Below are 115,343 nucleotides of genomic sequence, written 5' to 3' on the forward strand. Positions count from 1 at the left end.
TGGCCGCTTTCACAGGCTAGCGAATCCTGTTTCGGGCACGGAAGTTGGCCTGCGGATCTTCCGGAACCGCAAAGCTGGCTGGAGTTCGAAGTGGCTGACATGGTGGAAGCGACCAGCACGCTGAAAGCGCAAGGCTATGTGTTACTGGTGGAAAACCGTCTTGAGCCTTGGGGACAGCAGGTCACGCGTTTCCTGAGTCCCGAAGGCATTCTGATTGGCGTGACTTATACGCCGTGGTTGCGGGATTGAGAGCCCAGCAGCTGTAGTGCACGATCGATGGCCTGGCGCAGTAACTCACGGTCGTGATGGTGAGGAACATCTTCTGCGGCCAGCGCCTGCTGCACGACCAGACGGTCACCAATCTGGCTGATATCGACTTTTGGACCGACAATCGCGGCATCAACCACGGGTTTCCCTACCTTGTGTTCAATCCAGGATAACTTCTCCACCAGCGTCAGGCGGGCAGCGGGGTTGCTCTGCTCATTGCCCAGATTGCCGATGTATACCATGGGGGCGGGCGTACGACGGAGCGCCTGTGTCAGATCTTCCAGCAGCAGCAGCGGCATCAGGCTGGTCAGAAAGCTGCCGGGACCAATCAAAATCAGGTCGGCTTTTGCGATAGCATCAATCGCCTCGCGCGTGGCTTTTACTGCCGGATACAGCATCAAATCCTGCGGCAAGGCTGCCAGCTGATCGATCTCGACTTCACCATAAACGGGGTTGCCCTGTTCATCAATCGCCATCAAATCGACAGGATGCTCGGACATCGGAATTAAAAAAGCATCTACCTTGAGCAGGTTGCGAATCAGATTGATGGCTTCCAGTGGGCGGACGCTCAGGTGGTCGAGCGCTTTTAGCATCAGGTTACCCAGATTGTGTCCGGCAAGCTCACCGTTACCGTTAAACCGGTACTCAAACATTGCGGATGCCACGCTGGGCGTCGTAATCAGTTGATTCAGACAGTTGCGGGTATCGCCCCAGGCAATGCCGCCTTCAGAACGACGGATGCGGCCAGTTGAACCGCCGTTATCTGTCGTCGTGACAATGCCGGTTAGCCGTGAACCCAGGGAAGAGAGCGAAGACATCACACGACCTAAACCGTGCCCGCCTCCGAGTGCGACAACCCTGTCGAGGTCGGCCAACGTGCGATTGCGCATAGAAAACCTTATGGATGAGCCAGAGTAATATGAATAACATGTGACAATCGTCGCTAAGGTAGCTGATTTCACCTTAAAACGCGAAAAATCCTCACGCAGGCATGACCTGAGACAATTTCTGCCGCGTATTTTTCCGTATGCTGTACACCATAAGATATTGAAAATTCGCTATATATTTAATTATATATCGATTTTGAGAGTGGTTGACTGTGCTTTTTCGCAGTAGACTGCTTAATGAAATCACGATTCTTGAGCGGTTATCTCGCGGCTGTTTAACGGATAACTGATAGGAATCAAACTCCTAGCCTTGGTGCCTAAGTGATGCGCTTGTTGCGCGTGATACGGTGCCCTGGCCGTGGCCTTCGCGGTCACCAGGGTGCGAGGCAGAAATGCCTGCATCTCCCGTATTTGGAAAGGTGTTTATGGTGAGTCAACTGACTGATGCGTTTGCGCGCAAGTTCTACTATTTGCGTCTGTCTATTACAGACGTCTGCAATTTTCGCTGTACCTACTGTCTGCCGGATGGCTATCAGGCCAATGGTACGAATCCACATCGCTTTTTATCACTCGATGAAATTCGTCGCGTCAGCCGCGCCTTTGCCGAATTAGGGACGGAAAAAGTTCGCCTCACCGGTGGTGAACCGTCTTTGCGCCGTGACTTTGTCGATATCATTGCGGCAATCCGTGAAAACCCTGCTATCCGCACGCTGGCGGTAACCACCAATGGCTACCGTTTGGCACGCGACGTTGCTCAGTGGCGAGATGCAGGCCTGACGGCGCTGAATGTCAGCGTCGACAGCCTTGATGCACGTCAGTTTCATGCGATTACCGGGCAGGACAAATTCCGGCAGGTGATGGACGGTATTGATGCGGCCTTTGACTGTGGCTTTGCCAAGGTCAAAGTCAACACGGTGCTGATGCGCGATGTGAACGCGGGTAGCCTACAAACTTTCCTCGACTGGATTAAACATCGCCCGATTCAACTACGCTTTATTGAACTGATGGAAACAGGGGAAGGGGGCGACGTGTTCCGCCGTCACCACGTTTCCGGTGAGGTGATCCGTCAGCAACTGCTGCAACAAGGCTGGCAGCAGCAGCAACGTGCACGCAGCGACGGCCCGGCTCAGGTGTTCAGCCATCCCGACTATCAGGGAGAAATCGGGCTGATTATGCCGTATGAGAAAGATTTCTGCCTGAGCTGCAACCGTCTGCGCGTATCCGCTGTGGGTAATCTTCATCTGTGTCTCTTTGGCGAACAGGGCATTCCGCTGCGTGATTTGCTGGCCGACGATCGTCACCTCGATGATTTGAAAATGCGTATCTCGGGCGGGCTATCGGCGAAAAAGCAGACCCATTTCCTGCATGAAGGGAATAGCGGCATCACGCAAAACCTGTCATTTATCGGCGGTTAATCCGCGACATCACTGATTCTTAAAGGAGCCTGACATGAGCAAAGTCAGCAGCGAATTCGTTTCTCTCAATCTTGCGGTTCTAACCGTGTCCGAACGCCGTACGGCGGAAGATGACACCTCCGGTGACTATCTGCGCGAAGCGGCGCAGTCCTCAGGGCATCGCATTGTCGACAGCGCCATCGTGAAAGAGAATCTGTACCAGATTCGGGCACAGATCTCGGCGTGGATTGCCAGCGACGAGGTGCAGGGCATTTTGATTAATGGCGGGACGGGCTTTACGGCTGGAGATGTGGTGCCGGAAGCCATTGACGTCTTGTTCGATCGGGAAATTGAAGGCTTCGGCGAGCTGTTTCGCATGGTGTCGTATGAAGATATTGGCACGGCGACGCTGCAATCCCGCGCGCTTGCCGGTCTGGCTAACCAGACGGTGATTTTCGCCATACCGGGTTCGACTCGCGCCTGTCGAACCGCATGGGAACGTATCATTCAGGAACAGCTGGATGCGCGCCAGAAGCCGTGCAATTTTTACCCGCACTTGAAAAAATCCTCTTAACGGTAAGCCTTATTCACTATGTCATCACTTAAGCCACAATTGACCCACATTAACGCCGCTGGCGAAGCCGCGATGGTAGATGTTTCCGCCAAAGTTGAAACCGTGCGTGAAGCCCGCGCGGAAGCTTTCGTTGAAATGGCACCGCAAACGCTGGCGATGATTATTGCTGGCAGCCACCACAAGGGCGACGTGTTCGCCACCGCGCGCATCGCCGGAATTCAGGCGGCGAAACGTACCTGGGAACTGATTCCGCTTTGCCATCTGCTGCTGCTGAGTAAAGTCGCTGTCGAGCTGGAAGCGCAGCCGGAGCACAATCGCGTTCGTATCGAATCCGTGTGTCGCCTGACGGGGAAAACCGGCGTGGAGATGGAAGCGCTGACGGCGGCTTCTGTTGCTGCGCTGACCATCTATGACATGTGCAAGGCCGTGCAGAAAGACATGGTGATTGGTCCGGTGCGCCTGCTGGCGAAAAGCGGCGGCAAATCCGGTGACTTTACGGCGGAGGGAGCATGATTACGATTCTGTTTTTTGCACAAGTCCGTGAACTGATCGAGACAGACAGCCTGTCGCTGCCTGCTGAGTATGCCACCGTAGAGGACGTCCGACAGGCGCTATGCCAACGCGGCGCGCGCTGGGCGCTGGCACTGGAGGCGGGCAAGCTGTTGGCCGCAGTGAACCAGTCGCTGGTTGAGCTCACACATCCGTTACAGGACGGCGATGAAGTGGCGTTTTTCCCACCGGTAACAGGAGGTTGATCGTGGCAGAAACACGTATTCTGGTCGGCGAAGATAACTTCAACGTAGGGGATGAATATCAGTGGCTGGCGCAGTGTGATGAAGACGGCGCGGTGGTGACGTTCACCGGTAAAGTGCGTAATCACAACCTGGCGAAAAACGTTAGCGCGTTGACGCTGGAACATTACCCCGGCATGACGGAAAAGGCGCTGGCGGAGATTGTTGAGCTGGCACGCGAGCGCTGGGAACTGCCGCGTGTAAGTGTGATTCATCGGGTAGGAGCACTCTATCCGGGGGATGAAATTGTGTTCGTTGGCGTCAGTGCCGCTCACCGCAGCGCGGCGTTTGATGCCGCCCAATTCATTATGGATTACCTGAAAACCCGCGCGCCATTCTGGAAGCGAGAAGCGACGCCGGAAGGTGAGCGTTGGGTGGAATCACGCGACAGCGATAAACAGGCCGCACAGCGCTGGTAGTCCATTTCTGTGTTAGGATAAAAGGATGGCGGGGAGAGAATATTCCGTCTCGATCCCCCAATCAGGCGGTTCGCGCCGCGTTAATCAGATAACTTTATGCAAAGGTAACATCATGGACAGATATCCACGCTCGGGTTCAATCGTTGAGCGCTCGCAGTCTGGTCTCCAAGCCTATATGGCACAAGTTTATGGCTGGATGACCTGCGGCCTGCTGCTGACGGCGTTCGTCTCCTGGTATGCGGCGAATACGCCTGCCGTACTGAATTTTGTTTTCTCCAGCCAGATCACGTTCTTCGGGCTGATCATTGCCCAACTGGGGCTGGTCTTTGTGATTTCCGGCATGGTGCAGCGCCTGAGCGGCACGGTCGCCACGTCGCTGTTTATGCTTTATTCCGCGCTGACGGGGCTGACGCTCTCCAGCATTTTCATCATGTACTCCGGTGAATCCATCGCCAGCACCTTTGTGATTACGGCAGGGATGTTCGGAGCGATGAGCCTGTACGGCTACACCACGAAGCGTGATTTGAGCGGCTTTGGCAGCATGCTGTTCATGGCGCTGATCGGGATTGTTCTGGCTTCGCTGGTGAACCTGTGGCTGAAAAGCGAAGCGCTGATGTGGGCAGTAACCTATATCGGTGTGGTGGTGTTTGTCGGCCTGACCGCGTATGACACCCAGAAGCTGAAAAATATCGGCGAGCAGCTGTCCGTTGATGACAAAGACAGCTTCCGTAAATACTCCATCGTGGGCGCGTTGACGTTGTATCTTGACTTCATCAACCTGTTCCTGATGCTGCTGCGTATTTTCGGTAACCGTCGTTAATTTATCTCTCCTGTCTGGTGCGGTTCCCCGCGCCAGACAGCTTCCTACCTATCTTTTCCTCTTACCTGCTATTACGCGATATTCCGTCTAAAAATGGCGTAGGCTGCCGAGCCAGTGGTTAGCGTGATGATGAACAGCGGCCATAGACTGCCCCAGATAATGCTGAAGTCAGCATCCTTGAGGTAAATCTGCTTGGTGATGTCGGTGAAGTGACGAATCGGGTTAACCCAGGTGATGTGCTGCAACCATATCGGCATGTTCTCAACCGGTGACACATAGCCGGAAAGCAGGATCGCGGGCATCAGGAAGACGAACACGCCGATAAACGCCTGCTGCTGCGTTGAACAGAGTGAGGAAATCAGCAGACCGAAGCCCACCAGCGACAGGCCATAGATGAGCATCGTGGTGTAAAACAGCAGCAGCGATCCGGCGAAGGGTATGTGGAAAATCAATATGCCCGCCAGCAGCACGATCGTAGCCTGAAACGTGGCGACAATCAGCGCGGGGATGGCTTTGCCAATAAATATCTGGCTGGTGGAGAGCGGCGAAACCAGCAGTTGTTCCAGCGTGCCCTGTTCCCGCTCACGTGCCACTGAGAGCGCCGTGACAATCAGCACGCCAATAGTGGTGATCATGGCAATCAGCGACGGCACCACAAACCATTTGTAGTCCAGATTCGGGTTATACCAGTGGCGTACCACCAGCTCGCTGTTGTTTGGATTTGAATCGTTCTGGGTGGCGGCGTTTTGAGCCGGTCTTACCGCCAGCAATTCCAACTGATAATCACGCACGATGTGCTGCACGGCGTTGGCGGCGATCTGCGCGCTGTTGGAACGTCTGCCGTCCAGAATAAGCTGGAGCGATGCGCTGTTCCCGCTGGCGATATCGCGCGAAAACTGCGCGGGGAAACGCAGAATAAGAAGCGCGTGCTGATTATCCAGCGTCGGTGCAATATCCTGCGAGTTATGCAGCATCAGTACGTGAGAAAAGGATTTCGCCTTGGCAAAGCGCTGTGTCAGCTCTATGGCGTGTGAGCCGCTGTCTTCGCTGTAAATCGCAATGGTCGCATTGGTGACGTCGAGCGTCGCGGCGAAAGGAAACAACGAAACCTGAAGGATCACGGGCATCACGAGAATGGCTCGCGTTTGCGGATCGCGCAGCAGCGATTGCAATTCCTTAATAATCAACGTCCACAGACGATGTAGCATAGTGGCTCCCTAATCCAGCCTGCGCCGGGTTTTCCAGGCCGTCAGGCCAATAAAGACTATCGCGGAGAGAATCAGAAACAGCAGGTTAGTCATCAGTACCGTACCGATATTCCCCGCGAGAAACAGCGTTTGCAGCGTGCTGACAAAATAGCGCGCCGGGATGAGGTACGACACACCGCGGACAAATTCCGGCATGCTGTCGATTTCAAAAATAAAGCCAGACAGCATGATGGCAGGCAGAAATGCGGCATTCAGCGCCACCATTGCGGCGTTGAACTGGTTGCGGGTGAGGGTGGAGATGAGCAGCCCCATGCCTAACGTACTGGCAAGAAACAGGCTGCTGATAACAAACAGCAAAATCAGCGAACCGCGATAGGGCACCTGCATGATGAAGGTTGAGACCAGAATACACAGCGCCATGGCGGTCATCCCAAGAAAGTAATAGGGGATGAGTTTGGACAGCAGCAGCTCGGCACGGGTGACCTGCGTAGAGAGCAGTGCCTCCATCGTGCCACGCTCCCATTCGCGGGCGATGACCAGCGAGGTGAGAATCGCGCCAATCACCGTCATGATGATGGTAATCGCGCCGGGAATAATGAAATGTTGGCTGATGGCGGCTGGATTAAACCAGTAGCGCGATTGCACCTCGATAAGCTGCTCAAAGGAATAACCGCGATCTTCCGCTCGCTGCTGTTGCCAAAGTAGCCAGATGCCTTCCGCGTACCCCTGCACAAAATTCGCCGTGTTAGGTTCGCTGCCGTCGGTGATGACCTGGATCGGCGCGCGATCGCCTGGCCTCGCCAGCCGTTCAGCAAAGTCAGTGGGGATGACGATCAAGCCGCGAATGCTGCCAGCCTGCATCTGTTGGATCAGATACTGACGATTATTGCTGATGGTCGGCTCGATAAACGGCGACGCCGCGAAAGTATTCGCCAGATCGCGTGCGTCTTCGCTCTGCTGCTCCATCAGGATACCGACGTGCAGGCGGCTGGAATCCAGATTGATGCCGTAGCCAAAGATAAACAGCAACAGCAGCGGAATGACGAACGCAATCAGCCCGCTGCTGGGGTCGCGCAAGATTTGGCGCGTCTCTTTCAGGCACAGCGCCCGCAGGCGACGCGTGGAGAAATGCGTGCTGCCGCGCTGGCTTGTTTTATCCTGCTCAGGCCTATTCTGTTCAACCATGTTTCGCCTCCTCGTCGTACGCCTGAATCAGCGCAATAAACGCTTCCTCCATCGTCGGCGATGGTGTCTGTACGCTGGCCGCCTGCTGTTTCAGTTCGTCCGGCGTGCCGCTGGCGATCAGCTTGCCGCGATACACCAGTCCGATGCGATCGCAGTATTCAGCTTCGTCCATAAAGTGCGTGGTGACCATCACCGTGACGCCACGGTTGACCATGCCGTTGATATGTATCCAGAACTCACGCCGGGTTAGCGGATCGACGCCGGAGGTCGGTTCGTCGAGAAACAAAATGTCGGGTTCGTGCATCAGCGCACAGGCTAGTGCCAGTCGTTGCTTGAACCCCAAGGGTAGGGCGTCCGGTGTTTGGCGGTAAATGGGCTGGAAGTTGAAAGCGTCGGTCATTCCGGCCATTTTATCGCGCTGCGCTTTGCCCTTGAGCCCATAGACGCCGGAGAAAAATCGCAGGTTCTGTTCGACGGTCAGGTTGCCGTAGAGCGAGAATTTTTGCGCCATATAACCCAAATGCTGACGGGCTTTACCGGAGCTGGTTTTCAGATCCATGTCGAGCACCAGCGCTTTGCCGTCAGTCGGCACCAGCAGGCCGCACATCATCTTGAAGGTGGTCGATTTTCCCGCGCCGTTCGGGCCGAGCAGGCCGAAGATTTCTCCTCGCTTCACCTGAAAACTGACGTGATCGGTTGCAGCGAAATCACCAAATTTTTTCGTTAGCGCCTGAGCTTCAATCACCGTTTCGCCACGACTGACGTCAATCTGCGGCATGATGCTCGCCAGCGATGAATCACTGGCCGGGCCGCCGCCCAACAGGTCGATAAACGCATCTTCAAAGCGCGGATCGGTGTCGTGCAGGCTGCCAGCTTCCAGATGCAAGGCGGAGAGCAGCGATGCCCGATCCGCGTCGGGTTTCAGCATCAGCCTGACGTACTGCCCCTGAATCACACCGTCGCTGACCTGTGGCAGGCGCAGCGCTTCCTGCAATACATCCCGATGTCGGCGATCGCCGGTATCAATCAAAATACAGCGTCCCGCCATGCGCGCGGTCAGATCGCGTGGCGCACCGCGATACAGCAGTTCGCCCTCGTTCAGCAGCAGTACATCCCGACACTGCTCAGCTTCATCGAGGTAAGACGTGCTCCACAGGATCAACATGCCGTCGTCGGCCAGTTCGTGCACCATGTGCCACAGTTCGCGGCGAGAGATCGGGTCGACGCCCACGCCCGGTTCATCCAGCAGAAGCACCTTAGGCTGCCCCAGCAGCGTACAGGCTAGCCCCAACTTTTGTTTCATACCGCCAGACAGTTTGCCTGCCAGCCTGTCGGTAAAGCGTGTCAGATCGGTAAATGACAGCAAGCGGTCAAAGGTTTCTTTGCGCACATCGCCGGTGATACCGCGCAAATCGGCATACAGCGTCAGGTTTTCCATCACCGTCAGATCTTCATACAGGCCGAATTTTTGCGGCATATAGCCCAAAATGGCATGGAGCTGACGATCCTCTTTGATGGGATCCAGATTCGCCACGCGCAGAGTTCCGTGGCTGGGCGTTAATAATCCTGCCAGCATGCGCAGCAGGGTGGTTTTACCCGCGCCATCGGGGCCAACTAATCCAGTAACCGCACCGCTGCGTATCTCGGCGGTGAGGCTGGCGAGTGCGGGCTTTTCCTGTCCGGCGAAGCGTTTTTCCAGCCCGTCCAACGTAATCTGCGTAGAAGCATTAGTCATGACGAGCGGGCTCGTTGGCGCGATTGGCATCTCCAGTGTACGCATCCTCAAAACGCAGCGTGACCGGCATCCCTTGCCGTAATCCATTATCGGGATCGGTAACGACAATACGCAGTCGGTAAACGAGATCGGTGCGGAGATCTTCCGTTTCGACACTTTTCGGCGTGAATTCGGCGCTGGGTGAGACAAAACCGACTTTACCGCGATAAGGCTGATTGGGGCGGCCATCGGTGTAAATCAGCATTTGACTACCGGGCACGACACGGCCGAGATCTTTCTCGCTCACGTAGGCACGAACCCAAACCGGGCGAGTGAGGGAGAGGGTGAAAACGGTACTGCCCGATGCCAGCATACTGCCTTTTTCGGCGGCGCGAGTGAGGATCACGCCGGGAGACGGCGCAAGCAGTTCGGCATCCTGTTTATTCAGTGTCGCCTGCGCCAGTCCGGCTTCGGCCTGTGCCACCGCCGCCTGCGCGGCGGCAATTTCCTGCGGTCGGTTGCCGCTTTCGAACTGGCTCAGCTTGTCTTTCGCCGCCTGTAGTGTTGCAAGCGCTTGATTGCGCGTAGTTCTGGCATCGTCCAGCATGTTGGCGGAAATCGCGCGTTTGTCCCACAGCCCTTGCTGACGCTGGTAGAAGCTGTTGGCGTAATCATAGGCCGCCTGACTCTGGACAACCTGGGATCGCACCTGCGCGATCTCTTCCTGCCGGTAGCCTTCCTGCGCAAGCTGAAGCTGTGCTTGCGCGCTGGCGAGATTCGCCTGTGCCTGGTTTTGTGCATTCAGGTAAGGCGCGGCATCGAGCGTTGCCAGCGGCTGGCCTGCCTGTACGGCATCGCCTTCATCTACGTTCAACTTTGCCACTCTGCCGCCGACGCGAAAGGCCAGATTGACGGTGCGGATATCGATATTGCCGTAGAGCGTGAGCGGTTTTTCCTGCTGCTTCTGATGGTGATAAAAGCCGTAACCCACGCCGAGCAGGATAAGGACGAGGGCGGCGAACGCCAGTTTTCTCTTGTTCATCACGCATAGTTCCTTGTTTATCAAGCATAGTTCCTTGTTTATCAGCGGTGTGCTTGTCGGCGGTAGCAATCCCGCAGGCCGTTAAGAGGGCAGGTCGTCTCTTATTTCTGAAGGTTATTAATCATATGACGGGTTACAGGGGTTTATGACGATTTAGAGTGATCGAGATCACAAAAATGCGTTACATCCGGTCGAGGTTTTTGCGCAATACCGACGTTATCTGGCGTAACGCCTTTATTTTGTTAAAAAAATGGAAGGAATTCGAAAAAATTGTAATTTATCCCGTTGAATGATAATAATTGTTATTAGCAATTACATCTTTATTGCACCGATATAGTGATCTGGCAGCACTGGCGCGGCGTACAGAGTGAAAATCCCTGCGTTCAATGCCTGAACCGATCATAACCCGCCAAGATGTTTCGCGTGAAACGAAGCATTTTGGCATTTTTTTGTCTGTGTCGCGGTGCCTGTTTTTTAGATAAGCCACCCGTCACCGGTAATGACTTTTATTCACGGTTGGATACATAACCAAAGGGGAAGGACAGTGAACCAGATGCGTACTTTACTCGCACTGATGCCATGCGTGCTGATTGCTCCGGCGTATGCACAGGATGACACGACCAAAAAGGATGAGGCGAGCGGCGATGAGATGGTAATTACCGCCTCACGCTCGAATATCCAGCAGCAGAAAGCGCCGCAGGTGGTCACCGTGATTACCAAAGAGCAAATCGAGCAACAGATGCAGGTCACCTCCGACTCGTCGCAAATTCTGAGCAATCTGCTGCCTTCGTTCTCCCCCAGCCGGCAGAAAATGAGCGGCAGCGGTGAAACCTTCCGCGGTCGTGCGGCGCTGGTGATGATCGACGGCATTCCGCAATCCAACCCGTTGCGTCCGACCGGGCGTGAAATGCACACGATAGACTACTCGATGGTCGAGCGTATTGAAGTCATCCACGGTGCCAACGCGACCAACGGCATGGGCGCGACGGGGGGCGTGATTAACATCATCACCCGTCGACCGGAAAACGGCTCATTTAACCAGCACGTCAATGTGCAAACCACGATCCCGACGGAGAAAATTCGCGGTGAAACTGCCAGCTATAAAACCACCTATCGGGTCGACGGACGTGAAGATTATCTCGACTACCTGTTCGCGATTGGCTATGAGAATCAGGGGCTGTATCTGGACGGTAACAATCGCCCTGTCGGCGTGGATAACACGCAGGGTGACACCATGGACTCCCGCTCTTACGACCTGTTAGCGAAAGTCGGCTACTGGCTGGATGACTATCAGCGCGTTCAACTGAGCGTGAACCGCTATCATATCAAAGGTGACAATGACTACCTTAGCGTTGACGGCGTGCGCAGGCTCGGTATTCCTACCACGTCGGTACGCGGTACGCCACCGGGTGAAGCGCCGAATAACAGTATCTGGACAACGGGATTAACCTACGAACACCACGATCTGGCAGGGATGAAACTGTCCGCGCTGGTGTTTAATCAGCGCTATGAGGCACTGTTTGGTGCAACCTTGTCGGATACCTTTCAGGATACCTCCATTGCTCCTCTAAATACGCTGTACGATCAGTCCCGCTCCGTTGCCAATAAGTACGGCACCAAGCTGGCGCTGACTAAAGACGATTTGCTGGATGACACGCTGAAAGTCACGGTGGGTTTCGATACGCTGTACGATAAGGGCAAGCAGGATCTCTATCTGACCAAGCGTACCTATGTGCCGGAGATGGAATACACCAACTATTCACCGTTTGTTCAGGCTGAATATCAACTGCTGGATAACGTTACATTGCACGCGGGCGTACGCCATGAAATTGCCAAGCTTCAGGTTAATGATTATCGAACGCTGGCCTCCAGTACGGCCTCTCAGGCAGATAATAGTGTATCCGTAGCAGGGGGGAGTCCGAAATTTAATGAGACACTGTATAACGCCGGTATCGTCTATGCCGCGACGGATTCACTCAGCCTGTTTGCCAACTACTCCGAAGGATTCGGCATGCCGGATGTGGGTCGTGCGTTGCGTGCCATTGATCAACCCGGTATTAGCCTGAAAAATTTTGACGGCTTTAAGCCGATTGTGACGGATAACGTAGAGACAGGTTTCCGCTTTAAGCGTGATAAGTTTGACTTTGAAGCCAGCTACTATGAGTCCAAATCAAAACTGGGCGAACGCGTTCTGGCACAAGGTGATGTCTTTGTGTCCCAACGTCAGCGTACCCAGATCCGTGGGGTAGAAGTCAGTGCCGGCTACCAAATTAACGAGCAGCATAAAATTAATGCTTCTTATGCCCATAGCGAGGGGAAGTATGACAGCAATGGCGATGGTAAGGTGGATAAGAAATTCAACGGCTTGAATATCGCACCGGATCGCCTTATCACAAGCTGGTCAGCGAATTGGAATGACCAATGGAGCTCATTCGTGCAGGCAAATTACGCCTTTGGCCGCAGCTTTGACGATGCGGGCATGGCGTTTGACGGCTACCTGCTGATGGATGCTGCCGTGGGGTACAAACTGCCTTATGGTCGCCTCAATGTCGCGGTGGCTAACCTGCTGGATAAGCAATACATTACGTATTACTCACAGGCTGCGCTCAATAACAACACTCGCTATTTCTCTGGGCGTGGACGCACGGTGACGCTGGGTTATTCGATTGATTTCTAAGCTTAACCGATTTAATTCCGTCCTCAATTCAGCAACACGACCGCGTTTTGCGCTGGCCGTGTTGTTGTCTTTTCTGCTGGTGACGTTGGCGCAGGCATCTGAGTCGCCGCGTCAGATTCGGCACGCGCTGGGCGTGACCACGGTAACAGGGACACCGCTGCGTATCGTGACGCTGTTTCAGGGCGCGACGGACTCTGCCGTCGCGCTGGGAATCAAGCCGATTGGCGTGGTGGAATCGTGGACGGAGAAGCCGATTTATCGCTACCTTCGCCCCGCCTTGCAGGGCGTCACGCAGGTTGGACTGGAAACGCAGCCCAGTCTGGAAACCATCGCGCTACTCAAACCTGACCTCATCGTGGCGTCTACGTTTCGGCATGAGAAAATCTACGGTCTGCTGTCGCAGATCGCGCCGACAATTGCGCTGGACAGGGTGTCTGAATTTAAAGAAACGGTGCAGATGATGGGTGTGGCGCTGAATCGGGAAGATAAGGCAAACGAGATTTTATCCCATTGGGATCGGCGCGTGGATTCCCTGCGCGACAGGCTGAAAGCCCGGTTTGGCGAACGCTGGCCGCTCAGCGTGTCTATTCTCGAATTCCGTGAAGATCACCTGCGTACCTATCTGCCCGCCAGCTTTGCTGGATCGGTGCTGTCGGAAATTGGTTTTGTCTGGTCGCGGCCGGAAAGCTATACGTCAGGCGTGATGCAAAAGCTTACGAGCAAAGAGAGCATTCCGGTGGTGGATGCCGATCTGTTCTTTGTTTTGCTGCGGTCAGACAAGCCCGCGGTAGCGCAGAACTATCGTGACTGGCAGGCTCATCCGCTCTGGCAGCGGCTGCATGCGCCTCAGCAGCAACAGGTTTATCCGGTGGATAACGTGGCCTGGAGCCTGTCTGGCGGTATTTTGGGCGCGAATAATATGCTGGATGATATCGAAAGTCAGTTTGCTGGCAAAGCTGAGACTGCGGGCAAAAAAACCGATATCACCAAGGAGAGTCAGACGCGATGAGACAGTGCATCGTGACGGCAGTGGGTGTCGTATTGCTGCTGCTGATTATCGTCGCCAGCCTGATGCTGGGGCAGTCGACGATTTCATTTAGCGCCGTGTTCAACGCGCTATTCCATTACGATCCTCAGCAGATCGATCACATTCTGGTGCTGACGACCCGCCTGTCGCGGACGGTGATTGCCATCGTTGTCGGTGCCAGCCTTGCCGTTGCCGGCGCGCTAATGCAGGCGCTGACGCGCAACCCGCTGGCCTCGCCGGGGATATTTGGCATTAATGCGGGAGCCATGTTTACCATCGTTCTGCTGTCTTCGCTATTTACCTTTTCCTCGCAGAGCGCGCTGGCGTGGACGGCCTATCTGGGCGCGGCCGTTGCTGGCGTCATGGTGTACGTGCTGGGAACGCTGGGCAACGCTCGTTCTAGCCACTTACGCATTGTGCTGGCCGGAGCCGCCATTAGCGCACTGTTTATTTCGTTTACGCAGGCGTTGCTGGTGATCAATCAGGACGGGCTGGACAGCATGCTGTTCTGGCTAGCCGGGTCGGTGTCCGGCCGCAGCCTGTCGATGCTGTTACCGCTCCTGCCGTACTTTGTTATCGCGCTATTGCTCGCGCTGCTGCTGGCGCGTCACCTGAATATTCTGGTGGCAGGCGACGAGATCGCCAAAGGGCTGGGACAGCGAACGGCGCTGGTGCGTGCGCTGTCCGGGCTGTGCGTGATCGGGCTGGCGGGCGGCGCGGTGGCGATAGCCGGAAATATCGGTTTTGTCGGGTTGATCGTGCCGCATATTGTGCGCCGCGTGCTGTCTGCCGATCATCGCTGGCTGCTGCCCGGCTGCGCTATTTTCGGTGCCACGCTGTTGCTGCTGGCTGACGTCGCCTCGCGTCTGCTGATCGTGCCGCAGGAAGTGCCGGTCGGGGCAATGACTGCGCTGTTGGGGGCGCCATTCTTCATTTATTTGGCGAGAAGAGGAATGCGGCATGGGTAAGGTGTATACCGTGCGCGTGGGAAGGGTATCGCGCCAGATTGATCGCCGCACGTCTGCGGTGGCGTTGTCGCTGCTGCTGGTGTTGTTAGCCGTCGTGTTCCTCTCGCTGTCGCTGGGCGAGGTAGTGCTGTCGCCCGCGCAGGTGATGCCTGGGCTGTTGGGAAAGGCAGACAGCGGCGTGCACTTTATCGTCAACGACCTGCGGTTGCCGCGTGCGCTGCTGGCGCTGTTGGTGGGGGGCGCGCTGGCGATATCCGGCTTGATTCTGCAAAGCATTGTGCGCAATCCGCTTGCCTCGCCGGATATTCTGGGGATTACCAGCGGCGCATCGGCAGCGGCAGTGTTCTTTCTCTCGTTTCTGGCGACGGCGATAAGCCAGCGCTGGCTCCCTGTAGCCGCGATGGGTGGGGCGTGGATCACCGCCGTCGCCATTTATCTGCTGGCCTGGAAACAAGGCGCATCGCCGCTGCGGCTGGTGCTGGTCGGCGTTGGGCTGTCTGCCATTATGGGCGCGGCGGTGACCATGATGCTGGTGTTTAGCCCGATAGGCACCACGCTGACGGCCTATGTCTGGCTGACGGGCAGCATTTATGGCGCACAGTGGCAGCATGTCTCGGCGCTGGCGGGCTGGCTGCTGCTCGGTGCGCCGTTTCTGGTGGGACTGGCGCGACACGTTAATGTGCATGAGCTGGATGACGCGCTGGCCTGCGGCGTCGGGCAATCTGTCGGGCGCATCCGGCTCGCGCTGCTGACGCTGAGCGTCGCGCTGGCAGGGGCGGCGATTGCCTATGCCGGCGCGATGGCGTTTGTCGGCCTGCTGGCTCCGCATATTGCGAAAAAGTTGGCGAGCCGTTCATTCCCCGGACTGGCGCTGGTGTCGGCGCTGACGGGCGGATTGCTGGTGATGGTGGCCGATTTGATTGGCCGCACGGCGTTCTTACCTCTGGATCTGCCTGCCGGTATTTTTATCTCCGTGCTTGGGACGCCTTTCTTTATCTATTTACTGCTTCGGCAACGTTACTGAGATCGCAAGATGATGCTAGAGAATGTGTTGCCAACACACGTCCCCCCAACTGACCGAGAGGCGATTGCCAGCCAGTCGCTGACGCTGAGTTACGAAAAACAGGTCGTGATTGATGCGCTGGATATCACACTGCCCGCCCGGAAAATTTCGGTGCTGGTGGGCAGCAACGGCTGCGGCAAGAGCACGTTATTGAAGTCGTTTGCCCGCCTGCTGAAACCCACGAGTGGGACGATTATTGTCAACGGGGCGGATATTCATCGGCAGTCCACCGTTGAGGTGGCGAAGGCACTGGCGATTCTTCCGCAAACGCCGACCGCGCCGGAAGGTCTGACGGTGTATCAGCTGGTGAAAATGGGGCGCTACCCGCATCAGTCATGGTTGAAGCAGTGGTCGGCAACAGATGAAGAAAAAGTGCTTCAGGCGTTGCGCAGCACCGGCGTGCTGGCATTAAAGGATCGTGCGGTGGATTCGCTGTCCGGCGGGCAGCGCCAGCGTGTCTGGATTGCGATGACGCTGGCGCAGGATACCGATATCGTTCTGCTTGATGAACCGACGACCTATCTCGATCTGGCGCATCAGATGGAAGTGCTGGATTTGTTGCGGGAACTGAACGCGCAGCAGCACAAAACTATTGTTATGGTGCTGCATGATTTGAATCTGGCGTGTCGCTACGCGCATCACATGGTGGCGGTACATAACCGGACGGTGTTTGCGCAGGGCAATCCGCGCGACATTCTCACGGAAGCCACGGTAAAGACGGTGTTTAACCTGAACTGCCGCATCATTGACGATCCGTTCTTCGGCACGCCGCTGTGCATTCCATTTGGACGTGACGCGGCGGAGCACGTGGCCGATGTCGGCTAACCGCCTGACGGCACAGCAGTGGGCGATGCTCTCCGGCACGCTGCAATTAACGGATGCCTCACAGCGGGCAGGGCAGGAGAGTTGCACGAGCCGTAGGGTGCTGGATCCTGAGTATTGCCGCTGGCTGCTGGAAACGCTGACGCCGCCGTTGCTGTCGCCATCGATCAAGATTACTGCCTCGCTGCTGGCTAAGCGGATAGGGTTCTTAACCACGGCCGCCAGCCTGTACGCCATGTCGGTGTATAACAAAGGGCTGAACATGACGCTGGATAACAGCGTGCTGGAATTCGGACACAACCGCCTGTGGACGTCGACCATGCCGCTTTACGATCTGACGGTGTCCCAGCCGGAGCTGGGGCAACGAGACGTGTGGCGCGATAACCTGTTCGACACGCTGTTTGCTCAACACCTGTCGCCGATCTTGCATACGCTGGCGACGGTGTCGGGCGCGCCGCTGCGCATTCTGTGGGAAAACGTCGCCGTGCGGGTGTTTTCGTTATACGAGCAGCGCATTGAGTGGGACGATCCGGCGGCGGCATGTTCGCCGAGAATGACGCTGGCACAACAGGTGCAGCAGGATTTCGACGCCTTGCTGGCTGCGCCCGGCGAACGTTTTGGCTGTGATGACAACCCGCTGAAACCGTTCTTTCGTGCGAAAACACGGGTTCCCGTCGCGGGGCGTTCGGTGAGCTTTCGCGACGTGCGTTTTCGCCGCACCTGCTGTTTTTATTACAAGGCGTCGCAGCCGCAGGAATACTGCCAAAACTGCCCACTACTGCGCCCCGCTAGAAAAACGTAGGGAACGTTTTTCAACGTCGCTTGCGACGGCCCATAGGGTGGCGGGCAGGAAGCTCGCCATAAAAAAACGTAGGGAACGTTTTTCAACGTCGCTTGCGACGGCCCATAGGGTGGCGGGCAGGAAGCTCGCCATAAAAAAACGGACTTTCACAGATAAAAATCTTTCCGTCGTTATCCCCTAAATAATTCGAGTTGCAGGCAGGCGGCAAGCGCACATGCAGCTTGAAGTATGACGGGGATAGAATCTCTGCTACAATCGTCGGCAGTCATGCACCGTAGTTGTGCTCGTTCACCGTGGTTGTTGCGTATGTCGTTGTTTACGTAGATTGTTACGTGAGTTGTTACGTATATAGCGGCTCAGCAAACCCGTCTTACTGACCCTCTGAAAACTACACCGGCTACTGTCCGGTCAGAGCGGATCTGGAGTTGTTCTCTTTATGTCATTTGATTCTCTCGGCCTGAGTGCCGATATTCTGCGCGCGATTGACGAGCAGGGTTATCGCGATCCTACTCCTGTTCAGCGTCAGGCGATTCCTGTCGTGCTGGAAGGGCGCGATTTAATGGCCAGCGCGCAAACCGGTACGGGCAAAACAGCGGGCTTTACGCTGCCGTTATTGCAATTGCTGACCAGCCGTGAAGCGCAGCACAAAGGGAAAGGTCGCCGTCCGGTACGCGCGCTGATCCTGACGCCAACCCGTGAGTTGGCTGCGCAGATTGATGAAAATGTGAAGTCGTATAGCAAGTATCTGAGCCTGCGTTCACTGGTCGTATTCGGTGGTGTGAGCATTAACCCACAGATGATGAAATTGCGCGGCGGCGTAGATATTCTGGTGGCGACACCGGGACGTCTGCTCGATCTGGAGCATCAGCGCGCTGTTGATCTGTCACAGATTGAAATTCTGGTGCTGGATGAAGCAGACCGTATGCTGGATATGGGCTTCATTCACGACATTCGCCGCGTACTGGCGAAGCTGCCTGCTAAGCGTCAAAACCTGCTGTTCTCCGCGACCTTCTCTGATGAGATCAAAGCGCTGGCGAACAAGCTGCTGACTAATCCAGCGTCGGTTGAAGTTGTGCGTCGTAATACACCGTCTGAACTGGTTACGCAGCACGTGCATTTTGTTGATAAGCGCCGTAAGCGTGAACTGCTGTCGCAGTTGATTGGTGAAAATAACTGGCAGCAGGTGCTGGTCTTTACCCGCACCAAACACGGCGCTAACCACCTGGCTGAGCTGCTGGAAAAAGACGGCATTACTGCCGCGGCTATCCACGGTAATAAAAGTCAGGGTGCGCGTACTCGTGCGCTGGCGAACTTTAAAGACGGCAGCATTCGTGTGCTGGTTGCGACGGATATCGCCGCGCGTGGTCTGGATATCGACCAACTGCCGCACGTGGTGAACTATGAGCTGCCAAACGTGCCGGAAGATTATGTTCACCGTATCGGCCGTACCGGTCGTGCGGAAGCGACGGGTGAAGCGCTGTCACTGGTCTGTGTGGATGAACACAAACTGCTGCGTGACATCGAGCGTTTGCTGAAGCGTGAGATTCCACGTATCGCTATCGAAGGCTACGAGCCGGATCCGTCCATCAAGGCAGAGCCGATTGTGAATGGCCGTCAGGGCAACCGTGGCGGTGGCGGTGGCGGTGCTCGTAACGCATCTCCTCGCGCACAGTCTGGCGCGCCACGCGGTCAGTCCGAGCGCAGCCAGAGTCAGGGCGAACGCCGTCCGGCCGATGGCAATCGCCAGCCGCGTAAAGCGGGCGGTAGTAGTGATAGCCCGTGGGGTGGTAATAGTGGTAAGGGCAGTGGCGAAGGCCAACGCCGCGCGCCGCGTCCGCAAAACCGCAGTAAGCCAGCGGACAAGTAAAATCGATAGGGAGCCCAGCGGCTCCCTTTTTTTATCACGTTATTTTGCTGTTGCGGGTTGTGCAACGGGACGGCGTGGGCGGTAGAACATCGCTGCGTTACCTGCCAGAATCAGCAACAGGCCGATAAGCGCGTTGGGCCGCCACTGGTAATCTTCAAACAGCGTCGAAATCGACAGGGCCACCAGCGGAAAGAGCAGCGTGGTGTAAGCCGCCTGACTGGCACCGATGCGACCGATCAGGCTGAAGTAGGCACCGAAGCCGATGACTGAACCAAAGATGGCCAGATAGAACAGTGAACCCAGATAGCTGGTGTTGTATTCTGGGGCGAAGCTATATCCCTGAATCAGGCTGAACAGCCCCATCCATAGCGCACCATATCCCATACCCCAGCCGTTGGTCGTCAGTACGTCGCGGCCCTGTCGCTGGTGCTGAGCGCTAATCATATTGCCGAGCGAGAAGCAGTAGGTGCCCAGAATGCTCAATCCCACGCCCCACAGCAAATAGGGCTGCGCGTCGATTTGCGTCAGGTCATGCCAAAACAGCGCGACGATACCAATGAGTCCTAGCGGTGTGGCGATCGCCACGTTGCGCGTTAACGGCTGCCCGAAGAAAAGACGGCTGTTAAAGGCGTTAAATAGCACCGCCATTGAGAAAATGATGGATTCTAATCCACTCGAAATCCAGGCGATGGCGTGGTAAAAACAGAGAAAGTTGACGCCGAATACACACAGCCCTTGTACCATACACAGTAGGTGAGCGCGTGGCGAAAGCGGGCGCAGGCGGCGTGTCAGCGCCAGAAACGTCAGTAAGATGGCCGATGCCAGCGCAAAGCGCCAGAAAACGGACACTTCGGCGGCGACTTCGCCCTGTTGCAGGCTAATTGCGATCCAGGTCGTACCCCAAATCAGGACGACAGAAAAATAGAGTAACGTATTCATTGAGTGATTCCGCATGAGTGCATGACGGCAGTATGGCGCGTGCGTTTGTCGCGGGCTTTCAGCCCCTTGCGGTGAATAACAGAATCTTGCGGTTAAGTGAGAAACGGAGGCAGCAATGCATCGTTATAAAGCGTTCGATACCATGCTGCATCATAAAACCGAGCTGCGCGACACCGTCGAGCTGACCTCCGGCGTGCGGCTGGCTTCATGGTTTAACCGCCACGATCGTGTCACGATGGAAAACACCGAACACCATACGCTCAGTCTTTATACCGCTGGTGGCTATGAGAGCTATCATAAAACAGCGGACGGCTGGCATAACGGCGGCGGGCCGGATCGTTTCTGCCTGATGCCGAAGCAGAGTTCGTCGACCTGGGATATCCGCGGCGATCTCAATTTTGTTCACCTGTATTTTGACGATGCGCACCTGCGGCAACTGGCCGAGCAAACCTGGGATCGTAGCCCCGCGTCGATCTGTACAGAAGAGCGGATATTTGGCAGCGATCCGCTGATTACGTCGCTGTATCGGCAATTTTTGCTCAGCAATCGCTGGGACGACTCGGCGAATCAGCTTGTGCTTAGCAGCGCCGCGACGCTGTTGATGATTCAGGTGCTGCGTGGCTACACCCAATTGCAATGGGAATTGCCGACGGTGCGTGGCGGGCTGTCGCCAGCGGTATTACGGCGCAGCAAGATGCAAATTGAGGCACATCTCGATCAACCGCTGACGCTACAGGCGCTGGCGGCGGAAGCGGGGCTTAGCGAGTTTCACTTCGCGCGCATGTTTCGCCAAAGTGTGGGGATGGCACCGCATCAGTATGTCCTGAAACAGCGGCTGGCCCGTGTCGAAGCGCTCGTGCGGCAAGGTACGCTGTCGATCACGGACATCGCGCTGGCCTGCGGGTTCAGTTCCGCCAGCCACCTGAGCCACCAATTCAAAAAGGAATACGGCTTGACGCCGTCGGCGCTGCGGCTGGCGCAGAAGTAGATGATGCTTTGCTGAGGCGGACGAATGCCCGCCTTTCTCTTTTCTGGACGCGATTACTTCGCCGCCAGCAGGCATAAATTCAGCGCCACTTCATACGATTTTACAAACGATGGTACGGGTAAAAATTCAAAGCGCGAGTGGAAATTGTGCGCGCCGGTGAAGAAGTTCGGCGTTAGCAACCCTTTGGCAGACAGGGCCGCACCGTCCGTGCCGCCACGCATTGGTGTCACTTTAGGTTCAATGTCCAGCGTGTCCAATGCGGCAAACAGCAGGTCGATGGCCCGGCGATCGTCGGTAATCGCGTTGCTGATATTGCTGTAGATATCGGTGAGGGTGTAGGTCACGCTGCCAGTCGGATACTGCTCGGCAATCTTCTCTGCGATTGCGGCGATCTGCTGCTTCCGCTGTTCAAACGTGGCTAAATCAAAATCGCGGATAGACGCTTTGAGCTTCGCTTCATTGGCATTCGCTGTCAGATCGTTAAACCAGACATAGCCCTCGCGTCCCTCCGTGTGCTCCGGCGTCTGCTGGCGATCGAACTGGCTGATAAAGTCATGTGCCATAAGCAACGGGTTAACCAGCACGCCTTTTGCCGACATCGGGTGCGCGGGCACACCGGTAAAGCGAATTTCTGCGGAAGCCGCATTGAAGTTCTCATACACCACTTCACCCAGTTCACAGCAGTCGATGGTGTAGGCGAAATCGACATCAAAGCGTTTGAGATCGAGCGCTTTGGCACCGCGCAGCCCAATCTCTTCATCCGGCACGAAGGCCACCACGATATCGCCGTGCGGCGTCGCGTCGGTCAGGTTCTCCATGAGCGTCATCACTACGGTAACAGCAGCCTTGTTGTCCGCGCCGAGTACGCTGGTGCCGTCGCTAAAAATGATGTCCTGCCCAACATACGGCAGAATTTCCGGGTGTTCCGCCGTGCGCAGCCAGATGTCCTGCTCGGCATTCAGACACAGGTCTTCACCGGTAAAGCGCAACGTTTGCGGATGAATATGCGGCGACAGGCCGACGTCAACCGTATCGATATGGGTAATAAAACCGATGCGCGGCGCGGACGGACAGTTGCCCGGCTTCACGGCCGTCACGGTGGCGTGCTCATCAATGACCACATCCTGTAGGCCCAGTACACGCAGCTCGTCCGCCAGCAATCGCGCCATTTCATGCTGTTCCGGCGTGCTAGGCAATGTTGTCGAACTGGCATCGCTTTGGCTGGTGACGGCGAGGTAACGGTAAAAACGCGTGCTGAGCTGATGAGCCAAACGGTCTGTCATAACGAATCCTTTTTATTCAGTGATAGCTATGACAGTTATCCTAACGTAGAAATTATTTCATTCGATGGTTTTATTTGTCATTTTATGGTCATGATTTTTATATTTCAGACAGCGGAAGTCAGAAAGCCAACGCAGTAAATGGGACACGAATAACACTAAATGGGACACGAATAACACTAAATGGGACACGAATAACACAATAAGCGAGGACTGGAATGAAAAAAGCAGGAATACGATTGACTCTGGCAGCGTTGACGCTGGCGGTCGCTTCAGCGGCCTCGGCAAATACGCTGGTGTACTGCTCTGAAGGATCGCCGGAAAACTTTAACCCGCAGCTTTACACCTCGGGCACCAGCGTGGATGCCAGCGCCGTACCGATTTATAACCGTCTGGTGGATTTCAAAGTGGGCACCACGGAGCTGGTGCCGAGTCTGGCGGAACGCTGGGACATCAGCGCTGATGGGCGCATCTATACCTTCCATTTGCGCAAAAGCGTGAAATTCCAGAGCAATAAATACTTCAAACCGTCGCGTGATTTTACCGCTGACGACGTTATTTTCTCCTTCATGCGGCAAAAAGATCCGCAGCATCCTTACCACAGCGTCTCGAAAGGGACCTATGCTAATTTTGAAAGCTTGTCCTTTGGCTCGCTGATCCAGAGCATCGAGAAAGTGGATGACCACACGGTGCGCTTTACGCTCTCCCATGCGGAAGCCCCGTTTCTGGCTGATTTAGCCTGGTACTTCGCGTCTATCCTCTCTGCGGAATATGCCGATGCGATGCTCAAAACCGGGACGCCGGAGCGCGTGGATATGGATCCGATTGGCACTGGACCGTTTGAGTTAGCGCAGTATCAGAAAGATTCTCGCATTCTGTTTAAGGCGTTCCCCGCTTATTGGGAAGGCAAGGCCAAGCTGGATCGGCTGATTTTCACTATCACGCCGGATGCCTCCGTGCGGTACGCCAAGCTGGAAAAGAATGAGTGTCAGGTGATGCCGTTTCCTAATCCTGCCGACCTGCCGCGCATGAAAGAAAACAAGGACATCGTGCTGATGCAAAAGGCCGGACTGAACACCGGCTTCCTGTCGTTCAATACCCAGAAGGCACCGACGGATAATGTGAAAGTGCGGCAGGCGTTAACGATGGCGATTAACAAGCCGGCGATTATCGAAGCCGTTTTTCAGGGAACCGGAACGGCGGCGAAAAACCTGCTGCCGCCAGGTGTCTGGAGTGCTGATAGCGACCTGAAAGATTATGACTACGATCCCGAGAAGGCGAAGGCGTTACTGAAAGAAGCGGGTTTGGCGGAAGGCACTGCCATTGAGCTGTGGGCGATGCCGGTGCAGCGTCCGTATAACCCGAACGCCCGCCGCATGTCGGAGATGATTCAGGCGGACTGGGCGAAAGTCGGTGTGCAGGCCAAAATTGTCACCTTCGAGTGGGGCGAATACCTGAAAAGGGTGAAAGGAGGTGAACATCAGGCGGCATTGATGGGCTGGACAACGGCGACGGGCGATCCTGATAATTTCTTCGGGCCGCTCTTTACCTGTACGGCAGCCAACGGTGGTTCTAACTCGGCAAAATGGTGTTATGCGCCGTTTGATAAAATCATTATCGAAGCGCGCACTTCACAGGATCACGAGCAGCGTATTGCTCTGTACAAACAGGCGCAGCAGATGATGCACGATCAGGCTCCAGCCGTCATGATTGCGCATTCCACCATCTTTGAACCGGTGCGCAAGGAAGTGACCGGGTATGAGGTTGACCCGTTCGGTAAGCATATTTTCTATCAGGTCGATGTGAAGAAGTAAGATGCAGAAAGTTCGGTACTGTGTGCTGGGCTCAGACCGTTGACAAACTTATTTGTCGAACAAAAACGGGAGTAACGGAATAGAAGAGTAAAGCGTTTGCGCCATGGACAAAAATGTCAGGAACGTTTTTGAACGTCGCTAGCGACGGCCCTGAAAGGGTGAATCTCAGGGATGAGATTCATATCTGCGCAATCTGAGCGTACAGGGATGTATTTACAGCGTCTTTACGATCTATCCGTTACTACCGCTCTACGGACTCTGGTGTGATGCGGTTACTCGGTTTCATCGCCGTAATACAGCTTACCAATGCGGATAATATCGCGCCCCTGTGATTTGCGATGCTTATTGGAATCGCGCAGGGAATAAATGCAGCCGCAATACTCCTGTTGATAGAAACGTTCGCGTTTGCTGATTTCGATCATGCGCGACGAGCCACCGCCTTTGCGCCAGTTGTAATCCCAGTAGGTGACGTCGGGATATTTCTGTGCGGCGTTATGCCCACACTCGGTAATCTGCTGCATGTTTTTCCAGCGTGAAATCCCCAGTGAACTCGAAATGACGCTAAAGCCATTTTCTGCGGCGTACAGCGCCGTGCGCTCGAAACGCATATCAAAACACATGGTGCAGCGAACGCCGCGTTCAGGTTCCCATTCCATTCCTTTGGCGCGTTCAAACCAGTTATCCGAGTCATAATCTGCGTCGATGAAAGGCACGTTATGCTGTTCGGCGAAACGGATATTTTCTTCTTTACGGATCAGGTATTCACGCTGCGGGTGGATATTGGGGTTATAAAAGAAAATGGTGTAGTCGATGCCTGAAGCGGTGATGGCTTCCATGACTTCACCCGAGCAGGGCGCACAGCAGGAGTGCAGCAGCAACTTGTCGGCATTATTCGGCAGAGAAAGCTGTGGGCGTTGCAGCGCGCCGGTTTTGATATTCGACATAATAGACTCGTCATACTTCGTTGTGGTCCGCAAGGACGGTGTCGGCACAAATTCGTCACGAATTATTGATGATATGTTCACAAGAGGCAACCTCATGGCCCGTCGAGCGTTATCTTTCCCATTGCGTTCCCCGTACAATACCCCCTAAGATTGCCTGCTTTTTTTGGCCTGACTGGCTGTGATTAACGATCGAATGGTTACCGAGTAGCGTTATGCGTGTTCTGCTTGCCCCGATGGAAGGGGTTCTCGACTCATTAGTGCGAGAACTGCTGACTGAAGTAAATGATTATGACCTGTGCATCACCGAATTTTTACGCGTGGTGGATCAGTGCCTGCCGGTTAAATCCTTTTATCGCCTTTGCCCGGAATTACACCATGCCAGTCGCACGCCGTCGGGTACGCTGGTGCGCGTGCAGCTACTGGGACAATATCCACAGTGGCTGGCGGAAAATGCGGCGCGGGCGGTAGAACTGGGCTCGTATGGCGTCGATCTCAACTGTGGCTGCCCGTCGAAGCTGGTGAACGGCAGCGGAGGTGGGGCGACGCTGTTAAAAGATCCCGAGCTGATTTATCAAGGCGCAAAAGCGATGCGTGAGGCGGTGCCCGCACATTTGCCGGTCACGGTGAAAATCCGGCTGGGCTGGGATTCGGGCGCTCGCCAGTTTGAGATTGCCGATGCGGTACAGCAGGCGGGCGCAAGCGAACTGGCCGTGCATGGACGTACGAAGGAAGACGGCTACAAGGCCGAATGCATCAACTGGCAGGCGATAGGAGAAATCCGCCAGCGTCTGCGGATTCCGGTGATCGCCAACGGTGAAATCTGGGACTGGCAAAGCGCGCAGGACTGTATGGCGACAACGGGCTGCGACGCGGTGATGATCGGGCGGGGGGCGCTGAATGTGCCGAACCTGAGCCGCGTGATTAAGTATAACGAACCGCGTATGCCATGGCCTGAGGTCATGCTGCTGCTACAAAAATATGTACAGTTGGAAAAGCAGGGCGACACGGGATTGTATCATGTCGCACGCATCAAACAGTGGCTCGGCTACTTGCGTAAAGAGTACGACGACGCCACCGAATTATTCAGCGAGATCCGCACCTTGAAGACCTCGGCGGATATCGCCCGTGTGATTGATCATAAGAAATGGTGAGGTATAAAATGGCTATGTCCAGTGCTGATGGAGGGGGCGTTAATTATCCCCCCCCGATAAGGGTAGTTATTAATTAACGCCACCAAGAAAGTCTAGTTCGTCTTTATATGGCATTATTTGTTCATATATTTTATGATAGCTTCTTCCTATTGCCCCTCTAAACTGAACCAAGTTAGGCTTCGTGCTTCCTATATTTAATATATGGCTAATTGCGATCCCTGGATAAGGATCAATGAATACTATATCTTTTATTCCGAGTTGATATGCTTTTTTTGCGCATAGCTCACATGGACTGGCTGTAGTATACAATTTACCGCCTTCAATACCCATGCCCCCATACTTTGAAATCTGTAGGAAAGCATTTTCTTCAGCATGTAATGCTCGTGTGTGAACCTGATTTTTATCTAAGTCCACACTGTTTTTTAAGGTTTTAAAACAATAACTAAAATTGTATCCTGATATTTTATCTCCTTTGCTTTTGAATATTAAAAGCTTGTTTTTTGCTTTTTCTCTGAATTTTTTATCATTTCGTTCAAATTCACTGTAAGTGATTTTATCGAAATTATTGATAACACCGTCTAATGATCTAAGTGAACATGGGACTTGTCCTTTAGCGACATCATTCCATCCAATTGCTTTTACGGAATTATTGTTATCTGTAACAACTGCACCAACCTGACGTGATAGGCAACCTGAATTTAATTTAGCGGTAAAGGCTATTTGCATTACCCTTTCCATTGCTGTAGGTGTTATTAATCCTGGGTGTAACATTAAAGATATATACCAAGCTAATTGAGCTTTTAAAATATTATGATTTTCAAGTTCATTGCGTGAGTTAAATAAATGAATGTCTGATATTTCAATGCATCGCTTTACATTCTGCGATATGAATTCGAAGTAAGCATCTTTTTTTTTCTCCTTATAAGGCGCATTTTCCTCTGATGTGTTTATATTTGACTTTCTCCCTGATTCTCGAATGTCTAGGTCTTCTAATTGGTCACTTGTGAATTTATGAACATTTTGAAGATATTTTTTTCTATCTTTATCTTGAGCATTTATAGAAACCAAATGAAATGCTGAATATCTATCACGGAAAAATTTTACCTCATAAGGGTTTCTTATTGCATCAATCACAATAAATGTTTTATCATTTATTGATCTGAGTATTTTTATGATTCGATTAATTGTTTCTGGTAAGTGAAATACGTTTTCTGGATAGAAAGCTCCGTCCTCGTATTCGTGATTTATATCGCCACACTTTCTTATTGAATTCCCTGCATTTTGATATAATGATACATATAGTCCTTGGTGTAATTTATTAAGTTCTTTTTTGAATTTATTGGTAAAGACACGGATTAATTTCATGAATTTAATGAATGAACTTTTGTTATTGATTATTTCGTTAATGTTTTCATTGTGATTTACTATTTTTTCCAATATTTCTCTATAATAAATAATCTCACCTTCTTTAATTTTATTTCCTTTTGATATGGTGTCATAGTTTATTCTTGATGTGGAAAATACTCCAGTGGATAGCATGTTTCTAATTTCTCTATTTGTAATTCTTGAATTTAACTTTCCGACTGATAGAAAAATAAACTTCTCAATTTCGCCTATTTCTTTACTTAAAATATAAGCTGATATAAGATCGCTTACTTTTATTGAGTAAAACTTATTCCAGTTTTTAGATATGTAATTTTTTGTTATTTCATAGCGTTTTTTATCTAAGTTTTTGTAAAAGTCATTGAGTTGGTTTGAATCTGGAAAATCAGGCATTGTTGACTCCAGTATTGTAGCAGCAGTAGTACATCCTGAGCCTGTTCGTCCTGTTAGCCCAATTAAGATAAATTTACTATTTTCCATAAATAGCTTACTAATCATTTTTTCCATAATATTACCTTTTTGAAATAATTGCCGTAATTATGTCTTGTTAAATATTTTTATAACATTAAATATTTTTATGTGAAATGTTATTTTAAATTTTTATTTAAGCATAAACTAATAATCTCTTATGCATGGCACTATGATATGGACTGCTTAATAAAAATCACAAGAATGATAATGTAGTAAAATAATGTTATGTTGTTGCGAATAATTTAAGATATCTAAGGTGTTTTTATTAAGTGACAAGTATTTTATACATAATTGGATAATATTAGATAATTTTTAGTACGACGACGCCACCGAATTATTCAGCGAGATCCGCACCTTGAAGACCTCGGCGGATATCGCCCGTGTGATTGGTGAGCCATAGGCGCTCACCGCTTTTCCGTTCTCTGTTTCCCCGCACTGGATTTCCCCTTCTTGGTTTCCTGACAGTGTCTGTTCAGATTTAACGCACCTCATCGCTCTCCCGTTGGCCTGTACTTTACTTTACGAATCGGTTGACGGTATAACACTCCATCTATCTGGAAGTTTAGACGTCTATACCCGTCATACTTCAAGTTGCCTGTGCGTTGGCTGTGCTCACTCACCCGAATCACTTACCTGTGTAAGCTCATCGGGATTCCCTCACTTGCCGCCTTCATGCAACTCGAATTATTTAGGGTCTATACCGTTCAGCTGCATAAAGCAGGGCGGATACATTGATAAAGAAAGGTCATCATGGAACAACACGCATCAGGCACAGAAGGGCAGTTTAAGCGCACGATGAAAGCTCGCCATTTGGTGATGCTTTCGCTCGGCGGCGTCATCGGTACTGGCCTGTTTTTCAATACGGGCTACATTATTTCGACGACGGGCGCGGCCGGAACGCTATTGGCGTATCTGATCGGCGCGCTGGTGGTGTATCTGGTGATGCTGAGTCTGGGTGAGCTGTCCGTTGCCATGCCGGAAACTGGCGCGTTCCATGTGTATGCTTCCCGCTATCTCAGTCCCGCAACGGGCTATACCGTGGCGTGGCTGTATTGGCTGACGTGGACGGTTGCGTTGGGCTCCAGCCTGACCGCTGCCGGTTTTTGCATGCAGTATTGGTTCCCGCAGGTGCCGGTTTGGACCTGGTGCTTGCTGTTTTGTGTTCTGATCTATCTGCTGAATATTGTGTCGTCCCGCTTCTTTGCCGAAGGGGAATTCTGGTTCTCTATCATTAAAGTCGTCACGATTCTTGCCTTTATTGTGCTCGGCGCTGGCGCGATGTTTGGCTTTATTCCGATGCAGGATGGTTCACCCGCGCCGTTCTTCCAGAACATTACCGCGTCTGGCTGGTTTCCACACGGCGGCCTGCCGATTCTGATGACGATGGTGGCGGTGAACTTTGCCTTCTCCGGTACGGAGCTGATCGGTATCGCGGCTGGCGAAACCGAGAATCCGCAGAAGGTGGTGCCGATGGCGATTCGTACTACCGTCGCGCGGCTGGTGATTTTCTTTCTGGGGACGGTGCTGGTGTTGGCGGCGATCATTCCGATGGAAGAGGCCGGTATTGCTAAAAGCCCGTTTGTGCTGGTGTTTGAGAAGATTGGTATTCCCTACGCCGCCGACATTTTTAATTTCGTCATTTTGACGGCGATTCTGTCCGCTGCTAACTCAGGGCTGTATGCCTCGGGGCGTATGCTGTGGTCGCTGTCCAACGAAGGCACGTTGCCGCGCCGTTTTTCTCGTCTGACGCGCCGCGGTATTCCGCTCTTTGCTATTTCCGTCAGTATGCTGGGCGGGCTGTTGGCGCTGTTTTCCAGCGTGGTTGCACCGGATACCGTTTACGTGGCGCTGTCCGCGATTTCCGGCTTTGCCGTCGTGGCGGTGTGGCTGAGCATCTGCGCCTCGCACTACATGTTCCGTCGTCACCATGTCCGTACGGGAAAACCGCTTTCCGACCTGCAATATCGCGCACCCTGGTTCCCGATCACGCCGATTCTTGGCTTCCTGCTCTGCCTGCTGGCCTGTGTCGGGCTGGCGTTTGACCCAAGCCAGCGGATTGCACTGTGGTGTGGAATTCCGTTTGTCGCGCTGTGTTACGGTGCTTATTATTTCACGCAGTCAATGAAGAAACGTAGATTAACGGGAGTGGAAGACATTGCGTAAAAATACGGTTACCGAAATGCTGGCGACGGCATCAACGATTGTGCTGGACGGTGCGTTGGCAACCGAACTGGAAGCGCGCGGCTGTGATTTAACGGATCCGCTGTGGTCGGCGAAAGTGCTGGTTGAAAATCCGGCGCTGATTTATCAGGTGCACCTCGATTATTTCAAAGCCGGGGCGCAGTGTGCGATTACGGCCAGCTATCAGGCGACGCCGCAAGGGTTTGAGGCGCGCGGGTATAGTGAAGCAGAATCACTGGCGCTGATTGCCAAGAGCGTACAGCTGGCGGCGCAGGCGCGGGATGATTACCGTCGCGATAATCCGCAGGCTGGGACGCTGCTGGTGGCGGGATCGGTGGGGCCGTACGGTGCCTATCTGGCGGATGGTTCGGAGTATCGTGGCGATTACCAACTACCACAGGCCGAGATGATGGCGTTTCATCGGCCGCGTATGGCGGCACTGCATGAGGCGGGTGCCGATCTGCTGGCCTGCGAGACGCTGCCGTCTTTCGCTGAAATAGAGGCGCTGATTGCGCTACTGGCCGAGTTCCCTCAGGCGCAGGCCTGGTTCTCCTTCACGCTGCGTGACAGCGAACACCTCAGCGACGGCACGCCATTGCGCACGGTGCTGGCGCGGGTCAACGCCTGCTCTCAGGTGGTCGCTGCGGGTATCAACTGCATCGCGCTGGAAAACGTGACGCCCGCGCTGACGCACCTGTCCTCGCTGACGGATTTGCCGTTGGTGGTTTATCCCAATTCCGGCGAGCAGTATGATGCGGTAACGAAAACCTGGAGCAGCACTCACGATGATGCCTGCTCGTTGACCGCGTATTTGCCCGAGTGGCAGGTAGCAGGCGCACGCTTGATTGGCGGCTGTTGCCGAACCACGCCCGCGGATATCGCTGGTATTGCACGCTGCTGCCAACACGAGAGTCAGCACTAAATAAGAGGGAGGCCGTGATGGAAAATGATGTGAACCTGCAACAGGCGTACTCGCTTGCCAGACAGCGCGTCGCGCCGGATGTGCCGGTAACAGTACTGTATATTGGCGAAGAGTTGACGACCGTCGTCTGTGGGACGGCATCACAACCGTCGGCAACCCTGCAATTAACCATCGGTTTTGACAAAACGGCAGCGGCATTTTTTAAGCATCTTCCCCCAACGCCGGACGAAATGGAGCTGGCGATCATGGCGGTTGAGGATGAAGTGACACGTATTCGCCACGACATCCCTGCGGATTCCGCTCTGTTTTCTTTCGACCCCGCATTGGTGACCCTTGCACAGGTTTCGGGAGCAGAAGAAGAGGACGCAGGCTGGCGTTTGCCACAGGATGATATGGAGCGGACATTTAAACGTCTGGAACGCGTCATGCTGGGGAGCCCGGCGACCTGGGAAGGGATTCCGCTAGAGAACGCCTTCTCCGCCCGATTGCTGATTTTGCGTGAGTTTATGCACCATCACGGCTTCGATTCTGCACTGATTCTGCTATTACCTACCGTTGCGGCGTGAAGAACTAGCGGTTTTTCCCTTCTCAGCTATTATTAACGGCGGTCAGCGTCCAGCAAGGATTCTGACCGCATTTTTTTGCTGGGAAATCGCCAATAGCATTCGTCAACAGATATTCGTTGCCTGGAAATTGCGCTCGCATATCTGACGTTGTAAGGTAATAACGCCGCATGATTATCGCGGTGACAGGACGTAAGGTGTTAATCAAGGAGGGTGAGAGGACGGCCATTCGGCCATATTATGTTACCTGTATGATCTATTTTGCGGATGACTGAACCATTATTATCTTGAATTTCCGTATGACAGCATAATAAAACGCTGTTCTATATTGCGGAGAGTCAATTTTATTTCAGGGAATCCAGTGAGGGAAAGAACATGGTTGAACATTTCACAGGGAAATATGAAGTTGAGCTTAAATTTCGCATCGACGATATAGCTGTTTTCAGGAATACGCTTTTTAGCCTTCATCCTGAGGCTTTTGTCTTTGAAAATAAAGAACATGATATTTATTACGATGATGCAGAGAATCGTCTGCAACAGCAGAATATCAAAATGCAGGTGCGCCGCATGGAGCCGTCGGGGATTAAGCTCTGGATTGTGAAAGGGCCGGGCGTCGATCGCTGTGAAGCGGTTAATGTCGAGGACTTTGAAAAAACCGACAGCATGCTACAGACCCTAGGGTATCGGCCCCTTTTTGAAATTCATAAAATCCGCAGTATCTACTTTTTAAACGCCTTCCATATTACGCTCGATTATATTGAATCACTGGGTTATTTCGTCGAAATATCGGTGATGACCGATGATGAAACCCAGTTGAAAGCACTCAGGGATCGGTGTATAGAGTGTGCGCTACGGCTTAAATTGTCGTTGGATAATATTGAAACGAAATCTTATTATCAATTATTAGGTTTTAATTAATTGTTCTATTCTGGTTATTGAATTGTTGTTTTTATTGTTCGATTTGCACACGGGGAAATGATGAAAAAATCTATTTCGGCAGTGCTTGCCACGTTAGTGATGGCTTTTTCTCTGTCCGTTCATGGTAGCGATGTGGCGCACTATAAAGACGGTGCCTACATCGGTAAAGCGCAGGGGAAGGCGGCAGAAGTTGAGGTCACGGTCAGCATTAAAGACGGGAAGATTGCCAATGCTGAAGTGCTGAAGCATGGCGATACCGAAGCGATGATGTTGAGCGCGACGGATCAAATTGTGCCGGAGCTCATTGAGAAGCAGGATATTAACAAGGTGGATGCGGTAACGGGGGCAACGTTATCGAGTCAGGGCGTGATTAATGCGGTGAAACAAGCGCTGGAACAGGCCAAAATCACGCCGTAGTCGCACTGGTTTGTTGGCTGATGAAGGCTTAATTAATGAAGGCCTTAGTGATGAAGGAATAGTACTGCCGTGGAAAACCTGCTGATTATTTTGCGTCACACGCCTTATTGGGTGTGGATCGTTTTGGGTTATCTGATTTATGCCGGCGTAAAAGCCAGTCAGCCACGGCAGCAATCGTTGATGCGGATGTTGGTTGTGCCGATGATTTTCATGGTGTGGGGCATCAGTGCGATTTTTCATACGCTGCGGCTCCCGCTTGCAGCGGCGGGCGGATTTCTGCTGGCGTTGATCATTGGGCTGGGCATCGGATGGGCGTGGGGGAAGACGTCAGGCATTTACTTGCTGGAATCGCGACGTTTTCAACGCACCGGTTCGTGGTGGTCGCTGGTCTTGATGCTGCTGACGTTTTGTTCTCATTTCTACTTTTCCGTCCAGTTGGCTCTGTTTCCCGCGTTGGCGCATGACCCTGTATTCTGCCTACTGTCCGGTGCGGCAAGTGGGATTACCGCAGGGATATTCAGCGGCGTCAGCCTGCGTCTGCTCAACCACATGCGCAAAATAAGACCGTCTCTGACGTAACATGATAAAAAACAGTAAGTTGCTCAAACCGTCTGTCAACATTTGTCACAAAGCTTTTCTGCTGTATGAGTGCGCAGGGAAGGGCGGTAAATTATAATGCCGATGCCCATCCCTTTCATTTAACAGAATACTGTTTAAGTTATTGAAGAATGACTAAAAATTTTAAGCTTTCTCTTTTTGGCCTGTTGGTGCTATCAACCCATGCAGTGATGTTGCCTCAGGCTGTGGCGAAAGCGCCGACGTACTCCGCTGGCACTGCGCATCAGGAAATTGCTTCCGGTAGCGCCATGGTGGTGGATCTACGTGATAACCACATCCTTTATTCCAGCAATCCTGATGTGGTGGTGCCGATTGCTTCGGTGACGAAACTGATGACGGCGCTGGTGGTGCTGGATGCCAATCAACCGCTGGATGAAATCATCTCTGTCGATATTAGCCAGACGAAAGAAATGAAAGGGGTCTACTCGCGCGTTCGTCTGAACAGTGAGATCAGCCGCCGTGACATGCTGCTACTGGCGCTGATGTCATCAGAAAACCGCGCGGCGGCCAGTCTGGCGCACCACTACCCGGGCGGCTATCAGGCGTTTATCCGCGCGATGAATGCTAAAGCCCGTGCGTTGGGGATGACCCACACGCGTTATGTAGAACCGACTGGGCTGTCTATCAATAATGTCTCGACTGCCCGCGATCTCACCAAGCTCTTGATTGCCAGCAAGCAATATCCGCTGCTGGGCCAGCTTAGTACCACGCAGGAGAAAACGGCGACGTTCTCCCACCCAGCGTACAGCCAGCCGTTCAGAAACACGAATCATCTGGTCTATAAAGAGGACTGGAGCATTCAGTTGACTAAAACGGGCTTCACGAATCAGGCGGGGCACTGTCTGGTGATGCGTACGGTCATTAATCAGCGGCCTGTTGCGCTGGTGGTGTTGGATGCCTTCGGTAAATACACGCACTTTGCGGATGCTAACCGCCTGCGTAAGTGGATTGAAACCGGTAAGGTCAGCGAGGTGCCTGCCGCCGCGTTGAGCTATAAGAAACAAAAATCGCTGGCTTCCCGCCAACCGCAGAGCATGGCGAACATCGAAACCGAATGACAGGTTCCCCCTTCCCAATGCTGTGGGAGGGGGACGTTTTGACGGTGGTCAAACAGGTCACCACCTGCGGTGGCGCTAGGCGCGAGCGCGAAAATCCTCTATCACTTCACCCGCTTTTTTCACTTCATCATCATGCTCAGCTTCACGCCAGGTTTCTGCTAATGCATCCTGTAGCCAACGCTGCATGGCAGGCTGTGCTAACAGATGCTCGCAATAGGCAGCGGCTTCCGGCGAAACGGTCAGTTGATAGGTTTTGATGCGGAAGACAACTGGCGCAAAGAAGGCGTCCACGGCCGAAAACTGTTCTCCTGCCAGAAACGGTCCGCCAAAGCGCGTCAGCCCTTCCTGCCACAGTTCGCAGATGCGGTTAATGTCGTTACTGAGGGCAGGCGATATTTCGTTCATTTTAACGCGCACGCCGCAGCTCATGGAGCAGATGTTACGCAGTGCGGTAAAGCCAGAATGCATTTCGGCAGCGGCACAGCGTGCCCAGGCGCGGGTTTTGGCATCAGCAGGCCAGACGCCGAGGTGCTGTTCAGCCAGATATTCGGTAATCGCCAACGAATCCCAGACAGTGGTCTCGCCATCGATCAGGCAGGGGACTTTTGCCGTCGGCGAAAAGGCCTTAAATGCCGGCTGTGCCATGCCCGGCGCAAAAGCAACCAGTTTCTCTTCGAAAGGAATCGACAGTGCTTTCAACAGCACCCACGGACGCAGTGACCAAGAGGAATAGTTTTTATTGGCGATATACAGCTGATACATGTCTGAGGCTCCTTGTGTTAACGAAGCCTTAGCATTAGCACGAAAGGTGGGAGAAATCATCTTCCTCTCCGTGGTCCATCTACCGGTTTTGCGCGTCGCTATCAGGATGATGATGCAAACGGAAGGCGCTGAATGTGAGTTTTGCGTATCGTTTAGCATTATTCTTGCAGTTTTTATTAAATGAAACCTCAATAAATGCACTATATTACGCGCTGTGCATTTGAGTGCGTCGGTGCGGCAACCACTATCGGGAAGCCTTATTCGCTTAAGGCAGGAGAAGGTGTTTTTCGCCTTGTCAGAGAAGGGATGTGACCGTCGGAATCTTCAACCTGTCTTGTGCTTCAGCGCTCTCTTTCTGACTCTGACGCCTGGATTGACTGGGTCTTTATAACGAATGAAATGGCTTACTTCACTGACTATAGCAATTGGACTTGCCTGTAATCCGGCGTTTGCGCAGGAGCTGACGTCTGCGCCAGCCTCAATATCGCCTTCACATCAGCAACGTGATGCGTTTGTCACGGATTTGCTGAAGAAAATGACGCTGGAAGAGAAAATCGGCCAGCTCCGATTAATCAGCGTCGGGACGGATAACCCGAAAGAAGCCATTCGGGAAATGATTAGAAACGGCCAGGTTGGCGCGATTTTTAATACAGTGACCCGTCCAGATATCCGTGAGATGCAAGATCAGGTTATGCAGCTCAGTCGCCTGAAAATTCCGCTGTTTTTCGCCTACGATGTGGTGCATGGCCAGCGCACGATTTTCCCTATCGCGCTGGGGCTAGCCTCCAGTTGGGATATGGACGCGATTGCGAAAAGTGCGCGCGTAGCGGCGTATGAAGCGACGGAAGACGGTCTGAACATGACCTGGGCGCCGATGGTGGATATCACCCGCGATCCGCGCTGGGGCCGCGTTTCAGAAGGCTTCGGTGAAGATACTTGGTTGACCAGTAAAATTGCCGGTGTGGTAGTCAAATCCTTTCAGGGCGATGACGTAACCGGACGCCACTCGCTGATGACCAGCGTAAAACACTACGCGCTCTACGGTGCGGTGGAAGGCGGACGTGACTATAACACCGTGGATATGAGCCCTCAGCGCATGTTCCAAGACTATATGCCGCCTTACAAAGCGGCGATTGACGCGGGCAGCAGCGGCGTGATGGTTGCGTTGAACTCAATCAACGGTACGCCAGCCACCTCAAATAGCTGGTTGCTGAAAGAGGTTCTGCGCGATCAGTGGAATTTCAAAGGCATCACCATTACCGATCACGGCGCGATTAAAGAGCTGATTAAGCACGGTGTGGCCAGCGATCCGCGTGATGCATCGCGTCTGGCGATTAAATCCGGTATCGGCATGAGCATGAGCGACGAGTATTTCGTGCGCTATCTGCCTGAGCTGGTGAAAAGTGGGGCGGTGAGCGTGCAGGAGATTGACGATGCCAGCCGTCAGGTGCTGAACGTGAAATACGATATGGGGCTGTTTGAAGATCCGTATCGTCATTTGGGGCCAGTCGGTTCCGATCCGGTAGATACTAACGCGGAAAGTCGCTTACACCGTCTGGACGCGCGTGACGTGGCGCGTAAGAGTCTGGTGCTGTTGAAAAACCGCCTACAAACGCTGCCGTTGAAGAAAGAAGGCACGATTGCCGTTGTGGGGCCATTGGCTGACAGCCAGCGCGATACGATGGGAAGCTGGTCTGCCGCAGGCGTCACGAAACAGACGATTACCGTTTATCAGGGCCTGAAGAATGCCGTCGGCGATAAAGCCACCATTCTTTATGCTAAAGGTGCCAACGTCAGTAATCACAAAGGCATTATCGATTTCCTGAATCAGTATGAAGATGCCGTTCAGGTGGATAAACGTCCTCCGCAGGTCATGATCGATGAAGCCGTAGCCGCAGCGAAGAAGGCGGATGTGGTGGTTGCCGTCGTTGGTGAAGCGGCCGGGATGGCGCATGAAGCATCTAGCCGTTCGAACATCGACCTGCCGCAAGGCCAGCGTGACCTGATTGCGGCGCTGAAAGCCACAGGTAAACCGCTGGTTCTGGTGCTGATGAACGGACGCCCTCTGGCGCTAGTGCGTGAAGATCAGCAAGCCGATGCGTTACTGGAAACCTGGTTTAGCGGTACGGAAGGCGGCAATGCGATCGCCGATGTGCTGTTTGGCGACTATAACCCATCTGGCAAACTGCCGATGTCCTTCCCACGCTCCGTCGGCCAGATCCCGATTTATTACAATCACCTGCCGTCAGGTCGTCCTTACACGCCGGAAAACCCAGGCAAATATACGTCTCACTACTACGATGAAGCTAATGGGCCGCTCTATCCGTTTGGTTACGGCCTGAGCTACACCACGTTTAGTGTGTCAGACGTGCGTTTATCCAGCCAGACGATGAAGCGTAACGGGACGATCAACGCCAGCGTCACGGTGAAAAACACCGGCAACCGCGCAGGGGAAACGGTCGTACAGCTGTATCTCCATGATGTGGTGGCTTCCATCAGCCGTCCGCTGAAAGAGCTGCGTGGTTTTGAGAAAGTGATGCTACAGCCGGGAGAATCCCGCACGGTCACCTTCACGCTCGATCAGGACGCACTGAAGTTCTACAATGCTCGCATGCAGCAGGTGGTGGAACCTGGCAAATTCGACGTGATGATTGGTCTGGATTCACAGCGTGTGAAGAGCGACAGCTTCACCCTGCTATAATGACGTTTGTCTCGCCGCCGAAAATTCCGGCGGCGAGACGCATTGTGATGATCGTAATACAGTGTGATTGCCGGAGAATCAGGTATTGCAGGAGAAAGGTATGCCGTTGACTGAAGTGGTGCTGGTTGATGAAAATGACAGGCCAACGGGCGTAATGGAAAAACAGGAAGCGCATGTAAAAGGAGTATTACATCGTGCGATTACCGTCTATGTTTTCAACTCTCGCCAGCAGTTGTTATTGCAGCAGCGGGCAGTGGAGAAATACCACAGCGGCGGTTTATGGAGTAATACCTGCTGTAGCCACCCTGCGCCCGGTGAAGAGACGTTGCAGGCAGCACATCGCCGCTTGTATGAAGAAATGGGGCTACGCTGTGCGCTAACGCCGATGTTTACGCTGACCTATCGTTTGCCGCTGGATAACGGGCTGATTGAGCATGAACTGGGGCATGTGTATTTTGGCGTGACGGACGACGTTCCGCAGATGAATCCCGATGAAGTGTCGAACTATGCGTACGAGTCGATAGACGAGATTGCACAGCGGATGGCGACGACGCCCGACCAGTTTACGGCCTGGTTCCAACTGACCTTCGCGCGTATTCCTGATTACTGGCAGACGTTTCAGTCAGAACAGTCGCATGAGTTAAAACAGTCACATTAGTTAAAAAATCACGCTAGCCCGAACAACCACGTTAGCCTGAACAGTCACGTTAGCCTAAATAACCGCGTTAATTGCCGCGTTTCCGTGCGGCACTGTTCGTGCATTCTTACTGTAAATTTGTGCTGTAAGATAGGGGGAGCGCTGCGGGCCGAAAGCCTCAGCCCGCGTGCTCGATAATAATGTAGCCCACCAGCATCATGCCAGACATTCCACCTAAGGCGAGCAGGGCAAAAAGACCGATAATGCCGATTTTTTGAAGAGTCATCAGGTTATCCTTTTGTTAACTGCTCCGAATTATAAAGCCTTCCGCCCATGAAACAAGGCCGAAACGCTCCGCGCTTTTTAACTGCCCTTCATTATCGGAATATCTATTAGCGAAATAACAATTACCGAAATAACAACAGCAGACCGAAAAACATCAGAATGACGCCGGCTCCGCGCTCAATCGGGTTAAGCCAGCGGGTTAAACGCTGCTGAATCAGCGGGCGAGCGATCAGCGCGGCGATCAGCAGATCCCACACCAGAACGACAGAAAACATCCAGCTACCGCTGACGAATTGCTGCGTAGGTGTCACATGTTGCCCAAGAATACTGGTCATCAGGCTGATGTAGAACAGCATGTTCTTGGGGTTCAACAGTGCTGAACCGAGCCCCAGCAGGATTTGTTTACGCAGCGTCGGGCAACGGTCGGACTGCTGTTCTGCCTGTAGCGATAGCACAGAACGACTTTTCACTAACTGATAGCCAACCCAGAGCAGATAAGCGGCACCGCCTAACTCGATGAGGGTAAACAGTGTGGGTGAATGTTGAATGCCTGCCCAGCCTATCACCGCCAGCAGAATGTAAATGCCGTTGCCCAGTGCGATACCCAGACAAATTCCCGCACTGCCGCGCAGTCGGTAGCGAATGGCATAGGCCGTCAGCAGAAAGAAGTCTGGGCCAGGACTTAGTAGCGCCACAAAATGCGCCAAGGCCAGAGCCGGAAAGTGGTTGGGAAAGAGCGAATCGACGGAAAAAAGGGTATGGATAAACATGATATTTCTGACCTCGATAAGTAATCGAGGTCAGTCTAGACAAGGCGTTCCGCTATTTATTGTCAAATATTGATCGCGCGTACTGACCCGGTGTCGCGGCGGTGTATTGCACAAACGTTTTGTGGAAATGGCTTTGATCGCAGAAGCCGCTTTGATAGCTGGCATCAACCAATGGCGTGCCCTGTTTCAGTAGCGATTTAGCATACTCAATACGAGCATTATTCAGGAAGGCCATCGGTGTAATGCCGGTATCGTGACGAAACTGTCGCACGATGGTTTCACGCCGCAGATTCAGCTCCTCCGCCAGCGTTTCCAGCGAGGGCGATTCTTGTAAATTATTCAACAGACGTTCGCGTACGTGTCGCGTCGTGGCTTGCGAAGCATGATGGGGTAAGACGGGCAAACAGGACGGTGCAGGCTGGCAATATTGTCGCCAAATGGGTTCGAGCATCGCTTTGAGCTGGTTATCTGCCGATGTTATGTCTCCCCGATACAGCAGGGCAACCACGTGCTGATAACGTATAAACAGTGCGGGATCACGCAGAACAACGCGGTTGCAATGCAAGGTCTCCGCCCGATAACCACAGTGAGCTGCGATCTGATCGAGGCACCATTCGGTATCCAGATAAAGCATGTGATAACTGCGTGTTTTTCCGGGAAGTGGATTACAGCTGTGCGGCTGTTGAGGATCGATGAAGATCAGATCGCCAACCTGCAAGTGATGCATTTCATTGCGGTAATGGCAAAGCGTTTCGCCGTGTTCTATCGCGCCAATCGAGAATTGCGCATGGCTGTGTGTTTTATAGGCGTGGCTGCTGTTGCGCGTGCTGCGGCTTTCGACATGTGGTAATTGTGGCGAAAACCAGTACGATTGGTTAATTGTGTGGGCTGAAGACATAATTTACCGCTCGTGACAAATATGGGACTTAACCCTAATCGCTGGGCAGACGATTGTCGAGGTCGGAATTGTCGCGAACGTGATATCGGCTGACGTCGCCGGGCGTCTGTGGGACAATGGCCGTCAGATTACACAGATATAGAGTATGCATGACGCTGTCCCCCGCAATAAAATTGCAGATTGGTCAATGGTATAAGGCCCTGCAAGAGCAAATCCCGGATTTTATTTCCCGCGTTCCCCAGCGACAGATGATTGCCGAAGTGGCGAAAACGCTAGCGGGTGATTACCCGCGCCATTTGGCTATTGAAGCGCCAACCGGCGTCGGGAAAACGCTTTCTTACCTGATTCCGGGTATTGCGGTAGGGCGTGCGGAGGACAAAACGCTGGTGGTCAGCACCGCGAATGTGGCGTTGCAGGATCAGATTTACAGCAAAGATTTGCCACTGTTGCAGAAGTTTATTCCCGAACTGAAATTCACCGCTGCATTTGGTCGCCGTCGTTATATTTGCCCACGTAATTTGGCGATGCTGGCAACCGATCCCGATGCGCAGGGGGATTTACCGCTCTTTCTGGATGATGAAGTAATGTCTGCCAGCAAGGAGGAAAAACGTACCTGTGTGCGGCTTGAAAAAGCGCTGCAAGGTCACGCCTGGGATGGGCTGCGCGATCATTATCAAGATTCAATTGACGATAGCCTGTGGCAGAAATTGTGTACAGACAAAGCAAACTGCCTTGCGCACAACTGTCATTATTACCGCGAGTGCCCGTTCTTTATCGCCCGGCGTGAGATCGAGCAGGCCGATGTTGTCGTCACCAACCATGCGCTGGTGATGGCGGCGATGGAAAGCGAATCGGTACTTCCTCCTCCTAAGAATCTCCTGTTGGTGCTCGACGAAGGCCACCATATCCCCGACGTTGCCCGCGATACGCTGGAGATGTCTGGTGATATTCATCCGGCTTATATGATGGCGCAACTGGAACAGCTGGTGCAGCTTGTTGGCCAGTGCATGGCGCAATTTGCCCCTAAGTCACCGCCGCGACTCGCTAACAGCGAGCGGTTAACCAGCCATTGTGAGGAGATCCGCGAGTGCGTGCTGTCTTTCTCGCAAATGTGCGGGCTGTTTCTTCCGCATGACGGACAGGAAACCGAATACCGTTTTGCGATGGGCAAAATGCCGGATGAAATGCGTGAACTCTGCGTGCGGTTGTTCAAACTGACGGATACGCTGCGGGCGCTGGCAGAGTATATGCTTAACGATCTCAGCGAGAAAACCGGCAAGCATGACGTGGTGCGGGTCTATCAGGCACTGCTGAAAATGAGCCGCCAACAGGGTTATCTTGAGTCCATGAGCAAGCTGTGGCGGCTGGCGGCGATGGAGAAATCGTCGAACGCGCCCGTTTCCAAATGGATCACGCGGGAAATGCGCGATAACCAGCCGCATCTTCACCTGCACTGTGCGGGGATTCGCGTCTGCGATCAGCTTGAAAGGCTACTGTGGGGGAAGGTGTCGCACGTCGTGATGACCTCGGCAACGCTGCGCTCGTTGAACAGTTTTGCGCGTATACAGGAGCTTTCTGGCCTGAGCGAGCAGGAAGGGGACACCTTTATCGCGCTGGATTCGCCGTTCAACCACCGCGAGCAGGGGCGTCTGGTGATTCCCAAAATGCGTTATGAACCGCTGATGGAATCCGAAGCGCAGCATATTGCTGAAATGGCGCAATTTTTCCGAGCGGAGTTAAAACAGGATAAGCATAAAGGGATGTTGATGCTGTTTGCCAGCCAGCGTGCGATGCAGCTGTTTCTGACGCAGGTGACCGATTTACGCCTGATGCTGCTGGTTCAGGGAGATAAGCCGCGCTACAGGCTGGTCGAGCTACATCGTCAGCGGGTACAGGAAGGCCAGACCAGCGTGCTGATTGGTTTGCAGTCCTTTGCGGAAGGGTTGGATCTGAAAGGGGAGCTCCTTACTCAGGTGCATATCCATAAAATTGCGTTTCCGCCTATCGACAGCCCAGTCATTCTGACGGAAGGCGAATGGTTAAAAAGCCTCAAACGGCATCCGTTTATCGTACAAAGTTTGCCCAGCGCCTCGTTTAACCTCATCCAGCAGGTTGGACGCCTTATTCGTAGCCATGACTGCTTTGGTGAAATCGTCATTTACGATCGTCGCCTGTTGACCAAAGGCTATGGTGCACAGCTGCTGGCGGCGCTGCCCGTCTTCCCGATTGAACAACGGGATATGCCATAACAAATTCTTCTATATCCGTCCCCCGAATAAGGGGGTAATTAGTCCCTATTTAGCGCTATATTTTTTTATTCTTATTTGTTAGATTTGTCTCGGAACAGCAAGGATGCCGTTAATACGTGTGACAAAGTATGTCATTACGTGGCGCGGTTTTATCAACTAAGGACAGGAACCGTGATGAAAATTAACGCAGTGAATAAAAATTCCTTCCTTTTCAAAAATGAATGCCGCTTGGCATCCGTTTCTCTTGCTGTCCATCTCAATACCAATAATAAAAATTAGTCACCGTGACCTTATTATTTATCATTTGATAATAACGAAAATAATTGGCGTTCTTTCTTAATTATTTCCTTATAGAGATAATTTTTATTTATATGCGTTTTTTGGATATAAATATTTTTAGTGAGCTTTGTCGACCCAGGAGAGGATTAGACCGCGGCTATGTGCGGTACATGCAATACCTCGATTGCATGAAGGGATTTAGGATTCTGATCATCCCGATCAGACTTATGGAGAAGAAAAGATGGCTTTACGAGATGAAGATAAGGATACCGCTGAATCTGCATTGCATGCAGCGGGTACGGGATATAGTGATGTGTACGACTTGTATAATTACCACTCCCGTGGCGATGGACAGCTTAATGGCAAACCCTCGTTCACAAGCGATCTGGCAGCCAAGGAAATCGTCCGCGACGGCCTGACCTGGAATGGCACGAATGTATTCGGTAAATCCGCTAATTTGACCTATTCGTTCTTACAGAACGTGAAGTCTATCCCTTCTGGCGATCAGGGCTTTGTGAAATTCAGCGCAGCCCAGGAACAACAAGCTAAGCTGTCTCTGCAATCGTGGTCAGATGTTGCCAATATCACGTTTACTCAGGTTAGCCCTACCCAAAAAGCTACCATCACGTTTGGTAACTACACCCGTGATTCAAGCGGTCGGATGGACTACGATACTCAGGCTTACGCTTATATGCCGGGTAACCACTCGGCAGCGGGCAGCGCCTGGTTTAACTACAACGCTGAAACGGTGCGTAACCCAGCAACGGAATACGGCAAGCAGACGCTGACGCATGAAATCGGTCATGCGTTGGGCCTGAATCACCCGGGTTCTTACAATGCGGGCGAAGGCAACCCGACCTACCGCGATGTAACCTACGCGGAAGATACACGCCAGTTCAGCCTGATGAGCTACTGGAGTGAGCAAAACACTGGGGGCGATTTCCAGGGGCACTATGCTGCAGGTCCGCTGATCGATGACATCACGGCAATCCAATATCTGTACGGTGCAAACATGAACACGCGTACCGGTGACACGGTATACGGTTTCAACTCCAATACTGGCCGTGATTTCTATACCACCACCAGCAATAGCCAAAAACTGATTTTCTCCGTTTGGGATGCAGGTGGTAACGATACGTTTGATTTCTCTGGTTACAGAAACGATCAGCGTATCAACCTGAATGAAGGCGGGTTCTCTGATGTTGGCGGCCTGAAAGGTAACGTCTCTATCGCTCACGGCGTCACGATCGAAAACGCCATTGGCGGCTCCGGCAATGATATTATTATCGGCAATGACGCGAATAATATTCTGAACGGTGGTGCAGGCGATGACGTCATTTACGGCGGCGGCGGTGCAGATACGCTGACGGGCGGTGCAGGCAAAGATATTTTTGTCTATGCCAGCGCGAGCGATTCTTCCTATAAGAACGGCTATGACACCATCACTGATTTCCAACGCGGCATCGACAAAATCGATCTGTCAGCGTTGAATCAAAAAGGTGATTTGCAGTTCGTCAATTCATTCACCGGACTGGGTAATGAAGCATTGCTTAACTGGAATGCCGATAGCAATACCACCGATCTGTGGCTGAACTTTGCGGGTCAGACCACGCCAGACTTTGTTGTACATATTGTTGGTCAGCCTTCTGCGGCAACCGATTTTATCGTGTGATGTAGCAAGGACGGGGTAACCCCCGTCCTTTTCTGTTATCGACTTGGGGCCACTATGAAAAAGTTAATCATCGCGGCGCTGTTAAGTGCAATAAGCGGAGGATGTATGGCGAGTAGTTTGAAGTTGCCTTCAGCAAGTGAGCTAAGCGGCGTATGGCAATTGCGTGGCGGGGAACAGCAGTGTGAGGTTGTGCTGCACAATACGCCGTTAGTGGATAACACCTGGCGTCTTGAGGGTGATGCGCCGTGTTTAAACGCGCTGCTATCTGATGTACCAGCAGGCTGGAGGTCTACGCCGGACGGTATCACGCTGACGAAAGAACAAGGTCAGTCCGTGGCGTTCTTTAGCAAGGAAAAAGAGGGCTATACGCTGATATTGCCTGATGGCAGTGTGCGTACGTTGCATAAACAGCCCTGACAGGAGAGGCAAACGCAGTGAGTCAACTAGCAAATAAGGAACGTTCGTTGTTGAGTATACTGCGTCCTTTCCGGCGCAGCTTTTGGAGCATTGGGATTTTCAGCGCCATCGTTAATCTACTGATGCTGTCGCCTTCGATTTATATGCTGCAGGTTTACGATCGCGTACTGGCTTCGGGGAATGGCACCACGTTGCTGATGCTCACTCTGCTGATTGCTGGCTTGGGGATATTCATGGCGGCACTCGAATGGGTGCGAAGTCTGGTGGTCGTGAGACTCGGCACCCGTATCGACCTACAGCTGAATCAACAGGTTTTCAACGCCGCATTTGAGCGCAATCTGGAGGCCGGTGAGGCCAAGGCGGGTCAGGCGCTGAACGATCTCACGCTACTGCGGCAGTTTATTACGGGCAACTCACTGTTTGCCTTCTTCGATATTCCCTGGTTTCCCTTCTTTTTACTGGTGCTGTTCCTGATCCATCCGGTTCTCGGCCTGCTGGCGCTAGGGGGAACGGTGGTGCTGGTGCTGCTGGCATGGCTGAACCAGTATCTCACCACGTCGCCTTTGGAAGAGGCAAATCACGAAGCGCTACAGGCAACTCATCTTGCGGATACGCAACTGCGTAATGCTGAAGTCATTGAATCGATGGGGATGCTGCCTAATCTGCGCCGCCGTTGGCTGGGGCAACACTACCGTTTTATTACGCTGCAAAATCTGGCAAGTGAGCGGGCCGCGGTTGTCGGGGCTGCATCAAAACATGCGCGTATTTTTCTGCAATCGCTGATGCTCGGCGTGGGGGCCATGTTAGCGATTAAGGGGGAAATCACGCCGGGGATGATGATAGCGGGATCAATTCTTGTCGGGCGCGTGCTGAGCCCTATCGATCAACTGATCGGTATTTGGAAACCGCTGAGCAGCGCGCGGCAAGCCTGGTCTCGACTCAGCCGTATCATGACGGCTTATCCGCCCAAAGCGGAGGCGATGGCGCTGCCCGCACCGATTGGCCAGCTTAGCGTCGAGAATGTGTTATTGCAGACGCCGCAAGGGGCATCACGATTGCAGGATATCCATTTCTCGCTTCAGGCGGGAGAAACGCTGGCGATTCTGGGCGCATCAGGTTCTGGGAAATCTACGCTGGCACGTCTGCTGGTTGCGACGCAAGCACCGACGCGTGGCAAGGTTCGACTGGATGGGGCCGATCTTAGTCAGGTAGATAAAACGGCGTTTGGCCCGGCAATGGGCTATCTGCCACAGGATGTGCAGCTCTTTAAAGGCACTCTGGCGGAGAATATTTCCCGCTTTGGCGAGCATGACGCGGAAAAAATTGTTGCAGCGGCGAAGCTGGCTGGCGTCCACGAAATGATTCTTAGCCAGCCGCAGGGATATGACACGCCGCTTGGCGCTGACGGCAACGGGCTGTCGGGCGGACAGCGGCAGCGTATTGCTCTGGCGCGTGCGGTGTATGGCGATCCCTGCCTGCTGGTACTCGATGAGCCAAACTCCAGCCTCGATAACGAAGGTGAAATGGCACTGGCGCAGGCAATCTCGCATCTTCAGAAGCGGGGAGCGACGGTGGTACTGATTACGCATCGTCCCGCATTAACCACGCTGGCGCATAAAATTCTGGTGCTCAATCAGGGTAAGCAACAGCGCTTTGGGCCAGCGCGCGACATCCTGAACGAATTGCAGCCACGTCGTGCCGCCAATCAAGCACAAATGACACCTGCTGCCGCTGTCCAGCCGTAACAGGGAATGACGAATACAGGGAAAGACATGTCCGCATCAGAAATAAGTGAAGAGAGTATGAACCAGACGGCGCGACGCGATGAAAAACGTGCTGTGCGTCTGGGATGGTTGCTGGTGCTCGCTGGGTTCGGCGGTTTTCTTCTGTGGGCACTGTTTGCACCGTTGGATAAGGGCGTCATGGTGAATGGTAGCGTCGTGATTTCCGGCAACCGCAAGGTTGTGCAGCACAATCAGGGCGGCATCGTCGATAAAATCCAAGTGAAAGACGGCGACAGGGTCGAGGCTGGTCAGGTTCTGCTCACGCTGAATGAGGTTGATGCGCGTTCGGCGAGTGAAGGACTGGATGGTCAGTATTTGCAGTTGGTCGCGCGTGAAGGCCGGCTGCTTGCTGAGCAGCAGCGCCTGAGCGACATGGTGATGACGCCTCGCCTGCAACCGCTAGCGGACAAATCGGAGATGCGCGTGATTACGGCATTACAGCGCGATTTACTGCACAGCCGTCAGCAGTCGCTCAAGCTTGAAGCCGAAGGAATGCGCTCGAGCATCGCGGGGATGGAGGCGTCACTCAGCGCCCAACGTCAGGTGATGACCAGTAAGCAGAAGCAGCGAGAGACGCTGGAACAACAGCTGCAAGGGCTGCGTTCACTGGCGGCGGAAAACTATGTACCGCGCAACAAAATGCTGGAGAACGAACGTCTGCTGGCGCAGCTTAACGGCGATATCGCCCAGCTGGCGGGGGATATTAACCGTACCCGTCGTGATATTGAACAACAAACGCTGCTGATCGCCCAGCGCCAGCAGGAATACGACAAAGAAGTGAACAGCGAGCTGGCGGACGTGCGGGCGCTGCTGAGCGATGTGGGCAGCAAGAAGGAAAAAGCTGATTTCAATCTGGCGAATATCCAGATGCGCGCACCGGTTTCCGGCACGGTGGTTGGGCTGAAAGTGTTTACGGAAGGCGGTGTGATTGCGCCGGGTCAGACGCTTCTGGAGATCGTACCGGACGATCAGCCTTTATTCGTGGATGCGCGTCTTCCCGTTGAGCTGGTGGATAAAGTCTGGCCGGGATTACCCGTTGAACTTCAGTTCGTCGCGTTTAATCAAAGTACGACGCCACGCGTGGCGGGAACGGTCGAACTACTGTCCGCCGACCGTCTGCTGGATGAGCGGGACGGTTCACCTTATTACAGCCTGCGCGTTCAGGTGGATGAGGCAGGGAAACGTGCACTGGAGGGGCTGGAAGTCAAGCCCGGTATGCCGGTGCAAGGGTTTGTTCGTACCGGAGAGCGGTCGTTCGTCAATTATCTCTTTAAGCCTTTAATGGATCGCCTGCATCTGGCATTAACGGAAGAATAATCATGCAAAGGATCGCGATAATCGTGCTGTTTGGGCTGCTTTCTTCAGGGGCCAACGCATTAGGGCTGCTTGATGCATGGGAATTGGCGCTGCGTAATGACGCGCAGTTTCGCGCGGCGGGGTTTGAGCATGCCGCGGGTCAGGAAGAGGAGACGATCGGGCGTGCCAATCTGCTTCCCAATCTCCAGTATGGCTATAACGCTAACCATAGCCATTCCAAAGTCACCCAAACGGATAGCTTCACGGGTAACACATTAAAACGCGATTATGACAGCTACACGTCAACGCTGTCGCTGCGCCAGCCGCTGCTGGACTATGCGGCCTGGGCGCGTTATCAGCAGGGCGTTGCTCGCACGCTGATGGCCGATCAGCGTTTTCGCGATCGCAGTCAGGATTTGATGGTGCGATTATATCAAGCTTGGAGTAATGCGCTGCTGGCGCAGGAAAAGCTGCAATTGCTGGATGCGCAGCAGCGGGCCTATCGGGAACAGCTGGCGCTGAATAAACGCCTGTTGCTAGCGGGTGAAGGCACGCTAACGGATGTGCGGGAAACGGAGGCGCGTTTTACGCTGATCGAAGCGCAACGGATTGAGCAACAGGACAATCTGGATGCAGCGATCACCGATCTGGAAAATATGACGGGGACGGTGCTGGATATCACGACGCTGTATCCTATGGCGCTTACCCAACTGCCATCAGCGGAATCAGGTAAGCAGACGCTGGCGCAGTGGCGCGATCTTGCCGTACAGCACAATGCCAAACTGGCGACGCAGCGCGAGGGGCTGGCGGTTAGCCGCTATGAAATCGAACGCAGCCGCGCAGGGCATTTACCTACGTTATCGCTGGTCGCATCGTCGCGCAATAGCCGTTCAGAAAGTGAATACAACTACAACCAGAAATACGACACGCAGAGCGTCGGTTTGCAGCTGAATGTCCCGCTTTATTCCGGTGGTTCCGTCTCGGCATCGATGCGGCAGGCCGCGGCGGAATATCAGCAAAGTCAGGCGGAGCTGGACGACCAAACCAAGAAAACGCTGGCGGAATTGAAAAAATACTACAACTTGTATAACAACGGGTCGGCGAAAATTAAGGCCTGGCAAATGACGGCCTCGTCGGCGCAAGAAGCGGTCAACGCCACGCGGTTGAGTGTCGCAGGCGGAGAACGTATCAATCTGGATATTTTGCTGGCCGAACAGGATTGGTATAACGCCCGACGAGAGCTGGCAGAGGCGAAATACAGCTGGCTTCAGGCATGGTTGTTACTGCGCTATACCGCGGGTACGCTGAACGAGAAAGATATTCTGGAACTGGCGGCCTGGTTTCAGCCAGCAACAACGTCATTAGCCAACAACAAGATCAGCAGAAACTAAAACAGATGATAAAAATCATATACGGATAATCGGTTATGATTTTTATCAGCAGGAAGCCTATGTATGGGCAATGTGAAGGATGAAGACTAGAAATGGATGACGAATAGAAATGGTTCGATTCTGTGGGATCTTGCGCCTTAGTAATACTTAAACTCCTTTAAAATCATCAAACCTCTGCATTTTGCATAATGGCCTCCATTCTTATCAGGAGGCTTTATCGTGAAAAAAATCAAAAAACCGCGTCTTACCGGCTGGATTGTGACATCCGCTTTTCTCTTTGCTGTTATCGGGCTGATTTCACCGCAACAGCTTCCCGTCACCGTTTATAAGCTCTCGCTTATTTCACTTGCTGCGGTATTAGGCTATTGGCTGGATCGCTCGCTGTTTCCTAAAGCGCGTCCCGGTCTGTTCCTCGAACAAGGCGATGAACCTGTACCGCGGGGACGTTTCCCGGTTCGTGACGGCCACCACACCGTATTTGCCGCCGCGATGTTACGGCGTGCGCTGATTGTGTCAGCCGTTTGCATCGGCGTAGCGATGGGGCTGTGATATGCGACACCTTCTCATCACGCTGTTTCTTAGCCCGATGCTTTTTAGCGCGATGGTCTGCGCCGACACGATCCCTCGTGCTGCGCAGGCGTATCGCAGTGATGTGATCCGCAGCGCACGATTGGATTGGGGCATGAATGCCCCGATTGCTGACTTTGCGGCGCAGTTGCATCAGGAAAGCGGTTGGAATCCTCGGGCCGTTTCACCCGTCGGTGCACAGGGGCTGGCGCAGTTTATGCCGACCACCGCCGACTGGTTTAGCGGTATCGTTCCTGAACTTCGCGCTAATCAACCGTTTAATCCTGCCTGGGCTATTCGTGCTCTGACGGGCTACGATCGCTGGCTGTGGACGCGAATCAGTGCCAGCAACGACTGCGAACGTATGGCAATGACCTTATCGTCCTACAACGGCGGGCTTGGCTGGTTACAGCGTGATAAGCAACGCGCGAAGATCGCTGAGAAGGACATACTCCGCTGGTTCGATCATGTGGAAACCGTCAATGCCGGACGCAGTGCCGCCAACTGGCGTGAAAACCGCCATTACCCCGATCGTATTTTGCATCAGTTGGCGCCACGGTATTTGAGCTGGGGGAGGGCGAGCTGTGTGGAATAGTCTGTTTATCAATAGTCTGAAATCCTTTCTTTCGCCACGTATGGTCGCCGTCCTGCTTGCCGTTGTGTTGCTACTCGCGGTCTATCTGACCGGTCGTAATCAGGGTTATCAACTGGCGCAGGCACTGGGGGATGCCGCGCTGGCGAAACAGCAGGCGGCATTCAATTTGCTACAGCAGCAGCAGGCCGAAACCCAGAACCAGCTATTACGCGCGGCGGCGGAGCAATACCAGCAACAGGTAGAGCGTGGAAATCAACTCGAACAGCGCTATGTCGCAGCGCGTCAAAAACTGGCGGCGGATAACGCCGCTCTACAACGGAAAATTGACCATGTTACTCAGCAATACATTGACGAAAAAGGCAAAGTTCAGCCTGTGCAGTGCGTGTTTACTCGTGGCTTCGTGCAGCACTACAACGCCGCTTTCGGTCTGTCCGCCAACAGTGCTTCAGACATTACCGCCGCTGCCCGCCGCACTGGCGCAGCGTCCGGTGCCAGCGCAATCGCTGACGCCGAATTACAACGTTCAGGTGTCTCCCAGCGCGATATTCTCGCCAACATCAGCGACAACGGAGAGCGCTATCAAGCGCTGAGTGCGCAGGTTAACGCGCTGCTGGATTACATCGAAACGTTACAACAGGCAGGGGAGGTAACACGTGAAGATTGAAGTGGAATTCTGGTCGTTGGTCGGCCTGTTGTTGTCGTTTATGAGCTTCCTGTTTGCCGCCGGGCGGATTTTGCTCACGCAAATTGAAAAGCGGCTGAACGAGCGTTTCGCAGCCCTGGAGAATGCTCGCCAGAAGAGCGAGCAGGGATGGACGCGGCTGGAGCGTGAATTTCTGGAATTCCGCGCCGATTTACCGCTGGTTTATGTACGACGTGAGGATTACATCCGTGGTCAGACGGTTATCGAAGCCAAACTGGATGCGCTTTATAACAAGCTGGAATTGGTGCAGCAGCGCTATTCGGGAGGCAATCATGGCTGATACGCAGCGTATCCGACAGGAATCGATGCGTTGGCACTTGCTCATCGCATTAAATAAAACGCGGCCTTACACCGCGAATGAAATGTTCCTGCTAGCACTGATGCAGCGGCTGTATGCCGATGCTTCAGAGTCGGAGCTGCGTCATGCACTGGATTATCTGGCCGATCGCAAGATGGCCGTATTGACCAAAGAGGTAGGCGGCGTCTGGTTGGCGAATCTTACCCGCCTTGGTATAGATGTCGTGGAATATGCGGTTGATTGTATGGTTGGCATCGCCCGGCCGGAAAAATATTGGGATCGGTAATCCCATTGTATTGGTTTCTTTTCTGTCTTTGCACGTTATCGATATTGTCATATTCCTTTACGCCAGCACGGTTGTGCTGGCGTTTTTTTTATCGAAATAATTTTTATTATTCAGTGTATTAGTCGTGTTTTATCAAATAAATCACTTCGCTGTTTTTTCTAAAACAGATTAAAAGCCGCAGCCAACCCTTATCCGGATACTAGCGCCATCAACACGATGCGCCACCAAAACAGTGTGCCATCAACACAGTGGATGAACGGATATGAATACCAGACCAATTATCGATGCGGTGATAGCCCGCCTCCAACAGCACTTACCGGCACGGCGGATTGCGTCCTGTCCAGAAAACATTCTGATCGGGTCAGACCTTCTGACTGTTGGCGATGTGCTGGTGGGGTATAGCGGTTCCGAATTTTCCGCACCGGAAGATGTGGATTCTCCGGTTCAGACGCAGCGACCACAGCTGATGGTTGCCGTGCTGTTACCGGAGCTGGATGGCGAAGACGGCGTACTGGCCACACTCGATACCGTCCGTCAGGCGCTGGGAGGATACCGACTGCCTGACTGTCATCGCGGTATTCGGCTAGTACGTGACCGTTACGTTGGTCACACCGAAGGACGCTGGCATTACGCCATCGATTGCACCACAGAAACCCTTTTTATCGAAGACCGCGAGCAGACGGATGGTCCGCTGCTTACCACGGTTAATTATGAGGAGAAAGACGCATGAAATACCGCTACACCGGCCCCGCCAGCGGCGTCACGCTGGCAGATGGTCAGGAAATTCTGCTTTGGCCCGCTCAGGTGACTGAACTGCCGGCAGATCATGAGTACGTGAAAACGCTGGTCGCGCTGGGCTATTTGCTGCCTGTCGCGGATCAGATTCTGGCTGATAGCGCAACGGAGGTGACCCTTGGCCGCTAATTATTTACATGGTGTAGAAACAATTGAAGTTGAAACCGGTGCTCGTCCGGTGAAAACCGTCAAATCTGCGGTGATTGGGCTGATTGGTACGGCGCCGCAGGGTGCGGTAAATGACATTACGCTGTGCCTGTCCGAAAAAGACGCAGCACAGTTTGGTAGCCAGTTCGGCGGCTATACCATCCCGCAGGCGCTGGATGCGATTTACGATCATGGTGCGGGTACGGTTCTGGTCATTAACGTGCTGGATCCGGCGAAACACAAATCGTCTGTGAGCGCAGAAAAAGTCACGTTTGACAAAGCGACTGGCACGGCACAACTGGTAAACCGTGTGGTTGCCAAGCTGGTGCTGACGGCGGCAGAAGGCGGTCAGCCGTTTATCGAAGGTCAGGACTATACGCTGGATGCGCAAACCGGCGTCCTGAAAAATCTGGGTAAAAATATTGATGTTGCTGCCGTAGTTAGCGCGTCTTATGACTTTGCTGATGTCACGAAAGTGACTGCCGCCGACATCATCGGCAGCATCAACGCCGCGGGCAAACGCACCGGTATGAAGCTGCTGAACGATACCTACAACCTGTACGGCTTCTTTGCCAAGATTCTGATTTCGCCGGTGTTCTGTACGCAAAATAGCGTAACGACCGAGTTGATCTCGCTGGCTGACAAACTGGGCGCGATTGCTTATATCGATGCGCCAGTCGGTACCACGTTTGCGCAGGCACTGAGCGGCCGTGGCCCGGAAGGCACGATCAACTTCAACACCAGCTCTGAACGCGCTCGCCTGTGCTATCCGCACGTAAAAGTGTACGACGCGGAAACCAACAGCGAACGTCTGGAGCCGCTGTCGGCGCGTGCCGCGGGTCTGCGTGCCAAAGTCGATCTGGAGAAAGGCTTCTGGTGGTCGTCATCCAATCAGGAAATCAAAGGGATCACCGGCGTAGAGCGCCAGCTGTCCGCGATGATCGACGATCCGCAGAGTGAAGTGAACCTGCTGAACGAGCAGGGCATCAGCACCATTTTCAACAGCTATGGTTCCGGCCTGCGCCTGTGGGGCAATCGCACCGCTGCCTGGCCAACCGTGACGCACATGAAGAACTTCGAAAACGTGCGTCGTACTGGCGATGTGATTAACGAATCCATTCGCTATTTCAGCCAGCAGTACATCGACATGCCGATCAATCAGGCGCTGATCGACGCGTTGGTGGAATCTGTCAACGCCTACGGCCGCAAGCTGATCGGTGACGGCGCACTGCTGGGCTTCAAGTGCTGGTTCGATGCTGCGCGTAACGAGCAAACCGAACTGGCGGCAGGACACCTGTTGCTTAACTACAAATTCACTCCGCCGCCGCCGCTTGAGCGTCTGACCTTTGAGACGGAGATCACCTCGGAATACCTGGTAACGCTGGAGGGCACTAATTGATGGCCGGGAAAATTGAAGTAAACCGTATTACTAACGCCAACATCTATATCAACGGCACCAACCTGCTGGGGCGTGCGCAGGAAATCAAACTGCCGGATGTCTCCATGATCATGCAGGAGCACAAGGCGCTGGGCATGGTCGGCAAGATCGAACTGCCTGCGGGCTTCGATAAGCTGGAAGGCGAGATCAAATGGAACTCCTTCTACCGTGAAGCGATGCTGGCAGCGGCGAATCCGTACCAATCGTTGGCACTGCAGTGTCGCTCCAGCGTGGAACGCTACGGCTCTCAAGGTCGTATCGAAGAAGTGCCGTTGGTGACGTACATGACCATCATGTTCAAAAAGAACCCGCTGGGCACGTTCAAGCAGCACGAAAACCCGGATTTTAGCAGCGCGTTCAACTGCACCTACATCAAGCAGGTGATGAACGGTGAAGATCTGCTGGAGCTGGATTATATGTCCAACATCTTCATGGTGGGCGGCGTGGATCAACTGAACAGCTACCGCGCCAATATCGGCGGTTAATTTATCTTCCAAGCCCGCCAGTGGGGCGGGCGTTTCTATCAATCAATGAGGTGACTATGTCAGCAAAAGTATTTGATATTATTGACTTGGAAAATAATATTCATTTTCAATGCCGCGAAGATGTCTACATTTTGGATGCTGCGGAAGAAGCAGGTTTTGATTTACCGTATTCCAGCCGTGCTGGCGCGGATCCTTCATCGGTAGCACGTTTGATTTCTGGTCAAGTCGATCAAAGCGATGGTTCCTATTTAGATGACAACCAGAAAGCGGCCGGCTTCTTTCTGACGGATACCTCTTACCCGCTAAGCAATTGTGTTGTTCGCTTCTATGCAGAAGATGAGCTGCATCATTAATTATTAATGTTTGCGTTATCGTAATGAAAGGGGCTTCGGCCCCTTTCTTATGCCCGCCATTTTCGTTTCCTAATTCGCTTTAAAATCGTTATTCCTCGCCGCACGCGATACTGCTCCCGACATTTACTAAGGAGCCGTTATGCACACTGAAACCTATTCTCTGCAATTCCCTTACACCACCTCCGCCGGTCAACGCGTGGAATCCATTTCGCTCAAGCGTCTGAAAGTCAAAGACATCAAAGCGGTGAAAAAAATCAGCGATGACCCAAGCAACTGGGATGACGCGCTGCTGTCGCGCATGACCGGTCTGGTGCCGGAAGACATCGATGAGATGGACGCGCAGGACTACATGGCGCTGCAAAAACGATTTCAGCAGCTACTTGGGTTGGATAACGCAGCCGGCGCTGCTGTGGAAAGCACAGGCCCTGCTGGCGAGGTGGTTTCGCTTTCAGCCGAGTGAGATTGATGCGCTGGAGCTGGACGACTTTGAACGCTGGCTGGATGAAGCCAGCGAACAGATAAAACGTGAGAACGGTGAGGAAGACTGATTACTGACAGGATTAATGAGTCCACCATCCACCCTAACCCGGCCAGCGATAAGGACGCTGGTCGTTTTCTCCCTCACCACCTGTCTTCTTCTCCCGCTTATCACCCGTCCTTTTCCTCGTTTTATCCCCTGTTTGTGATGGGGAAACCAAACTGGAGCGGCGCAAGCCGCCGTCTCCGATCCGCCCCACAAGGGGCTTTTCTGAATGAGAGTGAACCGTGGATATGCTTTTAAACGGTGTCATGCTGGGCAGGGCGTTTGGTGCCACGCTGGATGACACAAAAAAATCGCTGCAGTCACTTAGCGATAGCCTCAAACAAGCGCAGGAGCGGCAGCGGCAGTTTAATCAGTCGCTGGAGCGCTTTGGCGCTATTAGCACGCAAACTGTGTCTCAGTTAAACCGGTCGTTGGAGCGTTTTGGTGCTGTTTGCACACAAACCGTATCCCAATTAAATCAGTCGCGGCTTGAACTGGAAATCAATCAGGAGCGGCTGGCGAGCAGTCAGTCACGTCAGGAAACGCTACGTGAGAGTCATGCCGAACGCACCGAAAGCTTCCAGGAAATAAAGGAGACATTTGGTTCAGTGATGGCACCTATTGTGGCGTCGGTCACACGCTATGCGTCATTTGAGGCGCAATTGCGTGATATCAGCGTTGCACATGGGATGTCGAGCGAGCAAGAAAAAGAGATGGGGCAGCGCCTGCGTCAATATTCTCAACAGGTGAACCAAACGCCGGATGCGTTGCTCAGCAGTGCCGGACAACTGCTTGATAACAGAATGTCGCAGCAGCAGGCAACGGATGTTGCGGCAGTGTTGGGGAAAACCTCAACGGCATCCGGCGCGGCGTTGTCCGATCTTACCGCGCTCGCGACCACGCTTGATGACGTGTTTAACCTGAAAGGCGCGAAGGCACTGGAAGAATCCTTCTCCCGAATGTTGGCGGGCACCAAGCAGGGTTTCTCTATGGCATCGATGACGCAATACGCGACCGAGCTGGCCCCAGGGTTTACGGCGATGGGGGCGACGGGTAATCAGGCGCTGAGCCAATTGGTTTCCAGTTTGAGCGCGACAAAAGGTGAGGATACGGAAGCGAACACAGCTGCACGGCTGGGGAGCTTTATGAATGCCATGGGGCGAACGGACATTGCCGACAGTTACTACAACGCAGGCATGGATTATAACGCATCACTGAAAAGCTACATGAAAGGTGGATATTCACAGTACGACGCTTCGGTTCTGGTTGGTACTGAGCTTATCGACAGTAAGGGTAGCCAATTTAGGAAACAGTGGGAGATGGCCAGCAATACGGGAAATGTGGGGGCGCAGCAAAATTTAATGCAGCGTTATGGATTGCAGGAGGTGTTCCGTACGCCAGAAGCCGTCAATCATGCGCTGTCGATGAAACAAAACTGGGCGAGCTATCAATCTAACCAGCAGGTGATGAACAGCCCCGCTGCAACCCAAACGTTGAATATCGATTTTGCCCAAAAAAATGACACATTGACCGGACGCTGGCAGAAAATGACAACGTCATTGCTGAATATTGCGCTCAATGTGGGTGAAGCGCTGGTGCCAGTATTGGTTTCCCTGAGTGATGCGTTGATCCCCATTTTGGAGCAGTTGGTGACCTGGACAGCCGAGAACCCTGAACTGGTTCGTGGAATTGTGGTGACCATTGCGGGTCTCTTTATGTTCGGGAAAGCGGTGAGTGGCGTGAAGCAGGGGGTTAGCACGCTGTTATCTTCGTTTCAGGCATTCAAGGACGGCATTTTACAGATCAAGACGGGCTGGCAACTATTTTCCGCAGGGCTAAGAACAACGGGATTTTTGCAGGGGCTTGGCGCGGCATTGAACTGGCTGGTTGGCGGTGCTGGAACATTAGGGCGCATGCTCGGCGGCGTGTTACGTAGCGGCTTGATGATGGCAGCCCGAGCTGTTTTGTCTCTGGGGAGTATGCTGCTGACGACGCCAGTGGGTTGGGCGATTATTGCATTAAGTGTTATTGGGATCCTGGTCTACCGCTATCGGGAAAAAATTGGCGCTTTCTTGAAAAATCTGTGGGCGGATATCAAAGCGTTTTGGGCCGATCTCAAAGATGGAACGTCTGGAGGCGTGGCGGGTGTTCTCGCTGTACTGGTTGATTGGTCGCCATTTGGTACGTGGTATTCAACCTGGGCTAAAGATGTTAATGAGTTAGGAAATAAGTTACCTGAACGTTTAAGTGAGATGGGGCGACTATGCATTGATGCGTTTGTGAACGCATTGTCGAGTGAATTTCCGAAAGTCTCTGGCACTTTTAACAAAATGGTGGAGTTTATTCCCGATGGCGTTAAAGACTTTTTGGGTATGGGTTCGAAAACCGTGTCTATCGAAGCTAGCGGTCAATCTGTGACTGCCAGTGCTGTAGCCCCGCCAGTTCTAAAACTTACGCCGATATCTGCATTGTCGCTACATGAACCTATTGCTGAAAAGGGCACTGCGCCAACGCCGCAACAACGTGTCGCCATGACCTCCCCAGCCGGAGGAGCGAAAGGCAAGCTCGTTAGTGCGGCTTCTTCCGAGCGTGTTCAGGTTGCCTTCTCACCCACCATTTATCTCAACGGTCAGAAGGCAGCGCCAACGCCTGAAATGACGAAGACGCTGACGCTTAGCATGAATGAACTGGAAAATATGTTGAACAAGCTGCTCATCCAGCGTGAGCGCAGGGGGTACGCCTGATGTTTGCAGTATTAGGAAATATTGAATTTAAAGTGACCGCCTACTGGGACGGCTTTAATTCGTCATTCGGTGCAGATTATGCCGAGCATGGCCGCATTGAAGGTAAACCCGGCCTGCAGTTCATCGGCGCGAAGCTAGACGAGATTAATATTAGCCTCGTGTTTCACAAGCAGTACTGCACGCCGGATGCGGAGCTGAAGCGGTTGACTGAGGCGATGCGGGCGCATCAGGCAATGGCGTTAGTCTTCGGTAATGGGGATTATCGCGGCTGGTTTGTGATTACGGCACTGACCTCGACCAGCCAGCATACCGACGCGAAGGGTAACGTATTGGCCATGAATGCCGCGCTAACGCTGCGAGAATACATTGGCGATCCGAAAAATCCGCTCAAGCCTCCTGCGATAGAGACGCCTGTTCCTAATGTTAGCGCCATCACCAAGGCAGTCCAGAAAGTGAGCAATTTTTCAGCTTCACTACGCACGGCTGTCACGTATGCCAAGAAGGCACATTCAGCCGTTAAGGCGGTGAGAACCACCATTCAGATTGTAAAACGGATGAAGAACAATCCCGAAACCGCGCTGTTGCAAATTCCCGGGCTGCTAACGCAAGTTGGGAATGTATTGACGCCGTTAAGTCAGGTGGAGCCGGCGTTTAAAAAAGCGGCAGAGGTCATATCTGATACGGCGGTTCAGGCAGAGAAGATGATGCCTGAAATTACAGCGGTTAATAAAGCGGCGAATGAAATGCTGAAGCAGGTCAAGCAAGTTGCCACCTTGTTGCAGGACGTCGACAGCAAAAATGTTATCGAGAAGCTAGAAGCCATCAGTAAACATGTTGAGGCCGCGAGCGACACATTTAAAGGCGCTGAACCTGCGCTGAGCAAACTGACGGCGGAAATCGTGAAGAGGGTTGAAGCATATGCACCTTGAACATATCACTACACAGGGCGAACGCTGGGATACTTTGTCCTACCTGTATTACGGCGATCCGCTTGGCTATCCGCGGATCATTGCAGCTAACCCGCATATCCCCATCGTGCCGCTATTGCCATCGGGTGTGGTGGTGCTGATTCCGATTATTGAACAGGCAGAGGCCAGTAAAGCGGAGGACACCCCACCATGGCTGCGTTAACGGAAGAATTCAATCTGATCTCTCCCGCCGTGTCGGAAGTACTGCAACCGGCGTTCACCCTGTGGTATCAGCAAAAAGACATCACCAATGATATCGCACCGTATGTCACCAGCGTGACGTATAGCGATAGCATCAAGAATGAATCGGATTCGATCGAGGTCAGGCTCGATGATACCGATGGCCGCTGGATGGATAAGTGGTATCCCGGTACGGGCGATACATTATCGCTCAAGCTAGGCTATCTCGGTGAAATGCTGTTTGACTGCGGTACTTTCTCGATTGATGAAATTGAGGTTAGCGCACCGCCTAGCGAAGTGATGATTCGCGGCGTCGCGACATCGGTCAATCGTGCGTTGCGAACCAAATCAAACTGCGGTTTTGAAGATACGACGTTAGCTGCCATTGCGACGCGCATCGCGAAAAAGCATCAGTTGATGCTCGTGGGGATGATTCAGATCATCAAGATCGATCGCGTGACGCAATATGCGGAAACCGATGTCGCTTTTCTAAAGCGGCTCGCCAGTGAATATGGCTATGTCGTGAAAGTGGTCAGCGACCAACTGATTTTTTCCCATCTGGCAACGCTGCGTAATCAGGCGTCTGTTCGACAAATTAAGCCAACGGACGTCGCGCGTTTTTCATTGAGCGACACGATCAGCCACGTCTATAAAAATGCCAAGACGAAATATCAGAAAGGGAGTGAAAAGAAACTGGTGGTTTGTGAAGCGAATGGTGGCGTGAACAACGAAATGAAGTCTGCTGGTGCTGAGACCAGTGCGGATACATTGAAAGTTAACGTGCGCGCGGCGGATGCTTCTGGAGCGAGGATGAAAACGGATGCTGCATTGGATGCGCACAACGAAAAGCAACAAAAGGGGTCGATGACATTGATGGGCAGCCCGCAGTTGGCGGCAGGGAATAAAGTGGAACTGGTGTCGTTCGGCCAACTTTCTGGCCATTGGTTGATCGAATCGGCTCGCCATGTTCTGGAACGTGGCAGTGGTTACACCACGGAGATTGGGCTGATTCGCGGGCCGATTACGGCGGGTAAGAGAAAGTCGGATAGCGGAAAAACGCTGGTGACTTACCACCCGGATGGCAGCCAGACAACACGGACAGTCAAGAGTAAAAAGGAGGTGTTGCCATGAGTTTATCTCGTCGAATTGGCACGATAAGCGCGGTGGATGAGGCTCGCGTCATGGTGCGTGTTCGTTTACCTGAGTGTGACAATCTACGTACGGCTTGGCTGCCGGTATTACAGCGTAATACGCAGAATAATAAGGATTATTGGTTGCCGGATATTGGCGAACAGGTCGAAGTTCTGCTGGACGGCAACGGCGAGGATGGCCTGGTGTTGGGGGCAATTTACTCCGCTGCTGATGTACCAACGCTGGCAGATAAGGACAAAAGGGCGGTAACGTTCGCTGACGGCGCGCATATTGAATACGATCGCCGGACGCATACGTTAACGATCAACGGCGGCGTGCAGCATATTGCGATTAGCAGCGGTGCTGACGTGGTGGTTAACGCTCAGCGTGTCACTATTAATGCGCCAGAAACGACGGTGACGGGCAATCTACTGGTGCAAGGGCAACTCACCTACGAGAGCGGGATGTCCGGTTCCGGCGGTGCCAGCCTCAGCGGTGATGTCAGTATCTCCGGCAACATCAGCGCCAGCGGCAGCGTCATGGATGCTGGCGGCAACTCCAATCACCACTCGCACTAACGTTTCCCTAAACCGCTTTAATATTCCTTTCTCTCACCGGGGGCGACAATAGCCCCCTATGAAAACTCAATCTGTTTTTTGGCAACCGGCGCTGCAACGTCCCGGCGACATCGTCGAAGGAACGGCAGATATCATGCAGGCGATTCACATCATCCTGCGGACACCCTGCGGCAGCGACCCACATCGGCCTGACTTTGGTAGCAATCTACATCTGTATCTCGATTATCCGATCGATCGTGCGATCCCGCATATCGTCAGGGAATCGGTAGAAGCGATCAAACGATGGGAACCTCGCTGCCAGCTACTGGCGGTTAAACCTTCTGTGAATGGGGCTCACCTGACGCTGCACGTTAGCTGGAAGACCGCTAATGGCGCGACACAGACCACGGAGTTGTTATGGCGCTGACAGAACCCAATTTTATTGAACGCGATGCAGCGAAGATTACCGCCGAAATGATCGCGAAATATGAAGCTGATTCGGGGAAAACGCTCTATCCGGCGCAGGCCGAACGCCTGCTGATTAACCTCTTTGCTTACCGGGAAACTTTATTGCGTAGTGCGGTCCAGGAAGCCGCCAAGCAGAACCTGGTTGCGTTTGCTCGTGCACCGATGCTGGATTATCTGGCAGAACTGGTTGGCGTCTACCGCTTGGCGGCGCAGCCAGCGCGTGCAGAACTTCGCTTTACCCCTGAAACGCCGTTAGTCAGCGATCTGCTGATTCCTGCGGGCACTCGCGTTAGTGCATCAGACAGCGTGATTTTCACCACCGACAGCGATGCGCTGCTGAGAGTGAGCGGCAGCGGTGTCACCGTGCTGGCGACCTGTACCGAAAGTGGCGATGTGGGCAATGACTGGCTGCCTGCTCAGATCAGTACGCTGCTGGATGAGATTGGCGACAGCGATTTAAGCGTTATCAATATCACCAAAAGCAGCGGCGGTTCCGCAGAAGAAGATGACGATCGCCTGCGTGAACGGGTTCAACTGGCACCGGAATCGTTCAGTACGGCGGGATCGAAACTGGCGTATCGCTTCCATGCAATGCGAGCACACCAAAACATTGTTGATGTCGCGGTGATGTCGCCCGAACCAGGCGAAGTGGTGCTGTATCCGTTGCTCAGCACTGGCCTGCCGGACAGCAGCATGCTCTCGCTGGTGGAAAGTTTTTGCTCCGACGAACAGGTGCGTCCACTGACGGATTTTGTTTCCGCCAAATCCCCCACGCGGGTGGATTACGCCATCAGCGCTAAATTGACGCTATTTAACGGCGAACAGGCTGGCGTCGTTCAGGCCACTGCAGAAAAAGCGGTACAGGCCTGGGTTGAAACCCGCACCGCCACGCTGGGGCGTGACATTGTCCCAAGCCAGATTATCGCCACGTTATCCATCCCCGGCGTGTATCAGGTGGAGCTCGTTTCGCCGTCATTGATGGTACTTGATGACAGTGAATGGGCGAACTGTACGGGCATCAATGTCAGCGTCGTCGGGGTGTCGAATGGCTGATTCACTACAACTGCTGCCACCGCCGTTGGCGGCTGACGCCAGTTTTCGTTCGCTGGCGGAATTGGCCGACCGCTTTGATGACATCGATCTGAATGCTTTGCTGGTTTATTTGATTGATATTGCCGATAGCAGCGCGTTGCCCTGGCTGGCAGAACAGTTCTCGTTGTTTGGCGACGGCTGGGAACTGGCGGAATCGGATGACTCTAAACGTGCGTTGATCAAGGCCGCTATCGATCTGCATCGCAGCAAAGGTACGCCCTGGAGCATTAAAGAGATCATCCGTCGTTTCGGCTTCGGCGAGAGCACGTTGATCGAGAACATCGGTCGGCTGAGTTACGACGGTGAAACCACTTACAACAACCTTTATGTGCACGGCGATAAAGCAGCGTGGGCGGTCTATCGCGTGTTGCTAAAACAACCGATTACCAACGATCAGGCCAGGATGCTGCGCAATGCCATTGGGATGTTTGCCCCGGCACGGTGCCACTTGGCCAGTATCGAATATTGGGAAGTGCCTATCCGCTACAACCGGACGGCGATATACGACAGTAACTACAATCATGGGAGCGCTTAAACATGGCGAATTTGTCAGAGAACCCACAATGGGTTGACGGCATTTACCAAATCGAAACGTCGGATCCGGTCGTGGGTGGACCGGACGGCGTTTCAAACCGACAGGCTAAAGAATTGGCCAGTCGTACCCGCTATTTGAAAAAAGAGCAGGAAAAAACGGGCAGCGATCTGGCGACACACGCCGCCGCCGCCGATCCGCATACGCAATATGCGCCGAAGGAGAACCCGACCTTCACCGGCGCGCCGAAAGCGCCAACGCCTGCAACCGACAGCAATAGTCAGCAGGTGGCGACAACGGCATTTGTGCGCTCGGTCGGTGCGACGAAACTGGCGAAAGACCAAAACGGTGCAGATATTCAGGATAGAGAACTGTTTAACCGCAATCTTGGTTCATCACGTGCATACAGTTCCTCGATCCCTATCGGAGGAAGTGCCGGTTTATGGACAACGGCTGAGTTTATTGGTTGGTTAGAAAGCCAAGGCGCTTTTGTTCATGCCTATTGGGTTTGTCGTGGTTCGTGGTCGTACTCTCACAATAAAATTATTTCTGATACCGAGTGTGGTCAGATCCCACTGGCTGGTTCTGTTGTTGAAGTTATGGGGCAAAACGATGCCACGACAATCAGGATAACAACGTCTTCAACAACGCCAAGTGGGCTTAGTGATTCAGCGAATGCACAATTTACTTATGTCTATAACGGTGTTGATTATTCTCCTGGTTGGCGACGCGATTACAATACGAAAAACAAACCTACCGCAGCTGATGTAGGTGCGTTACCTGAGCGCGCGACGGCTCAGGCTGCCGCAAAACTGGCGACGCCTCGCACTATCAACGGCGTGCCGTTTGATGGCACGGCCAATATTGCGCTGACTCCCGCAAACCTCGGTTTAACCGAAACGGTTAATCTTGCCGCTGGGGCATTACCAAAAACCGGCGGCGTTATGTCAGGCGGCGTTCGTTTAGGCGGTAATCTCGACCTGCCTCTGGAAAAACGTATTACAGGCGTTTTCTCTGATAATACCTATCGTGAAATGCTCTGGCTTGCATCTGATAACACTATTCAGGTTGGTGATATAAATAGTGAGATTGCTATTAGAACGAAAGGCTCACTCAATATTTTAGTTAAGGATAAATGGCACCAAGGGTACCATACAGGGTTTAAACCGACTGCAGCTGAGCTTGGGGCTATAACAAAGTCAGATGCTGACAATAATTATGTTCGTCAGGGTTCATTGGGCGTTATTTATAAAAACGATGACCTTGCATGGAATAGTCCTACGGGCGCTTACTTAAAAGATAACGGAGGGTATACCTCTCTTATCTGGCATATGGGATTAAATACTGGTTCTGCATCAGCAGCCCAATTCCATTTCGGCTATTCAAATAGTGGTTTGATGTATCGAAGTTCCCGTGATAATAGCGGGTTTGAAAAACCATGGGCGCGTATTTATAGCGATCAGGATAAGCCTACGGCTGCTGAAATTGGGGCATTATCTCTCAATGAAGTTGTTGGTATCCCTATGCCCTGGCCACAGATAACCGCTCCTTCTGGTTGGCTCAAGTGTAACGGGCAAGCATTTGATAAAAATATCTATCCACTTTTAGCACAGGCTTATCCATCAGGAAGATTGCCCGATCTTCGTGGTGAGTTTATTCGCGGCTGGGATGATGGGCGCGGAGTGGATACGGACCGCGGATTATTTTCAGAACAGAGTGATGCAATCAGAAATATAACTGGAAGCCTACTTTATGGGCATGATGCTGATGTTACTGCACCAACTAAGAACTCTTCTTCAGGGGCCATGTATTACGATACAAGTGCGAAGCTATACGACAGGGATAGTTACCTAACCCTTAGCAATAGCACAACGGCAAATTCATGGTATCCAGCGACATTAGATGTTTCCCGTGTTGTACCAACGGCAAACGAAAATCGCCCCCGAAATATCGCATTTAACTACATCGTGAGAGCAGCATAATGAAAAGTTATTCTATTGAAGTTAACTCAGCAAAAATGAATGAATCAGGTTTTAGCCTTCAGGCAGGTTGGATTACTGTTTATCAGGTTCATCCAACAAGCCGAGAGTATATTAGTGCTAATTATGAATATTTGCCTATTGGTGTAGGTGTACCTGCTGGTAGTTACATTGACGTTCCAGAACTTCCTCAGGCAGGTTTGGCTCTAAGGCGTAGCGCGGATGGAAAGCAGTGGGAGCATGTATCTGACTATCGCGGTCAGACGGTTTATAATACGGAAACCCGTCAACCCAATAAGGTTACGGATATGGGCGAATTGCAAGTCAATCAGACTTTATTGGTACCGACCTCTGAATTTGATAAATGGGAGGATGGTCAATGGGTAACCGATCTGGAAGCTCAACGTCAAGTATTAGTCGCAAATAAAAAAGTGGAACTTAATACCAGGTTATCTCAAGCAAGTGAGCGTATTCAGGTACTCAGCGATGCCGTTGAGCTGAACCTGGCAACGGAAGAAGAAAAAAATGAGCTGAAAGCGTGGAAAACTTACCGCTTACAGCTCAGTCGAGTTGATATTAATTCAGAGGGATTTATTTTTCCTGATGCACCATTTTTAGCATAATTTAACTAATAGGTTCTTCAGGCTATTCAACATCGGGGGCTTTTGATGTATCAAGACGTATCAACAGTGTCCGATGTTTTTTAATGGAAGATGATTTTTATTTAAATTCCATTGTGGAGCTTATTAAATACAATAATTTAAGAGTATTAGGTTTTTATTTTTTCAGAGGCTAAACGAATAGTGGTATTACCGTTATCTGGTTCGATTGATTTTTTTTTCTTAAAAAATTTAAAAACTCATAAAATTGTTTCTCCCCGATCAATAAAGCATTGCATAATTTGCAGGCGAAAGGCATCCATTTTCGCAGCCTGACAGATAGTATTGATACCTCGACGCCCGCGGGTCGTTTCTTCTTTCATGTGATGAGCGCACTGGCGGAGATGGAACGGGAACTGATTGTCGAACGGACACGGGCTGGACTCGATGCTGCTCGGTTACAGGGGCGCATCGGCGGGCGTAAACGGCTTATGACGCAAAATGTGCTTTGTCGAGCCGAGGCGATGTTAGCGACAGGGGCTACGCGCCTTCAGGTAGCGAATATTGTCGGCGTATCAGAAAAAACCATCTATAAATACTTCCCCGCACGGAGTAGAGACCGTGTTCCCGCCACCGACCAAGCCGCGCAATCGCAATTTCCTCTGCGCCAGAGTGACCAGAAACTCGGTAAACATGTTATTTTCATTGATAAGTTCTTTACTGTGTCGCCGCAAATGAGAGGCCAACATGGATTACACCAAAATTATCAAAGAAGTTGGGCGCGGGAAAAATCATGCGCGTGATGTCGATCAGGCAACGGCTTATGAACTGTATAGCGCAATGCTGCGTGGTGATGTGCCGGATCTGGAGCTCGGTGGGCTGTTGATTGCGTTTCGCATCAAAGGAGAATCGGAAGCCGAGATGTTGGGGTTTTATCAGGCGATGAACGAGCATGTGTTGCGCCTGACGCCGCCTGCGGGCTTTCCTATGCCCGTCGTGGTCCCTAGCTATAACGGGGCACGCAAGCAAGCAAACCTGACGCCGCTGTTGGCGCTGCTGTTGGCAAAACTGAGTTTTCCGGTCGTGGTTCACGGCGTCAGCGACGATCCGACCCGTGTCACCAGCGCCGAAATTTTGCGTAATCTTGGCGTGACGATTGCGGAGAATGCCGAGCAGGCTCAGCAGGAGCTTGATAACGGCAGTCCGGTATTTATCCCTGTCTCGACGTTATGTCCGGCTATCGATCGCCAGTTACAGCTGCGCTGGCGGATGGGGGTGCGTAACAGTAGCCACACGCTGGCTAAGGTGGCGACGCCGTTTGGTGAAAGCGACGCGCTGCGTGTCGCTAGCGTTTCCCATCCTGAGTATGTTTCCCGTGTGGGGACGTTTTTTAATGACATCAACGGGCGCGCACTGCTGATGCACGGCACGGAAGGGGAGGTGTACGCCAACCCACAGCGCTGCCCGGAAATTCATTTTATCCATCAGCAAAATACCAAAATTCTGCAACTTCGGCAGGATATCAGCGTCGCACCCGATGCGTTGCCGATTGCGAAGGATGCCGCAACGACAGCGCGCTGGACGGTACAGTGTCTGACGGGTGAAATTGCCATACCGCAGGCGATTCGTCTGCAGCTGGCGTGCTGTTTGGTTGCCGCCGGTGAAGCGGCGACAATGGAACAGGCTGTCGCCACGATTAAGAAACGCCTCGGCTGATTGGTTTGCCAGAGCGGATTCGGACGCGTTTATCGCGCCACTTCACGCAGCCAGACGGCTGTCATTTGAAGAGAGAAGGAATAGCATGCAACAGGTAGCGGACTATTTTAACGCCTTGAATCGCGACTATCTTGCGGTTCATCAGGCGAAAGAAGAGTTGTTTTGGCAACTGTATATGGGAACGGGCAACGATGACGTGTCCGAGCGTTTCTCCGCCGCAGAAAGTGCGTATAAGCGTTTTATTTCGCAGCCGCAGCGTCTGGCTGAGCTAAGAACCCATCTTGCGACACTGGAAAACAGTCCGCCTGACGAGCAACAGCAGGCGCTGTCGCACGGTTTGCAAGGCTGGTATCGGTTTTTCGATTGCAATGTGATTGAAGATCCGCAGGCTCAGGCGTTGATGGATGAGATTATCACCGCCGAAAGTGCGTTATATGCCAAGCGTAAATCCTATGAAATGACGCATCTGGATGCCAAGGGGGAACGGGTTTCCGCCTCGCTTGGAGAACTGCTGACCAACCAGACGACCAATGATACCGAAGCCTATCGTCAAAGTTCCCAGCAGGCGCTACGCGATCTCGAACAGTGGCTGTTGCAGAATGGTTTCCCAGAGCTGATTTCACTGCGTAACCGCTTCGCCCGTCAGATGGGCTACCGTAACTATTTTGACTATAAGGTCAACAAGACGGAGCGGATGACGCCGGAACAGCTCTTTGCCATCCTCGATCCTTTTGAAGAACAGACGCGTGAAGCGAATACTCGCAGCCTGAAAAATCTGGCGGATGAAAAGGGTGAAGACGCTCTACAGCCATGGAATATTCGCTATGCCAGCGCGGGCGATGTAACGCGCCAACTCGATCCCTATTTCCCTTTCTCTGCGTCGCTGGAGCGTTGGATCAACAGCTTTAAGCGTCTGCGCATTGGGTTTAACGGTGCAGAAATGCAGCTCGATTTGCTGGTGCGCAAAGGTAAATACGAGAACGGCTTTATGCATGGCCCGGTGCCGCCGTTTGTGCAGGAAGGAAAATGGGTTCCGGCACGGATTAATTTCACCAGTCTGGCAAAACCGGATCAAATTGGCAGCGGTGCCAGCGGCATTAATACGCTGTTCCATGAAGGTGGACACGCCGCGCATTTTGCCAATATTCGGCAGAACGCACCCTGTTTTTCACAGGAGTTCCCGCCAACCTCAATGGCTTATGCGGAAACGCAGTCCATGTTCTGCGACAGCCTGTTGGGTGATGCTGACTGGCTAAAACGCTATGCAAAGAATGCGCAGGGAGAGACGATTCCTGATGAATTGATCCGTGCGGATATCAGCACGCAGCAGCCAATGCGGGCCTTTAGTGAGCGACACATCCTGCTGGTGCCGTATTTTGAGTGGCAGCTCTATTCGTGGGATGACGACGCACGTACGCCAGAGGCGATGACGAAACTGGCGCGTGACACCGAACAGCGTATTTTGGGTATTAGCGGTAGCCCGCGACCGACGTTGGCGATCCCTCATCTTCTGTCTATGGAGTCGGCGTGTTCTTATCAGGGATACCTGCTGGCGTTGATGGCGGTGGAGCAGACGCGCAGCTATTTCCTGCAACGTGACGGCTACCTGACGGATAACCCGGCTATCGGCCCTGATTTGGCACAACACTATTGGCATCCAGGCAATAGCGTAAGTCATGACGATACGCTGCGTAGCTTGACCGGTGAGGGCTTCAATCCTGCTTATCTGGCGCATGCCTGCAATCTCACGGTTGATGAAGCCTGGCAACAGGCGGAAAGCACGATGGCGCAGGCGGCGGGTCGTCCTCAGCCTGCTGCGGATTTCGATCTGTCTGCGCGTATTCGCGTGGTCGATGGTAGTCGCGTGCTGGCGGATAATGAACAAGGCGATGAGAAGATGTGTCAGGATTTTGCAGCGTTTATTGAACGAGAATATCCGCGTTCTCTGGCATAACGTTCGCTGACATTGCGAGCAAGAGCAAGGGGGCGAAAGCCCCCTTGTTGATCAAGATACGTGTTGCAGGAACTCACGCAGACGGTCGCTGGGTGGATTCGTAATCAGCGTTTCCGGGTCGCCATCTTCTGCGATGCGGCCTTTATCAATAAAGATCAGACGTGAAGCCACTTTATGGGCAAAGCCCACTTCATGGGTGACGATCACCATCGTCATGCCTTCTTCGGCCAGATCTTTCATGACGGTCAGCACTTCATGGCGCAGTTCCGGGTCGAGTGCCGATGTCGGCTCATCAAACAGCATCAGTTTCGGTTTAACTGCTAAAGCACGGGCGATGGCCACACGCTGCTGTTGACCACCGGAAAGCTCGGAAGGGTAGTGGTGGGCGCGTTCTGACAGGCCCACTTTCGCCAGCAATTCTAGCGCCAGTTTCTCAGCATCGGCTTTACTCGCGCCGCGTACCCGAATAGGGCCGAACGCGACGTTTTCCAGCGCGGTAAGATGCGGGAACAGATAAAACTGCTGGAATACCATTCCGGCTTCCTGACGGATTAAACGCTCGTCAACGCGCGGATCGTTCACTTTAAGGCCGTCAACAATCAATTCGCCGCTGGTGATTTCTTCCAGCTTATTGATGCAGCGCAGCAGCGTGGATTTACCCGAACCTGAAGGCCCGATGATGACCACAACTTCACCCTGACCGATGGTGAGATCGATATTGTGTAAGACCTGTGTCTTGCCAAAGTGTTTGGATACGTTTTTAAATTCAATCATATAATCTTAAGTCTTCTTTCCAGACGACGAAGAATAAAGCTGAGGACCAGCGTGATGCACAGGTAAATAATGGCAACCGCAGTCCAGATTTCCAGCGCACGGAAGTTGCCCGCGATGATTTCCTGGCCCGAACGCGTGAGTTCAGCCACGCCGATAACAATAAACAGTGACGTATCTTTGATGCTGATAATCCACTGATTACCCAGCGGCGGCAGCATGCGGCGCAGGGCGAGTGGGGCAATCACGTGACGTAACGTCGCGCTGCGAGACAGCCCAAGTGCCAGGCCCGCTTCACGGAAGCCGTTATGAATGGATAATACCGAACCACGGGTAATTTCCGCGATATAGGCACCGGAGTTAATCATGATGGTCACCACGGCGGCGGCAAAAGGGTCAATCCGCACGGACGTGAACATCATCGGCAAGGCGAAGTAGATAAACATCACCTGCACAACAATCGGGGTGCCGCGAATAATTTCAATAAAAACGAGCGAAATGCGGCTGGAAAACCAGCCGCCGTAGGCGCGGGCAAAACCCGCGACTACGCCAATCACCAGGCCGCCAAGCAGACCCAGAACAGAAATCAACAACGTCATTTTTGCCCCTTCCATCAGGAGGGGCAGAGAAGGCCAAATGGCGCTCCAGTCAAACTGCATGGAATATCTCCAGATTAAATCGGCAATTACTTAGGTTCTACGCCAAACCACTTCTTGTAGATCTCAGCATAAGTGCCGTTTTCACGCAGTGTTTTCAGGGCGCCATTCACTTTTTCACGCAGCTCGTTGCTGCCTTTCGGGAACGCGATGCCGTATTGCTGGGCTTTAATGGAATCACCTACCGCTTTAAACTGGCCGTTGCCTGCGGTTTTGATGAAGTAGAGGATATTTGGCGTGTCGTGCAGCACGGCGTCAGCACGGCTGGTGCCCAGTTCCATGTAGGCGTTGTCGATGTTCGGGAACTGGCGCAGATCTTTGGTTTTGATATTGGCTTTTGCGTAATCAACGGAACCTGTGCCGCTCTTCACCGCAAGCACTTTACCCGCCAAATCCTGCTCGCCTTTGATGTCGTTGTTGTCTGCTTTGACCATCACCAGCAGGCCGCTGTTGTAGTAGCCATCAGAGAAATCGATTGCTTTTTTACGCTCTTCGGTAATCGTAATACCTGCAAGCGCCAGATCGATATTACGCGTTTGCAGTGCAGGAATAATGCCGCCGAAGTCCATTGGCTTCAGGGTGTACTTCAGGTTGAGCTGTTTAGCGATGGCATCCCAGAGGTCGATGTCAAAACCGACGTACTTGTCGCCTTGTTTGAATTCAAAAGGGACGAAAGCGGTGTCTGTCGCGACAATCAGTTCTTTCTCAGCAGCATAGCTAGATACGCTCATCATCAGCGTCAGTGCAGCCAAAGAGGCCTTAAGTAGTGATTTCATCAAACCCTTCCTATTAGCAGTTGTGGGAGCTTTTTGTTTTACAGGCGTTTTAAGCATAGTACATCGTACAAAAGTGAAACGTAGGTCAGTGACTCTGCGTTGTGCTTAACCTGTTGCTTTTATTCATTGCCCTGCCAGCGGTGAAATTTTCACCTCCGATTCGCTCAGGCAAGGCGCTGCTATGATTAACTGATTTACAGAAGGGAAACAACCGTTGATTAGCGTTATGGCCAATTAATACGGGCAAAAGCTAATTTTTTGAGCGTCTTAACGGATAAAATGCGTGGTTTGTGCGGGTTATGCCAGAAAAGAGGGCGGCTTGAGTCGGGAGACTGGCAGAAAAAAGGCTGCCTAAGCAGCCTTGGACGCGTTTGCGGGACGATAACGCCGATTATTCGATGTTTGATTCAATGAACCACAGGAACTGATCCAGATCGCGTGATGCGGCAGTCAGAATATCCGCAGAGGCTTCATCTTCTGTTTTACCAATAGCCTTGCGTACATTGTTGGCGACAATCGCATAACGTTCGGCCAGCGCTTTCAGATGATCCTGAACGCTATGGATATTGGTTGGGTAGCTTTTCAGCGAGGTTTGTTTCCCCACAATTTGCACGGTACCCAGCGCAACGCCGCCTATCTGCACCACGCGCTCGGCGATGGTGTCCTGATGGTCAATAATCGAGGTGCGGAAGCCATCCAGCATTTCATGAACGGCGATAAAATTTGCACCACGCATGTTCCAGTGTGCCTGTTTGGTAATCAATGACAGGTCGATGAAATCAACAACCAGTTGGTTTAACAGCGCGATCGTCGAGGTCTTCACGCTATCATCCAAATCATTGCGAGTGTAAAGCAGTGCGGACGGTGCTGATTTCACGAGTTTGGCGGTAGACATAATAGTTATCCTCTCTTTAATTATTGATAGTCTTGCTGTTCAATGTGATTAATTATAGCAGTGATAAAAATTAATATTGAAAAGAATCACCTATCAAATGGATAGCTATAGCATAACGATGGTGTGGGTATTTGTAGTCAGGATTTATCTGATATCAATAATGTGGTGGCGGTGATGTAAGCGTAATATTTCAATTGCCACTGAAACATCATGTCATATATTGATAAATATCATCATCGCTTAGATGAAAATAATTATTATTCTCTGCTGTTGCTTAAATAAAATGACAGCATCGTTTTCCTCTTAAAATATATCGTTTTCTTCTTAAATATAGTGTGTGCGAGTAAAAGGAGTTGTGGCGAATGAGAGTGAATATTATTGGCACCAGTGGAAGCGGCAAATCTACGCTCGCTCGCCGCTTGTCTGAAAAGCTGGCTATTCCGTACATTGAGATGGATGCATTGTTTTGGCTGGAGGACTGGCAAGAACGGGCTGATGCCGATTTTTTTCAACGGCTTGAAAGTGCGCTGGAGCCTGAAAGCTGGGTATTGGATGGCAACTATAATCGAACGCGAGATATCAAATGGCGCAATGTTGATGTCGTGATTTGGGTTGACTACTGTTTTACCCGCACGCTTTTTCAGGCGGTACGGCGTGCCTATCTTCGTGCATGGCGCAAAGAGGAACTCTGGAGCGGCACGGGTAATAGAGAGTCTTTTCTCCGCAGTTTCTTTAGTCGGGATTCAATTATCCTCTGGACAATGAAAACCTATTCAAGAAACCGGAAACGGTATTTGGCGGATTTAGCCGACCCTCTCTATCACCATATCCGTTTTATGACTTTGCGTTCTCCTCGGGAATGTGAAAATTTTCTGCAACACGTCCCCAAGGAAATACGCACTCATTCTGCTTGAGTCGTCACTTTGGCTGCGCCCGCGGGTTTTATTGTCAGCGTTGCACCGATTGACGCGATGATAATAAAGATAAGCGCCATCCACTGTATGAACGATAAATGTTCACCGAGAAAAAGGATCCCGGAGAGGGCGGCAATAGCGGGTTCCATACTCATCAGCGTGCTGAACGTTCTGGCAGGCAGACGAGTTAATGCCACCATTTCCAGAGAATAGGGGAGCGCGGTGGACAGGATGGCGACGGCAATGCCGAGCGGGAGTATCGAGAGCGAAAACAACGTGCTCTCTGCGTAATACGCGCCAATAGGGCAGAAAATCAGCGCGGCAATGCAGGAGCCGATAGCGACCGTTCCCGGCCCATGATTTGCCCCCGCTTTTTGCCCAAACAGGATATAGAACGCCCAGCAGGCACCTGCACCCACGGCACAAGCCGCACCCATCAAGTCAACATTGCCGATATTGTGGCCCAGCGGCAATAAGAACCACAGCCCGGCAACGGCCAGAAAAACCCATAGAAAATCAATCGGTCTGCGTGAGGCTAACATAGCAACAGCAAGCGGGCCGGTGAATTCCAGTGCGACAGCAATGCCGAGCGGCACCGTTTGTAATGAGAGGTAAAACAGAAAGTTCATCCCGCCCAGCGTAATGCCATACACCAGCAGCGGCAGGCGGTTACTGCTAAAGCGCATACGCCAGGGCTTGAAGATGATGCAGAGAATGATCGTACCAATTCCCAGGCGCAGTGCTGTGACGCCAGTGGCTCCAATGAGCGGAAACAGGCTTTTGGCCAGAGCGGCACCACTTTGGATAGAAAGCATCGAGATAATGATAAGCAATACAGGTAAAAATGATGGCGAGCGATGGGAAAATAAGGTCATTCTTTTGGCCTTAAAACAGGTATAACATTCCGTTGCTATTATATCCAATTGTAAACAATTTGTCTGGTATGAATTGACTTTTATTGACCTTTATTTACGCATCATTTAACTGGCGTGTTTTTGCGCAATACCATTAGCATACAAACTGAGCGGGGAATTCGGAATTATCTGTTTTACTGCTGTGTGGTGAATTTATTTTTAATCTAACTGTCACAATAAAAAAATCAATGTAATTAGCATGATAGGTTGATTTTGACAATATTTGTTACATCTAAAGTCTAATTGATAAATATTTATAGGGCGGCAAGTTCCGAATTTCTTTGTTATATTTACTCCGTTAGTTAGTCTTTCATAAAATGAATTTGAGGCTGTAAATATGAAAAAAATCGCGTGTCTTTCCGCTCTGGCTTGTGTATTAGCCGTTGGCGCAGGTTCTGCATTTGCTGGTCAAAGTACTGTAACTGCAGGCTATGCTCAAGGTGATGCTCAGGGCGTACAAAATAAAGTTAAAGGCTTTAACCTGAAATATCGTTACGAGCAAGATAATAACCCACTGGGCGTTATTAGCTCATTCACCTACCTGGAAAAAAATGGTAGCGATGGCAGCGACTACAATAAAGGCCAATACATGGGCTTTACTGCTGGTCCAGCTTACCGTCTGAATGACTGGGCAAGCCTGTACGGTGTTGTTGGTTTCAGCCACGGTAAAGTAACAAATAACGCTACCAACGGTCTGAACAACAGCAGCAACGACGATTACGGCTTCACCTACGGTGCGGGTGTTCAGTTCAACCCAGTTCAGGACGTTGCTCTGGATGTGGGTTACGAACAAAGCCGTATCCGCAGTGTTGATGTTGGTGCCTGGGCTGTTGGCGTAGGTTACCGCTTCTAATCTAACCCTGTAGGGTTTATTTACCCTCAGCGTTGGTTGTTAGATGTGTCGGAAGAATCCGCTCTTTTCAGGGCGGATTTTTTTATGGCGCTAAATCAGCGACGAGTTTCGCCAGTCATTTATCCAGTAATTTTCCAGTCGGTCGATATCCCGTCGTTCTTGCCAGCGTTGATCAAATACATGCGGTATCGGTCTGTCATAAGATTTTATCTTGACGTTAAGATTCTTTATGTGAAGATAATGTTCATCAAGTCGTAGTGATTTGCTCAAGCTATTGAGGTTATGCATGGTAGTGACATCAACGGCCCGCACGCGGGCTTTTCTGTTCTTCACGATTATCCTGTTGGGGCTGAATTTGCGTCCTGTTCTGGCGGGGATTGGTCCACTGCTGAATCAGATTCAGGCTGCAACGGGTCTGGATGACAGCATGGCGGGGATGCTAACCACGCTCCCAGTGTTCGCTATGGGATGGTGTGCGTTATATGGCGGTCAGTTACAGGCGCGTCTCGGTGAATATCGGGGGATCACGCTGGGCATTGTGGTGATTGCCTTGGCGTGTAGCGTACGCTGGTGGCTGAATAGCGGTATTGCGCTGCTGGTTAGTGCCGCACTGGCTGGAATCGGGATTGCCTTGATTCAGGCGCTGGTGCCGTCGTTTATCAAGCTCCATTTTGGTCGCCACAGCAGCCTCCTCATGGGCTTTTATACCACCGCGATTATGACCGGTGCGGCGTTTGCGGCTTCATCGGTTTCTCCGCTAGCAAATGCGTGGGGCTGGCAAAGTGCGCTGGCCTGTTGGGGAATGGTGGCGCTGGTGGCTGCGGTGGCCTGGCGGTGTATTCCTAAAGCGTATACCGCGAAGCAGGATGCAGTGGCTGTCGTAGCAACGCGCCGAAGCGGAATGGACTGGTTGCTGATGGTGTTCTTCGGCATTGGTACGGGCGCGTATACGCTGGTGCTGGCATGGTTGCCGCCGTATTACATTCAACTGGGGTTAGATGCGACGCAAAGCGGCCTGATGTTGGGCGGATTAACGCTGACAGAAGTGATTTCTGGCCTGTTGGTGTCAACGTTCATAAACCGTTTTCCCGATCGACGTAAACTGCTGCTTCCTATCCTGATCGTGATGCTGGTGGGGATGATTGGGTTGATTGTGGCTCCACTGACGTTCACGTATCCCATCATTATCATGCTGGGTGTTGGTATTGGTGCGCTGTTCCCGCTATCGCTCATCGTGGCGTTGGATCAGGTGACTGAATCGCATAAGACTGGTTCACTGATGGGCTTTGTGCAGGGCGGTGGTTACATCCTTGCCAGCCTGATGCCTTTGCTGGCTGGTTTTATACGTCAGCATACGGCTGGTCTGGAGCAGGCATGGATGATTATGACCGTCGGTGTGGTCGTGTTGATTATCATGGCGACCCGTTTTGCTCCGGTGACGAGCCCGAATCGCTAGCCGTTTGTTGTGTTATAAGCGAGCGGAAACCCGCTCGCTATCATTAATTTGTTGGTGGACGATAGCGCCATAGCCAGCGCCCGCTCATCAGGCGACGGTAATAGAAGAACCCGCGAACAATCCAGTCAAAGAACATCCCCATCCACACGCCGATCACGCCAAAACCGAGCATCACGCCGAGGATATATCCCGCGACGACCCTACATCCCCACATCCCCGCCATTGCCACCCACATGGTGTAGCTGGCGTCTTTCGCGCCTTTCAAACCAGCAGGAAGCACCCAGGATGCCGCCCAGATGGGCATAAATAGCGCGTTGAGCCACAGGAGATGTTTTGCCACTTCAATAACTTCCGGTTCATTGGTGTAAAACGATGCCAAAAAGCTGGCGCTCGGCACCGACAGTACGGCAAGTACGCATAGACCGATATTGGACAGCCAGAAGATGTGCTTCAACTGGCGGGTGGACTGCATGATCTGGCCTTTCCCCAGGCGTGTGCCAACGATAATCGTGGCGGCGGCGCCGAGCGAATTACCGGGAAGGTTGATCAGCGTTGAGATGGAGAAAGCAATAAAGTTTCCGGCAATGACCTCGGTTCCCATATCTGCCACAAAACGCTGGGTGATGAGCTTGCCGATGTTAAACATCACGGATTCAATACTGGCGGGAATACCAATACTGAGCACTTCATAGAGGATCGACAGGGTAAAAGGCGCAAAGTAAGACTTGAAGGGAATACGCAGCGCACCGTTAAATCCGTGCATCAGCGTCAGAATCACGAATACCGCGCCGATATAGCGTGAAATGGTAATACCAATACCCGCGCCAACAAAGCCAAGGCCATCCCAGGAAAATGCACCGTAAATCAGCAGGCTACTGATGCCAATATTGAGAATGTTCATCCCAATGTTGATGACCATGGGCAACTTGGTATTGCCCGCGCCCCGTAACGCACCACAGCCTACCAGCGCGATGGCGACAGCCGGATAGCCCCACACCGTCCAGCGAAGGAACGTGAGGGCAAGCTCTTTAACCTGAACATCTGCCTGTCCTGCGATCAGATCGATAATCGCTGAACCGGCGAATTCAACCAGCGCGACCAACAGAAACGATGACAGAACCAGTAATGACATCGATTGACGAGCGGCAGATCGCGCCTGCTTTCTGTTGCGCTGTCCCAGGCTGAACGCGACAACAACGGCGGTCCCTAATGCGACAGCGGTAAAGAACGCGATGATGACCATATTGAAGCTATCGGCCAGACCGACGGCCGCCATGGCCTCTTTCCCCAGCCAACTGACCAGGAAGGTGCTGAAAACCCCCATCAACACGACGCAAAGGCCTTCAATAAAGATCGGGAAGGCTAGCGGTGAGATCTCTCTCCAGAAGAGTACGCGGTTGGAGTAACGCTTTTTATACCAGTCTGTGTCTTTTAATTTTTTCATGAAACGATCTTGGCGGTATCTCAAGTTTCCCAGTCGGCACGGTAAACAGAGCCACAAGGTGGCTCGTAAATAGCATTATTTTTGCACGGTACTTACTCATACAGTGACTTATCCATACCGTTACTTATCCATTTTGTGCGATCGCGGCAGCATGGTCGTTTTTTAAAATAGTGTTTCTATTTACAGAGTATCAGTCGCTAAATCGATGTCCAGTCTGGATTGCTTTCCCTGCGTGGAAAGTTGTTGCGCGTGTCCATTATTTAATTTAGATTTTACTTAATTAGATTTTTCTAAATTAATGGTGAGACGCAAACAATCGGCGATATCACCTTCCTTTTCGACTGAATGCCGTGTTTAACGAGTGCATTATGACGAGTTTCAACGGCTCAAAAGAGGATCACGATCATGCCAACACCAGTTTCTATCTCACCCGCTCAGGCTCGCAAATTGTTAGATGAAGGGGCGGTACTTATTGATATTCGCCAGCCGGAAGAATATGCCCGCGAGCACATCGCACAGGCAAGATTGCACCCACTGAATTCCTCTGTCGGGTATGTTCTTCCTGCTGATGAGAGGGAGGGGAAGGTTGTCATTTTTCATTGTTTGTCTGGCATGCGTTCGGAGCAGAATGCCGACTTGCTGGCGCAGGCGGTTTCACCTGCAACAGTATTGCTTCTGGAAGGGGGAATGGCCGCATGGAAAAAGGCAGGATTTCCGACGGAAGTGAATCGTAAGCAGCCGATTGAACTCATGCGGCAGGTTCAAATCGCCGCTGGCGTACTGATTCTGGGTGGTATATTACTGGGCTACAGCGTAAACAGCGCTTTCTTCCTGCTCTCTGGTTTTGTCGGGGCAGGGCTGCTGTTTGCTGGGGTGACGGGTTTTTGTGGCATGGCAAGGCTGTTGATGAAAATGCCGTGGAACCGTACCGCCAAACGCTGATGTGCCGGGATGGCTTGCCGGTAAGCGGAGTGTTAACCGATAACGTTAAAGAATAGGGGCAGTAATATGGACATGAAAAACATTCCGTTTGGTACGACTGACTGGTCGCAAATAGAACCCACCGAACATCGGGGGGAAACGGGGATTGCCTACTGGCGAACACAGCGTTTTGATAATATTCGGGTTCGTATTGTTGAGTACACGCCTGGCTATCTAGCCGATCACTGGTGCTCAAAAGGGCATATTCTGCTGTGCCTTGAAGGTGAACTTCATACGGAATTAGATGATGGTCGTGTTTTTGTCCTTAAACCGGGAATGAGCTATCAGGTTGCGGATAACGCGGAAGCCCACCGTTCCTACACCGAGACTGGCGCTAAGCTGTTCGTTGTCGATTGATGCCAGGGGGCTAACTCGAAATGACGGAGAGAATAGCCCTCGATTTAGTTAATCTCACCATGATCTGATTCCACAACAATTTGCCGTCTACAACAAAGGCCACCATCTGGCTCAAATCATTTTTCTGTGTTGGTTTTATGCAGAGAGTCACTGTTATGGCTTTATCGGTATTAACTGTGTCTGTTTTTTGACATTACTCTGGTTCTTAATAGATCCACTTATACCTATTTAAGGCGGGTCAAAATGTCTAAAAATTTTTTGCTGGTACACGGAGCATGGCAGGGCGCATGGGTTTGGAACAAAATACAACCGAAGCTAAAGGCTGAAGGTAATACAGTAAAAGCCATTGATCTTCCGGGAAGTGGTGGCGATCAGACACCAGTGGCTACGGTGTCACTCGATGCCTATGCCCGTAAGATTATTGATGCTGCCAGCTTACTGTCTGCTCAGGGGAAAGTGACTCTGGTTGGCCACAGTATGGGGGGCGCGGCTATCACGCTAGCTGCGTCGATTGCACCAGAGCTGTTTGAAAAACTCATCTATGTCTGCGCCATCCTCCCGCAAAACGGCGAGTCTGTAGCTGTTCTGGGCGAACAAAGCCAGAAGCTGGGTACTGAAGGGCCAGTTGCGCAGCCTCTCCTTGATAAAGGCGTTTTGGCGCTGGTTCCTGAAAAAATTGCGCCTACGTTCCTTAATGATTACGCAGAAAGCGATGTTGATACTCTTCTTGCACAATTTAAACCGCAACCCATCCAGCCTCTGATGGAAACCGTCACATTGACGGAAGGATTCATCAATTTGCCAAAGGTTTATATTGTTTGCACGAAAGACCAGGCTATCTCTCCCAAACTTCAGCAGCAAATGGCTGAAAAAGCGAATGTCGGCACCATTTACACCCTTGATGCTGGGCATGAACCTTTCTTCTCTCAGGCTGAAAAGTTGAGTGAGTTCCTGCTGAAAGCATGACGGAGAAAGGTAAATATTTACCCTGTTCAATTCGACTATCGATGGCAAGTCGCTTGTTTTGAAACCTGTTGTTGATATCGCTTAATAACACTACAGTTAATCTGGTTAAGCGTGTATCGAACGTTATCTATACAGGAGAACATGAACGTGTCTATCAGAGTTGAATTTGCAGAACCTATGGAAGTGCTGAGTCTTCGGGTTGTCGGTCCCTATTACGAGAAAATACCGCAGGGATTTGATGAGATACTCTCGTGGGCAAGGGAACACCATCTTTCCATCGATAAATCTCTGGCATTTTACTGGGATGACCCCAGCAGCGTTGAAGCGGATAAATTACGGGCAGATGTGGCAATTACGTGCAAAGAGATGCCATCAACATTGCCGGAAGGCACGGGAATTCGTAGGGAAATCATTCCCGGTGGGCTTTATGCCGTGACGCATACCATCGTTGAGAATGGTGATTTTGCGAAAGCCTGGGATGATTTTTATAAAGCTATCCATGCCGAAGGGTATAGACCGGCTGGTGAGATATGTTATGAAAGCTATTTGTGCGATGGAAGCAACGGTAACTGGGAAATTGAAATATGGCAGTCTGTTGAAGCTGTGAATTAAGCCTGTTCATAGGGACTAATTAGACATCCAGTAAAAATAACGAATATCGGAGCCACCTGCATAGTTACTGTGAATCGCCGTGAGAATATTGGATCGTTATATGTCGCTAGTGTGGTTAGGTTATTTAGCATTATCACAGGCACTCAATGAATGCCTGTTGTAATGCATCACTTAGTCACTTAGTCACTTAGTCACTTAGTCACTGAGTTATCGATAGTCTTAATGGTTGTCCCATTCTGCTGCTTGATGATGTTTAGCTGAATCCCGTCAGACTTGCGCGTTGCTAAAACATTAATATCTTTTTCATCATCGCAATTGAAATCACCTTGCAACGATAGCGCGATGGCTTTCAGCGAATCATTGGTAGAGAAGGGAACATACGAGACAATATTGTCTTTGCTGATCATTTTGACACCTACAGCGCCAGTAATGTCGTTCTGATACAGGTTATAGACCTTTCCATTACGAGAGTCGGTATCAATAAATACCTCCGTTCCCAACGCTTTTGCGCTCGTCAAAACAATCGCGTCAAGGTCGGCACCCGGTGAATCGGCATATTTCGATAGACTGGTGTCGACGATTTTCAGATAGGTAAATGAATCAGACTCGGAATCAATCACGTCAACGTCATACCCGATGACAGAACCACGATTGGTTGTCGTCTGAGCGGATGCAGGGTTTATTGCCTGAAACACGGGTGTGGCCTTGATCCATTCACTGCCGTCATTAGATACGTAGGCATCCCACGATTCGTAGGTTCCTGCTTCATAAACGTAGAAGTCTGCATCGGCAGTGCCGCTCTTTTTAATTGCATATGGGGTAAAACGTACAACAACACTACCTGCTGCACCGAGAGAAAGTATATTTTCATTCGCGCTGTAGCGGTTAGGTTCGCCAAGTATTCTTTCCGGCACTTTATAACTCGAAGATACATTGGGGCCTGGCGTATAGCTTACGATTTCCGTGGCAAAGCCAACTGCGGTACCTGGAATATCGGGATAGCCTTTATAGGTTTCTGCAAAGGCCGAGGCTGAGAATAGGCACATTAATGCAATTGCATATTTTTTCATTTCGCTTTCTCTTGATATAAAATTCCCACGGTTATGGGGAATGAATTGATTTCATTTTACGTCTGCCTGCACGTTGATAATTAGTCCACGGCAGTATCGACGGACATTGTGCTAGCACGTGTAATCGAACCGACAATAGGCAGCGCCTAATAGCACTGACGACCGAGTCACGTTGGATAATGATCTCGCAAACCCTCGGTTTTTCATTTGAATCTGTTTTAGTACTTATTCGAGGTGGATTTTCCTGATAAATTAACCTATTATAGTGATGAAAGGTCAGCAGAAATCGCGCAATTGCAATGATGTTCTCAATCTGCGTTGCGTAGCATGGTGTTATTAATTTTGCTATCTGGATATTTATTTCTGGAAGGGAACGGATATTTTTAGGATTGCTGGTGGGTTTTATAATTCACCATTTTTTCGGTAAACACATGTGCGTATGAAAGAAGCGTAGAATCTGGAGAATATTATCTTTCACGCGGTAGGAGATGATGCAGGAATAGTACGTTAATACAATTTCATGTTTTCTTGGTACTAAGTTTTTTTATGGATTGATTAATGATTATAATAGCATAAACTAGCCGAATGTATCCTAAAGAGACTTGATGAGGAGTATGCCCAACGCATAATAAGCATACTCCTTTCATTAATTTTCTACCCGATTCATTCCTCGCGGAATGTGAAGTTTTTTAATTCATTTTTCTCATCAAAGTACAAATCTATTTTTTTTATTTTGCTAATGCTTACAGGGATTGGAGGGAAAATAACAAGGCCATCGATAGATTCTTTATTAATATAATACCAATGGTTTTCTTTCATGAAATCTAATGAGTTTTGTGGTGGTCCTAGTTTTATTAATACATCTTTTTTCGTTTTCCCAACAAAGAAAATGGTTTTAACATTATCTGAATTTACATCAGAGAGTGATGTGCTGTATGTTTTTGTCTTATCCATAAAACATCCAGACAAAACAAAAGAAAGGGAAATAATGAGGGTTGGTTTTATTAAATTCATAATCAATCAATGTCCAACTCTGTTTTATGATTTTCATCTGCCGGTTCCCAAGGAAACGATGGTGATATTTTATATGGTGCTGGTTTTAATATATAGATCCCGCTAGTCCCATCTTTTACTACTTCATTAAAGTGCATAAAGCATCTTGATCTATCTGTAGTTATATCAAAATTCATGTCATAATCTTTACCTGCTTCAGGTTTAATAAAAAACATACTATGGCATGAACCTCTGCTTGTTGCTTCGGTTTGGATATAGATCAGAGTTGGCACTGACTTTATTCTGGTTTCAAAATAATAATCATTATAATCATCCTTTCGATAGGATATTTTAGGCATGCCTATATCTCTAGTCGCATTTATGTGTCCTCGCCATGAGAATGGTGTAATTTGCGTATAAGTCTTTGAATATCCTTTTTGTTTAATTTGTGTCCCTCTTATGTTTTTTATGAATCTTATTCTTGACACATTTTGTGTGTCTGAAGGCTCTTGGTATATCGGGCGATCAGCAAAGCTGTTTTCAATGGCCCTGCATCCAGATAAAGAAATGGTTGCTGAAATTAAAATTAAATGTAAAAATTTTGCCATAAAAATGTTATCCCTTTTGTGGTTTTTTAATGAATGCTGATATGCTAGGAAGGAAAACATATCGGTATTCATTATCGGCTGCGGAATAATATAATTTAGTTTTTATTAAATAGACGCGTATTGACGGGATCTACCAAGTAATGACTATGAGTGCTTAGTCCATTACATGCGTAAAATTATGCAATAATCTAGTGGCAGTGCCCCCTATGTTTCACCGCATTGGTGTTACTAACGGGAACACCTGCACCGGCACGTTTCCCGCCCCAGCCGGATGATCTTGATTGTTGGTTATGTTTTTTATTGTCTTTCATGGCTGAGTGACGGTTAGTTGGTGGAGGTACGTTCGTTAAAATTCAGAAAGGCAGTTGTTCACCATTTTGCGGGTAAACGCCTGTGCGTATGAAAGACTCGCAGAATCTGGATCATATTATCTTTTACGCGGTAGGGGATGATGTAGGGATAGTGCGTTAACACCAGCTCACGTGTTCCTGGCACACGGCCAGGCCTTCCCATTGCTGGCTGCTGCGGTAGTAATTCCGTTAATCTTTGGACTTCATCTACTAGCTGGCTGGCAGCTTGCGGATCTTCTTGAGCGATATAAAGGTACTCGGCTTCCAAATTGGCCGCGGCTTTACGCAGCCATTTAATTTCCATGTCTTGCCGTACCTAATTTTTTAAAGAGATTGTTCATCTCATCTGATGAGACAAAATCGCCCGCATCGGCTTCTTTAATGGCTTGCTCGATCTCTGCAATCTGCCAGGATTCCCGCGCAAGATAGTCTTCAATAGCTTGTCCTGCCAGAAAAGAACGGGTACGTCCCGTAGCTTTAGCCAGCGCATCAAGCTGCGCAGTTGTTTCATCATTTAATCGAACGGACATTACACCCATACGCCACCTCACTACATTGTGTGTTTTGTATACATTGTAGTTACTGGGGATATCGGAGGCAAGCGACTACTTAATGGTATTCGAGATGTTGTTCTCTATGCATGTATGGGTTAGCAGTTGAGAGCGTAAGCAGGCCTGCTAATATCGGGTGTTTCTACCTTGCTAAGATATAACTACAGACAGATAGTAGGGCTGTAGTGGTCAACAAAAACTGGCCACGGCTTTAGAGTTTTTCCAGAACAATCTTTCTGATTCATTCGGCGTCAAACCACCATTATATTGATGAGGTCTGAGCTGGCTGTAATATCCTGTGATGTAATTCGTTATTGCCGTGCTGGCTTGGCTAAAATTCGCGTAGCCATTATCCGGTACCCACTCTGTTTTCAGGCTTCTGAAGAACCGTTCCATTGGGCTGTTATCCCAGCAATTTCCCCGGCGACTCAGACTTTGCTTTATCTGATATCTCCACAGTAACTGCCTGAAATTCCTGCTGGTATAGTGACTGCCTTGATCCGAGTGATACAGTAAATTAGCCGGTTTTCCCCGTGCTTCCCAGGCCATCGACAGGGCTTTACCTGTCAGTGCTGAATCAGGGAAAAATGACATCGCCCAGCCAACCGGTTTACGGGAAAACAAATCGAGTACTACAGCCAGATAAGCCCAGCGTTTTCCCGTCCAGATATAAGTCACATCACCGCACCAGGCCTGATTAGGCTCGGTAACAGCAAACTGGCGATCCAGATAATTAGGGATCTCAATGTGTTCCTTAGACGCCTTCTTATAACGATGGCCAGGTTGGGTTGCTGACAGCTGATAATATTGAGCGCTTTCATCAGCTTTGTTGCCCGCCAGCGGCTCAGTTTTATACCTTTGGTGGTGACCATCGCGGCAATGCTTCGCGCTCCTGCTGAGCCGTTACTTTCGCGATAAACTTCACGCACAAGGCTCAGTAATGCCACTCTCGTGGCGTCAGGCTTCCTGGGCTGCCGCCAGTATTTATAACTGCTGCGATGAACCCCAAACACGTTGCACACAACGGCAACAGGAAACCGCGCCCTGAGTTTCTCAACTAATGAGAATTGTTCAGGGAGTCTGACATCAAGAGCGCGGTAGCCTTTTTTAATATATCCCTTTCCATTTCAACGCGTTGAAGTCTTTTCTTTAGCTCACGTATTTCAATCTGCTCAGGTGTCATGGGTGAAGCAGTGGGTGATTTTCCCGCTCGCTCTTCTTTCAGTTGTCGAACCCATTTGTCCATCGTGGATTTGCCGACATTCATTGCCGTAGCAGCGGCGGCAACGGTGTAGTGCTGATCGAGTACAAGCTGGGCAGCTTCGAGGCGAAACTCGGGGCTAAAATTACGTCTGTTACGTCCGGTCATAATGTCACCTGTTTTGACTGTGAGGTGATGATATCACCTCTATTCAGGTGGCCAAATTCAGTGTGCCACTACATGGGGATGGAATTGAATTTTATGTCAATGCTGAAATTAATAAAAATCAATATCCCGATATAGCCTATCTCAAGGATGAAGTAGAAAAGAGCATAGCCAAGAATGATTTCATACCGAGTGCAAGTAATGAAGATTACTCTGTCTCTTCCTCAAAAAATGGAGCCAATCTTTCTCTCAGTTTCTGGGGGCTATCGAAAGATAAACAGGGAGCAATGACATTGCTGCATGATATGACTGTGTGGATGAATGAAAAAATAAAATCTGTTCTGTAAGTGCGGCACTTTTTGCACGAGATGGGTTATCTTCTTTCAAAATGTAGCCCATCTATGGTGAAGCGCGTTGCCCGAAAAGCCCCAACGACCATGAAGGGGCTGAAAGGGCAGTGGTTATTGCTTCCTGTTGGCAAATTTAGCCAGCGACAGAAATAATGCTTGTTTTACCATATGAAGCTGACTCAACATGCTCTCCCCACCACGCCATCATTTCTCTGCGCTGTTCAAGATACTGCGCTCTGTTATAGGCTCTCCTGACTTCATTAGTATCGATATGCGCTAACGCTGCTTCGATCACATCAGGGGGAAATCCTTTTTCATTGAGGATCGTTGAGGCAATCGCTCTCATACCATGTGCGACAAGCATATCTTTGAAGCCCATACGTTTGAGTGCCATGTTCGCGGTCTGGCTGTTCATTGGCTCAAGTGGGTTGCGATATCCGGGGAAAACATAATCCCTGTGCTTACTGATGAGCTTCATGACTTCCAGAATTCCCAGCGCTTGCTCTGAGAGCGGGATAATGTGCTCACGTTTCATCTTCATACGGCCAGCAGGAATACGCCATTCTTTTGCGTCAAAATCGATTTCATCCCAGCGTGATTCGGCGGCTTCGGCTGGTCTGGTCATAGTGAGTAATTGCCATTCGATAAGACAACGGGTTTGTCTCCCAATGCTGGCAAATGACAGTGTTTTCATCAGAAGTGGTAATTGTTCTGGCAAGAGGGCAGGGCGATGCTTCACCTTCGGCTTATGAAAAGTGCGTCCGATTCGTGCGGCTGGATTTACTGAGACCAAACCAGAGTTGAGAGCATAATCCATGACTTCATTGATACGCTGACTCAGACGTTTAACCGTTTCAAGTCTTCCAGCGGCATGAGTGGGTTCTAATGCTCCAATAAATCGTTGAGCCGTGATGTTAGCAATAGGCATAGAGCCAATGTGTGGGAATACATACTTGCTCATGGAGCGCCAGATATCGTTCAACGTATGTGTTGCCAAACCTGCTGATTCTTTAGTTTTAAACCATTCGGCAGCAACTTTTTCAAATGTGTTCTCTGTGGCATTTTTTTGCCGTGATTGCTCTGCTTGCTTGTGCTCCTGCGGATCAACGTCTTTGCCAAGAAGAAGGCGTGCATCTTCACGAAGCTTACGCGCTTCGGCAAGAGATACCGAAGGGTAAGCGCCAAGGCTAATCATTGCACGTTTGCGAGTGAAGGGTTTGTAGTAGCGAAAACGCCAGAGTTTTGAACCGCTCGGAGTGACCTGTAATTCTAAACCGTCTCCATCGTAGAGGATGATAGCACGGTCAGTTGCCTTGGCGCTTTTGACCTCAGTATTGTTCAGGGGCTTTGTCTGACGTGCCATATCGCTCTCCAATCAAATCCGCAAAGCTGTTTAGGCATAGGGTTTAGGCTACATGTTGCGTTGTATGCCTATATCTATGCCTAAAAAGTGTGGATTTCAATGTATCAATATGGAATTCAGTAGACAACAGAAAAACAGCGGGTTTATACAACCCACTGTTTAATCTGTTCTTTATAGTCTTGTCTGGACTTCAGTAGACAAAACGTTGGGGGAAATTTGGTCGGCACGAGAGGATTTGAACCTCCGACCCCCGACACCCCATGACGGTGCGCTACCAGGCTGCGCTACGTGCCGATGCTATGGGCATTTATACTACCTTTTCCTGACCTTATTGCAATAGCCTGATGGAACGACTGCTTTAGATTTAGGCAGTTAGTTGGCTATAAAGCGTCTTTCGTTCGTTAGTACCTGCAATAGCAGGGCAAGCTGCGGTTTTTCATCATTCAGCCGATTTCCTGACATGTCGTAAGCCCGGTAGTTACCGTTGCTTTCCAATATGATGAGCTGATCTGACGTCGTGATGAGCAGCGTGCCGCTGTTGCCGTTAATCAACCACGGGTAGCGTCGTTGGGCAGAGAACAGGTCTTCGCCCTGTGAATAATCATCCGTGCTGTTTTTAACGTGGAGCAGGCGCTGCATTAGCGTGGTCATGACGTCTTTGTTGTCCGTCATTTTGGTAATGGTCTGCGCAGGTGTGTTTGGCCAGTGAACAATGAGCGGCGTTTGCCACTGGGTACGGGCAAAACGTGCCGCATTGCTGGCATTAGCATTCTGGTTTTGTGCGGTTGTCACTATGACGACCGTATTATTCAGGATGTTTTTTTCCTGCAGGGTATTAATAATTTGCCCAATCTGGCGGTCAACGTCCTGAATATTCATGCGGCCGTTAGGCTCAGCACTTTTGCCATCTGTGGTTTTTGGTGCGCTGTTCAGTTCAACGTAAGAGAACCAAGGTGCTGGGTTATTATCGCGGCTGAGCCATTCCTGCCATTGCGTAATAATGGCATCACCGCTTTGCTGCTGCGGTGCCGGTAAGGAGAAATCAGAAAGCAGCGCCTGACGATAAAGTGGGCTGTTGAAGCCGTTCGCCGAAAATAACCCAAACTGATAGCCCTGTTGGCTTAACGCGGTGATCAAGGCAGAAGGTTTACGCGCACTCAGAATACCATCCATATAGGTCGTCGAGAGGCCGTAAAACAGATTAAACAAGGCGGCGTCTGGCTGCGAACCCGAGTCGTAATGATCGCTGAAACGCACGTTTTCTGCGGCGAAACGCGACAGGTTCGGCATCCGATTTTGTATGGCGTCGGGCTGCGTATCGTCGATCATCACCATCAGCAGGTTGTAGCCGCTACCGCTATCGCGGAAGGTGATGCTACTGAGCGGATACTCCACTGTCATGGCTTCAGGATTGCCTTGTTGCGTCAGCCGACGCTGATATTCCTGTGCATCCAGCAGCCCGTGTTTTTCCAGAAAACGACGTGCCGTCATCGGATAAGACAGCGGCAGGTTGGCGCGCTGCATGGTAATCGGGCGATAGAAATTCGCATCGGCCCAGATGTACATCAGATGTGACGCGAAGAATGCCGAGATGAAAACGCCCGCTAACGGTTTGCCAAAATGGCGACGGTTCAGGCTTCGGAGTTTTTGCCAGCACCAGGTGCCGAACAGCATTTCCGCCATGAAAATCAACGGAATGCCGATAAACATCCACTGCCAGTCGCGGGCAATTTCACCCTGTCCCGGATTGACGACGAGTTCCCAAACGGTGCTGTTGAGGTGCAAGTGAAAGCGTGTAAAGACTTCAACATCCACTAGCAGTATCGTCAGCCCAGCTGTTGCCAGCGCAGCGGATAGGAACCGAAGTAAGCGCTGTGACATCACAATAAATGTGAGCGGGAAGATAACCAGCAAATAGGCAGCAAAGACGATGAAGCTAAAATGACCAAGCCAGCTAACCAGTGCGTAAAGTCGACCGAACAGGGATGTCGGCCAATCGGCAACAAACAGGTAGCGGCTACCCAGCCCCAAAGTGAGCAAAATGTTGAATAAGGCGAACCAGTGTCCCCAACTGATCATCTGGGAGACTTTTTCGCGGTAGCGCTGACGGTTGGTTACCATACGTTGGTCAAAACTTAGTGAGCTTTATCGGCTTTTTTAATCGAAGCCTGTAGGGCTTCAGCGAAAGAACGCGCCAGAACTTGACGTTGTGCAGGTGCGATGCTGGTGTTAATCAGGTTCGTCACCATGTTACCGAGCACCATCAAAGCAAGATCGGTTGGGGCGTGGTGCTTTTCCAGAACATTGACCATCTCAGAAAGCAGTTGTTCAACGTGTTCGTCACTATAACGGGATGATTGTGGCATAAAATGGCGTATCTCAAGCTGGTAAAGTCGCTTATCTTACCGTATAGGCTTATGCTTTTCTGCACTTTTATCATTAACGTACTTTTATCACTGGCGTACTTTTATCAATAAGTAGTGTAGACGCTTAGCGCGCGTACAGATGTAAAGGGCCGGCTTTAATGTGTTGCGGGTCGTTCGTATCAGTGTTTGAATACGCGCCTTGCCAAAAGGAGAGTTTATCATGAGTCTGGATATCGCCCAGATTGCCCTGCATCAGCTAATTAAACGTGACGAACAAACGCTGGAAATGGTGTTACGTGATTCCCTATTGCCAACCAATGCGGCAGTAGAAGAGATGATGGCTGAACTGCATCGCGTCTACAGCGCCAAAAGTAAGGCCTATGGGCTGTTTAATGAGCAAAGCGAGCTGGCGGATGCGCTGCGAGCTTGTCGCAAAGGGGATGAGGATTTTCTAAGTTTCTCACGCGCCGCGACCGGACGCTTGCGTGATGAGCTGGCGAAGTACCCGTTTGCTGAAGGCGGTATCGTGTTGTTCTGCCAGTATCGTTATCTGGCGGTCGAGTATTTGCTGATATCGGTGCTCAATAGCTGCAACAGCATGCGAGTTAATGAACAGCTGGATATCAGCACCACGCACTATCTGGATATCAACCATGCCGATATCGTTGCGCGTATCGATTTGACGGAATGGGAAGTTAATCCAGAATCCACTCGCTATCTGACGTTCCTCAAAGGCCGCGTCGGGCGCAAAGTATCTGACTTCTTCATGGATTTTCTGGCCGCGTCAGAAGGGCTGGACACCAAAGCACAAAACCGTGGCTTGCTGAAAGCGGTCGATGAGTATTGTGACGAAGCGCAGTTAGATAAAAACGAACGCCAAAATTATCGTCAGCAGGTGTATAGCTACTGCAATGAGCAGTTGCAGTCCGGTGAGGAAATCGAGCTGGCATCGCTGTCGCAGGAATTGCCACCGCTTGGCGAGAAGACCTTTCAGCAGTTTTCAGCCGATCAGGGCTATGAGCTGGAAGACAGTTTCCCTGCCGATCGTGGGACGCTGCGCCAACTGACCAAATTTGCTGGCAGCGGCGGCGGCATCAGCTTGAATTTTGATGCGCTATTGCTCGGTGAGCGAATTTTCTGGGATCCCGCGACGGATACGTTGACGATTAAAGGCACGCCACCGAATCTGCGCGATCAGTTACAGCGTCGGACGAGCAGCGGTAAGTAGTCGGTGCCAGAAGATGCTGCCCTTTTTCTTACTTCAGGAAAAGGGCAGTGGCTGATAACGGTTTGAAACGATAGTGATTAGAAGTATTTAAGCCAGCGGATGTCTCTGCGGCGGGCCTTTAGGCGGGCAAACGCGCGAACGGGCGAAAATAACACGACCATCAGCACGAGAGTACACACCCACAATTGCCAGACGGCGGAAAAGCCGAACCATTCTCCCTGATTTTTCCCCCAGATCGCGACAGCGGTTAAATACATCCCTTTTAAAACATACAGATGCAGTAGATAGAAAAACATCGGTGCCGCACCGAAGCTCGCCAGCATCACCAGCCAGCGCTTTTGCTGCTGACGCTCGAATACGGCAAGCAGGCAAAGCCCGATGCTAAGCGTCAGACAGAGGAACAACAATGATGGTGGGTATTTCGTGATGTTGAAATAGCTCATGAGCGTCTGTGTGATGACATCACCCTGCTGCCAGGGCTTTTCGCCATACAGATTGATGCTACGCAGAACGAAGAACAGCGCTAGCGTGATCCCTGCCAGAGTGAGCAGGGTTTTCTGACGCTGAAGCGGAAACACCTCTTTTCGATATAGTGCGCCAGCTGCATAGCCAAGTGAAATGACACCAATCCAGGGAAGTACCGGATATGAAGTACGCATACGGAATGTGTCGCCGATGTCTATCCAACCGCGATCGTGCAGAATCGCCCAGGGAATGGACCAGATGGAGCCTGTGGAAGCCTGCAGAGGGTCCAGCAGGTTATGTCCGCCCACGATAACGATGCCCAGTATCAAAACCAGCCCGGCAGGGAGCCAGATCAGCGCGCTGAGGGCGAGCATGCTCATACCGATTGCCCAGATTACTTGTAAATAGATAACCTGTGGCGGGAATTGGAACGTCCACGCAAAGTTGATCAACGTGAGCTCAAGAAGAATGAGAATTAAGCCGCGTTGGAATAGGAAGAGGGCGGTTTGTCGGCGATCTTGCACTTTCTGATGATAAAGTGCGGCAGAAAGTCCGGTTAAAAAGACAAATACGGGAGCACACAAATGCGCCAGCGTACGGTTGATGAATAGCATGGGGTCGGTACTGGTTACATCAATCGGATCGGCGAGTTGCAGGTGCAGATAAAAGGTTTCCCGCACATGGTCCAGTAGCATAAGTACCATAACCAGACCGCGCAGGGCATCGATAGCGATAAGTCGCTGTGAGATATCACGAGACATGTTCACATTCCTTTGTGAATGAATAAATTTTTATAAAAAAAACGCCGCATAAGCGGCGTTCTTCTTTTCCGGCGTCCCGGAAAACAACTTCAGCGCAAACTAAACGCGAACGAAGTCGATGTGAGTCAGTTTTGGCTTGTAAACGTGACGTTGTACAGCCTGAACTTTAACTTGAACTTCTTTGCCATCGATAGACAGGATCAGTGTTTCACCGTAGAAGCCATCTTTCACTTCTTGGTTTTTTACTGAATCGTGATCCAGTTCGATAGATACTGGTGCTTCTGAACCACCGTAAACGATGGCTGGGAATTTACCAGCTGAACGCAGGCGGCGGCTCGCACCCTTACCCTGACCTTGACGTGCTTCTGCTTTGATAGTAATCATTTTCTTCTCTACTTGTATAAAGTATTCCTGCTACAGGCGACCCAGCAACAGGTGGGACTATTCAGCTTTTGCGAACAAAAGCGGGCTGAATTCTAGCGGAATATGGCTCTGCGGGCAAATGAATCCCAAAATTACTTAGCTGCGGAGCTCGTTGGCGCGGCGGAAGCGCCCCTGATAATCAAAGAGCTTTTCGCGTATTTGCCAGAATTTTCCGTGTTTGCGGGCGACGACAAAATCAGGCGCGCGTAATAAAGGTTGCTGTGCGATGACGTCAGCGGCATTTTGCCAGTTAAACGGGGTTCCCGGTGCGCATTGGTGAACACGCAAAAATTGTTGCAGGAAGACGTGGTGCTGAGCGGTAGTGTGCAGACGAAAACGTTCGCTAACTTCGGCACCTTCCTCATCGTGGTAGGTAATCTTCAGCCATTCTCCTTTCGCATCCTGCCCCTGCTCGAAACTCATGCCGCTACAGCGCAGAACTAGCGCATCTTTCAGTTTCAGCGCCGCTTTCAGCATATCGTCAGGATCGACCAATACCTCGTCACACTGGTGGCAGCGCCGTGCGGCAATATCATTTTCCGCACCGCAGTGTGGACACACTTTAAACCGAAACCGGAAATTACACTGCTTGCGTTGGCCGCTCTCCGCCATTTCCCAACCCTGACAGCGGCGGCCATAGTGTTCGATGATGTCGCCATCTGGGGTGGTTTTTCCCCAGAAGAGATTGGCAAATCCACATTCAGGACAGAAGACCTGTACCGGTTGGCTACCAGCATGCGGTTTACTGTTGCCGACTTCTGGCGTATAGAGATCGTGCGGGTTACCGGCGTAATCCAGAATCAGACAGTCCGTTTTCCCCGGATACAAACGTAAACCGCGCCCGACGATTTGCTGATACAGGCTGACGGATTCTGTTGGGCGAAGGATGGCGATGAGATCGACATGCGGAGCATCAAACCCAGTTGTCAGTACCGCCACGTTGACCAGATATCGTAGCGACTGCTGTTTAAAAGCCTCAATCAGCGCATCACGTTCCGCTGCTGGCGTATCGGCGCTGACCAGCGCAGCCTGACCAGTAGGTAGCAAGGCCGTAATTTCTTTGGCATGTTCGACGGTGGACGCAAAAATCATCACGCCGCGCCGCGTTTGCGCATAATCGATGACCTGGCTGATGATGTGCGGCGTAATACGCTGCTGACGCTTGAGTTCGAGGTTCAGGTCGGCTTCACTGAATAGCCCGTTGCTGCGGGCGACGAGCTTACTGAAATCATATTGCACTACTGGCATGTCTAATCTGTCAGGCGGCACCAGAAAGCCATGCTTGATCATGTAACGCAGCGGCAGCTCATAGATGCAGTCGCGGAACAAACTACGTTCGTCGCCACGGATCATGCCGTGATAGTGATACTGATATATCCAGCCTTTGCCAAGCCGATAGGGCGTCGCCGTTAAGCCGAGCAGCCGCAGCTGTGGGTTAGTTTTTTGCAGGTGCTGGATAATTTGTTGATATTGGCTGTTATCGTCGTCGCTAATACGGTGACATTCATCAATGATCAGAAGGGAGAAGGCATTATCGAACTGGTCGAGATTACGCGCGACGGACTGCACGCTGCCAAAGACCACCTTTCCCTGACTCTCTCGCTGCTGTAACCCCGCCGCGAAGATATCCGCTTCCAAGTTCAAGGCGCAGTATTTGGCATGGTTTTGCGCAACCAGTTCCTTGACGTGTGCAAGCACCAGTACACGACCACGAGCAAGCCGCGCCAGTTCGGCGATCACCAGACTTTTCCCCGCGCCGGTAGGCAAAACGATAACGGCCGGTTGGGTATGATGGCGAAAATAGTCGAGTGTGGCGGAAACTGCCTCACGCTGGTAAGGCCGTAGTGTGAACGAGGCAGACTGTGTGAACGACATAACTAGTGCTGGCAGATTTTACTGGCGCTGGTGGTAAAGCCCGCATCGTGCGGGATGAATTTCCCGCGTTCAGACAGAAATTGCACCAGCATTGAGGCCGTCATATTTTCGGCGGAGCAGGTATGAAAACGCGCTGCGCGGCCGAAGCGATCTTCTATGGTAGTAATCAGCTGTTCAGTGGTAAACGACTCACCGGACGCGAGCATCATTTGCAAAACTTCATGACCGTGGATAGATGACATGCGGTGCCCTCAAAAGATAGAAAATTGCCCCTATTATGCCTGTTGATAATATCTGGCGCGAGAGATAAGCAAAGGGGACACAGCCTGAAGGCAGGCTAAAAAGAGCAAGTTATGGGCGGTGAATTGCAGGACGAGTGGGTAAAGCCCCGTTATACTACCCTCTCACAATTTAGGGTCTCACGATTTGAGACTGGCAGTTATTTGAGATAGGTAGTGAGTTTTAATGCGATTGGACAAATTTTTATCCCAGCAATTGGAAATTAGCCGCTCACTGGTAGCGCGTGAACTCCACGCACAGCGTGTTACCGTTGATGGTGAAGTGGTAAAAAGCGGCGCGTTCAAGTTATCCCCTGAGCATAATGTTGAGTTTGATGGTGAACCGTTGAAACAACAGAGTGGCCCGCGCTATTTCATGTTGAATAAGCCTCAGGGCTACGTCTGTTCAACGGACGATCCCGATCATCCTACCATTCTGTATTTCATGGATGTCCCGGTGGCGTACAAACTGCACGCGGCGGGGCGTCTGGATATTGATACCACTGGACTGGTACTGCTAACTGACGACGGGCAATGGTCGCATCGCATTACCTCGCCTAAGCACCAGTGTGAAAAAACGTATCTGGTGACGCTCGAACAGCCGCTGGCCGAGGACACCGCCGCGCAATTTACGGCAGGCGTGCAACTGCATAACGAGAAGAACCTCACCAAACCCGCTACGCTTGAGAAGATAACGGATTATGTCGTTCGACTGACGATTAGCGAAGGTCGCTATCATCAGGTGAAAAGGATGTTTGCTGCGGTGGGGAATCGGGTCGTTGAGCTGCATCGCGAACGTATCGGTGGCATCTGTCTGGATAGCGAACTGGAACCGGGGGAATACCGGGAGTTAAGTGCTGAGGAGGTCGCCAGCGTAAAATAATGCATGCATAGCATGACCTTTTTTCTAATTTGGAGTTATTAGTGCAATTACGCCGTTCTTCTCATTTCGGGCTGATTTTTATTCTTGGCCTGATTTCGATGCTAATGCCGTTAGCTATCGATATGTATTTACCTGCGTTGCCGACCATTGCTAACGAGTTTGGCGTGGGGGACGGGCATGTCCAAATGACGCTCAGCACCTATGTGCTGGGTTTTGCGATTGGCCAGATGTTCTACGGGCCGATGGCGGACAGTCTGGGACGTAAGCCTGTGATTCTCGGCGGTACGCTGGTTTTTGCGTTTGCAGGCGTGGCCTGTGCGCTGGCACAAACGGTAGAGCAGTTGATCTACATGCGTTTTCTGCACGGCGTCTCCGCTGCGGCGGCTGCGGTGGTGATTAATGCCCTGATGCGCGATATGTTCTCGCGGGATGATTTTTCTCGCATGATGTCGTTTGTCGTGTTGGTGATGACCGTCGCACCGCTCATTGCGCCCATTGCCGGTGGCTGGCTGCTGCTGTGGTTTAGCTGGCATTCCATTTTCTGGACGATCTCTGGTGCGGCTTTTCTGGCGTCAGCGCTGATTTTCTTTTTTATCAAAGAAACCTTACCACCCGCTAAGCGGCAGAAATTTCATCTGCGCACCACCATCGGGAATTTCGCTATCCTGTTCCGCCACAAACGGGTATTCAGCTATATGGTGGCAAGCGGGCTTTCGTTTTGCGGCATGTTCTCCTTCCTGAGTGCCGGGCCGTTTGTGTATATCAATCTGTATGGCGTTTCTCCTCAGAATTTTGGCTACTATTTTGCCCTGAACGTCGTCTTTCTGTTTGTGGTGACGCTGTTTAACAGCCGTAATGTACGACGGCTGGGTGCGATGGCAATGTTCCGCACGGGGCTGGTCATTCAGTTTGTGATGGGAATATGGCTGGTTATTGTCTGCCTGTTCGATCTCGGATTCTTACCGCTGGTGTTTGGCGTGGCACTGTTTGTCGGCTGTATTGCGATGGTGGCGTCGAATGCGATGGCGGTAATTCTCGATGATTTCCCGCATATGGCAGGGACGGCCTCGTCGTTGGCTGGCACGCTGCGCTTTGGTCTGGGCGCGATTGTAGGCGTTATCCTATCGCTAGCCTCATTCAACAGCGCCTGGCCGATGGTGCTATCGATGGCAATCTGTTCGATAGGTGCCTTTATGCTGTATCTGTACGCAATCCGTTCTCCCGCGTCCTGATTTTCCCTTCTTCTCAGATGCAGGAACGGTGTTCCTGCATCTGAGTCTGTTCTCTCTTATTCCCCATTGTCCTTCTTAAGGCGATACCTTGGCATAGCTTTTTGTTTTGCTAATGTAAAATATTTGACCCAAAAGTGAACAAATGAGCTGAAAAGGGTTGAGATATTAAATGGAAAAGGTTACATATAGCCGGAAAAGAAGAAAAATTCGTGATCAATTTGGCATTAATAGTCCTTGCAATCAGAACTGTTAGCCACTATCACGATATGAAAAAGCGTGTTTGTTGTTTTTTTGTTCGCTAAAAGTGGCAGGAAATGGTGTGAACACGCTACTATGATAAATATGTTACTATTTTGTGAATTATCACCTGAGGAAAACAGTAGTGGACAGTTTCCAACTTTCGGTAGTTCATCGTTTGCCGCAAAGTTATCGCTGGTTATCGGGTTTTGCAGGTATCAATGTTGAACCGATTCCGCTGAGCGGCAGAGAAGAAGACAACAACCTGATTGGCCTCAAACTGTTGAGCCACGATGGCGATATCGCATGGAATATCATGCGCCAGCTGAATCAATCCCTGTCTGAAATACAGGTTGAATGCGCCGTTCTGGAATGGGAAGGCGAGCCGTGTCTGTTTTTGCATCGCAATGATGAAAGCACAGCAATGTGCCGTCTGAAGAATGTCGGTGTCGCTATCGCTGAGTCCGTATCGGCACAATATCCCTTTTAAACCGCAGCGTCAGCAGATTGGCGCTGCGGTATTCTCTCATTTTATGCCGACTGCGTTTCTGCCGTATAGGATGAGAACTGTAGCAGTTCCCGCGTGTAATGTTCGGCAGGGTGCGCGAATACCTGTTTGCATTCTCCCTGTTCGACCACTTCGCCTTGTCGCAACACAATAACCTGATGGCACAGAGAACGGATAACCTGTAAGTCATGGCTGATAAACAGGTAGGCGATTTTGTGCTTTTCCTGTAATGATTTCAGCAGCGCCAGAATTTGCGCCTGAACCGTTCTGTCCAGCGACGACGTGGGTTCATCGAGGATCAGCAGCTCGGGTTGTAGTATCAGCGCACGAGCGATAGCGATACGCTGACGCTGACCACCGGAAAACTCGGAGGGATAACGGTAGCGGGTCGTGGGATCCAGCCCGACTTCCTGCATCGCCTCAATCACACGCTGGTCGAGCGCCTCTTTGCTTAACTTATGATGGACGGTCAATCCCTCCGCAATAATTTGCTCCACATTCAGTCGCGGGTTCAGCGCAGAGTTCGGATCCTGAAAGACAGCCTGAATCCGGTGGCGGAAAGGTAGCATTTGCTTGCGGGTTAGTCCTTGCAAGGGCTGGCCGTCAAACCAGATATCACCGCGTGATTGAATCAGGCGCAGCAACGCTAATCCGGTCGTACTTTTTCCTGAGCCGGATTCCCCCACCAGACCCAGGCTTTCGCCACGTCTCAAGGTGAAATTGATATTGTTCACTACCTGCTTTTCGTCAACGGTACGGCGCAAAAGACCACGTTTGATGGGAAACGAAACGTGCAGTTTTTCCACCCGTAAAAGAGGTTCGCCGTCATCCGTTACCGGAAGCGGCTCGCCCGACGGCTCGGCATCCAGCAACTGGCGCGTGTAGGGGTGCTGCGGTGCGCTGAAAAGCTGCTGGCAGCTATTGTGTTCCACCGCCTGACCCGCTTTCATGACCGACACGTTATCTGCCAACTGACGGACAATATTCAGGTTGTGGGTGATGAACAGTAAACTCATCCCCAGTTCCTGCTTCAGCTCGTTCAGCAATTTTAATATTTGCGCCTGAACGGTCACGTCCAGCGCCGTTGTGGGTTCATCGGCAATCAGTAAATCCGGCTGTGTCAGCAGCGCCATCGCAATCATGACGCGCTGGCGTTCTCCGCCGGAAAGCTGGTGCGGGAAATCATTCAATCGACTTTTAGCCTGCCGAATACCCACGCGATCCAGACAGGTGATGACTTCGCTGCGGGCGGCTTCGGTGCGCATGCCCCGATGGAGCGAAAGCACTTCAATCAGCTGTTTCTCGATACTTTGCAAAGGGTTAAGCGACACCATTGGTTCCTGAAAGATCATCGCGATCCGATTGCCACGTATCTGACGCAGTGTTTTTTCATCGGCGTGCAGCAATGATTGCCCAGCAAAGCGGATATCCCCTTGCGGATAAACCACGGGCGGGGAGGGGAGCAAGCGCAACACCGATAGCGCGGTGACGCTTTTCCCCGAACCTGACTCACCGACCAGCGCCAGTGTCTCACCCGCGTTTACCGCCAGTGAAAGCTGGTCGACAACGCGCTGCTCCTGATCGCCTTTGCGGAAGGCAATGCTGAGATTATCTATCTGCAATAAAGGTGAACTGGACATATTAATGCGCCTTGCTGGGGTCAAAGGCGTCGCGCACCGCTTCGCCGATAAAAATGAGTAAGGAAAGCACGATGGAAAGCACCATAAATACGGTAATGCCCAGCCACGGTGCCTGAAGGTTATTTTTCCCTTCCAACAATAAGGTGCCTAGTGATGGCGAGCCCATCGGCAGACCAAAGCCGAGAAAATCCAGCGATGTCAGCGTGGTAATCGAGCCGCAAAGAATAAAGGGCAGGTAGGTCAGCGTAGCGACCATCGCGTTTGGCAGCATGCAGCGGAACATAATGGCGCGGTCGCTGACGCCCATCGCCTGCGCCGCACGAATATAGTCAAAATTTCGGGTACGCAGAAATTCCGCCCGTACCACGCCAACCAGACTCATCCAGCCGAAAAGCACGGTAATGCCTAATAACCACCAGAAATCCGGCTGAATCACGCTGGACAGCAAGATAATGAGAAATAGCGTCGGCATGCCGGACCAAACTTCGATAAAGCGTTGCCCCCATAGGTCGAAACGTCCGCCGTAATAGCCCTGTGTCGCCCCGACGACGATACCAATCACGCTGGACAGGATCGTGAGCGCCAGACCGAACAGCAGTGAGATACGGAAGCCATACATTACCTGGGCGACCACGTCTTTCCCCTGGCTGTCTGTGCCCAGCCAGTTTTGCCAGTCTGGCGCAGACGGGAAGGACGCTGTCGTGGCGTAGTTTATGGTGTCGTAGCTGTAGTGAATCGGCGGCCAAATAGCCCAGCCGTGGCTGCTAATACGCTCGGCGATATAAGGATCGCGGAAGTCAGCGGTGGTATCCAACTGTCCGCCGAACGTCCGCTCGCTGTGGTCAACAAGTACCGGCGTATAGAACTGGCCGTCATACTTCACCAGCAGCGGTTTGTCATTGGCGATCAGTTCTGAAAACAGGCTGACGATAAACAGCACCATGAAAATCCACAACGACCAGTAACCGCGACGATTACTTTTAAAACGCGCCCAGCGCGCTTGATTAATCGGGCTTAAGCGGCTCATTGGCGTCCCTCAAAATCGATACGCGGATCCACCAGCGTATAGGTTATGTCGCTGACGATATTCAGCAATAAGCCGATCAGCGTGAAGATATACAGCGTACCGAACATAACGGGGTAGTCACGTTGCAGCGTGGCGTCATAGCCCAACAAACCCAGCCCGTTGAGCGAGAACATCACCTCAATCAGCAGCGAACCGGTGAAAAACATACTGATAAACGTGGCGGGGAAGCCGGCGATCACCAGCAACATGGCATTACGGAACACGTGGCGGTAGAGAATGCTCTTTTCATCCAGCCCCTTAGCGCGCGCGGTAACCACGTACTGTTTACGAATCTCATCCATAAAGGAGTTCTTGGTAAGCATGGTTAAGGTGGCGAAACCGCCAATGACAGAAGCCAGAACCGGTAGCGCGATATGCCACAAGTAATCGGTAATCTTGCTGTACCACGGTAGGGTGTCAAAATTGCTGGAAACCAGCCCTCGAAGCGGGAACCAGTCTAGATAACTGCCGCCTGCGAACAGCACAATCAAAATGATCGCAAACAAAAACGCGGGAATGGCATAGCCGATAATGATTAACGTGCTGCTCCAGGTATCGAACGGTGTGCCGTTTTTCACGGCCTTTTTGATGCCAAGCGGAATCGATATCAGGTAGACAATCAGCGTACTCCACAGCCCCAGCGTGATCGAAACTGGCATGCTCTCTTTAATGAGTTGCATCACTGAAGAACCTCGGAACAGGCTGTCGCCGAAGTCAAAACGCACGTAATCCCACAGCAGTTTAAAATAACGTTCATGGATCGGCTTATCGAAGCCATAGCGCTTGGTAATTTCCTCGATAACTTCCGGGTCAAGCCCGCGCGAACCTCGATAAGCATTCTCGATGTTTGGTGCGCCGCTGGTGCCTGTTCGTGCCATTCCGGCATCCATTCCGCTACTGGCGGTATAACCACTGCCGTGGCCCATTTCGATTGCCGCGATGGCTTGATCTACCGGGCCGCCGGGGGCAATTTGCACAATGAAGAAATTAATTGTGATGATCGCCCACAGGGTTGGAATGACCAGCAAGAGGCGGCGTAACAGATACGTTCCCATTTTGATTCCTTAACGTCGCTCTGCGGGCAGCGTAGCCGCCTGTTTGGTATCGAACCACCAGCCATCAAAACCAAGCGAATAGGCCGGGCGTACAGCAGGCATAGCAAACTTGTTCCAATAGGCGAAACGGTCATGATTGGAATACCACATTGGGATCATGAGCTGATTCCAAGTCAAGACTCTGTCCAGCGCGCGGCCTAATGACAGCAGGGGGACTTTCTGCCCTTGATGCTTAACGATTTCCTCGATGAGAGAATCAATCGCGGGATCGCTGACGCCCGGTCTGTTGTAGGTCGAATCGATATACTGTGAGCTCCAGCGGATTTGCAGGTCGGCGCTGGGGTAGAGAACCGCGCTGTACACCGTAGCCGTCATGTCAAAATCCCGCTTACGGATACGGTTGTTGAACTGCGTGCTGTCGATGTTACGTACGTTCATGGTGATGCCCAGCTTTTTCAGGCTCTGCTGAAAGGGCAGGACATACTGCGAGTTGCCAGCGCTGGGCAATAGCAGTTCAAATGTAAACGGCTGTCCGGTTTTGCTATTGACCAGTTTTTGATCTTTCAATTCCCAACCAGCCTCTTCCAGCAGCTTGAGTGCCTTCAGCCAGTTTTGTCGATCATAGCCGCTGCCGTCGGAGGAGGGGGGTTGATAGCTGGGGCCAAAGACCTCGGCTGGCACCTTGTCCTTCAGCGGTGTCAACCACGCCAGTTCCTCTGCACTGGGTTCACCTTTAGCGGCATACTCGGTATTTTGGAAATAGCTGTCGGTACGCTGATAGGCGTTGTAATACAGCGCCTTGTTCATCCAGTTGAAGTCAAATGCCAGCGCTAACGCCTGACGAACTCGGCGATCCTGAAACAGCGGCCGCTGGATATTGAATGCCAGCCAGCGAGTATCCTGAGCGGATTGGTTGACCTGATCCTGTTTGATGATGTAGCCGCGCGCAAAGTTACCGCCCTGATATTGCGTCGCCCAATGCTTTGGCGAACCTTCTTCACGCAGGTCGAAAGCTCCAGCTTTAAAGGCTTCCAGCGCAACGCTGTCGTCGAGATAGTAGTCGTAGCGGATTTTATCGAAATTATACTGGCCTTTATTTACCGGCAAGTCGGCACCCCAATAGTCTTTCACTCGAGAATAGGTGACATATTGTCCGGTACGATAGGCGGTGATGCGGTAAGGGCCGCTGGCGGGTGGCGGATACGATAGCGGATCGCTGAGTTTATGATTCTTCCAGAATTTCTCCGGCATGATGGGCAATGTCATCAGACTGAACATGCGGTTTTTGTCGGATACGGGAAAATCAAAGCGTACGGTCAGCGGTGCAACGGCTTTGGCGGTGACATCTTTAAAATAGATGCGAAACTGCGGCACGCCCTGCGTCATAAACATATTGTAGGTAAACGCGACGTCAGCGGCCGTGATTGGCGAACCGTCATGAAAGCGGGCTTTGGGATTCATCTCGATCTCAATCCAGCGGAAATCCGCCGAATGGCGTGTCGTCAGGGCGACCAGCGGATAATAGCTGCCGGGTTCGTCATCAGAGGAGACAAAGAGCGAATCGTAGAGGCGTTCAGTACGTGCCGCTGCCACGCCGCGTAGTGCGTAACGGTTGAAATTGTCAAAGGTACCCAGTGAACTGAGAGTGATGCTACCGCCTTTGGGAGCATCAGGATTGACGTAATCAAAATGGCTGAAGTTCTCGGCATATTTGGGTTCACCCAAAAGTGCAAAGCTGGTGCTGTTTTCAGTCGTCTCGGCATACGCCCCAAGATGGGCCGTGCAAAGCAATACGGCAGCGATAACGCGCTTTAACATCTGACGGTAATCTCCTGCGAGTGGACGTTATCTGGTTGGTTATCGTCTGATGCAGACAGACATGCCATACCGTAACGTCAACAATGCCGATTTCCTCGGCATAAAGTTCTTGAAATAATTAACATTCCCATCGGGAAGCTACGTGTTTTCTTTTTATCATGAAATCAGGTGATAAACCTACCTTAATCACGGCCTGTTAATGTTTCAGGTTGTTGAGTCAGTCATATTTTGCGCAGTATGCCGCAGAAGGGAAGGGGGGATAGGTATTCGAAGGGCTTCAAATCAGAGGGTGCCGCATATAAAAGTCAGTTTGAGGGGCACGCAAGGCCCCTCATTCAGGCTATCACCAAGGAGCCGCGAGCACTGGCGACTCCTCGTGCGATGGGAAATGTGGCAGCACGTCTTCAGCCAACACACGCATATCGCCTTTGTAGAAACGTAGCGGCAAGAATATTCCGATGGTCAATCGGTCAGGGGCTAACATCCGCCGATAATCCGGATGTGTGGAAAACGTGGCAAAAGAAGCACCGCCTGAAACCTGGATAGCAGTCATGATTAGTATGTCCTTGAGTAGTCTCTGATTCATGCGCCCGTTGCAGGGGTGGGGAGCGTGATGCCCTTGCACACAGCGGGTCTTGCCGCCACACGCTCATGCCAGTCAGTCAGGTGCTGATATGCACTGAAGTCAAAATCGATGACTCGCGCAATGTGCGTCCAACCGAAGTGGGCGATATCTGCGATGGAATAGTCATCGCCAGCCAGATAAGGGTGTTCGGCCAATCGGGCATCTAATGTGGCAAACGCGTCATGGATCAGGTGACGATAGCGTGCGATGTTGGCGGGCTGCCTATCTTGGGCGAACAGCTCAAAATGCACCCTCTGACCCATGATCGGCCCAACGCTTGCGGCATGAAACACCAGCCATTGGATGGCCTCCCAGCGCTTCCTGGGCTCTGCCGGGAGTAGTTGCCCCGTTTTCTCTGCCAAGTACAGTAGGATGGCTGCTGACTCGAACAATGTGATTCCCGTCTCGTTGTCTTTGATCACAGGAATGCGCCCGTGCGGATTGAGACGTAGGAACTCGGGTTGCCTATGTTCCCCATTGTCGATGTGAATGTGGTGCAAGGTGTACGGCAAGCCTAGTTCTTCCAGAGCAATAGTGATCTTGAAGCCGTTGGGCGAGCTGTCGGTGTAAAGCTGAATCATCGTGCGATCTCCACAACTGCTGTCTTGCCCGGCAGGATGAGCGCCGCGCAGGCTAAACCGACCACTACCAAGCTAGCAGACACTAAGACGGCGTAGCTGAAGCCTTGTGCAGCGCTGCCCCCATTAGCGAGCACCGCGATGCTGACTGCGACGCCAACTGCCAATCCGATAGCGGAACCGACCTCTTGTGTTGTCGTGAGCATGCCGCCAGCTACACCGTGATCGACGGCATCAATCTCTTCGATACCAGCCACCGTCCAAGCGGGGAACGCGATACCGTAACCGATGCCAGCCAGCAGGGTGCCGGGCAGGATGGATGTGCTCCATGAGGCATCAGACGCCAGTGATGCGCCCAGTAAAGCTAGCCCGCCGATGAACAACGTCAGGCCGCCCAGAATGACGGGTTTGGTGTCCATTCTGGCGATCAGTGCAGGGCCACCCTAGGCACTGGCCAGCGTGAAGGCTGTTGCCATCGGGAGCAGCCCCAGCCCTGTCTGCGTGGCAGTGAAGCCTAGGATCTCCTGCATGTAGAGCGCAATGACCACGAAGGTCGGGCCTAGAGCGGTATTCGCTAGCAGTGACACCAGATTGGCACCTCCCGTCATACGCCGCCAGAAGATAGAGAGAGGCATCAACGGAGTCTCAACCTTACTTTCCACCCAGATGAACAGCGCCAGCAATGCCAGAGCCAGACCGATTAGCCCGAATGTGACAGGAGAAGACAAACCGACATGTTCGCTATTGGCAAAGGCATAGACCAGTGTTGCGGCACCTGCGACGACCAACAGCGCACCCCCAATGTCCAATTGTCGGGCTACTGTCTTGGTCTCGGGCTTACCATGTGGTAGGGCACCAGCCAAGGCGATGACTAACAGGCCGACAGGGACGTTGATCCACAACACCCAGCGCCAGCCCATCAGGTCGGTAATGATGCCGCCCAGAATCAGACCCGCGACAAACCCACTGGCAGCTACGGCTGTCCAGGCCCCAAGCGCACGGTTACGCTGCTTCTGTTCGGGAAACACTGCCAGAAGTAATGAAAATGCAGAGGGTGAAAACAATGCAGCGCCAAATCCCTGTAAGGCGCGGGTGGCGATCAGCATCATAGGGCTCTGTGAGAAACCGCCGAGCAAAGAACCGACAGTAAAGATTGCCAGCCCAATCAGGAACATGCGACGACGGCCAAACATATCGGCGGCACGCCCACCCAGCAGTAGGAACCCTGCAATGGCTACACCATAGGCGTTGATGACCCACTGCAATGCGCCCGGCGTGAAGCCCAGGTTGTCCTGAATCTGCGGCAAGGGAATCATGGTGATGGAGAAGTCGAGTAAGGCGACGAACTGCGTCGTGCAAAGCAGAATCAGGCAAAGTCGCCAGCGTGGATTGTTCATATAAGCTCCCAAGTTAATATACTTTATCTAAACCTATCTATTACTTCTAAACAGACGGTATGATGGGCGCTAGGCTCCGTTATCGGAAACGATCATTTCTTCTCTTGAAATTTAGGAAAACTAAATCTGATGGCAATATCGCTCCCACTGTTGGCGTTGCGCACCTTTGTTGAGGTTGGGCAGCGAGGTAGCATCAAGGCTGCGGCTGAAGCACTGAACGTGACGTCTGGCGCAGTTAGCCAACAGATTCGGGTGCTGGAAGAGCGGGTAGGGGTGGTACTTTTCACACGAGAGCGGCAGGGGCTGCGGCTCACTGAGGCGGGGGGTGATGTTCATCCCTCGCTGCTTCAGGCTTTTGAGCAAATCGAAAAGGCAGTGCAGACTTTAGATAAGATTAAGACCCGCCAGACCCTGACAGTCAGCACGGTTGCCACTTTTGCGGCATCATGGCTGGTGCCGCGTCTGGGCCGATTCAACCATCGCCATCCGCACATTGAGGTACGGGTCGAGGCGACCTCGGCCGTGGTAGACATGCGGCGAGATCGTGTCGATGTAGCACTGCGGCATGGGTTGGGTGTCTACCCAGGTCTGGATGTTACCCGGCTGATGGCCCCTGTACTGGTGCCGGTGGCTTGCCCTGGATTGGTTACTACGGATGCGACACTCAAAGAACCTGAAGATTGCCTGGCTTACCCGTTGTTACACGATAGCGATCGTGCAGACTGGCCGCTTTGGCTTGCAGCGCATGGGGTTGCCGAAGACCCTCGCGCCGAGCGAGGTACAGCGTTTGAGGATGACTTCCTGTTGATCCGTGCGGCTGAAGCTGGCCAGGGACTCGCGTTAGTGCCGTTAGAGTATGCGGAAGATGAAATTGCTGCGGGGCGCTTGGTGCAGGTGCTCGACAAACCGTGGCCCGCACGGTTCGCCTATTATGTGGTGACGAAACCGGGTGCCATGCAGCGGCAAGAGGTCAAGGCGTTTGTGGACTGGATCTTGGAAGAAGCACAGGGCGTTGCATGACGCGAGCCGCCCGACCGCGTGGTCAGGTATCGCTCTAAGATTTTGATAATCCTGCTGGGGCAAGTCCAGATAGGGTCGAGCGAATTTCGGAAATGGGTCATGGTGAAATAAAAAAACGCCGCTTATGGTGATAAGCGGCGTTGATGTCGTCTGGTTTCGTTGGCTAACAGCAAAGTTCTTTTACTAACAGAACAATATCACAGCAAGGGAGCGATATTGTTTAGCTGGTTTTTCCTTTACTCAGGACACGACGTCCTTCCTGATAACGCTTATTCCAGTAGTCTTCGGTCATCTTGGAAATGATGACACCACTGCTGGTTGACGCGTGGACGAACTGATCGTTGCCGAGATAAATGCCAACGTGGCGGCCGGTTGAACCTGCACGGAACAGAACAAGATCGCCAACACGCAGTTTACTGCGCTGAATTTGCTTGCCCATCTCTTGCTGTTCATAGGTTGAACGCGGTAAATCCATACCAAACTGTTCGCGGAAGGTGCGCTGAACGAAAGCTGAGCAGTCAATGCCACGGCGACTATCACCGCCTAAACGGTAACGAACACCTTTCCAACTGGCATATTGGCTAAGTAACTTGGATTTGATATCCACGTTACGAACCAGTGCTTCAAATTCATCCTGAGAGGCTTGCAGTAAAAGACCATCTTTATCATTAACTGCATGCATATCAGTTTGAGCTTTATTGTTGTATGCACTATTACTTCCACATGCGGAGAGCATCATTGCTACCGCGACGGCAGGCACTGCCCGCCAGATATATCTCAGAATCGGTTGAGACTTGACCATTGTTGTTATGTTCCCTTGCTGTCCTTAACGATAAATATCGCTATGTAGTATCCCCATTTCATTGGGGTATAAATGCCAAACGAAAACGAGACTCAGACTAAATCAGAGTTTCTTCTTAGCCAAACACTCATCGGCGAAAGTGTGCCGGAATGCACATTATTTCTCTTGCCGCCGCTAGTTCAGTATGCGCTAAAAAGCAAACTTGAACGAGACTACCGCAACAGAAGCAGGATTGCGAGCAGTTTTAACTATTTTATTTATAAGATTTAATGATGTATTCAGCTAAAAAAAGTCGATGTAAAAAATCTGAAACCATGTGAATTTATACTGTCGATTTTTTAGGTAATAGCCGGTTTAACTGGGCAATAGCGGCATCGCTTGCTGGCGTTAATAGCCACCAGCTTAGCCCGACCAGAACAACGGAGAGCGAACCGACGGCAATATCGGTAAACCAATGTGCACCAATCATGATGCGAGGCAATGAGAAAATCACCATGATGGCCAGACCGATAGCGAAAGCGGTGCGGGTAAAATAACGCAGCATAAACGCAGCAAAGATCATCAGCATCATGCCGTGGTCGCCGGGGAAGCTGTCCGATGAAGCATCTTTGGTCGGAATACCGGTTAAATCTGATACGCGGTTGACGTCACTAAAATAGAGGGTCGGGCTGGCGTGTTGCACTGGTAATAAATGTCCTGCCTGATTCAGCACGACGGCAGTTAACAGCATGACAACACCGAGGATCAACAAACGGCGACGTTCTGTGGGCGTAGCTTTTAGATAAAACGACAGATACAGCAACCCCATTGCAACGAGCGCACAGCCGTCAAACGCGCGGTTATTAGTAATAGCAACCAGATGTAAAAACGTCGGGCTATCAACCAAGAGGCGGTTGAAATAGAAAAAGATATGGCTGTCGAGCGTGAGCCAAAAACCATGATTTTCCGGTAGATACCAGGATAAAAACAGGCCGATGCCCAATACATTGAGCATTAAAATAGAAGAAAAACGAACAAATGACATAAGGCAAAAAATCCAAACAAAGACGAAAAAACTCCAGTTTAGTCCACGTTAGTTAAACGAGCCTTTAACAACGAGGCTTGTAACGTATTCCATTCTGCTGGTGTTTCATTAATGACTTCGATACGGCTATCAATCGGTGCCGCCGATCGGGTTTCTATATGAAGATCGTGTCCCTGACGGTTCACGACGAGCGTCCCTTCTTTTATACGCATTACCCCTTTAACTCGACTTACGGGAGAAAGACGGACCCAGTCCAGCAGAGCGGCGGTATCAAAAGCGGTCTCAGGTGCGAATATCCAGCCACAGGCGTGGTATCCCTGTCCCTGATTGAGAGAGCGTCGCCAGGATTGTCCACTCGGTAATTGCAGCGCGGCCAAGTTATTTTTTGGCTTATGCGCGTGGTGGTGGGTGCCATCCGGCAGTTCACGTACGTTGTGTCGCGGTTGGTCGAGCTGCTGCCGGTCAACGTTTCCCTGACTAGCCTCGATAATTTGCCGACCATCGCCGCTTGTCTGCTGCCACTGCTGTAAGGCCGCGAGATCGTCGGCGGTATAAGTATCGCGCTTGTTGGCGATAATAATGTCAGCGGCGGCAAGCTGATCGCGGAAGTTCTCATTTTCCGTATAGCGAGTATCACTCAATTGACGCGCATCCAGCAGACACAGCGTAGCCTGTAATGTCAGCCAGGGCTGATAGATATCACTCGTCAGCAAGGAGAGAATTTGTTTCGGGTGGCCGAGTCCCGTAGGCTCGATGAGCAACCGATGGGGCTTCTTCTGTTGCAGCAACATATTCAGGCCAACCTGCATCGGCAAGCCGTTTACGCAGCACATGCAGCCACCGGGAATCTCTTTCAACACCGCGCCGCTGTCCGCCAGTAGCGCACCGTCAATGCCCACTTCACCGAATTCATTGACTAGCACCGCCCAGACTTCGTCCTCAGGCTTTTGCGACAGAAGATGCCGAATCGTGGTGGTTTTTCCACTACCCAGAAACCCTGTAATCAAATTGACTTTCGTTAGCACGGTAGGCTCCTAATGCGGGGGAAGGTTGACGTGTGCCGGATAGGTCATCCGGCGACAAGTATTGTGCGGGAAGCACAATGTAGAATGTTAGTCTGCGCGACCCATGTAGCGACGTTCTGGAATATGAATACGGATCTTTTCACCTGCGCTCAGATATTCTGGAACGGGGATAACCAGACCGGTGCTCATGGTAGCAGGTTTGTTGCGTGAACTGGCAGAGGCGCCTTTAATGCCCGGTGCCGTCTCAACAATTTCCAGATCGACCGTTTGTGGCAGTTCCAGCGCGATGATTTGGCCGTCCCAGCTCAATACTTGAATTCCCGGCATCCCGCCTTCAGGGATAAACAGCAACTCTTCTTCTATTTGATCCTTTTTGAAGAGGTAAGGTGTGTAATCCTCATCATCCATAAAGACGTATTCGTCGCCGTCAATATAAGAGAAGGTGACCGTGCGGCGCGTCAGCGTGATGGTATCGATAATGTCGTCGCCTTTAAAGCGCTCTTCCACTTTCAAACCTGTACGGACATCAGAAAAACGCATTTTGTACAGCGTACTGGCTCCGCGGGCGCTAGGGCTCTGGACGTCGATGTCCTTTACCAGCAATAACTTGTCGTTATAGTTAACGACCATTCCGCGTTTAACTTCGTTCGCTCTTGCCATAAAAATTACCTGCTATAAGGAGTGTGATTTTTGTGGCGACACGTTACTCGCGCCGAAGAGTTCAGGCAAGCATATACTCGTCATCCTTCAAATTTCATGTACGTTGGCTACGCTCACTCACCCGAATCACTTACTTGTGTAAGCTCATCGGGATTCCTTCGCTTGCCGCCTGCCTGAAATTCGAATTATTTAGAGTATAAGGAAAAAAGGGCTGATATTGGTTTTTGGTAGAAGGGCTGTTATGGTGGCGCTCTCTACTTCTTGTCAGCCCACCGGAGAGCTTGCTGATGGACTGTCGCCCCCATTGCGGTGCCTGCTGTATCGCGGCATCGATTTCAACGCCAATGCCGGGCCTGCCGCACGGCAAGCCTGCAAACACGCCCTGTATTCATCTTGATGACGCGATGCGTTGCGGGCTGTTCCATTCTCCATTGCGGCCTGCGGTTTGCGCGGGGCTAAAACCGCGCGCGGATATGTGTTTCAGCCATCGTGATGAGGCGATGATTTACCTGCTGAAACTGGAAGCCGACACCGCCCCTTAATGTACAGCGATCAGGCGTCTTTGATGCGCCACATACAATAGATAGAACCGGTGATCATCAGCAGCGCGAAGAAGAAGACGGCATGATAGTTCCAGATTTCAGCAACAATCCCAGCTAGTGAGCCAGAGATGATCCAGCCAACGCGCGTCGTATTGGTAAACAGCGTGGTTGCCGCACCTGCCTGTCCGGGCATCAAGTCCTGAAAGTAAAGCATGCCGATTCCGGCCAGAATGCCAATAAAGATCGCGTTCAGTACCTGTAACGCCAGCAGCGCTACTTCGCCATTGAGAACCAGCAAGCCGCCGAAGAACAGTAAACCGGAGGCAACGGCAAGCCGCATCAGGAAGCGTTTACCGAAGCGTTTGGCAACGTAGCCAGCAATCAGCATCACCGGAATCTCCAGCCCGGCAGCTACGCCCATCATGATGCCCGCTAGTTTCTCTGGCAGATGCAACTCATGCACCAGATACAGCGGCATATTAATGAGGTAAATGCCGTTGCAGGTCCACATCAAGGTACAGGCTACGAATAGCAAGAGCGTATCACGGCGGTTGCGGCGCGGTGATTCCAGTGTGGAAGTGGTCTTTTCCACGGCTTTGGGCATGGAAGGCAGAAAGAGTTTGACCAGAATGCCGCACAAGATAAAGACGACCGCGGCGGTCAGATACATCGTCGTGAAGCCGAATCCCAGTGCCAGCGCAAAGGCGATGGGCGGGCCGACAACCCAGGCAAGAGAAATTTGCGCGCGGAGGATGGAGCTGAACATCGCCGCTTCACGCCCGGTTTTATCCGCGTGCTCCCGCGCCAGCGCAAAAAGCTGTGGGTTCGCGGTCGAGCCAAAGCTGCTCAGCAACACGCCGATAAAGAGCAGAATAAAGTAGTTTCGGTTCCATGCAAACAGCATGCAGGCGAGGGCGCCCAGCAGGCAGCAGACGAAAATCAGCGATTTGCGATCGCCCTGACGGTCCGAACGCGTGGCCAGCATTTGGCTGACGACAATACCGATAACCGCGCTGCCGGTATAAAACATCCCGACTAAGAAAGGACGAACCTGTACTTCGCTGGAAAGAAAGAGGCTGAGCGTAGGAAGTTGCAGGGCACCGGCCGTTCCAGTCAGGAAGGCTATAACTAAAAATGCTGACGATGTCAGGTCGAGCGGACGTCGCGTTGTGTTTGCAGGAGTGAACATAAATTGATAGCGCTTGGAAAATAGGCAGAGGCTGTCGAGCGCGACATAGTACTCGGGTTTATAATGAAACAGAAATCTTGTTTCATTATTTTTCGTCAGCACGACTTCAGCCATTCGGTGATTTTTGTTGGCGGGCTGTGCGTTATCCACGTTAAAATGTGCGTGATGTCAAAGTTCTGTTACGTCAGCAGCGTAGAAAGCTTGCATAAATGACGTAATAGAATGAGACTTTTGAAACGTTTCAGCGGAATTTTTTTTGAAACGCCCTAACAATCGACACATTTTTTTCTCATAAAAGCTGAAACGATTCAACTTTCAGCAAGAGAGGAGTGCCATGTTCCAGTTGTCACAGCAAGATATTCATTTGGGCGCAGCGGCCAGTAATAAGCAGGAAGCTATCCAGCTTGTTGCTTCAGCACTGACCGAGGCCGGGTGCGTTAACGCAGGGTATGTCGACGGCATGCTACAGCGCGAACAGCAAACATCCACCTATTTGGGAAGCGGCATTGCTATCCCTCACGGCACAACCGATACCCGCGATCTGGTATTGAAGACCGGGGTTCAAGTATTTCAATTTCCTCAGGGTATTTCCTGGGGTGAAGATCAAATCGCCTACGTGGTGTTGGGGATTGCAGCCCGTTCTGATGAACACCTTGCGTTGCTGCGTCAGCTGACCCACGTCCTGAGCGACGATCGCGTAGCGGCACGTTTGGCAAGCACAACTTCAGCAGAAGAATTGCGTAGTCTGCTGATGGGCGAGCAGCAACTGGCGGAGTTCCGCTTTGATACCTCACTGATTGCGCTGGATGTGGCGACCGATAATCTGTTGACGCTTCAGGCACTGAACGCCGGTCGTCTTCAGCAGGTTGGTGCAGCAGACGCCAGCTTTGTCAGCACCGCAGTCAGCAATAAGCCGCTGAATCTAGGGCAAGGTGTGTGGTTCAGCGATAGCGCTGTCGGCAACCTCAGCAGCGCGGCTGCGGTGGCACGTCCGGCTACGCCTTTCAGCGTTGACGGCGAAAACGTCGCTTTACTGGTGACGGTGTCCGCGGCTGACGATCAGGCTTTTGCGCCGATTGATTACCTGAGCAACCTGCTGATTGCGCAAAAAGCGGAACGTCTGCTGACGGCTGACGCACCGACGCTGCTGGCCCTTTTGACCAGCGACGTACCGGAAGAGAGCGAAGTGCTGACGGCAGAATTTAGCATTCGCAACGAACACGGCCTGCACGCGCGTCCGGGCACCATGCTGGTGAACGTGATCAAGCAGTTCAGCAGTGACATCACCGTCACCAATCTGGACGGCACAGGCAAACCGGCAAATGGCCGCAGCCTGATGAAAGTCGTCGCGCTGGGCGTGAAGAAAGGTCACAAATTGCGTTTCACCGCCAGCGGTAGCGATGCAGAACAAGCACTGGCCGCGATTGGCGAAGCGATTACGTCCGGTTTGGGCGAGGGGGCAGCATGAGCAGGAGAGTAGCCACAATCACCCTGAATCCAGCTTATGACCTGGTTGGCTATTGCCCAGAAGTTGAGAAAGGCGAAGTAAATCTGGTTCAGACAGCAGGTCTGCACGCCGCAGGCAAAGGTATCAACGTTGCCAAGGTGCTGAAAGATCTCGGGATTGATGTCACGGTAGGTGGCTTTCTGGGTAAAGACAATCAGGATGGTTTTCAGCAATTGTTCAGCGAGCTGGGCATTGCCAACCGTTTCCAGGTTGTGCCAGGACGTACGCGTATTAATGTCAAATTAACCGAAAAAGATGGCGACGTAACCGACTTCAACTTTTCCGGTTTTGAAGTGACACAGCAGGATTGGCAGCGTTTCGTCAATGACTCGCTGAGCTGGCTTGGGCAGTTCGACATGGTTGCGGTGAGCGGCAGTCTGCCTGCTGGCGTCGATCCTGATGCGTTTACCGACTGGATGTCGCGTCTGCGCACGCAGTGTCCTTGCATTATTTTCGACAGCAGCCGTG

At 51.8% G+C, this 115,343-nt stretch carries 116 protein-coding genes, 1 tRNA gene, 2 pseudogenes and 1 riboswitch (2 of these 120 cut by a window edge); of the genes and pseudogenes, 73 read left to right on the forward strand and 46 right to left on the reverse strand.

Annotation, left to right across the window (positions count from 1 at the left end; translation table 11 throughout):
* Positions 1-249 carry the 3' portion of a VOC family protein gene (locus EIP93_RS08860; protein ID WP_103861037.1) on the forward strand. It extends 183 nt beyond the left edge of the window, so only the last 249 of its 432 coding nucleotides appear in the window; its start codon lies off the left edge, out of view; the stop codon is at positions 247-249.
* On the opposite strand, the gene yvcK is transcribed toward EIP93_RS08860, so the two are convergent.
* Positions 225-1,157, reverse strand: a complete 933-nt coding sequence (yvcK, locus tag EIP93_RS08865) for a uridine diphosphate-N-acetylglucosamine-binding protein YvcK (protein WP_103861036.1) — start codon at positions 1,155-1,157, stop codon at positions 225-227. The genes EIP93_RS08860 and yvcK overlap by 25 nt on opposite strands.
* Before the next feature lie 286 nt (positions 1,158-1,443).
* Positions 1,444-1,592, forward strand: a riboswitch (molybdenum cofactor riboswitch).
* Here yvcK and moaA point away from each other — a divergent pair.
* From moaA to EIP93_RS08895, 6 genes are all read left to right on the forward strand, one after another.
* Positions 1,580-2,569, forward strand: coding sequence for a GTP 3',8-cyclase MoaA (moaA, locus tag EIP93_RS08870; RefSeq protein ID WP_010297668.1), 990 nt, complete (start codon positions 1,580-1,582; stop codon positions 2,567-2,569). It overlaps the preceding riboswitch by 13 nt.
* Before the next feature lie 34 nt (positions 2,570-2,603).
* Positions 2,604-3,122: a molybdenum cofactor biosynthesis protein B gene (gene moaB / locus EIP93_RS08875; protein WP_109226153.1), complete on the forward strand. Its 519-nt coding sequence runs from the start codon at positions 2,604-2,606 to the stop codon at positions 3,120-3,122.
* An 18-nt stretch (positions 3,123-3,140) separates the two neighbouring features.
* The gene (gene moaC, locus EIP93_RS08880; RefSeq protein WP_125232589.1) at positions 3,141-3,635 is read left to right on the forward strand and encodes a cyclic pyranopterin monophosphate synthase MoaC; all 495 of its coding nucleotides are present in this window, start codon (positions 3,141-3,143) and stop codon (positions 3,633-3,635) included.
* Entirely contained in the window at positions 3,632-3,877 is a 246-nt protein-coding gene (gene moaD, locus EIP93_RS08885) for a molybdopterin synthase sulfur carrier subunit (protein WP_039512531.1), read from the forward strand. Before moaC ends, moaD begins: the two co-directional genes overlap by 4 nt.
* A 2-nt stretch (positions 3,878-3,879) precedes the next feature.
* On the forward strand, positions 3,880-4,332 hold the full coding sequence (gene moaE, locus EIP93_RS08890; protein WP_107333053.1) for a molybdopterin synthase catalytic subunit MoaE: 453 nt from the start codon (positions 3,880-3,882) through the stop codon (positions 4,330-4,332).
* A gap of 112 nt (positions 4,333-4,444) precedes the next feature.
* Entirely contained in the window at positions 4,445-5,152 is a 708-nt protein-coding gene (locus tag EIP93_RS08895) for a Bax inhibitor-1/YccA family protein (protein ID WP_010297658.1), read from the forward strand.
* 71 nt (positions 5,153-5,223) lie between these two features.
* On the opposite strand, the gene EIP93_RS08900 is transcribed toward EIP93_RS08895, so the two are convergent.
* From EIP93_RS08900 to hlyD, 4 genes are read right to left on the reverse strand one after another with little or no spacing between them, the layout of a single operon-like run.
* Positions 5,224-6,360 (reverse strand): ABC transporter permease, encoded by a 1,137-nt coding sequence (locus EIP93_RS08900; RefSeq protein ID WP_116585825.1) that lies wholly within the window; start codon positions 6,358-6,360, stop codon positions 5,224-5,226.
* A 9-nt stretch (positions 6,361-6,369) separates the two neighbouring features.
* Positions 6,370-7,545 (reverse strand): ABC transporter permease, encoded by a 1,176-nt coding sequence (locus EIP93_RS08905; RefSeq protein ID WP_125232590.1) that lies wholly within the window; start codon positions 7,543-7,545, stop codon positions 6,370-6,372.
* Positions 7,538-9,280, reverse strand: coding sequence for an ATP-binding cassette domain-containing protein (locus EIP93_RS08910; RefSeq protein WP_125232591.1), 1,743 nt, complete (start codon positions 9,278-9,280; stop codon positions 7,538-7,540). The genes EIP93_RS08905 and EIP93_RS08910 overlap by 8 nt, the downstream gene beginning before the upstream one ends.
* On the reverse strand, positions 9,273-10,301 hold the full coding sequence (hlyD, locus tag EIP93_RS08915) for a secretion protein HlyD (RefSeq protein WP_125232592.1): 1,029 nt from the start codon (positions 10,299-10,301) through the stop codon (positions 9,273-9,275). The genes EIP93_RS08910 and hlyD overlap by 8 nt, the downstream gene beginning before the upstream one ends.
* A gap of 553 nt (positions 10,302-10,854) precedes the next feature.
* Between hlyD and EIP93_RS08920 the strand changes: the two genes are divergently transcribed.
* From EIP93_RS08920 to rhlE, 7 genes are all read left to right on the forward strand, one after another.
* Positions 10,855-12,978, forward strand: coding sequence for a TonB-dependent receptor (locus tag EIP93_RS08920; protein ID WP_125232593.1), 2,124 nt, complete (start codon positions 10,855-10,857; stop codon positions 12,976-12,978).
* Entirely contained in the window at positions 12,968-13,987 is a 1,020-nt protein-coding gene (locus EIP93_RS08925; protein WP_125232594.1) for an ABC transporter substrate-binding protein, read from the forward strand. Before EIP93_RS08920 ends, EIP93_RS08925 begins: the two co-directional genes overlap by 11 nt.
* Positions 13,984-14,973, forward strand: coding sequence for a FecCD family ABC transporter permease (locus EIP93_RS08930; RefSeq protein WP_125232595.1), 990 nt, complete (start codon positions 13,984-13,986; stop codon positions 14,971-14,973). The genes EIP93_RS08925 and EIP93_RS08930 overlap by 4 nt, the downstream gene beginning before the upstream one ends.
* Positions 14,966-15,997: a FecCD family ABC transporter permease gene (locus EIP93_RS08935; RefSeq protein ID WP_125232596.1), complete on the forward strand. Its 1,032-nt coding sequence runs from the start codon at positions 14,966-14,968 to the stop codon at positions 15,995-15,997. Before EIP93_RS08930 ends, EIP93_RS08935 begins: the two co-directional genes overlap by 8 nt.
* A 12-nt stretch (positions 15,998-16,009) precedes the next feature.
* On the forward strand, positions 16,010-16,861 hold the full coding sequence (locus tag EIP93_RS08940; protein WP_125233325.1) for an ABC transporter ATP-binding protein: 852 nt from the start codon (positions 16,010-16,012) through the stop codon (positions 16,859-16,861).
* Positions 16,851-17,660 (forward strand): IucA/IucC family C-terminal-domain containing protein, encoded by an 810-nt coding sequence (locus EIP93_RS08945; protein ID WP_125232597.1) that lies wholly within the window; start codon positions 16,851-16,853, stop codon positions 17,658-17,660. Before EIP93_RS08940 ends, EIP93_RS08945 begins: the two co-directional genes overlap by 11 nt.
* A 436-nt stretch (positions 17,661-18,096) precedes the next feature.
* Complete coding sequence (rhlE, locus tag EIP93_RS08950; RefSeq protein ID WP_125232598.1) at positions 18,097-19,527, forward strand: ATP-dependent RNA helicase RhlE; 1,431 nt, start codon at positions 18,097-18,099, stop codon at positions 19,525-19,527.
* 39 nt (positions 19,528-19,566) lie between these two features.
* On the opposite strand, the gene EIP93_RS08955 is transcribed toward rhlE, so the two are convergent.
* Positions 19,567-20,466: a DMT family transporter gene (locus tag EIP93_RS08955; protein ID WP_125232599.1), complete on the reverse strand. Its 900-nt coding sequence runs from the start codon at positions 20,464-20,466 to the stop codon at positions 19,567-19,569.
* 115 nt (positions 20,467-20,581) lie between these two features.
* Between EIP93_RS08955 and EIP93_RS08960 the strand changes: the two genes are divergently transcribed.
* Entirely contained in the window at positions 20,582-21,454 is an 873-nt protein-coding gene (locus EIP93_RS08960; RefSeq protein WP_125232600.1) for a helix-turn-helix domain-containing protein, read from the forward strand.
* 53 nt (positions 21,455-21,507) lie between these two features.
* Here EIP93_RS08960 and pepT read toward each other — a convergent pair whose 3' ends face one another.
* Entirely contained in the window at positions 21,508-22,737 is a 1,230-nt protein-coding gene (gene pepT / locus EIP93_RS08965; protein WP_116585819.1) for a peptidase T, read from the reverse strand.
* A 215-nt stretch (positions 22,738-22,952) separates the two neighbouring features.
* Between pepT and EIP93_RS08970 the strand changes: the two genes are divergently transcribed.
* Entirely contained in the window at positions 22,953-24,548 is a 1,596-nt protein-coding gene (locus EIP93_RS08970; RefSeq protein ID WP_125232601.1) for an ABC transporter substrate-binding protein, read from the forward strand.
* 272 nt (positions 24,549-24,820) lie between these two features.
* On the opposite strand, the gene EIP93_RS08975 is transcribed toward EIP93_RS08970, so the two are convergent.
* The gene (locus EIP93_RS08975) at positions 24,821-25,492 is read right to left on the reverse strand and encodes an epoxyqueuosine reductase QueH (protein ID WP_103861020.1); all 672 of its coding nucleotides are present in this window, start codon (positions 25,490-25,492) and stop codon (positions 24,821-24,823) included.
* A 212-nt stretch (positions 25,493-25,704) separates the two neighbouring features.
* On the opposite strand from EIP93_RS08975, the gene dusC reads away from it, so the two are divergent.
* Complete coding sequence (gene dusC, locus EIP93_RS08980; protein WP_125232602.1) at positions 25,705-26,643, forward strand: tRNA dihydrouridine(16) synthase DusC; 939 nt, start codon at positions 25,705-25,707, stop codon at positions 26,641-26,643.
* Positions 26,644-26,712: 69 nt separating this feature from the next.
* Here the strand turns inward: dusC and EIP93_RS08985 are convergent, their stop codons facing one another.
* Positions 26,713-28,533 (reverse strand): anti-phage dCTP deaminase, encoded by a 1,821-nt coding sequence (locus tag EIP93_RS08985; protein WP_125232603.1) that lies wholly within the window; start codon positions 28,531-28,533, stop codon positions 26,713-26,715.
* A gap of 714 nt (positions 28,534-29,247) precedes the next feature.
* Between EIP93_RS08985 and mmuP the strand changes: the two genes are divergently transcribed.
* The 7 genes from mmuP (at position 29,248) to pbpG (ending at position 35,174) form a co-directional block, all read left to right on the forward strand.
* Positions 29,248-30,660, forward strand: a complete 1,413-nt coding sequence (gene mmuP, locus EIP93_RS08990; protein WP_116585818.1) for an S-methylmethionine permease — start codon at positions 29,248-29,250, stop codon at positions 30,658-30,660.
* Positions 30,653-31,600, forward strand: coding sequence for a homocysteine S-methyltransferase (gene mmuM / locus EIP93_RS08995; protein WP_116585817.1), 948 nt, complete (start codon positions 30,653-30,655; stop codon positions 31,598-31,600). The genes mmuP and mmuM overlap by 8 nt, the downstream gene beginning before the upstream one ends.
* A 17-nt stretch (positions 31,601-31,617) precedes the next feature.
* Entirely contained in the window at positions 31,618-32,166 is a 549-nt protein-coding gene (locus EIP93_RS09000; RefSeq protein ID WP_125232604.1) for a hypothetical protein, read from the forward strand.
* Between the two features lie 372 nt (positions 32,167-32,538).
* On the forward strand, positions 32,539-33,081 hold the full coding sequence (cyaB, locus tag EIP93_RS09005) for a class IV adenylate cyclase (protein ID WP_103861014.1): 543 nt from the start codon (positions 32,539-32,541) through the stop codon (positions 33,079-33,081).
* A gap of 60 nt (positions 33,082-33,141) precedes the next feature.
* Positions 33,142-33,498, forward strand: a complete 357-nt coding sequence (locus EIP93_RS09010) for an FMN-binding protein (RefSeq protein ID WP_107333041.1) — start codon at positions 33,142-33,144, stop codon at positions 33,496-33,498.
* 69 nt (positions 33,499-33,567) lie between these two features.
* Positions 33,568-34,077, forward strand: a complete 510-nt coding sequence (locus EIP93_RS09015) for a DUF6622 family protein (protein WP_103861012.1) — start codon at positions 33,568-33,570, stop codon at positions 34,075-34,077.
* Between the two features lie 149 nt (positions 34,078-34,226).
* Positions 34,227-35,174, forward strand: a complete 948-nt coding sequence (gene pbpG / locus EIP93_RS09020; protein ID WP_103861011.1) for a D-alanyl-D-alanine endopeptidase — start codon at positions 34,227-34,229, stop codon at positions 35,172-35,174.
* Positions 35,175-35,249: 75 nt separating this feature from the next.
* Here pbpG and EIP93_RS09025 read toward each other — a convergent pair whose 3' ends face one another.
* The gene (locus EIP93_RS09025; RefSeq protein ID WP_109226128.1) at positions 35,250-35,936 is read right to left on the reverse strand and encodes a glutathione S-transferase family protein; all 687 of its coding nucleotides are present in this window, start codon (positions 35,934-35,936) and stop codon (positions 35,250-35,252) included.
* Between the two features lie 394 nt (positions 35,937-36,330).
* Here EIP93_RS09025 and bglX point away from each other — a divergent pair, with 394 nt between their 5' ends.
* Together bglX and idi are read left to right on the forward strand one after the other, a co-directional pair.
* Positions 36,331-38,637: a beta-glucosidase BglX gene (gene bglX, locus EIP93_RS09030; protein WP_103971156.1), complete on the forward strand. Its 2,307-nt coding sequence runs from the start codon at positions 36,331-36,333 to the stop codon at positions 38,635-38,637.
* Between the two features lie 100 nt (positions 38,638-38,737).
* Positions 38,738-39,295, forward strand: coding sequence for an isopentenyl-diphosphate Delta-isomerase (gene idi, locus EIP93_RS09035; RefSeq protein ID WP_125232605.1), 558 nt, complete (start codon positions 38,738-38,740; stop codon positions 39,293-39,295).
* Positions 39,296-39,452: 157 nt separating this feature from the next.
* Here idi and EIP93_RS23145 read toward each other — a convergent pair whose 3' ends face one another.
* From EIP93_RS23145 to EIP93_RS09045, 3 genes are all read right to left on the reverse strand, one after another.
* Entirely contained in the window at positions 39,453-39,560 is a 108-nt protein-coding gene (locus EIP93_RS23145; protein ID WP_010297573.1) for a membrane protein, read from the reverse strand.
* Positions 39,561-39,681: 121 nt separating this feature from the next.
* Entirely contained in the window at positions 39,682-40,329 is a 648-nt protein-coding gene (locus EIP93_RS09040; RefSeq protein WP_103861007.1) for a LysE family translocator, read from the reverse strand.
* A gap of 52 nt (positions 40,330-40,381) precedes the next feature.
* Positions 40,382-41,227, reverse strand: a complete 846-nt coding sequence (locus tag EIP93_RS09045) for a helix-turn-helix domain-containing protein (protein ID WP_125232606.1) — start codon at positions 41,225-41,227, stop codon at positions 40,382-40,384.
* 149 nt (positions 41,228-41,376) lie between these two features.
* Between EIP93_RS09045 and dinG the strand changes: the two genes are divergently transcribed.
* The 31 genes and pseudogenes from dinG (at position 41,377) to EIP93_RS09200 (ending at position 70,425) form a co-directional block, all read left to right on the forward strand.
* Positions 41,377-43,476, forward strand: coding sequence for an ATP-dependent DNA helicase DinG (dinG, locus tag EIP93_RS09050; RefSeq protein WP_125232607.1), 2,100 nt, complete (start codon positions 41,377-41,379; stop codon positions 43,474-43,476).
* A gap of 520 nt (positions 43,477-43,996) precedes the next feature.
* Positions 43,997-45,427, forward strand: coding sequence for a serralysin family metalloprotease (locus EIP93_RS09055; protein WP_119158582.1), 1,431 nt, complete (start codon positions 43,997-43,999; stop codon positions 45,425-45,427).
* Between the two features lie 105 nt (positions 45,428-45,532).
* Positions 45,533-45,844, forward strand: coding sequence for a protease inhibitor Inh/omp19 family protein (locus EIP93_RS09060; protein WP_125233326.1), 312 nt, complete (start codon positions 45,533-45,535; stop codon positions 45,842-45,844).
* 17 nt (positions 45,845-45,861) lie between these two features.
* Positions 45,862-47,589, forward strand: a complete 1,728-nt coding sequence (locus EIP93_RS09065; protein ID WP_109226124.1) for a type I secretion system permease/ATPase — start codon at positions 45,862-45,864, stop codon at positions 47,587-47,589.
* Between the two features lie 27 nt (positions 47,590-47,616).
* Entirely contained in the window at positions 47,617-48,945 is a 1,329-nt protein-coding gene (locus EIP93_RS09070; RefSeq protein WP_103861001.1) for an HlyD family type I secretion periplasmic adaptor subunit, read from the forward strand.
* A 2-nt stretch (positions 48,946-48,947) separates the two neighbouring features.
* Entirely contained in the window at positions 48,948-50,315 is a 1,368-nt protein-coding gene (locus EIP93_RS09075) for a TolC family outer membrane protein (RefSeq protein WP_125232608.1), read from the forward strand.
* A 219-nt stretch (positions 50,316-50,534) separates the two neighbouring features.
* Positions 50,535-50,864, forward strand: coding sequence for a putative holin (locus tag EIP93_RS09080; protein WP_010281025.1), 330 nt, complete (start codon positions 50,535-50,537; stop codon positions 50,862-50,864).
* A 1-nt stretch (position 50,865) separates the two neighbouring features.
* Positions 50,866-51,477 (forward strand): transglycosylase SLT domain-containing protein, encoded by a 612-nt coding sequence (locus tag EIP93_RS09085; RefSeq protein WP_103860999.1) that lies wholly within the window; start codon positions 50,866-50,868, stop codon positions 51,475-51,477.
* Positions 51,467-52,141 (forward strand): hypothetical protein, encoded by a 675-nt coding sequence (locus EIP93_RS09090; RefSeq protein WP_103860998.1) that lies wholly within the window; start codon positions 51,467-51,469, stop codon positions 52,139-52,141. The genes EIP93_RS09085 and EIP93_RS09090 overlap by 11 nt, the downstream gene beginning before the upstream one ends.
* Entirely contained in the window at positions 52,131-52,460 is a 330-nt protein-coding gene (locus tag EIP93_RS09095; RefSeq protein WP_010294923.1) for a hypothetical protein, read from the forward strand. Before EIP93_RS09090 ends, EIP93_RS09095 begins: the two co-directional genes overlap by 11 nt.
* Positions 52,453-52,764 carry a hypothetical protein gene (locus tag EIP93_RS09100; RefSeq protein WP_103860997.1) on the forward strand — a complete coding sequence of 104 codons (312 nt, stop codon included), beginning with the start codon at positions 52,453-52,455 and terminating at the stop codon, positions 52,762-52,764. The genes EIP93_RS09095 and EIP93_RS09100 overlap by 8 nt, the downstream gene beginning before the upstream one ends.
* A 262-nt stretch (positions 52,765-53,026) precedes the next feature.
* Positions 53,027-53,494 carry a Gp37 family protein gene (locus EIP93_RS09105; RefSeq protein WP_125232609.1) on the forward strand — a complete coding sequence of 156 codons (468 nt, stop codon included), beginning with the start codon at positions 53,027-53,029 and terminating at the stop codon, positions 53,492-53,494.
* Positions 53,491-53,688, forward strand: coding sequence for a hypothetical protein (locus tag EIP93_RS09110; protein WP_095699136.1), 198 nt, complete (start codon positions 53,491-53,493; stop codon positions 53,686-53,688). Before EIP93_RS09105 ends, EIP93_RS09110 begins: the two co-directional genes overlap by 4 nt.
* The gene (locus EIP93_RS09115; protein ID WP_103971148.1) at positions 53,678-55,105 is read left to right on the forward strand and encodes a phage tail sheath subtilisin-like domain-containing protein; all 1,428 of its coding nucleotides are present in this window, start codon (positions 53,678-53,680) and stop codon (positions 55,103-55,105) included. Before EIP93_RS09110 ends, EIP93_RS09115 begins: the two co-directional genes overlap by 11 nt.
* Positions 55,105-55,629, forward strand: coding sequence for a phage major tail tube protein (locus EIP93_RS09120; protein WP_005972713.1), 525 nt, complete (start codon positions 55,105-55,107; stop codon positions 55,627-55,629). Before EIP93_RS09115 ends, EIP93_RS09120 begins: the two co-directional genes overlap by 1 nt.
* Positions 55,630-55,685: 56 nt before the next feature.
* Positions 55,686-55,982, forward strand: coding sequence for a 2Fe-2S iron-sulfur cluster-binding protein (locus EIP93_RS09125; RefSeq protein WP_052234710.1), 297 nt, complete (start codon positions 55,686-55,688; stop codon positions 55,980-55,982).
* A gap of 139 nt (positions 55,983-56,121) precedes the next feature.
* Positions 56,122-56,442 (forward strand): phage tail assembly protein, encoded by a 321-nt coding sequence (locus EIP93_RS09130; RefSeq protein WP_103860994.1) that lies wholly within the window; start codon positions 56,122-56,124, stop codon positions 56,440-56,442.
* Positions 56,387-56,530: a GpE family phage tail protein gene (locus EIP93_RS23010; protein ID WP_094431851.1), complete on the forward strand. Its 144-nt coding sequence runs from the start codon at positions 56,387-56,389 to the stop codon at positions 56,528-56,530. Before EIP93_RS09130 ends, EIP93_RS23010 begins: the two co-directional genes overlap by 56 nt.
* 223 nt (positions 56,531-56,753) lie before the next feature.
* A complete protein-coding gene (locus EIP93_RS09140; RefSeq protein WP_103861109.1) occupies positions 56,754-59,249 on the forward strand; it encodes a phage tail tape measure protein in 2,496 nt (831 codons plus the stop codon).
* Positions 59,249-60,178 carry a phage tail protein gene (locus EIP93_RS09145; RefSeq protein WP_103860993.1) on the forward strand — a complete coding sequence of 310 codons (930 nt, stop codon included), beginning with the start codon at positions 59,249-59,251 and terminating at the stop codon, positions 60,176-60,178. Before EIP93_RS09140 ends, EIP93_RS09145 begins: the two co-directional genes overlap by 1 nt.
* Positions 60,168-60,380 (forward strand): tail protein X, encoded by a 213-nt coding sequence (locus EIP93_RS09150; RefSeq protein ID WP_010294901.1) that lies wholly within the window; start codon positions 60,168-60,170, stop codon positions 60,378-60,380. The genes EIP93_RS09145 and EIP93_RS09150 overlap by 11 nt, the downstream gene beginning before the upstream one ends.
* Positions 60,368-61,528 (forward strand): phage late control D family protein, encoded by a 1,161-nt coding sequence (locus EIP93_RS09155; RefSeq protein ID WP_119158592.1) that lies wholly within the window; start codon positions 60,368-60,370, stop codon positions 61,526-61,528. Before EIP93_RS09150 ends, EIP93_RS09155 begins: the two co-directional genes overlap by 13 nt.
* On the forward strand, positions 61,525-62,106 hold the full coding sequence (locus EIP93_RS09160; RefSeq protein ID WP_125232610.1) for a phage baseplate assembly protein V: 582 nt from the start codon (positions 61,525-61,527) through the stop codon (positions 62,104-62,106). The genes EIP93_RS09155 and EIP93_RS09160 overlap by 4 nt, the downstream gene beginning before the upstream one ends.
* Positions 62,107-62,164: 58 nt before the next feature.
* On the forward strand, positions 62,165-62,512 hold the full coding sequence (locus EIP93_RS09165) for a GPW/gp25 family protein (protein ID WP_103941293.1): 348 nt from the start codon (positions 62,165-62,167) through the stop codon (positions 62,510-62,512).
* Positions 62,503-63,606 (forward strand): baseplate assembly protein, encoded by a 1,104-nt coding sequence (locus tag EIP93_RS09170; protein WP_103941295.1) that lies wholly within the window; start codon positions 62,503-62,505, stop codon positions 63,604-63,606. The genes EIP93_RS09165 and EIP93_RS09170 overlap by 10 nt, the downstream gene beginning before the upstream one ends.
* A complete protein-coding gene (locus EIP93_RS09175) occupies positions 63,599-64,180 on the forward strand; it encodes a phage tail protein I (RefSeq protein ID WP_107333032.1) in 582 nt (193 codons plus the stop codon). The genes EIP93_RS09170 and EIP93_RS09175 overlap by 8 nt, the downstream gene beginning before the upstream one ends.
* Before the next feature lie 2 nt (positions 64,181-64,182).
* On the forward strand, positions 64,183-66,159 hold the full coding sequence (locus EIP93_RS09180; RefSeq protein WP_125232611.1) for a phage tail protein: 1,977 nt from the start codon (positions 64,183-64,185) through the stop codon (positions 66,157-66,159).
* Entirely contained in the window at positions 66,159-66,779 is a 621-nt protein-coding gene (locus EIP93_RS09185) for a tail fiber assembly protein (RefSeq protein ID WP_103860989.1), read from the forward strand. Before EIP93_RS09180 ends, EIP93_RS09185 begins: the two co-directional genes overlap by 1 nt.
* A gap of 275 nt (positions 66,780-67,054) precedes the next feature.
* Positions 67,055-67,366 (forward strand): annotated as a pseudogene (locus EIP93_RS22895) (recombinase family protein); the annotation flags it as partial.
* Between the two features lie 136 nt (positions 67,367-67,502).
* Positions 67,503-68,471, forward strand: a complete 969-nt coding sequence (ybiB, locus tag EIP93_RS09195) for a DNA-binding protein YbiB (RefSeq protein WP_116585804.1) — start codon at positions 67,503-67,505, stop codon at positions 68,469-68,471.
* An 85-nt stretch (positions 68,472-68,556) separates the two neighbouring features.
* Positions 68,557-70,425 (forward strand): M3 family metallopeptidase, encoded by a 1,869-nt coding sequence (locus EIP93_RS09200; RefSeq protein ID WP_116585803.1) that lies wholly within the window; start codon positions 68,557-68,559, stop codon positions 70,423-70,425.
* 51 nt (positions 70,426-70,476) lie between these two features.
* Here the strand turns inward: EIP93_RS09200 and glnQ are convergent, their stop codons facing one another.
* The 4 genes from glnQ to dps all read right to left on the reverse strand — a co-directional run bounded on the left by glnQ (position 70,477) and on the right by dps (position 73,523).
* Positions 70,477-71,199 (reverse strand): glutamine ABC transporter ATP-binding protein GlnQ, encoded by a 723-nt coding sequence (gene glnQ, locus EIP93_RS09205; RefSeq protein ID WP_010294867.1) that lies wholly within the window; start codon positions 71,197-71,199, stop codon positions 70,477-70,479.
* Complete coding sequence (gene glnP / locus EIP93_RS09210; protein ID WP_103941307.1) at positions 71,196-71,855, reverse strand: glutamine ABC transporter permease GlnP; 660 nt, start codon at positions 71,853-71,855, stop codon at positions 71,196-71,198. The genes glnQ and glnP overlap by 4 nt, the downstream gene beginning before the upstream one ends.
* Positions 71,856-71,881: 26 nt before the next feature.
* Positions 71,882-72,628 (reverse strand): glutamine ABC transporter substrate-binding protein GlnH, encoded by a 747-nt coding sequence (gene glnH, locus EIP93_RS09215; protein ID WP_103941309.1) that lies wholly within the window; start codon positions 72,626-72,628, stop codon positions 71,882-71,884.
* Positions 72,629-73,019: 391 nt separating this feature from the next.
* Positions 73,020-73,523, reverse strand: coding sequence for a DNA starvation/stationary phase protection protein Dps (dps, locus tag EIP93_RS09220; protein ID WP_015839848.1), 504 nt, complete (start codon positions 73,521-73,523; stop codon positions 73,020-73,022).
* A gap of 362 nt (positions 73,524-73,885) precedes the next feature.
* Here dps and EIP93_RS09225 point away from each other — a divergent pair, with 362 nt between their 5' ends.
* On the forward strand, positions 73,886-74,437 hold the full coding sequence (locus EIP93_RS09225) for a P-loop NTPase family protein (protein WP_125232612.1): 552 nt from the start codon (positions 73,886-73,888) through the stop codon (positions 74,435-74,437).
* On the opposite strand, the gene rhtA is transcribed toward EIP93_RS09225, so the two are convergent.
* Positions 74,425-75,312, reverse strand: a complete 888-nt coding sequence (gene rhtA, locus EIP93_RS09230) for a threonine/homoserine exporter RhtA (RefSeq protein WP_103941313.1) — start codon at positions 75,310-75,312, stop codon at positions 74,425-74,427. The genes EIP93_RS09225 and rhtA overlap by 13 nt on opposite strands.
* Positions 75,313-75,688: 376 nt before the next feature.
* On the opposite strand from rhtA, the gene ompX reads away from it, so the two are divergent.
* Positions 75,689-76,204, forward strand: a complete 516-nt coding sequence (gene ompX / locus EIP93_RS09235; RefSeq protein WP_039506902.1) for an outer membrane protein OmpX — start codon at positions 75,689-75,691, stop codon at positions 76,202-76,204.
* 286 nt (positions 76,205-76,490) lie between these two features.
* Entirely contained in the window at positions 76,491-77,660 is a 1,170-nt protein-coding gene (locus EIP93_RS09240; RefSeq protein ID WP_125232613.1) for an MFS transporter, read from the forward strand.
* A 43-nt stretch (positions 77,661-77,703) separates the two neighbouring features.
* Here the strand turns inward: EIP93_RS09240 and EIP93_RS09245 are convergent, their stop codons facing one another.
* Positions 77,704-79,104: an EmmdR/YeeO family multidrug/toxin efflux MATE transporter gene (locus EIP93_RS09245; RefSeq protein ID WP_103941317.1), complete on the reverse strand. Its 1,401-nt coding sequence runs from the start codon at positions 79,102-79,104 to the stop codon at positions 77,704-77,706.
* A 405-nt stretch (positions 79,105-79,509) separates the two neighbouring features.
* Between EIP93_RS09245 and EIP93_RS09250 the strand changes: the two genes are divergently transcribed.
* The 4 genes from EIP93_RS09250 (at position 79,510) to EIP93_RS09265 (ending at position 82,020) form a co-directional block, all read left to right on the forward strand.
* Entirely contained in the window at positions 79,510-80,046 is a 537-nt protein-coding gene (locus tag EIP93_RS09250; RefSeq protein WP_116362343.1) for a rhodanese family protein, read from the forward strand.
* Positions 80,047-80,112: 66 nt separating this feature from the next.
* Positions 80,113-80,442: a DHCW motif cupin fold protein gene (locus EIP93_RS09255; protein WP_010294841.1), complete on the forward strand. Its 330-nt coding sequence runs from the start codon at positions 80,113-80,115 to the stop codon at positions 80,440-80,442.
* A gap of 243 nt (positions 80,443-80,685) precedes the next feature.
* A complete protein-coding gene (locus EIP93_RS09260; RefSeq protein ID WP_125232614.1) occupies positions 80,686-81,408 on the forward strand; it encodes an alpha/beta fold hydrolase in 723 nt (240 codons plus the stop codon).
* Between the two features lie 141 nt (positions 81,409-81,549).
* Positions 81,550-82,020: a GyrI-like domain-containing protein gene (locus EIP93_RS09265; RefSeq protein ID WP_219606901.1), complete on the forward strand. Its 471-nt coding sequence runs from the start codon at positions 81,550-81,552 to the stop codon at positions 82,018-82,020.
* 191 nt (positions 82,021-82,211) lie between these two features.
* Here EIP93_RS09265 and EIP93_RS09270 read toward each other — a convergent pair whose 3' ends face one another.
* From EIP93_RS09270 to EIP93_RS09295, 6 genes and pseudogenes are all read right to left on the reverse strand, one after another.
* Entirely contained in the window at positions 82,212-83,090 is an 879-nt protein-coding gene (locus EIP93_RS09270) for a cell envelope biogenesis protein OmpA (RefSeq protein WP_125232615.1), read from the reverse strand.
* 663 nt (positions 83,091-83,753) lie between these two features.
* Entirely contained in the window at positions 83,754-84,044 is a 291-nt protein-coding gene (locus EIP93_RS09275; RefSeq protein WP_103860974.1) for an outer membrane protein assembly factor BamE, read from the reverse strand.
* A 62-nt stretch (positions 84,045-84,106) separates the two neighbouring features.
* Positions 84,107-84,691, reverse strand: coding sequence for a hypothetical protein (locus tag EIP93_RS09280; protein ID WP_125232616.1), 585 nt, complete (start codon positions 84,689-84,691; stop codon positions 84,107-84,109).
* Between the two features lie 369 nt (positions 84,692-85,060).
* On the reverse strand, positions 85,061-85,345 hold the full coding sequence (locus tag EIP93_RS09285) for a type II toxin-antitoxin system RelE/ParE family toxin (RefSeq protein WP_103860972.1): 285 nt from the start codon (positions 85,343-85,345) through the stop codon (positions 85,061-85,063).
* Positions 85,335-85,580, reverse strand: coding sequence for a type II toxin-antitoxin system RelB family antitoxin (relB, locus tag EIP93_RS09290; RefSeq protein WP_103860971.1), 246 nt, complete (start codon positions 85,578-85,580; stop codon positions 85,335-85,337). The genes EIP93_RS09285 and relB overlap by 11 nt, the downstream gene beginning before the upstream one ends.
* 201 nt (positions 85,581-85,781) lie before the next feature.
* Positions 85,782-86,961: pseudogene (locus tag EIP93_RS09295) on the reverse strand (IS3 family transposase).
* Between the two features lie 62 nt (positions 86,962-87,023).
* Here EIP93_RS09295 and EIP93_RS09300 point away from each other — a divergent pair.
* Positions 87,024-87,305: a hypothetical protein gene (locus EIP93_RS09300; RefSeq protein WP_125232617.1), complete on the forward strand. Its 282-nt coding sequence runs from the start codon at positions 87,024-87,026 to the stop codon at positions 87,303-87,305.
* Positions 87,306-87,441: 136 nt separating this feature from the next.
* Here the strand turns inward: EIP93_RS09300 and EIP93_RS09305 are convergent, their stop codons facing one another.
* The 4 genes from EIP93_RS09305 to EIP93_RS09320 form a co-directional block, all read right to left on the reverse strand.
* A complete protein-coding gene (locus tag EIP93_RS09305) occupies positions 87,442-88,671 on the reverse strand; it encodes an integrase domain-containing protein (RefSeq protein WP_125232618.1) in 1,230 nt (409 codons plus the stop codon).
* Between the two features lie 217 nt (positions 88,672-88,888).
* A tRNA-Pro gene (locus EIP93_RS09310) sits at positions 88,889-88,965 on the reverse strand.
* Positions 88,966-89,043: 78 nt separating this feature from the next.
* Positions 89,044-90,792, reverse strand: coding sequence for an LPS biosynthesis-modulating metalloenzyme YejM (yejM, locus tag EIP93_RS09315; protein WP_125232619.1), 1,749 nt, complete (start codon positions 90,790-90,792; stop codon positions 89,044-89,046).
* A gap of 14 nt (positions 90,793-90,806) precedes the next feature.
* The gene (locus EIP93_RS09320) at positions 90,807-91,037 is read right to left on the reverse strand and encodes a YejL family protein (RefSeq protein WP_005967239.1); all 231 of its coding nucleotides are present in this window, start codon (positions 91,035-91,037) and stop codon (positions 90,807-90,809) included.
* 220 nt (positions 91,038-91,257) lie between these two features.
* Between EIP93_RS09320 and yejK the strand changes: the two genes are divergently transcribed.
* The gene (yejK, locus tag EIP93_RS09325) at positions 91,258-92,265 is read left to right on the forward strand and encodes a nucleoid-associated protein YejK (RefSeq protein WP_103860962.1); all 1,008 of its coding nucleotides are present in this window, start codon (positions 91,258-91,260) and stop codon (positions 92,263-92,265) included.
* A gap of 77 nt (positions 92,266-92,342) precedes the next feature.
* On the opposite strand, the gene EIP93_RS09330 is transcribed toward yejK, so the two are convergent.
* From EIP93_RS09330 to EIP93_RS09345, 4 genes are all read right to left on the reverse strand, one after another.
* On the reverse strand, positions 92,343-93,491 hold the full coding sequence (locus EIP93_RS09330) for an acetyltransferase domain-containing protein (protein ID WP_125232620.1): 1,149 nt from the start codon (positions 93,489-93,491) through the stop codon (positions 92,343-92,345).
* 99 nt (positions 93,492-93,590) lie between these two features.
* The gene (gene rplY, locus EIP93_RS09335) at positions 93,591-93,875 is read right to left on the reverse strand and encodes a 50S ribosomal protein L25 (protein WP_005967246.1); all 285 of its coding nucleotides are present in this window, start codon (positions 93,873-93,875) and stop codon (positions 93,591-93,593) included.
* Between the two features lie 135 nt (positions 93,876-94,010).
* On the reverse strand, positions 94,011-95,789 hold the full coding sequence (radD, locus tag EIP93_RS09340) for a DNA repair helicase RadD (protein ID WP_125232621.1): 1,779 nt from the start codon (positions 95,787-95,789) through the stop codon (positions 94,011-94,013).
* Between the two features lie 2 nt (positions 95,790-95,791).
* Entirely contained in the window at positions 95,792-96,031 is a 240-nt protein-coding gene (locus tag EIP93_RS09345) for a YecH family metal-binding protein (protein WP_103940654.1), read from the reverse strand.
* A 223-nt stretch (positions 96,032-96,254) separates the two neighbouring features.
* On the opposite strand from EIP93_RS09345, the gene rsuA reads away from it, so the two are divergent.
* The 3 genes from rsuA to EIP93_RS09360 all read left to right on the forward strand — a co-directional run bounded on the left by rsuA (position 96,255) and on the right by EIP93_RS09360 (position 98,909).
* Positions 96,255-96,950 (forward strand): 16S rRNA pseudouridine(516) synthase RsuA, encoded by a 696-nt coding sequence (gene rsuA, locus EIP93_RS09350; RefSeq protein WP_103860958.1) that lies wholly within the window; start codon positions 96,255-96,257, stop codon positions 96,948-96,950.
* 41 nt (positions 96,951-96,991) lie between these two features.
* On the forward strand, positions 96,992-98,182 hold the full coding sequence (locus EIP93_RS09355) for a Bcr/CflA family multidrug efflux MFS transporter (protein WP_103860957.1): 1,191 nt from the start codon (positions 96,992-96,994) through the stop codon (positions 98,180-98,182).
* 382 nt (positions 98,183-98,564) lie between these two features.
* Positions 98,565-98,909, forward strand: coding sequence for a YejG family protein (locus EIP93_RS09360; RefSeq protein ID WP_039485625.1), 345 nt, complete (start codon positions 98,565-98,567; stop codon positions 98,907-98,909).
* Positions 98,910-98,950: 41 nt separating this feature from the next.
* Here EIP93_RS09360 and yejF read toward each other — a convergent pair whose 3' ends face one another.
* The 8 genes from yejF to EIP93_RS09395 all read right to left on the reverse strand — a co-directional run bounded on the left by yejF (position 98,951) and on the right by EIP93_RS09395 (position 107,106).
* Positions 98,951-100,567, reverse strand: coding sequence for a microcin C ABC transporter ATP-binding protein YejF (gene yejF, locus EIP93_RS09365; protein ID WP_125232622.1), 1,617 nt, complete (start codon positions 100,565-100,567; stop codon positions 98,951-98,953).
* Between the two features lies 1 nt (position 100,568).
* Positions 100,569-101,594: an ABC transporter permease gene (locus EIP93_RS09370; protein ID WP_103940646.1), complete on the reverse strand. Its 1,026-nt coding sequence runs from the start codon at positions 101,592-101,594 to the stop codon at positions 100,569-100,571.
* Complete coding sequence (locus EIP93_RS09375) at positions 101,591-102,688, reverse strand: microcin C ABC transporter permease YejB (protein WP_039475625.1); 1,098 nt, start codon at positions 102,686-102,688, stop codon at positions 101,591-101,593. The genes EIP93_RS09370 and EIP93_RS09375 overlap by 4 nt, the downstream gene beginning before the upstream one ends.
* A 9-nt stretch (positions 102,689-102,697) precedes the next feature.
* Positions 102,698-104,506, reverse strand: coding sequence for an extracellular solute-binding protein (locus EIP93_RS09380; RefSeq protein WP_103940642.1), 1,809 nt, complete (start codon positions 104,504-104,506; stop codon positions 102,698-102,700).
* A gap of 343 nt (positions 104,507-104,849) precedes the next feature.
* Positions 104,850-105,059, reverse strand: coding sequence for a hypothetical protein (locus tag EIP93_RS09385; protein ID WP_191089086.1), 210 nt, complete (start codon positions 105,057-105,059; stop codon positions 104,850-104,852).
* Positions 105,060-105,088: 29 nt separating this feature from the next.
* Positions 105,089-105,712 (reverse strand): glutathione S-transferase family protein, encoded by a 624-nt coding sequence (locus EIP93_RS09390; protein WP_125232623.1) that lies wholly within the window; start codon positions 105,710-105,712, stop codon positions 105,089-105,091.
* Entirely contained in the window at positions 105,709-106,128 is a 420-nt protein-coding gene (locus EIP93_RS22815; RefSeq protein ID WP_206428391.1) for an MFS transporter, read from the reverse strand. The genes EIP93_RS09390 and EIP93_RS22815 overlap by 4 nt, the downstream gene beginning before the upstream one ends.
* Before the next feature lie 24 nt (positions 106,129-106,152).
* Positions 106,153-107,106, reverse strand: a complete 954-nt coding sequence (locus EIP93_RS09395; protein ID WP_206428392.1) for an MFS transporter — start codon at positions 107,104-107,106, stop codon at positions 106,153-106,155.
* Positions 107,107-107,235: 129 nt separating this feature from the next.
* Between EIP93_RS09395 and EIP93_RS09400 the strand changes: the two genes are divergently transcribed.
* Complete coding sequence (locus EIP93_RS09400) at positions 107,236-108,126, forward strand: LysR substrate-binding domain-containing protein (RefSeq protein ID WP_206428393.1); 891 nt, start codon at positions 107,236-107,238, stop codon at positions 108,124-108,126.
* 220 nt (positions 108,127-108,346) lie between these two features.
* Here EIP93_RS09400 and mepS read toward each other — a convergent pair whose 3' ends face one another.
* From mepS to yeiP, 4 genes are all read right to left on the reverse strand, one after another.
* Entirely contained in the window at positions 108,347-108,928 is a 582-nt protein-coding gene (gene mepS / locus EIP93_RS09405) for a bifunctional murein DD-endopeptidase/murein LD-carboxypeptidase (protein ID WP_125232624.1), read from the reverse strand.
* 322 nt (positions 108,929-109,250) lie between these two features.
* Positions 109,251-109,952 carry a phosphatase PAP2 family protein gene (locus tag EIP93_RS09410; RefSeq protein ID WP_107333006.1) on the reverse strand — a complete coding sequence of 234 codons (702 nt, stop codon included), beginning with the start codon at positions 109,950-109,952 and terminating at the stop codon, positions 109,251-109,253.
* 38 nt (positions 109,953-109,990) lie between these two features.
* A complete protein-coding gene (locus EIP93_RS09415; protein ID WP_125232625.1) occupies positions 109,991-110,977 on the reverse strand; it encodes a CobW family GTP-binding protein in 987 nt (328 codons plus the stop codon).
* A gap of 87 nt (positions 110,978-111,064) precedes the next feature.
* Entirely contained in the window at positions 111,065-111,637 is a 573-nt protein-coding gene (gene yeiP, locus EIP93_RS09420; RefSeq protein ID WP_103860948.1) for an elongation factor P-like protein YeiP, read from the reverse strand.
* A 287-nt stretch (positions 111,638-111,924) separates the two neighbouring features.
* Between yeiP and EIP93_RS09425 the strand changes: the two genes are divergently transcribed.
* Positions 111,925-112,179, forward strand: a complete 255-nt coding sequence (locus tag EIP93_RS09425; protein WP_010294776.1) for a hypothetical protein — start codon at positions 111,925-111,927, stop codon at positions 112,177-112,179.
* A 10-nt stretch (positions 112,180-112,189) separates the two neighbouring features.
* Here EIP93_RS09425 and setB read toward each other — a convergent pair whose 3' ends face one another.
* The gene (gene setB, locus EIP93_RS09430; RefSeq protein WP_125232626.1) at positions 112,190-113,368 is read right to left on the reverse strand and encodes a sugar efflux transporter SetB; all 1,179 of its coding nucleotides are present in this window, start codon (positions 113,366-113,368) and stop codon (positions 112,190-112,192) included.
* Positions 113,369-113,702: 334 nt separating this feature from the next.
* Here setB and fruB point away from each other — a divergent pair, with 334 nt between their 5' ends.
* Together fruB and fruK are read left to right on the forward strand one after the other, a co-directional pair.
* A complete protein-coding gene (gene fruB / locus EIP93_RS09435) occupies positions 113,703-114,836 on the forward strand; it encodes a fused PTS fructose transporter subunit IIA/HPr protein (RefSeq protein ID WP_125232627.1) in 1,134 nt (377 codons plus the stop codon).
* Positions 114,833-115,343, forward strand: partial view of a 1-phosphofructokinase gene (gene fruK / locus EIP93_RS09440; protein WP_005967280.1) — the 5' portion only. The gene runs 428 nt beyond the window's last position; the window shows 511 of its 939 coding nt (coding positions 1-511); its start codon is at positions 114,833-114,835; its stop codon lies off the right edge, out of view. The genes fruB and fruK overlap by 4 nt, the downstream gene beginning before the upstream one ends.

The sequence above is a fragment of the Pectobacterium versatile genome, from assembly GCF_003932035.1.
GTDB classification, from domain to species: domain Bacteria; phylum Pseudomonadota; class Gammaproteobacteria; order Enterobacterales; family Enterobacteriaceae; genus Pectobacterium; species Pectobacterium versatile.

Coding starts and splice junctions, on each gene's coding strand:
- EIP93_RS09170 (WP_103941295.1), top strand. CDS start 62,503: ATGGCGCTGACAGAACCCAATTTTATTGAACGCGATGCAGCGAAGATT.
- EIP93_RS08945 (WP_125232597.1), top strand. CDS start 16,851: ATGTCGGCTAACCGCCTGACGGCACAGCAGTGGGCGATGCTCTCCGGC.
- EIP93_RS09185 (WP_103860989.1), top strand. CDS start 66,159: ATGAAAAGTTATTCTATTGAAGTTAACTCAGCAAAAATGAATGAATCA.
- moaC (WP_125232589.1), top strand. CDS start 3,141: ATGTCATCACTTAAGCCACAATTGACCCACATTAACGCCGCTGGCGAA.
- EIP93_RS08895 (WP_010297658.1), top strand. CDS start 4,445: ATGGACAGATATCCACGCTCGGGTTCAATCGTTGAGCGCTCGCAGTCT.
- yejF (WP_125232622.1), bottom strand. CDS start 100,567: ATGTCCAGTTCACCTTTATTGCAGATAGATAATCTCAGCATTGCCTTC.
- EIP93_RS08940 (WP_125233325.1), top strand. CDS start 16,010: ATGCTAGAGAATGTGTTGCCAACACACGTCCCCCCAACTGACCGAGAG.
- EIP93_RS09260 (WP_125232614.1), top strand. CDS start 80,686: ATGTCTAAAAATTTTTTGCTGGTACACGGAGCATGGCAGGGCGCATGG.
- EIP93_RS08900 (WP_116585825.1), bottom strand. CDS start 6,360: ATGCTACATCGTCTGTGGACGTTGATTATTAAGGAATTGCAATCGCTG.
- EIP93_RS09140 (WP_103861109.1), top strand. CDS start 56,754: ATGCTTTTAAACGGTGTCATGCTGGGCAGGGCGTTTGGTGCCACGCTG.
- glnP (WP_103941307.1), bottom strand. CDS start 71,855: ATGCAGTTTGACTGGAGCGCCATTTGGCCTTCTCTGCCCCTCCTGATG.
- fruB (WP_125232627.1), top strand. CDS start 113,703: ATGTTCCAGTTGTCACAGCAAGATATTCATTTGGGCGCAGCGGCCAGT.
- yejM (WP_125232619.1), bottom strand. CDS start 90,792: ATGGTAACCAACCGTCAGCGCTACCGCGAAAAAGTCTCCCAGATGATC.
- EIP93_RS23145 (WP_010297573.1), bottom strand. CDS start 39,560: ATGACTCTTCAAAAAATCGGCATTATCGGTCTTTTTGCCCTGCTCGCC.
- EIP93_RS09155 (WP_119158592.1), top strand. CDS start 60,368: ATGGCTGCGTTAACGGAAGAATTCAATCTGATCTCTCCCGCCGTGTCG.
- moaB (WP_109226153.1), top strand. CDS start 2,604: ATGAGCAAAGTCAGCAGCGAATTCGTTTCTCTCAATCTTGCGGTTCTA.
- EIP93_RS09045 (WP_125232606.1), bottom strand. CDS start 41,227: ATGTCTTCAGCCCACACAATTAACCAATCGTACTGGTTTTCGCCACAA.
- EIP93_RS09240 (WP_125232613.1), top strand. CDS start 76,491: ATGGTAGTGACATCAACGGCCCGCACGCGGGCTTTTCTGTTCTTCACG.
- bglX (WP_103971156.1), top strand. CDS start 36,331: ATGAAATGGCTTACTTCACTGACTATAGCAATTGGACTTGCCTGTAAT.
- EIP93_RS08905 (WP_125232590.1), bottom strand. CDS start 7,545: ATGGTTGAACAGAATAGGCCTGAGCAGGATAAAACAAGCCAGCGCGGC.
- EIP93_RS08920 (WP_125232593.1), top strand. CDS start 10,855: ATGCGTACTTTACTCGCACTGATGCCATGCGTGCTGATTGCTCCGGCG.
- EIP93_RS08955 (WP_125232599.1), bottom strand. CDS start 20,466: ATGAATACGTTACTCTATTTTTCTGTCGTCCTGATTTGGGGTACGACC.
- EIP93_RS08930 (WP_125232595.1), top strand. CDS start 13,984: ATGAGACAGTGCATCGTGACGGCAGTGGGTGTCGTATTGCTGCTGCTG.
- EIP93_RS09085 (WP_103860999.1), top strand. CDS start 50,866: ATGCGACACCTTCTCATCACGCTGTTTCTTAGCCCGATGCTTTTTAGC.
- EIP93_RS09390 (WP_125232623.1), bottom strand. CDS start 105,712: ATGATTCAGCTTTACACCGACAGCTCGCCCAACGGCTTCAAGATCACT.
- EIP93_RS09165 (WP_103941293.1), top strand. CDS start 62,165: ATGAAAACTCAATCTGTTTTTTGGCAACCGGCGCTGCAACGTCCCGGC.
- EIP93_RS09305 (WP_125232618.1), bottom strand. CDS start 88,671: ATGGCACGTCAGACAAAGCCCCTGAACAATACTGAGGTCAAAAGCGCC.
- EIP93_RS09375 (WP_039475625.1), bottom strand. CDS start 102,688: ATGGGAACGTATCTGTTACGCCGCCTCTTGCTGGTCATTCCAACCCTG.
- glnH (WP_103941309.1), bottom strand. CDS start 72,628: ATGAAATCACTACTTAAGGCCTCTTTGGCTGCACTGACGCTGATGATG.
- EIP93_RS09345 (WP_103940654.1), bottom strand. CDS start 96,031: ATGTCATCTATCCACGGTCATGAAGTTTTGCAAATGATGCTCGCGTCC.
- relB (WP_103860971.1), bottom strand. CDS start 85,580: ATGGGTGTAATGTCCGTTCGATTAAATGATGAAACAACTGCGCAGCTT.
- EIP93_RS09370 (WP_103940646.1), bottom strand. CDS start 101,594: ATGAGCCGCTTAAGCCCGATTAATCAAGCGCGCTGGGCGCGTTTTAAA.
- EIP93_RS08975 (WP_103861020.1), bottom strand. CDS start 25,492: ATGTCGAATATCAAAACCGGCGCGCTGCAACGCCCACAGCTTTCTCTG.
- EIP93_RS09270 (WP_125232615.1), bottom strand. CDS start 83,090: ATGAAAAAATATGCAATTGCATTAATGTGCCTATTCTCAGCCTCGGCC.
- EIP93_RS09395 (WP_206428392.1), bottom strand. CDS start 107,106: ATGAACAATCCACGCTGGCGACTTTGCCTGATTCTGCTTTGCACGACG.
- EIP93_RS09175 (WP_107333032.1), top strand. CDS start 63,599: ATGGCTGATTCACTACAACTGCTGCCACCGCCGTTGGCGGCTGACGCC.
- EIP93_RS09330 (WP_125232620.1), bottom strand. CDS start 93,491: ATGTCTCGTGATATCTCACAGCGACTTATCGCTATCGATGCCCTGCGC.
- EIP93_RS09105 (WP_125232609.1), top strand. CDS start 53,027: ATGAATACCAGACCAATTATCGATGCGGTGATAGCCCGCCTCCAACAG.
- EIP93_RS09145 (WP_103860993.1), top strand. CDS start 59,249: ATGTTTGCAGTATTAGGAAATATTGAATTTAAAGTGACCGCCTACTGG.
- radD (WP_125232621.1), bottom strand. CDS start 95,789: ATGTCGTTCACACAGTCTGCCTCGTTCACACTACGGCCTTACCAGCGT.
- EIP93_RS09200 (WP_116585803.1), top strand. CDS start 68,557: ATGCAACAGGTAGCGGACTATTTTAACGCCTTGAATCGCGACTATCTT.
- EIP93_RS09285 (WP_103860972.1), bottom strand. CDS start 85,345: ATGGAAATTAAATGGCTGCGTAAAGCCGCGGCCAATTTGGAAGCCGAG.
- EIP93_RS09150 (WP_010294901.1), top strand. CDS start 60,168: ATGCACCTTGAACATATCACTACACAGGGCGAACGCTGGGATACTTTG.
- mepS (WP_125232624.1), bottom strand. CDS start 108,928: ATGGTCAAGTCTCAACCGATTCTGAGATATATCTGGCGGGCAGTGCCT.
- EIP93_RS09120 (WP_005972713.1), top strand. CDS start 55,105: ATGGCCGGGAAAATTGAAGTAAACCGTATTACTAACGCCAACATCTAT.
- EIP93_RS09275 (WP_103860974.1), bottom strand. CDS start 84,044: ATGGATAAGACAAAAACATACAGCACATCACTCTCTGATGTAAATTCA.
- moaA (WP_010297668.1), top strand. CDS start 1,580: ATGGTGAGTCAACTGACTGATGCGTTTGCGCGCAAGTTCTACTATTTG.
- yvcK (WP_103861036.1), bottom strand. CDS start 1,157: ATGCGCAATCGCACGTTGGCCGACCTCGACAGGGTTGTCGCACTCGGA.
- EIP93_RS09130 (WP_103860994.1), top strand. CDS start 56,122: ATGCACACTGAAACCTATTCTCTGCAATTCCCTTACACCACCTCCGCC.
- EIP93_RS08960 (WP_125232600.1), top strand. CDS start 20,582: ATGCATCGTTATAAAGCGTTCGATACCATGCTGCATCATAAAACCGAG.
- EIP93_RS09075 (WP_125232608.1), top strand. CDS start 48,948: ATGCAAAGGATCGCGATAATCGTGCTGTTTGGGCTGCTTTCTTCAGGG.
- EIP93_RS08910 (WP_125232591.1), bottom strand. CDS start 9,280: ATGACTAATGCTTCTACGCAGATTACGTTGGACGGGCTGGAAAAACGC.
- EIP93_RS22815 (WP_206428391.1), bottom strand. CDS start 106,128: ATGGACACCAAACCCGTCATTCTGGGCGGCCTGACGTTGTTCATCGGC.
- EIP93_RS09010 (WP_107333041.1), top strand. CDS start 33,142: ATGAAAAAATCTATTTCGGCAGTGCTTGCCACGTTAGTGATGGCTTTT.
- pepT (WP_116585819.1), bottom strand. CDS start 22,737: ATGACAGACCGTTTGGCTCATCAGCTCAGCACGCGTTTTTACCGTTAC.
- EIP93_RS09110 (WP_095699136.1), top strand. CDS start 53,491: ATGAAATACCGCTACACCGGCCCCGCCAGCGGCGTCACGCTGGCAGAT.
- EIP93_RS09160 (WP_125232610.1), top strand. CDS start 61,525: ATGAGTTTATCTCGTCGAATTGGCACGATAAGCGCGGTGGATGAGGCT.
- ompX (WP_039506902.1), top strand. CDS start 75,689: ATGAAAAAAATCGCGTGTCTTTCCGCTCTGGCTTGTGTATTAGCCGTT.
- rsuA (WP_103860958.1), top strand. CDS start 96,255: ATGCGATTGGACAAATTTTTATCCCAGCAATTGGAAATTAGCCGCTCA.
- EIP93_RS09410 (WP_107333006.1), bottom strand. CDS start 109,952: ATGTCATTTGTTCGTTTTTCTTCTATTTTAATGCTCAATGTATTGGGC.
- EIP93_RS09320 (WP_005967239.1), bottom strand. CDS start 91,037: ATGCCACAATCATCCCGTTATAGTGACGAACACGTTGAACAACTGCTT.
- EIP93_RS08985 (WP_125232603.1), bottom strand. CDS start 28,533: ATGGAAAAAATGATTAGTAAGCTATTTATGGAAAATAGTAAATTTATC.
- dusC (WP_125232602.1), top strand. CDS start 25,705: ATGCGTGTTCTGCTTGCCCCGATGGAAGGGGTTCTCGACTCATTAGTG.
- EIP93_RS09070 (WP_103861001.1), top strand. CDS start 47,617: ATGTCCGCATCAGAAATAAGTGAAGAGAGTATGAACCAGACGGCGCGA.
- rhlE (WP_125232598.1), top strand. CDS start 18,097: ATGTCATTTGATTCTCTCGGCCTGAGTGCCGATATTCTGCGCGCGATT.
- hlyD (WP_125232592.1), bottom strand. CDS start 10,301: ATGAACAAGAGAAAACTGGCGTTCGCCGCCCTCGTCCTTATCCTGCTC.
- yejK (WP_103860962.1), top strand. CDS start 91,258: ATGAGTCTGGATATCGCCCAGATTGCCCTGCATCAGCTAATTAAACGT.
- EIP93_RS09250 (WP_116362343.1), top strand. CDS start 79,510: ATGCCAACACCAGTTTCTATCTCACCCGCTCAGGCTCGCAAATTGTTA.
- EIP93_RS09100 (WP_103860997.1), top strand. CDS start 52,453: ATGGCTGATACGCAGCGTATCCGACAGGAATCGATGCGTTGGCACTTG.
- yeiP (WP_103860948.1), bottom strand. CDS start 111,637: ATGGCAAGAGCGAACGAAGTTAAACGCGGAATGGTCGTTAACTATAAC.
- EIP93_RS09125 (WP_052234710.1), top strand. CDS start 55,686: ATGTCAGCAAAAGTATTTGATATTATTGACTTGGAAAATAATATTCAT.
- EIP93_RS09385 (WP_191089086.1), bottom strand. CDS start 105,059: ATGACTGCTATCCAGGTTTCAGGCGGTGCTTCTTTTGCCACGTTTTCC.
- EIP93_RS09180 (WP_125232611.1), top strand. CDS start 64,183: ATGGCGAATTTGTCAGAGAACCCACAATGGGTTGACGGCATTTACCAA.
- moaD (WP_039512531.1), top strand. CDS start 3,632: ATGATTACGATTCTGTTTTTTGCACAAGTCCGTGAACTGATCGAGACA.
- dinG (WP_125232607.1), top strand. CDS start 41,377: ATGACGCTGTCCCCCGCAATAAAATTGCAGATTGGTCAATGGTATAAG.
- EIP93_RS09025 (WP_109226128.1), bottom strand. CDS start 35,936: ATGTATCAGCTGTATATCGCCAATAAAAACTATTCCTCTTGGTCACTG.
- EIP93_RS09060 (WP_125233326.1), top strand. CDS start 45,533: ATGGCGAGTAGTTTGAAGTTGCCTTCAGCAAGTGAGCTAAGCGGCGTA.
- EIP93_RS09280 (WP_125232616.1), bottom strand. CDS start 84,691: ATGGCAAAATTTTTACATTTAATTTTAATTTCAGCAACCATTTCTTTA.
- EIP93_RS09245 (WP_103941317.1), bottom strand. CDS start 79,104: ATGAAAAAATTAAAAGACACAGACTGGTATAAAAAGCGTTACTCCAAC.
- EIP93_RS09000 (WP_125232604.1), top strand. CDS start 31,618: ATGGAAAATGATGTGAACCTGCAACAGGCGTACTCGCTTGCCAGACAG.
- idi (WP_125232605.1), top strand. CDS start 38,738: ATGCCGTTGACTGAAGTGGTGCTGGTTGATGAAAATGACAGGCCAACG.
- dps (WP_015839848.1), bottom strand. CDS start 73,523: ATGTCTACCGCCAAACTCGTGAAATCAGCACCGTCCGCACTGCTTTAC.
- cyaB (WP_103861014.1), top strand. CDS start 32,539: ATGGTTGAACATTTCACAGGGAAATATGAAGTTGAGCTTAAATTTCGC.
- glnQ (WP_010294867.1), bottom strand. CDS start 71,199: ATGATTGAATTTAAAAACGTATCCAAACACTTTGGCAAGACACAGGTC.
- EIP93_RS09040 (WP_103861007.1), bottom strand. CDS start 40,329: ATGTTTATCCATACCCTTTTTTCCGTCGATTCGCTCTTTCCCAACCAC.
- EIP93_RS09265 (WP_219606901.1), top strand. CDS start 81,550: ATGAACGTGTCTATCAGAGTTGAATTTGCAGAACCTATGGAAGTGCTG.
- EIP93_RS09380 (WP_103940642.1), bottom strand. CDS start 104,506: ATGTTAAAGCGCGTTATCGCTGCCGTATTGCTTTGCACGGCCCATCTT.
- EIP93_RS08935 (WP_125232596.1), top strand. CDS start 14,966: ATGGGTAAGGTGTATACCGTGCGCGTGGGAAGGGTATCGCGCCAGATT.
- rhtA (WP_103941313.1), bottom strand. CDS start 75,312: ATGACCTTATTTTCCCATCGCTCGCCATCATTTTTACCTGTATTGCTT.
- EIP93_RS09425 (WP_010294776.1), top strand. CDS start 111,925: ATGGACTGTCGCCCCCATTGCGGTGCCTGCTGTATCGCGGCATCGATT.
- EIP93_RS08970 (WP_125232601.1), top strand. CDS start 22,953: ATGAAAAAAGCAGGAATACGATTGACTCTGGCAGCGTTGACGCTGGCG.
- EIP93_RS09400 (WP_206428393.1), top strand. CDS start 107,236: ATGGCAATATCGCTCCCACTGTTGGCGTTGCGCACCTTTGTTGAGGTT.
- EIP93_RS09255 (WP_010294841.1), top strand. CDS start 80,113: ATGGACATGAAAAACATTCCGTTTGGTACGACTGACTGGTCGCAAATA.
- setB (WP_125232626.1), bottom strand. CDS start 113,368: ATGTTCACTCCTGCAAACACAACGCGACGTCCGCTCGACCTGACATCG.
- mmuP (WP_116585818.1), top strand. CDS start 29,248: ATGGAACAACACGCATCAGGCACAGAAGGGCAGTTTAAGCGCACGATG.
- EIP93_RS09055 (WP_119158582.1), top strand. CDS start 43,997: ATGGCTTTACGAGATGAAGATAAGGATACCGCTGAATCTGCATTGCAT.
- ybiB (WP_116585804.1), top strand. CDS start 67,503: ATGGATTACACCAAAATTATCAAAGAAGTTGGGCGCGGGAAAAATCAT.
- pbpG (WP_103861011.1), top strand. CDS start 34,227: ATGACTAAAAATTTTAAGCTTTCTCTTTTTGGCCTGTTGGTGCTATCA.
- rplY (WP_005967246.1), bottom strand. CDS start 93,875: ATGATTACTATCAAAGCAGAAGCACGTCAAGGTCAGGGTAAGGGTGCG.
- EIP93_RS09225 (WP_125232612.1), top strand. CDS start 73,886: ATGAGAGTGAATATTATTGGCACCAGTGGAAGCGGCAAATCTACGCTC.